General features: G+C 59.8%; 104 protein-coding genes and 1 pseudogene (1 of these 105 cut by a window edge). 55 read left to right on the top strand and 50 right to left on the bottom strand.

Features of this window, described 5'->3' with window-relative positions; all coding sequences use genetic code 11:
* The 3 genes in view from ACI77H_RS08500 to ACI77H_RS08490 are tightly spaced (at most 19 nt apart) and all read right to left on the bottom strand, a layout consistent with a single transcriptional unit that may run on beyond the window.
* Positions 1-1,150, bottom strand: partial view of an efflux transporter outer membrane subunit gene (locus ACI77H_RS08500; RefSeq protein WP_407011460.1) — the 5' portion only. 341 nt of this gene lie to the left of the window's left edge; only the first 1,150 of its 1,491 coding nucleotides appear in the window; its start codon is at positions 1,148-1,150; its stop codon lies beyond the left edge, outside the window.
* A gap of 19 nt (positions 1,151-1,169) precedes the next feature.
* Positions 1,170-2,663 (bottom strand): DHA2 family efflux MFS transporter permease subunit, encoded by a 1,494-nt coding sequence (locus tag ACI77H_RS08495; protein ID WP_407011459.1) that lies wholly within the window; start codon positions 2,661-2,663, stop codon positions 1,170-1,172.
* Positions 2,663-3,799, bottom strand: coding sequence for an HlyD family secretion protein (locus ACI77H_RS08490; RefSeq protein WP_407011458.1), 1,137 nt, complete (start codon positions 3,797-3,799; stop codon positions 2,663-2,665). Before ACI77H_RS08490 ends, ACI77H_RS08495 begins: the two co-directional genes overlap by 1 nt.
* Positions 3,800-4,025: 226 nt before the next feature.
* Between ACI77H_RS08490 and ACI77H_RS08485 the strand changes: the two genes are divergently transcribed.
* From ACI77H_RS08485 to ACI77H_RS08475, 3 genes are all read left to right on the top strand, one after another.
* Positions 4,026-4,649 (top strand): TetR/AcrR family transcriptional regulator, encoded by a 624-nt coding sequence (locus ACI77H_RS08485; protein WP_407011456.1) that lies wholly within the window; start codon positions 4,026-4,028, stop codon positions 4,647-4,649.
* Positions 4,650-4,657: 8 nt separating this feature from the next.
* Positions 4,658-5,176, top strand: a complete 519-nt coding sequence (mug, locus tag ACI77H_RS08480) for a G/U mismatch-specific DNA glycosylase (RefSeq protein WP_407011560.1) — start codon at positions 4,658-4,660, stop codon at positions 5,174-5,176.
* 134 nt (positions 5,177-5,310) lie between these two features.
* Entirely contained in the window at positions 5,311-7,026 is a 1,716-nt protein-coding gene (locus tag ACI77H_RS08475; RefSeq protein WP_407011454.1) for an amidase, read from the top strand.
* Between the two features lie 123 nt (positions 7,027-7,149).
* On the opposite strand, the gene ACI77H_RS08470 is transcribed toward ACI77H_RS08475, so the two are convergent.
* From ACI77H_RS08470 to ACI77H_RS08455, 4 genes are all read right to left on the bottom strand, one after another.
* Positions 7,150-8,475 (bottom strand): OprD family porin, encoded by a 1,326-nt coding sequence (locus ACI77H_RS08470; protein WP_407011452.1) that lies wholly within the window; start codon positions 8,473-8,475, stop codon positions 7,150-7,152.
* Positions 8,476-8,616: 141 nt separating this feature from the next.
* Positions 8,617-9,966 (bottom strand): gluconate:H+ symporter, encoded by a 1,350-nt coding sequence (locus tag ACI77H_RS08465; protein ID WP_407011451.1) that lies wholly within the window; start codon positions 9,964-9,966, stop codon positions 8,617-8,619.
* A gap of 248 nt (positions 9,967-10,214) precedes the next feature.
* Positions 10,215-10,460, bottom strand: coding sequence for a hypothetical protein (locus tag ACI77H_RS08460; RefSeq protein ID WP_407011450.1), 246 nt, complete (start codon positions 10,458-10,460; stop codon positions 10,215-10,217).
* A gap of 121 nt (positions 10,461-10,581) precedes the next feature.
* On the bottom strand, positions 10,582-11,058 hold the full coding sequence (locus ACI77H_RS08455) for a hypothetical protein (RefSeq protein WP_407011449.1): 477 nt from the start codon (positions 11,056-11,058) through the stop codon (positions 10,582-10,584).
* 281 nt (positions 11,059-11,339) lie between these two features.
* Between ACI77H_RS08455 and ACI77H_RS08450 the strand changes: the two genes are divergently transcribed.
* Entirely contained in the window at positions 11,340-12,098 is a 759-nt protein-coding gene (locus ACI77H_RS08450) for a hypothetical protein (protein ID WP_407011448.1), read from the top strand.
* Between the two features lie 9 nt (positions 12,099-12,107).
* Here the strand turns inward: ACI77H_RS08450 and ACI77H_RS08445 are convergent, their stop codons facing one another.
* The 3 genes from ACI77H_RS08445 to ACI77H_RS08435 all read right to left on the bottom strand — a co-directional run bounded on the left by ACI77H_RS08445 (position 12,108) and on the right by ACI77H_RS08435 (position 15,251).
* Complete coding sequence (locus ACI77H_RS08445) at positions 12,108-13,157, bottom strand: NAD(P)H-dependent flavin oxidoreductase (protein ID WP_407011447.1); 1,050 nt, start codon at positions 13,155-13,157, stop codon at positions 12,108-12,110.
* 63 nt (positions 13,158-13,220) lie between these two features.
* Positions 13,221-13,610, bottom strand: a complete 390-nt coding sequence (locus ACI77H_RS08440) for a tautomerase family protein (protein WP_407011446.1) — start codon at positions 13,608-13,610, stop codon at positions 13,221-13,223.
* 123 nt (positions 13,611-13,733) lie between these two features.
* The gene (locus ACI77H_RS08435) at positions 13,734-15,251 is read right to left on the bottom strand and encodes a CoA-acylating methylmalonate-semialdehyde dehydrogenase (RefSeq protein ID WP_407011445.1); all 1,518 of its coding nucleotides are present in this window, start codon (positions 15,249-15,251) and stop codon (positions 13,734-13,736) included.
* A gap of 530 nt (positions 15,252-15,781) precedes the next feature.
* Between ACI77H_RS08435 and ACI77H_RS08430 the strand changes: the two genes are divergently transcribed.
* The gene (locus ACI77H_RS08430) at positions 15,782-16,141 is read left to right on the top strand and encodes a DUF6124 family protein (RefSeq protein WP_407011444.1); all 360 of its coding nucleotides are present in this window, start codon (positions 15,782-15,784) and stop codon (positions 16,139-16,141) included.
* Positions 16,142-16,210: 69 nt separating this feature from the next.
* Here the strand turns inward: ACI77H_RS08430 and ACI77H_RS08425 are convergent, their stop codons facing one another.
* A complete protein-coding gene (locus tag ACI77H_RS08425; protein WP_407011443.1) occupies positions 16,211-16,885 on the bottom strand; it encodes an MOSC domain-containing protein in 675 nt (224 codons plus the stop codon).
* 114 nt (positions 16,886-16,999) lie between these two features.
* Here ACI77H_RS08425 and ACI77H_RS08420 point away from each other — a divergent pair, with 114 nt between their 5' ends.
* Entirely contained in the window at positions 17,000-17,887 is an 888-nt protein-coding gene (locus ACI77H_RS08420) for a LysR substrate-binding domain-containing protein (protein ID WP_407011442.1), read from the top strand.
* A gap of 75 nt (positions 17,888-17,962) precedes the next feature.
* Here the strand turns inward: ACI77H_RS08420 and ACI77H_RS08415 are convergent, their stop codons facing one another.
* The 4 genes from ACI77H_RS08415 to ACI77H_RS08400 all read right to left on the bottom strand — a co-directional run bounded on the left by ACI77H_RS08415 (position 17,963) and on the right by ACI77H_RS08400 (position 21,607).
* On the bottom strand, positions 17,963-18,982 hold the full coding sequence (locus ACI77H_RS08415; protein ID WP_407011441.1) for an NAD(P)H-dependent flavin oxidoreductase: 1,020 nt from the start codon (positions 18,980-18,982) through the stop codon (positions 17,963-17,965).
* A 3-nt stretch (positions 18,983-18,985) separates the two neighbouring features.
* Entirely contained in the window at positions 18,986-19,540 is a 555-nt protein-coding gene (locus tag ACI77H_RS08410) for a cytochrome b (RefSeq protein WP_407011440.1), read from the bottom strand.
* 82 nt (positions 19,541-19,622) lie between these two features.
* A complete protein-coding gene (locus tag ACI77H_RS08405) occupies positions 19,623-21,296 on the bottom strand; it encodes a cation acetate symporter (RefSeq protein WP_407011439.1) in 1,674 nt (557 codons plus the stop codon).
* Positions 21,293-21,607: a DUF485 domain-containing protein gene (locus ACI77H_RS08400; protein WP_150631970.1), complete on the bottom strand. Its 315-nt coding sequence runs from the start codon at positions 21,605-21,607 to the stop codon at positions 21,293-21,295. Before ACI77H_RS08400 ends, ACI77H_RS08405 begins: the two co-directional genes overlap by 4 nt.
* A 271-nt stretch (positions 21,608-21,878) precedes the next feature.
* On the opposite strand from ACI77H_RS08400, the gene ACI77H_RS08395 reads away from it, so the two are divergent.
* On the top strand, positions 21,879-22,790 hold the full coding sequence (locus tag ACI77H_RS08395) for a LysR family transcriptional regulator (protein ID WP_407011438.1): 912 nt from the start codon (positions 21,879-21,881) through the stop codon (positions 22,788-22,790).
* On the opposite strand, the pseudogene ACI77H_RS08390 reads toward ACI77H_RS08395, so the two are convergent.
* The 3 genes and pseudogenes from ACI77H_RS08390 to ACI77H_RS08380 all read right to left on the bottom strand — a co-directional run bounded on the left by ACI77H_RS08390 (position 22,707) and on the right by ACI77H_RS08380 (position 25,651).
* Positions 22,707-23,955 (bottom strand): annotated as a pseudogene (locus tag ACI77H_RS08390) (MFS transporter). The gene ACI77H_RS08395 and the pseudogene ACI77H_RS08390 overlap by 84 nt on opposite strands.
* Before the next feature lie 4 nt (positions 23,956-23,959).
* Positions 23,960-25,186, bottom strand: a complete 1,227-nt coding sequence (locus tag ACI77H_RS08385; RefSeq protein ID WP_407011437.1) for a YbfB/YjiJ family MFS transporter — start codon at positions 25,184-25,186, stop codon at positions 23,960-23,962.
* 135 nt (positions 25,187-25,321) lie between these two features.
* On the bottom strand, positions 25,322-25,651 hold the full coding sequence (locus ACI77H_RS08380) for a DHCW motif cupin fold protein (RefSeq protein WP_407011436.1): 330 nt from the start codon (positions 25,649-25,651) through the stop codon (positions 25,322-25,324).
* 213 nt (positions 25,652-25,864) lie between these two features.
* Here ACI77H_RS08380 and ACI77H_RS08375 point away from each other — a divergent pair, with 213 nt between their 5' ends.
* Positions 25,865-26,179, top strand: a complete 315-nt coding sequence (locus ACI77H_RS08375; RefSeq protein WP_407011435.1) for an NIPSNAP family protein — start codon at positions 25,865-25,867, stop codon at positions 26,177-26,179.
* 40 nt (positions 26,180-26,219) lie between these two features.
* Here ACI77H_RS08375 and ACI77H_RS08370 read toward each other — a convergent pair whose 3' ends face one another.
* Entirely contained in the window at positions 26,220-27,338 is a 1,119-nt protein-coding gene (locus ACI77H_RS08370) for a glycosyltransferase 61 family protein (protein ID WP_407011434.1), read from the bottom strand.
* Positions 27,339-27,410: 72 nt separating this feature from the next.
* Entirely contained in the window at positions 27,411-28,565 is a 1,155-nt protein-coding gene (locus ACI77H_RS08365; protein WP_407011433.1) for a hypothetical protein, read from the bottom strand.
* 345 nt (positions 28,566-28,910) lie between these two features.
* Here ACI77H_RS08365 and ACI77H_RS08360 point away from each other — a divergent pair, with 345 nt between their 5' ends.
* Complete coding sequence (locus ACI77H_RS08360) at positions 28,911-29,582, top strand: class I SAM-dependent methyltransferase (RefSeq protein ID WP_407011432.1); 672 nt, start codon at positions 28,911-28,913, stop codon at positions 29,580-29,582.
* A gap of 114 nt (positions 29,583-29,696) precedes the next feature.
* Here the strand turns inward: ACI77H_RS08360 and ACI77H_RS08355 are convergent, their stop codons facing one another.
* Positions 29,697-30,287, bottom strand: a complete 591-nt coding sequence (locus tag ACI77H_RS08355) for a TetR/AcrR family transcriptional regulator (protein WP_407011431.1) — start codon at positions 30,285-30,287, stop codon at positions 29,697-29,699.
* Between the two features lie 197 nt (positions 30,288-30,484).
* On the opposite strand from ACI77H_RS08355, the gene ACI77H_RS08350 reads away from it, so the two are divergent.
* The 3 genes from ACI77H_RS08350 to ACI77H_RS08340 all read left to right on the top strand — a co-directional run bounded on the left by ACI77H_RS08350 (position 30,485) and on the right by ACI77H_RS08340 (position 33,549).
* Positions 30,485-31,198 carry an SDR family oxidoreductase gene (locus tag ACI77H_RS08350; protein WP_407011430.1) on the top strand — a complete coding sequence of 238 codons (714 nt, stop codon included), beginning with the start codon at positions 30,485-30,487 and terminating at the stop codon, positions 31,196-31,198.
* 11 nt (positions 31,199-31,209) lie between these two features.
* Positions 31,210-32,115 (top strand): alpha/beta fold hydrolase, encoded by a 906-nt coding sequence (locus ACI77H_RS08345; RefSeq protein WP_407011429.1) that lies wholly within the window; start codon positions 31,210-31,212, stop codon positions 32,113-32,115.
* Between the two features lie 108 nt (positions 32,116-32,223).
* On the top strand, positions 32,224-33,549 hold the full coding sequence (locus ACI77H_RS08340) for an epoxide hydrolase family protein (RefSeq protein ID WP_407011428.1): 1,326 nt from the start codon (positions 32,224-32,226) through the stop codon (positions 33,547-33,549).
* Positions 33,550-33,762: 213 nt separating this feature from the next.
* On the opposite strand, the gene ACI77H_RS08335 is transcribed toward ACI77H_RS08340, so the two are convergent.
* Positions 33,763-36,585 (bottom strand): amino acid adenylation domain-containing protein, encoded by a 2,823-nt coding sequence (locus ACI77H_RS08335; protein ID WP_407011558.1) that lies wholly within the window; start codon positions 36,583-36,585, stop codon positions 33,763-33,765.
* A gap of 135 nt (positions 36,586-36,720) precedes the next feature.
* Between ACI77H_RS08335 and ACI77H_RS08330 the strand changes: the two genes are divergently transcribed.
* The gene (locus ACI77H_RS08330; protein WP_407011427.1) at positions 36,721-38,157 is read left to right on the top strand and encodes a M15 family metallopeptidase; all 1,437 of its coding nucleotides are present in this window, start codon (positions 36,721-36,723) and stop codon (positions 38,155-38,157) included.
* Positions 38,158-38,161: 4 nt separating this feature from the next.
* Here the strand turns inward: ACI77H_RS08330 and ACI77H_RS08325 are convergent, their stop codons facing one another.
* From ACI77H_RS08325 to ggt, 3 genes are all read right to left on the bottom strand, one after another.
* The gene (locus ACI77H_RS08325) at positions 38,162-38,620 is read right to left on the bottom strand and encodes an N-acetyltransferase family protein (protein WP_407011426.1); all 459 of its coding nucleotides are present in this window, start codon (positions 38,618-38,620) and stop codon (positions 38,162-38,164) included.
* 210 nt (positions 38,621-38,830) lie between these two features.
* On the bottom strand, positions 38,831-39,364 hold the full coding sequence (locus ACI77H_RS08320) for a cysteine hydrolase family protein (RefSeq protein ID WP_407011425.1): 534 nt from the start codon (positions 39,362-39,364) through the stop codon (positions 38,831-38,833).
* Between the two features lie 83 nt (positions 39,365-39,447).
* Positions 39,448-41,175 (bottom strand): gamma-glutamyltransferase, encoded by a 1,728-nt coding sequence (ggt, locus tag ACI77H_RS08315; protein ID WP_407011424.1) that lies wholly within the window; start codon positions 41,173-41,175, stop codon positions 39,448-39,450.
* Between the two features lie 150 nt (positions 41,176-41,325).
* Here ggt and ACI77H_RS08310 point away from each other — a divergent pair, with 150 nt between their 5' ends.
* Positions 41,326-41,838: a methylated-DNA--[protein]-cysteine S-methyltransferase gene (locus ACI77H_RS08310; RefSeq protein ID WP_407011423.1), complete on the top strand. Its 513-nt coding sequence runs from the start codon at positions 41,326-41,328 to the stop codon at positions 41,836-41,838.
* Between the two features lie 90 nt (positions 41,839-41,928).
* Here ACI77H_RS08310 and ACI77H_RS08305 read toward each other — a convergent pair whose 3' ends face one another.
* Together ACI77H_RS08305 and ACI77H_RS08300 are read right to left on the bottom strand one after the other, a co-directional pair.
* Positions 41,929-42,522: an NUDIX domain-containing protein gene (locus ACI77H_RS08305; RefSeq protein ID WP_407011422.1), complete on the bottom strand. Its 594-nt coding sequence runs from the start codon at positions 42,520-42,522 to the stop codon at positions 41,929-41,931.
* 52 nt (positions 42,523-42,574) lie between these two features.
* Complete coding sequence (locus ACI77H_RS08300) at positions 42,575-43,012, bottom strand: hemerythrin domain-containing protein (RefSeq protein ID WP_407011421.1); 438 nt, start codon at positions 43,010-43,012, stop codon at positions 42,575-42,577.
* A 146-nt stretch (positions 43,013-43,158) separates the two neighbouring features.
* On the opposite strand from ACI77H_RS08300, the gene ACI77H_RS08295 reads away from it, so the two are divergent.
* Entirely contained in the window at positions 43,159-43,590 is a 432-nt protein-coding gene (locus ACI77H_RS08295) for a GNAT family N-acetyltransferase (RefSeq protein WP_407011419.1), read from the top strand.
* A gap of 95 nt (positions 43,591-43,685) precedes the next feature.
* Here ACI77H_RS08295 and ACI77H_RS08290 read toward each other — a convergent pair whose 3' ends face one another.
* Positions 43,686-44,039, bottom strand: a complete 354-nt coding sequence (locus ACI77H_RS08290) for a hypothetical protein (RefSeq protein ID WP_407011418.1) — start codon at positions 44,037-44,039, stop codon at positions 43,686-43,688.
* Between the two features lie 160 nt (positions 44,040-44,199).
* On the opposite strand from ACI77H_RS08290, the gene ACI77H_RS08285 reads away from it, so the two are divergent.
* The 9 genes from ACI77H_RS08285 to ACI77H_RS08245 all read left to right on the top strand — a co-directional run bounded on the left by ACI77H_RS08285 (position 44,200) and on the right by ACI77H_RS08245 (position 49,193).
* The gene (locus ACI77H_RS08285; protein ID WP_407011417.1) at positions 44,200-44,448 is read left to right on the top strand and encodes a hypothetical protein; all 249 of its coding nucleotides are present in this window, start codon (positions 44,200-44,202) and stop codon (positions 44,446-44,448) included.
* A 19-nt stretch (positions 44,449-44,467) separates the two neighbouring features.
* The gene (locus tag ACI77H_RS08280) at positions 44,468-44,797 is read left to right on the top strand and encodes a DUF6388 family protein (protein WP_407011415.1); all 330 of its coding nucleotides are present in this window, start codon (positions 44,468-44,470) and stop codon (positions 44,795-44,797) included.
* Positions 44,798-44,825: 28 nt separating this feature from the next.
* Complete coding sequence (locus ACI77H_RS08275) at positions 44,826-45,530, top strand: YoaK family protein (RefSeq protein WP_407011414.1); 705 nt, start codon at positions 44,826-44,828, stop codon at positions 45,528-45,530.
* A gap of 191 nt (positions 45,531-45,721) precedes the next feature.
* The gene (tusD, locus tag ACI77H_RS08270) at positions 45,722-46,114 is read left to right on the top strand and encodes a sulfurtransferase complex subunit TusD (protein WP_008029488.1); all 393 of its coding nucleotides are present in this window, start codon (positions 45,722-45,724) and stop codon (positions 46,112-46,114) included.
* A gap of 1 nt (position 46,115) precedes the next feature.
* Positions 46,116-46,478 (top strand): sulfurtransferase complex subunit TusC, encoded by a 363-nt coding sequence (tusC, locus tag ACI77H_RS08265; protein WP_407011413.1) that lies wholly within the window; start codon positions 46,116-46,118, stop codon positions 46,476-46,478.
* Positions 46,478-46,771 carry a sulfurtransferase complex subunit TusB gene (tusB, locus tag ACI77H_RS08260; protein ID WP_407011412.1) on the top strand — a complete coding sequence of 98 codons (294 nt, stop codon included), beginning with the start codon at positions 46,478-46,480 and terminating at the stop codon, positions 46,769-46,771. Before tusC ends, tusB begins: the two co-directional genes overlap by 1 nt.
* Positions 46,768-47,103 carry a TusE/DsrC/DsvC family sulfur relay protein gene (locus ACI77H_RS08255; protein ID WP_407011411.1) on the top strand — a complete coding sequence of 112 codons (336 nt, stop codon included), beginning with the start codon at positions 46,768-46,770 and terminating at the stop codon, positions 47,101-47,103. The genes tusB and ACI77H_RS08255 overlap by 4 nt, the downstream gene beginning before the upstream one ends.
* Positions 47,100-48,101, top strand: coding sequence for a glycosyl transferase family protein (locus ACI77H_RS08250; RefSeq protein ID WP_407011409.1), 1,002 nt, complete (start codon positions 47,100-47,102; stop codon positions 48,099-48,101). Before ACI77H_RS08255 ends, ACI77H_RS08250 begins: the two co-directional genes overlap by 4 nt.
* A gap of 90 nt (positions 48,102-48,191) precedes the next feature.
* Positions 48,192-49,193: a glutathione S-transferase family protein gene (locus ACI77H_RS08245; protein WP_407011407.1), complete on the top strand. Its 1,002-nt coding sequence runs from the start codon at positions 48,192-48,194 to the stop codon at positions 49,191-49,193.
* 132 nt (positions 49,194-49,325) lie between these two features.
* Here ACI77H_RS08245 and cysG read toward each other — a convergent pair whose 3' ends face one another.
* The 6 genes from cysG to ACI77H_RS08215 all read right to left on the bottom strand — a co-directional run bounded on the left by cysG (position 49,326) and on the right by ACI77H_RS08215 (position 56,978).
* A complete protein-coding gene (cysG, locus tag ACI77H_RS08240) occupies positions 49,326-50,720 on the bottom strand; it encodes a siroheme synthase CysG (RefSeq protein ID WP_407011406.1) in 1,395 nt (464 codons plus the stop codon).
* The gene (gene serS, locus ACI77H_RS08235; RefSeq protein WP_407011405.1) at positions 50,721-52,001 is read right to left on the bottom strand and encodes a serine--tRNA ligase; all 1,281 of its coding nucleotides are present in this window, start codon (positions 51,999-52,001) and stop codon (positions 50,721-50,723) included.
* A 15-nt stretch (positions 52,002-52,016) separates the two neighbouring features.
* A complete protein-coding gene (gene crcB, locus ACI77H_RS08230; RefSeq protein ID WP_407011403.1) occupies positions 52,017-52,391 on the bottom strand; it encodes a fluoride efflux transporter CrcB in 375 nt (124 codons plus the stop codon).
* Complete coding sequence (locus tag ACI77H_RS08225) at positions 52,391-53,713, bottom strand: replication-associated recombination protein A (protein ID WP_407011401.1); 1,323 nt, start codon at positions 53,711-53,713, stop codon at positions 52,391-52,393. Before ACI77H_RS08225 ends, crcB begins: the two co-directional genes overlap by 1 nt.
* A 166-nt stretch (positions 53,714-53,879) precedes the next feature.
* The gene (lolA, locus tag ACI77H_RS08220; RefSeq protein WP_407011400.1) at positions 53,880-54,503 is read right to left on the bottom strand and encodes an outer membrane lipoprotein chaperone LolA; all 624 of its coding nucleotides are present in this window, start codon (positions 54,501-54,503) and stop codon (positions 53,880-53,882) included.
* Between the two features lie 66 nt (positions 54,504-54,569).
* The gene (locus tag ACI77H_RS08215) at positions 54,570-56,978 is read right to left on the bottom strand and encodes a DNA translocase FtsK (RefSeq protein WP_407011399.1); all 2,409 of its coding nucleotides are present in this window, start codon (positions 56,976-56,978) and stop codon (positions 54,570-54,572) included.
* Between the two features lie 296 nt (positions 56,979-57,274).
* On the opposite strand from ACI77H_RS08215, the gene trxB reads away from it, so the two are divergent.
* The 4 genes from trxB to infA all read left to right on the top strand — a co-directional run bounded on the left by trxB (position 57,275) and on the right by infA (position 60,063).
* A complete protein-coding gene (gene trxB, locus ACI77H_RS08210; RefSeq protein WP_407011398.1) occupies positions 57,275-58,234 on the top strand; it encodes a thioredoxin-disulfide reductase in 960 nt (319 codons plus the stop codon).
* Positions 58,235-58,299: 65 nt separating this feature from the next.
* Positions 58,300-58,980: a leucyl/phenylalanyl-tRNA--protein transferase gene (gene aat / locus ACI77H_RS08205; protein ID WP_407011396.1), complete on the top strand. Its 681-nt coding sequence runs from the start codon at positions 58,300-58,302 to the stop codon at positions 58,978-58,980.
* 56 nt (positions 58,981-59,036) lie between these two features.
* Positions 59,037-59,744 carry an arginyltransferase gene (locus ACI77H_RS08200; RefSeq protein WP_407011395.1) on the top strand — a complete coding sequence of 236 codons (708 nt, stop codon included), beginning with the start codon at positions 59,037-59,039 and terminating at the stop codon, positions 59,742-59,744.
* A 100-nt stretch (positions 59,745-59,844) separates the two neighbouring features.
* Positions 59,845-60,063: a translation initiation factor IF-1 gene (gene infA / locus ACI77H_RS08195; protein ID WP_002553999.1), complete on the top strand. Its 219-nt coding sequence runs from the start codon at positions 59,845-59,847 to the stop codon at positions 60,061-60,063.
* Between the two features lie 238 nt (positions 60,064-60,301).
* On the opposite strand, the gene clpA is transcribed toward infA, so the two are convergent.
* Together clpA and clpS are read right to left on the bottom strand one after the other, a co-directional pair.
* The gene (gene clpA / locus ACI77H_RS08190; RefSeq protein WP_407011394.1) at positions 60,302-62,572 is read right to left on the bottom strand and encodes an ATP-dependent Clp protease ATP-binding subunit ClpA; all 2,271 of its coding nucleotides are present in this window, start codon (positions 62,570-62,572) and stop codon (positions 60,302-60,304) included.
* A gap of 30 nt (positions 62,573-62,602) precedes the next feature.
* Positions 62,603-62,965, bottom strand: a complete 363-nt coding sequence (gene clpS / locus ACI77H_RS08185) for an ATP-dependent Clp protease adapter ClpS (RefSeq protein WP_046032480.1) — start codon at positions 62,963-62,965, stop codon at positions 62,603-62,605.
* Between the two features lie 225 nt (positions 62,966-63,190).
* Here clpS and ACI77H_RS08180 point away from each other — a divergent pair, with 225 nt between their 5' ends.
* Positions 63,191-63,469, top strand: coding sequence for a cold shock domain-containing protein (locus ACI77H_RS08180; protein ID WP_407011392.1), 279 nt, complete (start codon positions 63,191-63,193; stop codon positions 63,467-63,469).
* Positions 63,470-63,530: 61 nt separating this feature from the next.
* On the opposite strand, the gene icd is transcribed toward ACI77H_RS08180, so the two are convergent.
* A complete protein-coding gene (gene icd, locus ACI77H_RS08175; protein WP_027925122.1) occupies positions 63,531-64,787 on the bottom strand; it encodes an NADP-dependent isocitrate dehydrogenase in 1,257 nt (418 codons plus the stop codon).
* A gap of 494 nt (positions 64,788-65,281) precedes the next feature.
* On the opposite strand from icd, the gene ACI77H_RS08170 reads away from it, so the two are divergent.
* From ACI77H_RS08170 to ACI77H_RS08060, 23 genes are all read left to right on the top strand, one after another.
* A complete protein-coding gene (locus tag ACI77H_RS08170; protein ID WP_407011390.1) occupies positions 65,282-67,507 on the top strand; it encodes an NADP-dependent isocitrate dehydrogenase in 2,226 nt (741 codons plus the stop codon).
* 212 nt (positions 67,508-67,719) lie between these two features.
* Positions 67,720-68,166, top strand: coding sequence for an NUDIX hydrolase (locus ACI77H_RS08165; RefSeq protein WP_407011389.1), 447 nt, complete (start codon positions 67,720-67,722; stop codon positions 68,164-68,166).
* A gap of 59 nt (positions 68,167-68,225) precedes the next feature.
* Positions 68,226-69,350, top strand: a complete 1,125-nt coding sequence (gene mnmA, locus ACI77H_RS08160; protein ID WP_407011388.1) for a tRNA 2-thiouridine(34) synthase MnmA — start codon at positions 68,226-68,228, stop codon at positions 69,348-69,350.
* Positions 69,347-69,970: a high frequency lysogenization protein HflD gene (gene hflD / locus ACI77H_RS08155; protein WP_407011387.1), complete on the top strand. Its 624-nt coding sequence runs from the start codon at positions 69,347-69,349 to the stop codon at positions 69,968-69,970. Before mnmA ends, hflD begins: the two co-directional genes overlap by 4 nt.
* A 127-nt stretch (positions 69,971-70,097) precedes the next feature.
* Positions 70,098-71,468, top strand: coding sequence for an adenylosuccinate lyase (gene purB, locus ACI77H_RS08150; RefSeq protein WP_407011386.1), 1,371 nt, complete (start codon positions 70,098-70,100; stop codon positions 71,466-71,468).
* 86 nt (positions 71,469-71,554) lie between these two features.
* Complete coding sequence (locus ACI77H_RS08145; RefSeq protein ID WP_407011385.1) at positions 71,555-72,724, top strand: JmjC domain-containing protein; 1,170 nt, start codon at positions 71,555-71,557, stop codon at positions 72,722-72,724.
* On the top strand, positions 72,717-73,142 hold the full coding sequence (locus ACI77H_RS08140; RefSeq protein ID WP_407011384.1) for a GNAT family N-acetyltransferase: 426 nt from the start codon (positions 72,717-72,719) through the stop codon (positions 73,140-73,142). Before ACI77H_RS08145 ends, ACI77H_RS08140 begins: the two co-directional genes overlap by 8 nt.
* A 159-nt stretch (positions 73,143-73,301) precedes the next feature.
* Positions 73,302-74,063: a secretin N-terminal domain-containing protein gene (locus ACI77H_RS08135; protein ID WP_407011383.1), complete on the top strand. Its 762-nt coding sequence runs from the start codon at positions 73,302-73,304 to the stop codon at positions 74,061-74,063.
* A 476-nt stretch (positions 74,064-74,539) separates the two neighbouring features.
* Positions 74,540-75,865, top strand: a complete 1,326-nt coding sequence (aceA, locus tag ACI77H_RS08130) for an isocitrate lyase (protein ID WP_008032724.1) — start codon at positions 74,540-74,542, stop codon at positions 75,863-75,865.
* A gap of 623 nt (positions 75,866-76,488) precedes the next feature.
* Positions 76,489-76,902 carry an NADH-quinone oxidoreductase subunit A gene (locus ACI77H_RS08125; protein WP_003223812.1) on the top strand — a complete coding sequence of 138 codons (414 nt, stop codon included), beginning with the start codon at positions 76,489-76,491 and terminating at the stop codon, positions 76,900-76,902.
* A gap of 10 nt (positions 76,903-76,912) precedes the next feature.
* A complete protein-coding gene (locus ACI77H_RS08120) occupies positions 76,913-77,587 on the top strand; it encodes an NADH-quinone oxidoreductase subunit B family protein (protein ID WP_008146035.1) in 675 nt (224 codons plus the stop codon).
* A 72-nt stretch (positions 77,588-77,659) separates the two neighbouring features.
* On the top strand, positions 77,660-79,444 hold the full coding sequence (nuoC, locus tag ACI77H_RS08115) for an NADH-quinone oxidoreductase subunit C/D (protein ID WP_407011382.1): 1,785 nt from the start codon (positions 77,660-77,662) through the stop codon (positions 79,442-79,444).
* Positions 79,445-79,446: 2 nt separating this feature from the next.
* Entirely contained in the window at positions 79,447-79,944 is a 498-nt protein-coding gene (gene nuoE / locus ACI77H_RS08110) for an NADH-quinone oxidoreductase subunit NuoE (protein WP_046037843.1), read from the top strand.
* The gene (gene nuoF / locus ACI77H_RS08105) at positions 79,941-81,296 is read left to right on the top strand and encodes an NADH-quinone oxidoreductase subunit NuoF (protein ID WP_017339604.1); all 1,356 of its coding nucleotides are present in this window, start codon (positions 79,941-79,943) and stop codon (positions 81,294-81,296) included. Before nuoE ends, nuoF begins: the two co-directional genes overlap by 4 nt.
* A 137-nt stretch (positions 81,297-81,433) precedes the next feature.
* Positions 81,434-84,148 (top strand): NADH-quinone oxidoreductase subunit NuoG, encoded by a 2,715-nt coding sequence (gene nuoG, locus ACI77H_RS08100; RefSeq protein ID WP_407011381.1) that lies wholly within the window; start codon positions 81,434-81,436, stop codon positions 84,146-84,148.
* Positions 84,145-85,152, top strand: coding sequence for an NADH-quinone oxidoreductase subunit NuoH (gene nuoH, locus ACI77H_RS08095; protein ID WP_407011380.1), 1,008 nt, complete (start codon positions 84,145-84,147; stop codon positions 85,150-85,152). The genes nuoG and nuoH overlap by 4 nt, the downstream gene beginning before the upstream one ends.
* Positions 85,153-85,164: 12 nt before the next feature.
* Positions 85,165-85,710, top strand: coding sequence for an NADH-quinone oxidoreductase subunit NuoI (gene nuoI, locus ACI77H_RS08090; protein WP_191623666.1), 546 nt, complete (start codon positions 85,165-85,167; stop codon positions 85,708-85,710).
* A 9-nt stretch (positions 85,711-85,719) separates the two neighbouring features.
* The gene (nuoJ, locus tag ACI77H_RS08085; protein ID WP_150631129.1) at positions 85,720-86,223 is read left to right on the top strand and encodes an NADH-quinone oxidoreductase subunit J; all 504 of its coding nucleotides are present in this window, start codon (positions 85,720-85,722) and stop codon (positions 86,221-86,223) included.
* Positions 86,224-86,225: 2 nt separating this feature from the next.
* Positions 86,226-86,534, top strand: a complete 309-nt coding sequence (gene nuoK, locus ACI77H_RS08080; RefSeq protein WP_007905077.1) for an NADH-quinone oxidoreductase subunit NuoK — start codon at positions 86,226-86,228, stop codon at positions 86,532-86,534.
* Positions 86,531-88,384, top strand: coding sequence for an NADH-quinone oxidoreductase subunit L (nuoL, locus tag ACI77H_RS08075; protein WP_407011379.1), 1,854 nt, complete (start codon positions 86,531-86,533; stop codon positions 88,382-88,384). Before nuoK ends, nuoL begins: the two co-directional genes overlap by 4 nt.
* 48 nt (positions 88,385-88,432) lie before the next feature.
* A complete protein-coding gene (nuoM, locus tag ACI77H_RS08070; protein WP_407011378.1) occupies positions 88,433-89,965 on the top strand; it encodes an NADH-quinone oxidoreductase subunit M in 1,533 nt (510 codons plus the stop codon).
* Between the two features lie 7 nt (positions 89,966-89,972).
* Positions 89,973-91,436 carry an NADH-quinone oxidoreductase subunit NuoN gene (gene nuoN, locus ACI77H_RS08065; protein WP_150631126.1) on the top strand — a complete coding sequence of 488 codons (1,464 nt, stop codon included), beginning with the start codon at positions 89,973-89,975 and terminating at the stop codon, positions 91,434-91,436.
* Positions 91,437-91,716: 280 nt separating this feature from the next.
* Complete coding sequence (locus ACI77H_RS08060) at positions 91,717-93,048, top strand: OprD family porin (RefSeq protein ID WP_407011377.1); 1,332 nt, start codon at positions 91,717-91,719, stop codon at positions 93,046-93,048.
* Between the two features lie 172 nt (positions 93,049-93,220).
* On the opposite strand, the gene ACI77H_RS08055 is transcribed toward ACI77H_RS08060, so the two are convergent.
* The 5 genes from ACI77H_RS08055 to ACI77H_RS08035 form a co-directional block, all read right to left on the bottom strand.
* Complete coding sequence (locus tag ACI77H_RS08055) at positions 93,221-93,553, bottom strand: DUF2790 domain-containing protein (RefSeq protein WP_407011376.1); 333 nt, start codon at positions 93,551-93,553, stop codon at positions 93,221-93,223.
* Between the two features lie 79 nt (positions 93,554-93,632).
* Positions 93,633-93,833 (bottom strand): co-regulatory protein PtrA N-terminal domain-containing protein, encoded by a 201-nt coding sequence (locus ACI77H_RS08050; protein WP_407011374.1) that lies wholly within the window; start codon positions 93,831-93,833, stop codon positions 93,633-93,635.
* Between the two features lie 156 nt (positions 93,834-93,989).
* The gene (locus ACI77H_RS08045) at positions 93,990-97,142 is read right to left on the bottom strand and encodes a CusA/CzcA family heavy metal efflux RND transporter (RefSeq protein WP_407011372.1); all 3,153 of its coding nucleotides are present in this window, start codon (positions 97,140-97,142) and stop codon (positions 93,990-93,992) included.
* A 65-nt stretch (positions 97,143-97,207) separates the two neighbouring features.
* Positions 97,208-98,392 carry an efflux RND transporter periplasmic adaptor subunit gene (locus tag ACI77H_RS08040; RefSeq protein WP_407011370.1) on the bottom strand — a complete coding sequence of 395 codons (1,185 nt, stop codon included), beginning with the start codon at positions 98,390-98,392 and terminating at the stop codon, positions 97,208-97,210.
* A 49-nt stretch (positions 98,393-98,441) separates the two neighbouring features.
* On the bottom strand, positions 98,442-99,713 hold the full coding sequence (locus ACI77H_RS08035) for a TolC family protein (RefSeq protein ID WP_407011368.1): 1,272 nt from the start codon (positions 99,711-99,713) through the stop codon (positions 98,442-98,444).
* Positions 99,714-100,178: 465 nt separating this feature from the next.
* On the opposite strand from ACI77H_RS08035, the gene ACI77H_RS08030 reads away from it, so the two are divergent.
* Complete coding sequence (locus tag ACI77H_RS08030) at positions 100,179-100,853, top strand: heavy metal response regulator transcription factor (protein WP_407011367.1); 675 nt, start codon at positions 100,179-100,181, stop codon at positions 100,851-100,853.
* Positions 100,850-102,352 carry a heavy metal sensor histidine kinase gene (locus ACI77H_RS08025; protein ID WP_407011365.1) on the top strand — a complete coding sequence of 501 codons (1,503 nt, stop codon included), beginning with the start codon at positions 100,850-100,852 and terminating at the stop codon, positions 102,350-102,352. The genes ACI77H_RS08030 and ACI77H_RS08025 overlap by 4 nt, the downstream gene beginning before the upstream one ends.
* 144 nt (positions 102,353-102,496) lie before the next feature.
* Here ACI77H_RS08025 and ACI77H_RS08020 read toward each other — a convergent pair whose 3' ends face one another.
* Genes ACI77H_RS08020 through ACI77H_RS07995 form a run of 6 tightly spaced genes read right to left on the bottom strand, consistent with a single transcriptional unit; the run spans position 102,497 to position 108,433 of the window.
* Entirely contained in the window at positions 102,497-104,239 is a 1,743-nt protein-coding gene (locus ACI77H_RS08020) for an extracellular solute-binding protein (RefSeq protein ID WP_407011364.1), read from the bottom strand.
* 47 nt (positions 104,240-104,286) lie between these two features.
* The gene (locus ACI77H_RS08015) at positions 104,287-104,559 is read right to left on the bottom strand and encodes a DUF2160 domain-containing protein (protein ID WP_392890280.1); all 273 of its coding nucleotides are present in this window, start codon (positions 104,557-104,559) and stop codon (positions 104,287-104,289) included.
* Between the two features lie 10 nt (positions 104,560-104,569).
* Positions 104,570-105,370 (bottom strand): carbohydrate ABC transporter permease, encoded by an 801-nt coding sequence (locus ACI77H_RS08010; RefSeq protein ID WP_017339615.1) that lies wholly within the window; start codon positions 105,368-105,370, stop codon positions 104,570-104,572.
* An 8-nt stretch (positions 105,371-105,378) separates the two neighbouring features.
* Complete coding sequence (locus ACI77H_RS08005) at positions 105,379-106,245, bottom strand: carbohydrate ABC transporter permease (RefSeq protein ID WP_008032762.1); 867 nt, start codon at positions 106,243-106,245, stop codon at positions 105,379-105,381.
* Entirely contained in the window at positions 106,242-107,339 is a 1,098-nt protein-coding gene (locus ACI77H_RS08000) for an ABC transporter ATP-binding protein (protein WP_407011363.1), read from the bottom strand. Before ACI77H_RS08000 ends, ACI77H_RS08005 begins: the two co-directional genes overlap by 4 nt.
* Positions 107,339-108,433, bottom strand: coding sequence for an ABC transporter ATP-binding protein (locus ACI77H_RS07995; protein ID WP_407011362.1), 1,095 nt, complete (start codon positions 108,431-108,433; stop codon positions 107,339-107,341). Before ACI77H_RS07995 ends, ACI77H_RS08000 begins: the two co-directional genes overlap by 1 nt.
* A gap of 375 nt (positions 108,434-108,808) precedes the next feature.
* Between ACI77H_RS07995 and ACI77H_RS07990 the strand changes: the two genes are divergently transcribed.
* Entirely contained in the window at positions 108,809-110,659 is a 1,851-nt protein-coding gene (locus tag ACI77H_RS07990) for a sigma-54-dependent Fis family transcriptional regulator (RefSeq protein ID WP_407011361.1), read from the top strand.
* Positions 110,660-110,851: 192 nt separating this feature from the next.
* Here ACI77H_RS07990 and cysS read toward each other — a convergent pair whose 3' ends face one another.
* Positions 110,852-112,234 (bottom strand): cysteine--tRNA ligase, encoded by a 1,383-nt coding sequence (cysS, locus tag ACI77H_RS07985; RefSeq protein WP_407011360.1) that lies wholly within the window; start codon positions 112,232-112,234, stop codon positions 110,852-110,854.
* Positions 112,235-112,251: 17 nt separating this feature from the next.
* Positions 112,252-113,952, bottom strand: coding sequence for a glutamine--tRNA ligase/YqeY domain fusion protein (locus ACI77H_RS07980; RefSeq protein WP_407011359.1), 1,701 nt, complete (start codon positions 113,950-113,952; stop codon positions 112,252-112,254).
* Positions 113,953-113,992 lie beyond the last annotated feature (40 nt).

The following is a 113,992-nucleotide window of genomic DNA, read 5'->3' as shown; positions in this document are numbered from 1 at the left end:
CGGCGAGCGTCGCGTTGTAGCCCTCGATGGCAGCCTGGCGTTCAGCCTTGAGCGTTCCGCCATCAAAGATCGGCCCCGCCAACCCTGCCGCGAAGCCCCAGAGTGCGGCACCGCCATTGCCCGAAGCAGCCTGTGCCAACGACGCGGACAACGTGACATGGGGATAGAGGTTCGCGGTGGCGACGCCGACGGCTGCGCTGGCCATGTGCAGTTCCGCCTCTGCTTGCCGCACATCCGGCCGGTCGTGGGCCATTTCCGAAGGCACGCTGACGGGCACGTTGGCCGGCAATGCAAACTCGGCCAGGTCGAAGTCCGGCGCAATCCAGTCGGCGGGGCCTTTGCCCGTCAGGATCGACAGCGCGTGGCGTGCCGAGTCGCGCTGCTGGGCCAGAGGCGGCAACAGCGTGCGGTCCTGAGCGAGTCGGGTCTCGGCCAGCGAAACATCGATCTGCGTGGTGCTGCCATTGGCGTGGGCCATGCGCACGAGGTCGAGGTTTTTCGCGTCATTGGCCAGCAGTTTCTCGACGGCTTGCATCTGCGCATTCGCCGACGCCACCAGCAACGCCTGACTGGCGACGTTGCCGGTCAGGGTCAGGTACGCCGCTTCGTAGCGATGCTTTTGCAGATCGGCAAATGCTTGCTGTTGTTCCACCAACCGCTTGTTACCGCCGAACGCGTCAAGGTCAAAACCGACCCGCGGCCCGATGGCATAGAAGTTCGAGACCGCCGGTTCTTTCGCGTTATGCACCCGTTGCCGGCCCGCCTGGGCGCCAAAATCGACTTGCGGGTACAACGCACCCTCCGCCGCGGTCACCGAGGACGCTGCCTGGCGGATCGTCGCATCTGCCGCCACCAGTTCCAGATTGCCCGCAATGGCCCGGCGCACCACCGTGTCGAGCTTCTGCGAACGGAACGCCGTCCACCAGTCACCGCGAACCTTCTGGCCGAGCTCAATCTGCTGTGCTCCTGGCGTGTTGCCACGCTGGCCAAGACGCTGCTCGGCCTGTTGATCGTAGTGCTGCGACAGGCTCGGCGCAGGCATTTGATAGTCGGGGCCGACGGTGCAGGCGGTCAGGAACACCAGCACCGCTGCCGCGCCGAACGTGGTTTTGAACGTCTGTCTGTTGCTTGCGAGCGCAGGGGATTTCATTTGGCACACTCCACGAAAACTAGTTGGCCGTAACGGGCTTGCGAAGAAAAACCACCAGTGGACTGACCACCAGCATCACCACCAGCAAAATCTTGAATTGATCGATCACCGCGATAAAAGCCGCCTGGCCCGTGATCATTTCGTTGAGCCCCGCCAGGGCTTGCAGGGACGTCGGCAGCGAATGCGCAGCCGCGCGATACGGCGTCAAGTTGCTGACCAGCGCCGTGTGCATCGCTTGCGTGTTGTTGAAGAAAAACAACTGCACAATCGCTACGCCCAGGGTGCTGCCGTACACCCGTGACAGGTTGAACAACCCCGTGCCTTCCGGGCGCAACGCGGGGTCGAGCGTGCTGAACGCGACCTTGGTCAACGACGGCATCAACACGCCGATGCCAATGCCCTGAACCGCACCGGCCACCGCCACCGGCCACTGGTCCATCAACGGCGAATAGCCGAGCATCAGCCAGTTGGCATAAACCACCACGGCCACGCCTGCCGCCACGAACCCGCGACGGTCGTAACGCTCGGGAACACGGCCCATCAGCAGGAACGCGCCGACCAGTCCGATGCCCCGCGGGATCGTCAGGAACCCCGTGGTGTCCGGCGGGTAGCCGAGAATTTCATCGAGCATCGGCGACGTCAGTGCCATGGTCGACAACAGCACGAAACCCACGGCGAAAAAGATGATCGTCGACAGCACAAAATTGCGGTCGTCCAACAAACGCTTGTTGAGGAAATGCACCTTCGCCGTGAGCACATGCACCGCGAACAGGTAGAACCCCAGCGCACAGCCCAGCGCTTCCAGGCAGATCTCGGTCGAGGCAAACCAGTCCAGGCGTTCACCGCGGTCGAGCAGCATTTGCAGGCTGATCAAACCCAGCGTGAAAGTGCCGAAGCCGAAGAAGTCGAATGACGGCCGCTGTTCGGCCTTCTTCTCCTTCAGCAACAGCGCCATCACCAGGAAGATGTACGCCGACAACGGCAGGCTGATGTAGAAGATCGGCCGCCAGCCGAAATGTTCGCTGACCCAGCCACCGATGCTCGGCCCGCTGACGATGCCGAACAACACGATGGCGGTCCACGTCGCGCCAAACTTTGCGCGCTTCTCGAGGGGCAAGGTTTCCATTGAAATCGCCATCGACAACGGCGCGAGCACGCCACTGGCGAGGCCCTGGATCATTCGCGCACCGACGAATTCCAGCGGCGTCGTTGCCAGCGTGGCCAGCAGCAAGCCGAGGGCAAAAAAGGCCAGCGCGGTCTGATAAACAAGCTTCAAGCCGTACCGCCCGGCGAGCCATTGCGCGACCGGCAGGGTGATGGCGCTCGCCGCGAGGTACGAAGTGAAGATCCAGCCCGCCTGGTCGTCGGTCATCGACAGGCTGCCCTGAATCAACCTGAGTACCGCGTTCGGAACCGGCAGGTTCGCCGACTGCATGTACGTCGCCAGCAGCGCCGCGAACCTCAGCGCACGCGCGCCCTCTCCCGCCGGGTGTTCACTCTGTTGGCTGTTCATCAGTCGGTACCTGCAGTCAACAACGCTTTGAGCGGATGCCACCACGGCGTGCGATAGGCGGTATCGACCTTGACCGTGGCACTCGTCCCCGAGAACAGCGCCAGGGCAGGATCCGCCTCATCGAGTTCGAGGCGAACCGGAACGCGCTGCACCACCTTCACCCAGTTGCCGGTCGCGTTCTCCGGCGGCAGCAGGGCGAAGTCCGAGCCGGCACCCGGGCTCATGCTGGTCACGTGGGCCTTGAACACGTGATCGGGATAGGTATCGATGCTGACGGTCGCGGCCTGGCCCGGGCGCATATGAGTGACCTGCGTCTCGCGGAAGTTGGCCTCAATCCAGATCTCGCGATCGGACAGCAGCGCAAAGGCTGGCGCGCCGTTGTTGACGAAGTTGCCCACCTGCAATTCGTCGACCTTGGCAACGATGCCATCGTCCGGCGCGTACACCGTCGCATACCCAAGGTAGAGCTGCGCCTCGTCCAGCTGAGCCTTGGCTTCGCGCACCGTCGGGTGACGGTCGGCTTCGATGTTCGGGTTGCCGTTGAGCGCGACGACGGTGCTGGCGATCTGTTGTTCGATCGAGGCAATGCGCTGCCGTGACACTTTCAGGTCGGTGTCCGCCCGCTCGTAAACAGCCCGCGAGACAAACTCGGAGGCAACCAGCGCTTTCTTGCGGGCAAACTCTTTCTGGTCGAAATCCGCCGACTCTTTGGCTGACTGCAATTCGGCCTGCTGCTGCCGATAGCTCGCCTTGAGTCCATCGATGCGCAGCCGCGCGACGCTCAACTGTGCTTCGGCACGATTGACCGCGATCTGAAACGGCTCCGGGTTGATGCGAAACAGCACCTGGCCTTTGTGCACAGGCTGATTGTCCTCGACCGCGATCTCGACCACCTGGCCGGAAACACGCGCGTTGATCGAGGCCTTCGCCACCCGTGCGTAGGCGTTGTCGGTGGAAACAAAGGGCATGCCCGCCTGATAGTGTGCGTAGCCAAACGCGGCGAAGAGCAGCGGCACACCGACCATCAGCAAAGGCCGCATTTTCGCTTTGAACGGTTTCTTCACGGGCGCGCCAGTCGGGTTCGGGCCGGGATGCTCCGAGGTCTGTGTCGCTGAGAGATCGAACTGTTTAGTCATGATCGAATACACCTTTAACCGGGAAGTCGGGCTAACACCCACTTGAACAGCGCCTTACCGTGTGCGGTCGGGAGGATCGCTCCACCGCACCTGTTTCGTAGCCGCAACACCCCGATCGAGCTCCGCTACCACAAACCTGCAAGCAAGGAATTTCTGGTTCCTTAATTTTGTGCGATGGTGTAAGAATATAGTCATACCCACCCTTCATTCAAGGATTTTGTACGACATGGCACAAAAAAAGATTTCCGAGGGCAAAGGTCGCGGCCGCCCTCGTGCCTACGACCCGCAGACCGCCTTGCAGCAAGCGCTCGGTGTGTTTTGGAACACCGGCTATTCCGCTGCCTCCCTGGACAGCATCGCCAGCGCAGCCGGGATGAATCGGCCGAGCCTGTATGCCGCCTTCGGTGATAAGCACGCGCTCTATATCAAAGCGCTTGAGCAGTATTGGGAGTTCGCTGCCGCGTCCATGCACGAGGCGCTGACGAACCAAGAGCTGACGTTGCGCCAGGCGTTGACGCTGTTTTACGAGGGGCAGTTGTCGATCTACTTCTCGGGTGACGGTCAACCCCGTGGTTGCTTTGCGATTGGCACCGCGACCACTGAAGCCGTCGAAGATCCGGAAATTCGCGAGGTGCTGTCGGATCGACTCAGCCGACTGGATGCCGACCTCGAAGCGCGTTTGCGTATAGCCATTGATAAAGGTGAGCTGAAAAACGACGTCGACGCTACGGCCCTTGCCGTGCTCGCGTCCTCCCTGCTGCACAGCATTTCCATCCGTGCGCGGGCGGGCAAATCCCGGGCTGAACTGACCGAGATGGCACGCAATGCGGTCAATGTGATCTGCGGTTGAGCGATGTCATGACGGACAACAGACTCGAAGACAGGCTTGCAGAGCATCTGGCGGTGGTGTTTTGCGGCATCAACCCCGGCATGACGGCGGCCGCCCAAGGGCATCATTTTGCGGGCCGGGGCAATCGCTTCTGGCGCACCCTTCATCTGGCCGGCTTTACGCCGGAAGAAGTTCGTCCGGAAAATGACCGGACAATCGTGCAGTATCACTGTGGATTAACGGCTGTGGTTGAGCGGCCAACGGCGCGCGCGGATCAGTTGTCGGTGGATGAATTCAGCGCCGCCGCAGCGGCGTTTGAACAGAAAATCGTGCGCTATAAACCACGCTTTGTGGCTTTTCTCGGCAAAGCCGCCTATTGCGCGCTATCCGGCCAACGCGACGTGGCCTGGGGGCTTCAGTCGCAGACATTCGCTAACGCCTCGGTCTGGGTCTTGCCCAACCCGAGTGGCCGCAATCGCGCTTTCGCCCTGGATCAACTGGTTGGCGCGTATCGACAACTCTATCTGGCCCAACTTGGTGTTAAATAGCAGGCTGTCGCGTAATGCAGTGCAACGAGAACGGATATGAGAACCCATTTTGAGAAAAGTGATGCCCCTGAGCCAACGCTCCCGCGTGATGGAAACCCTCACCCCGTCACCCCTCAGCAGCCGGTGGTAAGCGCATGATCGAAGTCACTGAAGTGTCCATTGCCGAACTGCGCGCGGCGCTCGAATCCGGCCAGACCACCGCGGTCGAACTGGTCCAGGCCTACCTGGCCCGGATCGATGCCTACGACGGCCCAGACACGTCCACCGCGCTCAACGCAGTGGTGGTGCGCAACCCCGAGGCGCTCAATGAAGCGCGGGCGTCCGACGCCCGTCGAGCCAAAGGTGAAACGCTGGGATCGCTCGACGGCATTCCCTACACCGCTAAAGACAGTTATCTGGTCAAAGGGCTGACCGCCGCCTCTGGCAGTCCCGCGTTCGCCCACCTGATTGCCTATCGCGATGCGTTCACCATCGAACGGCTTCGCGCCACCGGTGCGATCTGCCTGGGCAAAACCAACATGCCGCCGATGGCGAACGGCGGCATGCAGCGCGGGGTCTACGGCCGTGCCGAAAGCCCGTACAACGCTGACTACCTCACCGCCCCTTTCGCCTCGGGCTCGTCGAACGGCGCCGGGACTGCGACCGCCGCCAGTTTCGCGGCCTTCGGCCTCGCGGAAGAAACCTGGTCGAGCGGTCGCGGCCCGGCCTCGAACAACGGTTTGTGCGCGTACACGCCGTCGCGCGGGGTGATTTCGGTGCGCGGCAACTGGCCGCTGACGCCGACCATGGACGTTGTCGTGCCCTTCGCCAGAACCATGGCCGACCTGCTCGAAGTGCTTGACGTGGTGGTCGCGGAAGATCCCGACACCCGCGGCGACCTGTGGCGCCTGCAACCCTGGGTGCCGATCCCGAGCGTCGCCTCGGTGCGTCCCGCCTCCTACGCCGAACTTGCCGCGAACGCCGATGCGCTCGCCGGAAAACGCCTCGGCGTGCCGCGCATGTACATCAACGCCGATCCCGACGCGGGCACCAGCGACGCACCGGGAATCGGTGGGCCGACGGGGCAGCGCATCCACACGCGTCCATCGGTGATCGGCCTCTGGGAAGAAGCCCGCAAGGCACTTGAAGCAGCGGGTGCCGAAGTGATTGAAGTCGACTTTCCGCTGGTCTCCAATTGCGAGGGTGATCGTCCGGGTGCGCCGACGGTGTTTACCCGAGGCCTGGTGTCGAAAGAGTTCCTGCACCATGAGTTGTGGGACCTGACGGCCTGGGCATTCGATGATTTCCTGCAGGCCAACGGCGACCCGACATTGAACCGTCTGGTCGACGTCGATGGGCCGCTGATATTCCCCCACGACCCGGGAACCCTGCCCAACCGCGAAGGCGACCTGGTAGCGGGGATGGACGAATACGTGCGGATAGCCGAGCGCGGCATCACGCCGTGGGACCAGATCACCACGGTGCCTGATGGCTTGCGCGGGCTGGAAAAAACCCGCCGGATTGACCTCGAAGACTGGATGGATCGGCTGGGGCTCGATGCGGTGCTGTTCCCGACGGTGGCTGACGTTGCGCCGGCGAATGCCGATGTCGACCCGGCCGCTGCGGACATCGCCTGGAGCAACGGCATCTGGGTCGCCAACGGCAACCTCGCCATCCGGCACTTGGGTGTGCCGACCGTCACCGTGCCGATGGGCGTGATGCCGGACATCGGCATGCCCGTCGGGCTGACCTTTGCCGGCCGTGCCTATGACGATTCAACGCTGCTGCGCTTTGCGTCGGCGTTTGAGTCGACGGGGACCAAGCGCATGATCCCGCCTAGAACCCCAGCGTTGTCGACCGTTAAAAAGTAGAGCCTATGGGGTTGGGGTTGGGGGCATATCCGTTGCTGCGGTAACGGATATGCACACGATCAAAAAAATACAGATCAGCCCAAACAGCATGGCAATCAGATTGAATTTTTACTCACGAGGCCCTTACAGCAACGACAACGTGTAGTTGATGATAAAGCGATTCTGATCAACGTTACGCCCGGCATCAGTGTTCGATTTGCCGTTGCGCACACTGAAACCCAGCCCCTTGAGCGACCCCGACTGCAGCACGTAGTCCAGGGTCATGTCTCGCTCCCACTCGGACTGATCACCCGCATTGCGAACCTTGATGTCAGTCCCCTTCAGATACGCGATGGACGCTTTCAGACCCGGCACGCCCAAAGGCGCAAAGTCATAGGAATATTGACCGAAGTTTGTCTGTTCGCCCGCACGGGTAAAACTCTGGATCATGCGGTCCGTCGGCAGGTAAACGCTGCCGCCACCCGCGCCTTTATCGACCAGGCTGCCTTGGTTGGGCTGCACGAAGTTGCTGCCGTCACCCACCTGTTGATGCCCCAGCGACACCGAGTGGCCACTGTTCACATAGGTGATCATTGCCACCCAGGTGTTGTTGTCGATTTCACCGTTGTTGTCCTCGGTGTAACCCGAGGTGCGGTAGCCTTGTGCGCGGCCGGCAGCGGAACGGTTGGCGCCCGTCGAGGTGGTGTTGAAGTAACGCAAGTCAGTGGTGAATGAGCTCTTACTGTCAATCGGCAACACGTGGGTCAGACCGAAGAAGTTCTGGTTGTAGAAGTCTTCCATCTGCGCGAAGTAATACTGCGCCTTCAGTTCCTTGGTGATGGAGTAGTCACCGCCGGCGAAGTAGAACTTGTTGCTGTCCTGGATGGCGCCCGGCACCGACAAACCGGTCCGGTCCGTTGAGGCGCGACCGACCGCATGTTCAAGCACGCCACTGGTCAGCATCAAACCATCGATGTCATTCGAGGTGACCTGCGCACCGGTGAACGACTGCGGCAATACCCGGGCATCGTTCGACAGCAGGATCGGTAATTTCGGCAGCAAGGTGCCGTAGCGCAATTCTGTTTTGGCTATGCGCATCTTCGCCGTGGGGCCGAAGCTGCTCCAGGTGTCGGCAGCACCGTCGCCGTCAGTCGGGATCATGCCGCTGCCCACGTGACGACCCGCGCCGCTGTCCAGCGTCACACCGAGCAACGCCTGCGCATCCAGTCCGAACCCGACCGTGCCCTGGGTAAAACCGGACTCATAGCGCAGCACAAAACCCTGCGCAGCCTCCTCGGTTTTCGACGGAGCCGCCGTACCATCGCGGTTATCGCTGTTGAAATACAACGTGCGCATCGACAGCGTGGCTTTGCTGTCCTCCAGAAAACCGTGCGTGACAGAGTCGGCTGCCTGCGCACACATCGAACCGGTGGCCAGCAAAAGGACGGTGGGAATTGCTCGCTTGAACATACGGTGCTCCTGGGTGATTTTTTTATGTTTTTTTCAGTTTTTACCGACCGCTATCCGCCGCTGGCACGCAACCGCGGCGCGCACAATGCCGCGCTCGATGAGTGACCATGAGCCTTGAGGAAAGCGATCGGAGTGTTCGAGCTAGATCAGGTAAGAAAGACCCACGGTCAACGCGAAGGCGACCAGCGAAATAATGGTCTCCAGCACGGTCCAGGTCTTGAACGTCTGGGCGACGGTCATGTTGAAGTATTCCTTGATCAACCAGAAGCCGCCGTCGTTGACGTGGGAAAAGATAACCGACCCCGCGCCGGTCGCCAGCACCAGCAACTCCGGATGCGGATAACCCAGACCAATGGCCACCGGCGCGACGATGCCGGAGGCGGTGGTCATGGCCACGGTGGCCGACCCGGTGGCGATGCGCATCAACGCGGCGAACAGCCAGCCCATGATCAGCGGCGACAAGTGAAATTCATGGGCCAGGCTGACGATCTGGTCGGTGACCCCGGCGTCCACCAGAATCCGGTTCAAGCCGCCGCCGGCGCCGACCAGCAAGGTGATGCTGGCGGTCGGCGCCAGGCATTCGTTGGTGAATTTGAGGATCGATTCGCGGTTGAAGCCCTGGGCGATGCCGAGGGTCCAGAAGCTCAGCAAGGTTGCCAGCAACAGCGCGATCACCGAGTTGCCGATGAACAGCAAAAACTGGTTGAAGCCGCTGCCCGGCGTGGCAATCAGGTTGGCCCAGCCGCCGATCAGCATCAATACCACCGGCAACAGAATGGTCGCCATGGTGATGCCGAAACCCGGCAGGCTGTCGCGCGGTTCGCGGTCGAGGAACTGGCGTTCCAGCGGATTTTCCGCCGGCAGTTGAATGCGCGGCACGATGAATTTGGCGTACAGCGGACCGGCGATGATCGCGGTCGGAATGCCGATCAGAATCGCGTACATCAACGTCTGCCCGACCGACGCCCCATACACCTGCACCGCGAGCATCGCCGCCGGGTGCGGCGGCACCAGGGCGTGCACCACCGAGAGCCCGGCGACCATCGGCAAACCGACCATCAGGATCGACACGCCGACCCGCCGCGCCACGGTAAACGCGATCGGCACCAGCAACACGAAACCGACTTCGAAGAACAGCGGCAGCCCGACCAGAAAGGCAATGCAGACCATCGCCCAGTGCGCGTTCTTCTCGCCGAACCGGTCGATCAAGGTCCGCGCCACCTGCTCGGCGCCGCCGGACTCGGCCATCATCTTGCCGAGCATCGTCCCCAGCGCCACCACCAGCGCAATGTGCCCCAGGGTCTTGCCGACGCCAGCCTCGTAGGCGCCGACCACCCCGGACGGCGGCATGCCGGCCAGCAGCGCCAGGCCGATGGACACCAACGTGATGACGATGAAGGGATTGAGTCGGTAACGGGCGATCAGAACGATCAGCGCAATGATGGCGATGGCGGCATACACCAGCAGCCAATAGCCGAAGGACAGGGTCATGCGGTACTCCTCGAAAGGGTCACGTCGAATGGGTTGTGAAACTCTTAAAACATTTCGAGAGGTGATTTTCAAACGAGGCGAAAGTAATTTTCGTAGAGGGATAAGGGTTGTCGTGCAGAGGTATGGGGGGGCGTGGTTTTTGAAACTGGGTCAGGCGGATTTTCATCGCGCCTGGCCTGTTTGTGTGCGGTTTTGAGGCAGTAGAAATATGCGAGTCAGGTGATGCTCAAACACATTCAGTGAGTATATTAAACGCACGACTTCTTATAGACCGCGATGGTCCCTGCGAGCCGGACGAATACCAATCCGCATCGCTCAGGATTGGCGCGAACGTGTTTGCCGAGGTCGTGGCGAGTCTGGCGTATCAAAGGCTCCCAGAGCGTTTCACCAATAATTTCACGGATTTTTCGTTCCTGACCTGCCGACAGCTTTGCCGCATTGACCTTGAGCGCTTCAAGTGCCTTGTGCCAAGCCGAAGTTTGCGTAGCGTTCATCTTTTGTTTCCCTGAAATGTTGATTTTCAAGCACGAAGGCAAAGACATTTCTTGCCGTTCGCAATCAGCGCTTTGATAAAAATGGTGGGTACTGATGGCCTGACCGTTCAAACCTGCAAAATCAGCGCACCACTATTTCCAACCGGTGGCCATCGGTGCCCGCCTCCATCTTGATCAAGGTGCAAACCAGCGAACCGGGGAAGCCGAGGCGTGCCTGTAGGGCCTCTTGAATAACCTTCTCCAACTGCGCGGGACTGCACAGACGCAGGCTTTCCGCCACGCTGGCACTCGGAAGAATCGCTGTCTCGGTTTTTGTGCCGATCTCTTGCAGCCGTTGCTCGCAATAGCTCATGAGCTTTTCACAATGTTTCTTGCTGCCGTAGCCGTTATTCCGCCAGCGATCAAGACCCGCCACGGAAACCCCCGCGATATCAGCGATCTTGCGCAGCGACAGGCCGCCGTCTTCTTTCAAAGACTCAACGAGATCCCCCATCCCCAGCACGACGTCACCAATCGTATTTTTCCCTGGAAAGCGGCGATTGAATTCCCCCTGGGAAACGACTTCGAGCGAGTTGTAGGTGTCTATCAGTTTGCTCATGAAATCAATCCTTACTGTGTGTGTTTTCGCAAGATACAGAACCAACTACTAGGCGTCAACACCTACAGCACGCAACAAGTAGTATTTGTTTTCAGGCCACTGGTGGGAGATCGTCCCTGCACATCAGGCGATACCACGCTTTACCTGTCGCGCCGTTACTGGATAATGGCAACCTGCCATAATCGGCGGCCGTTCCTCGGCCTCCCGCGGTTTTCTTTTGCAACAGCCCGACATTTGCCTTCAAGCACGGACGGCTACACGACAAGGAGTTGGCAGCATTGATGCCACATCAAGATTCCCTTACAGCACCTACCCGCACCCAGAAAATCGCCTCAATGATCACCCGTGGCATGGCAGGCCTCGGTGTCTTGCTGGGTGCCATGTGGGCGTTGATCACTTATGCCGTGCCCGATCCCAGCGTGTTCGGCTTCAGTTTCATCAGTTGGAAAAACGTGGTGTTGCTGGTCAGCACCTTCCTGTTCCTGGGCGTGGTTTCCATCGGTTGGCAGATCCGCAACCTCACGCCGATGCTCAGGGGTGTGTTGCAGTTCTTCATGGTCGCCGGCCTGTCTTTCGGCTTTTTCATTTTGGGCACCGAATACGCCAAGCCCTCGTTCGAATTCGCCAAACTGCAATCCAAGGTCGTCGAAAACGAAGGCAGCAACCTGCTCGGCAAACGCATGGAAGTGCTGGATAACGTGCGCATTGAATTGGAAGGTTGCGAAAACATCGGCCGTTTGCCGACCTGCACCTTTGAACTGACCAACCTGAACGTCGACCGCAGCTTTCGCTTCAGCGAAGACACGGTGTTGTTTGACGAATCTGGCGGTCCGCTCAAAGGCCAATCGATCCGGGTGGGCCAGGTCGAGGACAACATCTGGCTGCAGTTTCAGCTGATCCGCAACGTACCGACCCGGGTCACGCTGACGTTCCAGCAGAGCAACAGCAAGGTGAGTAAAACGCCAGCGATCAAGCTCGCGTTCCGTGACGGGAACAATGACCCACTGCTGCTCAAGTTCAGTGAGGTTGCACTGCACTAAAAGTCTGACTCAGTCGTTCATTTCCGCAACGAGCAGATTCACCAGCGCAGCGGCCGGCATTTCACGAACCAAAGGCGCGCCCTGCCCCGCCCACTGCACGGCAAACTCCGTGTTGGCCTTGGCGCTGGCCACGGCGTTAAGCGCTTTGTTGGCGTCATAAGCGCGCGGATAATCTGGCAGGGCCGTTCCAGCCGCTTCGAGGTCGGTGAAGTTGCGATTGACCATGCCCCGGGCAGGACGCCCGGAAATGACGCTGGTGACCTGGGTCTGGTGGGCGCGCGGCCCTTTCAAGGCCTCGCGATAGGCGTTGTTGGCGGAGGATTCCGGGCAAAGGATAAACGCCGTTCCCAACTGTGCGGCACTGGCGCCCAGCTGCATGGCCGCCTTGATCCCCGCGCCGTCCATGATGCCGCCCGCTGCGATCACCGGCAGTCGGTAAGCCGCCGCCAGCACGCGCACCAACGCCAACGTGCCCATCTGCGAATCCTGCTGCGGATCGAATACCCCGCGATGCCCCCCGGCTTCGTAACCTTGAGCGACCAGCGCATGCACGCCGGCGAGTTCCGCGCGCTGCGCTTCGGCGAGGTTGGTCACGGAACACAACAGGATGATGCCGGCGGCCTTGAGCGCATCGATTGCCGGTTGCGGCGGCAGCCCGAAATGGAAGCTGACCACCGCCGGACGCTCTTCCAGCAACATCTGCAGCATGTCCGGGTCTTCGACGAAGGAAGTGTAGATTTCACGCAGCGCCGTCGGTGCAGCAGCCCCGAACTCCGCAAAAAGCGGCGCCAGAAATGTCAGCCACTGCGTCTCGCGAGCGCTGTCGTGGACAGCAGGCTGGTGGCAGAAAACATTCACATTGAACGGTTTTTCCGTCAGCGCGGCCGTCTCGCGGATCGTGTTCCGCGCCTGCTCGACGTTGCTCGCCCCGATGCCAATCGCGCCGAGGCCGCCCGCGTTGGACACCGCTGCCGCCAGTCGGGGCGTGGAAATACCTGCCATCGGCGATTGAAGGACGGGCAGTCGAATGTTCAATAGGAACAGCAGCGAAGTGGACATGGCAGCACCTGAAAGAGAATTGCACGGAGGTAAAAACGGACCCCTTGGCCCACGCGGCGAAGCCTAAAGTTCACCGGTCAGAAATTGCGCCCTTCCAAGGCCGAAGGACCAGTCCGCATCGGCGTTCTCCACCAGCGAAACAATCAGGTCATCGGGCGACAGGCCACACGCGACTTGCAGCTTCTCGGCCAGCAAGCGGTAAAAGACGGTTTTCTGCACCTCTGAACGCGGTCGCGAAATCACCGTCAGCAACACCACATTGGCCGAACGTGTGTAACCCAATCCCGTGTCGTGCAGCATCAGCTCCCCCGGACGATGTTGCGTGACACATTGGTAGCGATCACTGGCGGGCACGTCAAAGGCCTCGACCATCGCCTGATGGGTCACGTCCAGAAGGGTCCTGAGTTGTTCGTCATTACGCCCCTGGATGATGTCGAACTTGAGCAACGGCATAGTGGTTCACCTGTACGGAAAAAACCGGGAGCGAGGTGCTCGCTCCCCCTGGGAAAAAGGATGCCGTGCCAGCCCGCGCCAACACGTCATCTACCCCCAAACCTGTGGAGCAGAAAGCCGTGATTACTTGGAGGTCGGCATGGCAAATTCCGCGCCCTTGGCGATGCTGTTCGGCCAGCGCTGCATGATCGACTTCTGCTTGGTGTAGAAGCGCACGCCCTCTTCGCCGTAAGCGTGCGTGTCACCGAACAGCGAGCGCTTCCAGCCACCGAAACCGTGCCATGCCATCGGCACCGGAATCGGCACGTTGATACCGACCATCCCCACTTGAATGCGGCTGGCGAATTCACGGGCGATGTGACCGTCGCGGGTATAGCAAGCGGTGCCGTTGCCGAACTCGTGCGAGTTGACCAGATCGACCGCCTCGGCGAAGTCCTTGACGCGCATGCACGCCAATACCGGACCGAAGATTTCCTCTTGGTAGATTTTCATCTCGGGGGTGACATGGTCGAACACCGTGCCGCCGAGCCAGAACCCGTCGGCGCAATTCGCGCCCGCCTGAGCGCCGTCAAAACCACGACCGTCGACCAGCAGCTCGGCGCCTTCGGCAATGCCTTGTTCGATGTAGCCCGTGATACGTTGCAGCGCTACTTGCGACACGATCGGGCCCATCTCGGCGGCCAGGTTCATGCCTTCGAAGACTTTGAGCGTGCGGGTGCGTTCCACCAGTTTCGGCATCACCTTGTCGGCGACGTCACCGACAAACACCGCCACCGAGATCGCCATGCAGCGCTCGCCGGCAGAGCCGAACGCCGCGCCGATCAGCGCGTCGACCACCTGATCGATGTCGGCGTCGGGCATCACCACCATATGATTCTTCGCGCCGCCCAGGGCCTGGACACGCTTGCCGTGGCGGGCACCGGTCTCGTAGATGTAATTGGCAATCGGCGTCGACCCGACAAAGCTCACGGCTTTGACGTCCGGGTGATCGATCAGCGCGTCCACCGCTTCTTTATCGCCCTGCACCACGTTAAACACGCCATCCGGCAACCCCGCTTCCTTGAACAATTCGGCGATCAGCAACGAAGGCGACGGGTCAATGGGGCTCGGCTTGAGCACGAAGGTGTTGCCGCAGGCGATGGCCACCGGGAACATCCACATCGGCACCATCACCGGGAAGTTGAACGGCGTAATGCCGGCCACCACGCCCAGCGGCTGGCGCATGGTCCAGTTGTCGATGTTGGTGGAGACCTGCTCGGTGTAGTCACCCTTGAGCAATTGCGGAATGCCGCAGGCGAACTCGACGACCTCGATGCCGCGCGTCACTTCGCCTTGGGCATCGGTGAAGACTTTGCCGTGCTCGCGGGTGATCATTCGCGCCAGTGTGTCGCGGTGTTCATTGAGTAACGCCAGGAACTTGAACAGGATGCGGGCGCGACGCAGCGGCGGCAGCGCCGACCAGGCGGGAAACGCAGCCGCTGCCGATTTCACTGCCGCGTCGACTTCAGCGGCATTGGCGAGGGCCACTTTGCCGATGACGGAACCGATGGCAGGGTTGGTGACGTTCTGCGTGCGACCTGAAGTACCGTGCGTCATGCGGCCGTGAATGTAGTGTGCGATGTCTGCTGGCTGGTTACTCATGGCGGGTGTCCCCTGGTGGTGGATAAGAGCCATCTCTTGTTGTTGTCGGGAGAGCGCCAGGCGGCCGGTGGCGCGCCTGCCAGGGTCAAAGTAGGCCAGCCAAAGGATCATGTAAAATGATGATTAATGATCTTATGGATCATAAATGGTGAAGGTGTTTGAGGTATTAAACAGCGCGGATAAATGCTTGTTTAAGCGCACTCGTGGTTACGTGATGAAAGCTACAAAACCTTGCGCCGTTGCCTACGGGTACGCCAGAATCCGCCGGCTTGTGCACTTTGGGGCTGCCCGGTAACTTGATTCCCGTCACTGCTCATCAGTGATCGGGTTTAGTCGCCCGGGGGTGATTCAAAGCGTATTTGCATCCAGACAGTCAGGTCATTTCATGCCTGAACTTCATGGTAGCTGTGCGCAGGGCGCCTTCGGGTGCGCCGGTTTTGAGTCTCCCCCGGTCGACTAACCTGCGTACAGCTGCCACCCCTTGTTTAGTCGCAAGTCGGTGACGGCTCCACGTTTTTGGAGACAGAACCATGGTCAAACCTTCACCCAATCCGCCGGACACCGATCCAGCCTCCCCGTACCAACCCGACTCAAACAAACTCAATGAGGCCGCCGAGCGAGCCCTCGACTACCACTTTCCGTCGACTGCCGACATCAAAGCCGCACCGCGCGCACCCAGCACTTTGTTTACTGTGGACCCAGCGCTCACGACCGAAACCCTGATGGTTTATCTGGTCGAGACGCTGGCCTCGGTGGATGTGATGGTCCATCACTTGGTGGACCTTCTGGACGGTGGCTCGCGTAACGCGCTGCTGGGCATTTCCAACAGCATCATGCTGGCGGAAATAACAGCGAACCGCGTACTGGATCAGATTGATCCGCGTGAGTAAACACCGCTAAGCGGAGCTTGTGTGGCGAGGGGGCTTGCTCCCTCGCCACACCTGCAAGTGCGTGTAAAACTATTGGCCCTGAACCGCTTTTTGCAGCCACTTCGCCCGTTCCGACAGGCGCCGTTTCCAGTCTTCAGCGAGCCCACGGCTTGCCGCCAGCGCCAGCAGATCGTCGATCACCGGGCGGTGAGAAAGCTGCACTTGCCAGAATTCATCGATGGAAAAGCGCTCTGTCTGCCTGTCCAGCAGCTCGATTCTGTCGCCCGCCTCGATGAATCCTGGTTGAAGCACCCGGTAATACCAACCGGTGATTCGCTCCTTGGCGACCTGCATCGACATGCGTTCGGCATCGAAACGATGATTGATTTTCCAGCACGGGCTGCGCGGCTGAGACACCTGCAACAGCACACTGCCCACCCGGAATACATCGCCGATGTGCACGTTGCGCTCCGAGAGTTCGAGCGCTGAAATATTCTCGCCCAGGCTGCCCGGAATCAGTTCATGGGCGCAGTGTGCAAAGGCCTGCGCCAGACGCTGATAATTTTCTGCCGCATAGTGATGAACCGCCTTTTCCGGACCGCCGTGAACCCTGGTGTCGCCGTGCTGGTCACCGACAATCCCGTGCAGCTCGACGCGAACGGGACCCGAACGTCGCTGTTTGAAGATGCCGGTACGCTGCCCTTCGGGTTTCAATATCCCCAGGCCACCGGCGAAGACGTGATCAATTTTTGAAGTCAATGTCATGGGTCCAATCGCACGTGTTAGCGGGTTTCGGCCACTTTACTAACCAGCGACAAAGGCCGTAAAGTGATCGTTAAATATGCCAACAATCACTTTTTATGATGGATGGTGACGATCATGGAAATGCGCCAACTGAAGATTTTTTGCGCGGTTGCCGAGCTCGGCAGTTTTACCGCAGCCGCCGTCAACGTGAATACGGTGCAGTCCAACGTCACCATGCGGGTGAAGGAGCTTGAAGCCGAACTCAATCGGGAGCTGTTCATCCGCAAGAAATCCGGGGTGGTGCTCACGTCGGCGGGCGAGACCTTCCTCGGTTATGCTCGGCGCATCCTGCAACTGACAGAAGAGAGTCGCAGCGCCTTGACGGACACCGGAGTTCCCGCCGGACTGCTGCGGCTGGGCTCAATGGAAACCACCGCCGCCATTCGCTTGCCGCAGGTGCTGACGAAGTACCGCGAGCAATACCCCGAGGTGCAACTGTCGTTGCTGACCGGGACGACCGTCGAGCTGATCAAGGCGATTGAAGCGCATCGACTCGACGGCGCGTTCGTCGGCGGATTTCACCAGAACTCGGCATTGGCGCAGGAAGAGGTTTTCCAAGAGGAGCTGGTGCTGGTCAGTAGCAGCCACTTCGAAACACTGCCTGCGCTGATCGAGAAAATTCCCCAGCAAACCGTGCTGGTCTTCCGCACCGGATGCTTCTATCGCTCAACCCTGGAAAACTGGTTCTATCAGGTCGGGCTGGTGCCCAACCAGATCATGGAACTGGGCACCCTCGACGGCATCCTGTCATGCGTCGCCGCGGGCATGGGCGTGACCTTGCTGCCCAAGGCCATCGCAGAGAATTGCAGCGTGCGGCATGCAATTCGCTGCCACACGCTACCGGCCGAATTCGCCAACGTCTCAACCGTGTTCATCCGTCGAAACGACTCGATGATCACCTCGGCCATGAGCGCGTTCATCGGCCTCGCGCAGGATCAGATAGCCCGGCCGGCAGCCTTGTAAACCATTGCGGCCGGCGCCGCGCGCCCACGCAAAACGGCTCGGTCAATCACCCCGAGCCGTTGCGATCAATCACGTTCACTGCCAGCCAAGCGGCCTTCTCTGCTCCAGCAAAAAGCTGCCAGTGGCAGCATAAGCGTCGCCACGTTCAAACAGGCTTGTGGTCATCGGCAGTCCTGTCACCAGTTCCGCCACACGCTCTGCCGCGGGGACGACACTGTGGATCTTGCCGACGCCCTGCCCCGCGTACAGCGACAGCTTGCGGGCCATGCGCGGTTTGTCGATGGCGCGGGCGCCACCGCCGATGAAACGCAGCAGGTTCCACTTGTCACGATTGGGAATCACCCGGTGCGGCGTGCCGTAGGTCCAGCCGAAGGAATACCCGGTCCGGTACTCGGTGTCATCCGTCGTCGCCTCGACAATTTTTTGCTTGTAGAGCGGGTGCGCATTCGACTCGTCGGTGGCAATAAACGCCGTGCCCACCACCACCCCTGACGCGCCCAGCGACATCAGCGCGCGGACATCGTCGCCGTTGGTGATGCCTCCGGCCGCGAGGACCGGTCGCCCTTCGGCAATGGACAGGATCGACGTCAGCAACGGCATGATGCCGATGGTGCCTCGATTCAAATGACCGCCACTTTCGCTGCCTTGCGCCACGATGATGTCAGCGCCTTGCGCGATGGCGATTTTCGCCAGCTCCACCGAGCCCGCTTGCACCATGACGATCAGCCCCGCGTCTTTCGCCCGGGGAATCATGTCGGCGGAATAGGCTTCGGCGTAAAACAAGGAGAGCAGACGCGGTTTTTCTTCGAGGACCACCTGAAATTGCGCTTCAAACACGTCAGGGCCGCCGAACTGCGGAACCAGGTTCACACCAAAAGGTTGGTCGGTCAGCGCTCGGGTTTCCTGTATCCATCGGCGCAAGGTCAATGGCGGCAGGCGCAACCCGCCCACCACGCCCAGCCCCCCGGCGTTGGCGACTGCCGCCACGAGCGGCGGGCCGGAAATCGCCGCCATCCCGCCGAGGAAAATCGGGTATTTCACGCCGCACAGTTGAGTGATGGCGTTACCCGCAAAATCGAATCTGGCTTCGTTCATGACTCACAGCTCCACATGTTTTCCAAGCATCCGCTTGAGCGTGTTGTTCTTCAGGAGAAAGTGATTCTTGAGCGCACCGAAGACATGCAAGGCCAGGCCGGCCAGAAACGCCGAGGCCCCGATATCGAAGAGCACATCGACGACCTGCTTCAGTGCGGCATTGGTGGGCAAGAGCGCCGGAATCGAAAAGCCTCCGGGCAGCCCCACCCCCTCGCCGGCTGCCGAGCGTGAGGCCCACACCGCGACCGGCAGCAGCACCATCGCCAGGGCGAGCGCTGCCGCCACGGAACGGCTGATGATCACTTCAATGGGGTTGGTCGTGCCCACCGGCAGCGGATGGTAAGAGGTGATCCGGGCCCAGAACCGATAGATCGATACGAGAAACAGGATCAGCCCCATCAGGTTTTGCAGGTGTTCCAACCACGTCCGCCCGGCCTCACTGGACGCCTGGCCGATCACTACTTGCAAGCAGAGGATTGCGAGCAGCGACAACGCCACGACCCAGTGCAGCACGACCGTAATGGGTGAAAACCTTAAGCCATTGTCTCGAAGTTGCATGGCTGACTCCTTTTGCAAAAAGCGCACATCAGGGTAGAGAAGTGACGGGCACACCTTCATCGCGATGAAGGTGTGACGCGTCTTAGTGGCTGACCGCTTGCGATGCGCCAAGGCCCGTTCGGGCGCGAATGAGCTGATCATCGAAACGCTCGCGTTCAAGCGCTGCCCCGCGACTGCGGTCGGTGACCGAGCCGAGCCAGGTAAACAGGAACGCCACGTTCATCGAGATGATTGCCGGGTAGTCGAAGGGGAAGATCGCGTCGGTATTGCCCAGCACTTTGACCCACACCGCCGGCGAGAGAATCACCAGGCTGACCGAACTCACCAGCCCGGCGATGCCACCGATCAACGCCCCGCGCGTGGTCAGCCCCTTCCAGTACATCGAAAGCACCAGGATCGGGAAGTTGACCGAGGCCGCCACGCCAAAGGTCAGCGCGACCAGGAAGGCGATGTTCTGATCCTTGAACAAAATGCCCAGCACCACCGCAACGATGCCGATGCCGACCGAGGCGATCTTCGACACACGCCGTTCGTCTTTCGCCTCTGCGCGGTTTTTGCGGAAGACCCGGACATAGAGGTCATGTGAAATCGCCGAGGTCCCCGCCATGGTGAGCCCGGAAACCACGGCCAGGATCGTGGCAAACGCGACGGCAGAGATGAAGCCCAGGAGCAGGTCGCCGCCGACGGCTTTTGCCAGATGCATCACCGGCATGTTCCCGCCGCCGATGAGCTTTCCACCGACAATGCCGGACTCATAGAAAGCAGGGTCTTGCCCGACAATCACGATGGCTGCCAAGCCCAATATCGCAACGATCAGGTAGAAGAAGCCGATGAACCCCGTCGCGACGAATACCGATTTGCGCGCTTGCTTGGCGTCCGGCACGGTAAAAAAGCGCATGAGGATATGCGGCAATCCTGCGGTACCGAAGACCAGCCCCAATGACAGCGAGATCAGCGCCAAGGGGTCGGCCACCAGTTTGCTGGGCAGCAGGATCCGTTCGCCATCGTGATGCGCGGCAACCGCTTTCTCGAACAGCAGTTCGAAAGAAAAACCGAACTTGCTCAACGCCAACACGGCCAGCAAGGTTCCGCCCACCAGCAGCAATCCTGCCTTGATGATCTGCACCCACGTGGTGGCGACCATCCCGCCAAACGTGACGTAGATCGCCATCAACAGACCGACAGCGATCACCGCATAGTTGTAGGGAAGACCGAACAGCAGCTGAATCAACTGCCCTGCCCCGACCATCTGCACCACCAGATAAAAACAGACCACGGTCAACGAACCGAACGCGGTCATGGTGCGAATCCGGTTTTGATCGAGTCGGAACGACGCGATGTCCGAGATGGTGATGCGCCCCAGATTGCGGATACGCTCGGCAAACAGGAACAACAGCAACGGCCAGGCGACGAAGAAGCTGATCGAATAGAGCACGCCATCGAAGCCGTTGAAGAAAATCATGCTGGTGACACCCAGCAATGCCGCCGCCGACATGTAGTCCCCCGCCAGCGCCAAACCGTTCTGGAAACCGGTGATGCCGCCGCCGGCAGTGTAGAAATCGTCCATCGATTTGGTCTTGGAGGCGGCCCAATAGGTGATGCCCAACGTCGTCAGTACGAAGACCAGAAACATCGCGATAGCGGTGATGTTCAGCGGCTGTTTTTCCACTGCCTGCAAGACGTCGGCAGCCGAGGCACACGTGGCGACCGCGCCCAGCAAAGCAGGAGCAATGAGGTAGCGAAGAATGGGTTTCATACGATGGCCCCCTCGCGAATTTCTGCGGTGAGGTCATCGAACTCGCCATTGGCGCGCACGATGTACAGGCCGGTAAACAACCAGGCCCCGACGATGAAGGCGACGCCCAGCGGCCAACCGATGTTGATGATGCTGGTCGCGGAGAGTTTCTGCGCTAGAACGTGGGGCGCGAACGCCGCGACGAGGATGAACGTGAAGTACGGGACAAGGGTGGCGGCAGTAAGGCAAGCGACGAATCTTCGCTGCCGTGATACCAAATCCTGATACCGGGGATGGTTGCGAATTCTGGCTGACTCGGATGCATGATTCACGTTGACTCCGTGTTGCAGTGGACAGTTATTGTTGTTCCACAGCCTCAAATTCGAAGACTCGATTTGCCACTGGCTGCGGTGTATTTGCACCCTCAACCTATGCCCGACCAAAGATCATGTAAAACGATCATTAATGATGCGTATGATCTTTTTTGATGAATTCATTCATCCTCAATGTCGGGCGTTGCTTGCCTTTGCCACGCACGAAACCTAATCTCTTGAACGCAGACTTTTTGCACTGGGTTATTGGTTTTCGAGATAGGTGAATGCGATGGATGTCACGGATCTGAAGGTGGTCGATGCGGTGGCGCGCCACGGCAGCATGAACAAGGCTGCCAGCGAACTGAACACCGTGCAGTCCAATGTTTCTGCGCGGATTCGAGCGCTGGAAAACGAACTCGGGGTGGCGCTGTTTCAACGCAGCGCCAGAGGCGTTCAGGTCACACCGGCAGGACGGAGGATTTTGCCCTTCGCCGCCCGACTGTCCAGGCTCTTGTCCGATGCGTCCTGCGCTGCGCGCGACGACGGGCATCCAAAAGGTGTGTTTGAGATCGGCACGCTCGAGACGACACTGGCACTGCGTCTTCCACGGCTGATCGCCAAGTTTGCCAAGGCTTACCCTGAGGTGCGCCCGGTGATTCGTACCGGCACCACCTGCAGCCTGATCCAGGGCGTCATCGACTGTAAGCTCGAAGGGGCGTTTGTCGTGGGCCCGGTCAATCACCCGGAATTGCTCAGTGAACAAGCCTTCCGCGAAGAACTCGTGCTGGTCACGTCCTGCGCCATTGACACGCTGGACGCGCTCGCCACCGTCGACAATTTGAAAACGGTGGTCTTTCGCATCGGCTGCTCCTACCGCCAGCGCCTCGATTCCCTGTTGGCCAACCTCGGCATCCTGGCGCCTGAGCCGCTTGAGTTTGGCTCGATCGAGGCGATCATTGCCTGTGTCTCCGCCGGCGTCGGGGTCACGCTGTTGCCCAAGGGCGTTGTGGCGAGCGCGTTGCGCGAAGGGTTGGTCAACGTGCACGAGCTCGCGCCAGAAATCGCCGACGTAGAGACGGTGTTTGTCAGGCGCCTTGATGGCTATTTTTCCAGCGCGTTATCCACCTTTCTGGACAGCGTTCGTCTGGACGGTGTCGCCCAGGTAGCGATGCCTCACCCAGCCGTTCATTCCAGCGCATAACACCAGCAACGCCGCCGTCACCAGGAACACATGATGTAAACCGAGATGGGCACCCATCTGGCCGCCAATCAATGGACCGATCACCTGACCGGAGAACTGCGCCGATTGCAGGTAACCGAGAATCTTGCCGGTGTTGTGCTCTTCGACCGAATGCCGGATCAGCTTGGCAATCGCCGGCAGGAGCCCGGCAATGGTCATGCCCATGACACCGCGCAATACCGCCAGTTGCCACCATTGCGTGACGAACGCCTGGGGCACCATGACCACGGCCGTCAACAACAGACAACCGACAATCACGCTCCAGCCTCCGACCCGGTCGGCCAATGCCCCCAGCCTGGCGGCCGTCAGGATGCTGCCCAACGCGGAACAGGCCATGACCACGCCGGCAATCCGCGCCTGATGATCGACCGGTACACCGAGGTCGCCGATGTAGACGGTGATGATCGGCTCGATCGACATATTGGCGAGCAGCACCATCATCGCGGTCATGAGCAGTGCAGCGATGACCGGCCATTTCGAACCGGTACCCTCAGGCCGGTTTTTCCGGTCGCGCTGTCTGGCGTCCGATGCCCGATCGAAATCCTCACGAACGAACAGGAGGGTGGTCAGGGCGGCGACCGCAATCATCCCTCCACCGACGAAGAAGGTGCCGCGAATACCGACAAACTCCGGTAAAAACCCACCGACCAGCGGCCCGATCAGGTTGCCGGACAAGGCCCCCGTGGACAAAACGCCGAGTGCCCAACCCGCCTTTTCGCGCGGGACCTGCGACCCGATCATGACGATGGACGCCGAGGCGTAGCCCCCGATGAGCCCGGCGATAAGGCGCAGTGCAACCAGGTCGGTAACGTCCCGGGCCAGCCCGATCAAGGACATGACAACGGCCATCCCGATGGCCGCTCTGACCAGCATCGGTTTTCGGCCATAACGGTCGGCCAGGCGTCCCCACAACGGAGCGGTAATCGCCGTGCCAAAAAAAGTCGCGCCGAAGGCCACGGCCGACCAATTGCACCACGTCCGCCTGCGACGTCACGCCCAGTTGTTGAACGTACAGCGGTAAAAAGGGCAACAGCATGCTCAGGCTGACCAGTGTGGTGAACGAGCCGAACACACAAACGGTCAGGTTCCGCCGCCAATACATCACGTTTCGATCGGAGTAATTCACGGTGTCAAAGGCTCCCGGAAGCGCTGGAGCTTTTCGCGCCTGCGAGCACATCAATCACCCACGCAAGCAGCATGGCCGCAGTCCCCATCATGAATAGCAAGCTGTAGTTGCCGTCGCTGTAAGAGAACAGGAACGACAAGCCATAGGCGGCGACCGCTTGAAACAAGGCAAATCCCACTGTGGCTGTTTGCCAGGCCGAACGCTGTTGGGCGGGATGGTGGGCGAGTATTTCATGGAGCCGACCCAATACCAGCGGCACGGTCCCGGTCACGAACGCCCCGACGATGACGCTGGAGGCCATCAACCAGCCGGCGTCGAGCCCAAGGACGGGGACTATCACCGCGAATGCCTCGACGATGAACGACAGCCGTAACGCGCGCCCGAAACCGATCCGGTCCGCCAGTGCACCGGCCAGCAGCGGTCCGACGGTCGCGCCAATGCCGAATAGAACCCAGTACTGCGCCCCCACCTGAAGACCTTCGCCCCGGCCCCGAGCGACGAAATCCACCAGGAAAATCATGTGCGGCACCCAACCGGCAGCGTTGAGGGCGTATTCAACGTACAACGCCTTGAGCGTTCCGTTGCGTGCCGGGCGCGGGTGGTGCGTGGTTTCGGTGGCTGGCGCGTGTTCCTTCGGCCAGCCCCGCCAGGCAAGGGCGGTGAGCAGCAGGGATATCACACCAAGGCCGAGCCACGTTTCGCCTAGGCCCTGTTGAAGCAAGAGTGGCACCAGCGTTCCCGACAGGGCAATGCCAACACCCACGCCCATGAAAATCACCCCGGCAACCAAACCACGCCGGGACGGCGGCACATGGGCCAAAACCGTTGGAGCGGCCAACACCATCAGCGCGCCACCGGCGGTTCCGGAGAGGAATCGCCACGCGAAGAACCACGCGAACGACACGGGATAGGCGCACGCGAAAAATGCCACACTGGCCAGCAGCATCATCGCTCTGAGCATGAACACCGTTGAGATTTTCGCCGCCAGGGAACGGCCGAAAATAGCGCCGCCCAGATACCCGGCAAGGTTGGCGGCGCCCAGGTAAGCGGCCTTGGACGGATCAAACCAGTGGGCGCCGATAATCGCCGGGAGCAGCGGCGTATAAGCGAACCGCGCAAGGCCGATGCCGACCAGGCTTGCAGCAAAGCCTGCCACTGTTGCCCAGCCTGCGCTGGCTGGGCGCAACGCGGGCTGCGCATGGGTGATCGTTGTGTTCAACCTGTTCATCATCCGCCCTTCTCTACTTCAGACAGGGCAAACACTACGCGCGCGGGATATATCTCAAGAAGCGAATTAATCTGATGAGGCTTATCTCAATTAGAGATACCAAGAACGACGGCCAGTGACGAAATTCAATCCGACGCCTTAATCCACAATGAACAATTTCGCGCCGATGGTGGTGAACGACCGATGCCCTTCAGCATTGTTGCCCACTTGATAACTCATGCCAGCCGTCAGCGTGAATGGTCGGCCGTCCTCCAGTTCCGTGTGCAACTCACCCTCCAGGCACAGCAGGATATGTCCTCTCCAGCACCAATGATCGGCGAGGTAGCCGGGACTGTATTCAACCATCCGCACACGCGTCGAACCAAACTGACAGGTTCGCCAATAGGCGTTTCCTGTCTGGCCGGCATGGGTTACAGGTTCGATGGTCGACCAGTCGGTCGTACCAAAAGGGATGGCGCTGAGATCCATTGTTGCCTCATCGAATACGGTGGAGACGCCACCGTAACGACCTCGCGATGCGGCCGATAGACACAGATGCCCCGGATTTACGGGATACAGGGTTCAGTGAATACTCCCATGCCGGCCAGATGTTCTGCGAAACTGCCGAATGGCTGAAGCGCGAAGAGCCTCGCACGCCCACCCTTTGAATGGTTTAACCCGCCCCCTGGAAGAGAGCGAAACATGATCACTTGTTACCTGAAGTACGTGCTGGACCCGTACCAGATCCCCGCATTCGAACACTACGCAAAGTTGTGGATTCCATTGGTGGAAAAATTCGGCGGCCAGCACCACGGCTATTTCCTGCCGTCCGAGGGCGCCAACAACATCGCGTTGGCAATGTTCACCTTTGCCAGCCTTGCCGCGTACGAGCGCTATCGGCAGGACTCCATGAACGATCCGGACTGCCTCGCGGCATTCAAGTACGCCGAAGAGAAAAAATTCATCCTCAGCTATGAACGGAGTTTTTTCCGGCCGGTGCTTGGGGGTCAGCGGTAAAGCCGTTCGGAAAGCCTTTTGCAGATGCTCCCTCAAGCCGTCATGACGGGAACAAATCCAGCGTGCGCTCGACCTCTTGAACGTCGATTTTGAAGCCGTCGCCCTCTGGCGTTCCGACCACAAAACCGAAATTCTGCCTGTCGCGATCCGTCAGGTACTTGTAGTAGCTGACGAAACGGTTCGGTGGTTGCAGTGTCAGCAACGAACCACCCGGCTGGAGCACATTGACACCGTGCACCAGCTGACTGCCTTCGACCCCCACCACCGTCCGCGCCCCGGCACATGTCGCCACGATGGTCGGGACATCGGTTTTCAAAGGATCGAGAATGCGAAACCCCCTGCTCTTGCGCAGATGTTCAGCGACCTCGAGTTCATTGCGCAAAAGGCGCAAGTCACCGTCACCACCGCGGAGAATGAAGACACCCGGGTGAGCGTCATGCTTGACGTGCGACAACAGTTTTTCACCCATGGCCCGGTAACGCAGGTGCCTGTTTCGATTGTTGCTCATGTCGTCGAACAGCACGAGCTCCCGAAAAAACGCACTGTGCAAGCGCACCGGTTTCATGTCGAACCAGTCTTCATAAGCGGGAGCCTGGGTAAACAACGGAAACCTCGCGGAGGGTGCGATGGTCACCGGCACGCCCTCATCGCAGGCCAGGGAATAGGTCGGGCAGTCCTCCATCAACCAGGTGCCAAACCAGGTATTGCCATTTTGCGTGCAGTAGACGGCCGCGCGATCGATCTCGGTGTCCACGACAATGCGTGGAAACATCCCCGGCTTGAGTGACAGCCACAGACTGGCGTGGTCCTTGTAGAGCGCGCCATCGATCAGCCAGACGTCCTTGAGCAAGTAGCCACGAGTCGGGCCTTGTTCTACGTTGCCCAACCCTTGCATCGTGCGCGAGGGATGCTCGAAAGGATAAAAGCGCTTCGCCTCCCACCCTGTCACGCGGTCCATTTGACCAGGCAGGAAAAACGCCGGCGGAGAATACGAGGTCTCTCCCGGAGCAATATCCCAACTTTTCAGCGCGACGCTTTTCAAGTTGATATCCGCTTTGTGCGAGAGCCTTTTTCTCGCCATATTCCTGTAGGCGGCCAGGGTCCATTTTTTTCGATTGCCAGCGGTCAACGTGCTGATTGGCGAGACATCGCTTTCCATGAAAAGTCCTCCCTGCGGGGCAGGGTCAATAGTCAGGTGCGAGCGCTATAAGTATTCAGTCCTGGAAATGGCTCAGCTGGAAAGAATCCGTTCCATTTTGGGTGGGGTCTGTAAATTGGCGTAGCGACTGCGCAAGGTATAGAGGAACTGTTCGCCCGAGCTCTTGGCGCAGTAGAGATAAATCTTGTGCAGCCCGCCAAATACCATTTCGTGATAACGACTGGCGATCTCCTCATCGCTTGGCCCGTCCGGCAAGCCAAGGTGCAGGGTTATTTCCTTGCCTTCGACTGCAAACAGCGGCGTGTCCCAGAGGAATCTGGCTCTCCCGGTCTTGGGCAGCCGGACGAACATGTAAGCGTGATTTCCCAAGGAATCGATATCGCCGCCGCGCCGTCTTTTCCATTTCAGAAGGCCATCATCCGGGCGTGCCACGCAAAGACCGATGTCGTAATAATCGAAGCCATTTTCGATGGCCCATTCAAGTGCCATGAAGGTGGTAATCGAGTTAACGTCGCGCAGTTTTTTCGCATCCGAAAAAATCGCCTCGATGTATCCAAAACGTAGCGTGCTCCAGTAGCGTTTTCCGCCCCGAGTGATGACGCAACCCAGATGGCAGGCAACCACCTCGTCTTCCAGCATGATCAAGTCGAGCCGGCCGACGGTCTTGGCGATTCTCAAGACCTCCTGAAACGGAAATTGCGCAGCATGGATGCCCTGCCTTGCTTCGGCGTAAGGTCGAAGCATTTCCTTGTCTGCCTTGTCAATGTCCTCATCCCGCAGCGCCTGGACCATCCGGTAGCGCGGTCGGTTCTTGCGGATGTTTCGACGCAACTCGCTATCGTACTTTGCGGTGATTTCGTCGATGGAACGCCCCAGCGGTACCACGGCACTGAGGTAAAGGGGCACATTCAAAGCCCCCGGGGACGGCGCTTCACTGACCACCACCACATGATTCGACGCTGCAGGCTCGGGTTCACCGTCGGCCGCATCGGACTGCCCCTGGGACTTGCCGCCGATGAGCAGCTTGGCCATCTCCCGCTGCTTTTTCCTGCCGATGTAGAGGAATTCGTAAGGACTGTCCTTGTGCAGCCTGAACCGGGCAATCTCCCACCGCCAGAAACACGCACGCCCCAGGATGTCCCGCCACCAGGTCGCCGCGTTTCTGATTTCATAGCGCAATGAAGGAGAAATCAGTTTTCGGATAACGGCCGCCAGATGCTCTTTCATTTCTTCGTCATCCTTTGAGTGATCTGTCGTGAGATCAGAACAAGATCCAGGCGGGACTTTAAAAACGTACTTAACCCTTGAAATTCAAGAAATATTTTATGAGGTCACGCGTTCCCATCAGTAACCATTAAAGATCAAGGCAGGGACTTTGCAAGCGGCGTATGGGCAGCGTCGCGGTATATTTCATGACGCCAGGATTTCTTCTTTTTTGAACCGGCGCGGATTCAAAAGAGCCATCCCGGCAAATGAACCCAAATGCAGAAACTAATGCCGTGTCACTGACAGGGCCCACTCCACACGTACATGCCCTATCCTTCTCTCCAACCCACAACTCCGGACATCGCCATGCCCGCCCCCGAATCGACCCTCCTCGAAAGCTGGCACCACAACGCCCAATCCTGGATCGACGCGATCCGCACCGGCGCCATCGAAAGCCGCCTCAAGGTCACCGACCAGGCCATCCTGCTGGCGGTGGCAAGCCGTCGTCCCGAGCGCGTGCTCGACCTCGGATGTGGCGAGGGCTGGCTGTTGCGCGCGCTCGCTGAACGGGCGATCAATGTGGTCGGTGTGGATGGCGATGCAACGTTGGTCGAGGCGGCGCGGAAAGCGGGCTCTTCGCCCGTGCATCTGGCGAACTATGAGCAGTTGGTGGACGCGAAAGTGGACATCGGCAGCGACTACGAGCTGATCTGCGCCAACTTCGCCCTGCTGCACCAGGACATCATCCCGCTGCTCGCCGCCATGAACGCCCTGCTCGCCCCCGGCGGTGCGCTGGTGATCCAGACGCTGCATCCCTGGAGCGCCGCGGCGGGCGATTATCAGGATGGCTGGCGGCAAGAGACTTTCACCGGGTTCAAGGGACAGTGGCAGCCCATGCCGTGGTACTTCCGCACCTTGTCCAGTTGGCTCAACGCGCTGGACATGGCTGGTTTTCAGCTGACCAGCCTGCAGGAGCCACAACACCCGCAAAGTCCTGTGCCGCAGTCGTTGTTGTTGGTGGCCGAACCGCGGCGGTGAGCCCCCTCGACGGACGTGGGCAAAACGCTCTGCATGGCCGGCTGCGTGGCTGCAAAAAAACTACCCTCGCAGAACACCAGACGACGCATTGCCTGTTGACGCGAACCGCTCAGGCTAGACCGCTTTACCCAGCGCGGCATCGATCATCAGACGCACGCCTTGCAGCACCTGGGCCGACACCTCCGGCCTGGCCTTCGCCGTGGCGCGCGCAACCGAAAGGGCGCCAATCATTGCCGCAACGATGCCCATGGCGGTGGCAAGCGCGTCGACGCTGGGGTTATTGGCCGCGACCCGGCGCTCAAAAGCCCGCACCAGCACCATGTAACCCTCGGTAAACGTTGCGCTGGTCGCAGTGTCCTGACGGCCGATTTCGCTGGCGGACGCGGCCATTGCGCAGTGATCGGCGTAGTCGTCGCGCTTGTCGACTGACAGGTAGTCGGACAGGAAACGATCCAGGTCTGGCTCACCATCGACCGTGCCCATGTAGAGCTTGGCATTGCCCTGCTGCAGGCTCCACGCCAGCGCCTCGGCGGCCAGCACTTCCTTGGACGGGAAGTGCGCGTACAGCGCGCCGTGGGTCAAGCCGGCCGACTTGCTGATTTCGGCCACGCCCACCCCGTCGATCCCCTTCTGTTGAAACAGGCGGCTTGCCGTCTCTATCAGTGCGGCCCGATTTGCTTCGGCTTTTTCTTTCGAGATTTTCATAGTAAGGCTCCTCCGCGCTCATTCCTGCACACTATGATTGCACTCACAATGAACGGTCAACCCTAATTTTCTGGTGTTGATTCTGGATCGAATATTTCTCTTGACATTAATAATTGCGAGTACCACTATAAATTCAATGATTGCGACCGCAATCTTAAATAGAGCGTGAGTCGCTCACCCAACCAGAGCACACCATCATGAACATCAAAAACTCCGTAGCATTCGTTACCGGCGCCAACCGTGGTCTTGGCCTTGCGTTCGCAAAAGAACTCGTGGCTCGGGGTGCGAGCAAGGTCTACGCAGGGGTGCGCAACCCTGAAGGCGTCGACATTCCAGGGGTGATCGCCATTCGCCTTGACGTCAGCGACCCGGCCTCGGTCGCCGCCGCGGTGGCCCAGGCTGGCGACGTGACGCTGCTGGTCAACAACGCAGGCATCGCCCGCGTGCTGCCATCCATGCTCGAACCTGGCCTGGTCGAAGCCGCTCGCGAAATATTCGAAACCAACTACTACGGCGTCATGCACGTAAGCCTGGCCTTCGCCCCCGTACTTAAAGCCAACGGCGGCGGAGCGATCATCAACGTGCTGTCGGATGCGACCTGGGTTGCTGCGCCTTTCCTGTCTGCCTACGCAGCCTCGAAAGCGGCAGCGTGGAGCTTCACCAACTCGTTGCGGATCGAACTCCATGGCCAGGGCACCAGCGTGCAAGGCCTGCATGTGGGCTTCATCGACACCGACCTGACCCACGGTTTTGACGTGCCGAAAGTCCAGCCTTCCGACGTCGTGATCCAGTCCCTGGACGGGGTGGAAGCGGGCTTGAAAGAAGTGCTCGCGGACGCAGGTACACGCGCCATCAAAGCCAGCCTGTCTACTGGGCAAGCGGCTTACCTCAATCCCGAAACCGGCGCGTAAGGAGCACACCCATGCACCTCTTCCAACGGCTGGCCCTCGGGGCTGTCTTCGCCTTCGCAGTCAGCGGCGCCATTGCGGCGCCGGCTCTCACGCATAACAGCGCGCCCAACCAATTCGTCGAGGCTGACGGCGTGCGGTATGCCTACCGCCACTTCGGGGCGCAAACGGGCGTTCCGGTTATCTTGCTGCAGCACTTTCGCGGCAACATGGATTACTGGGATCCGGCAGTGACCGATGGCCTGGCAAAGCAGCGACCGGTCTACTTGTTCGACAATGCAGGTGTCGGCCTGAGCAGCGGTGAAACACCCGATTCGTTCGAAGGCATGGCCGACCACGTTGCCGCCTTCGCCCGCGCCCGCGGGTTGAAGCAAGTCGACGTGCTGGGCTTTTCCATCGGCGGCATGGTGGCGCAGGAAGTTGCTTTGCGCCATCCGCAACTGGTCCGCCGAATGATCCTCGCGGGAACGTCGCCGCGCGGCGGGACCTCGGGACATGATCCACGGGTTCCCGAGATCGCGCTGCGCGAGTCGATCGCTACGGAAGAAGAAACCGCTTACCTGTTCTTCGATCCGTCGCCGTCCAGTCAACAGGCGGCCGGGGAGTTCTGGGAAAGACGCCACCAGCGCAAGGAAGGCCTCGACAAGCTGAACTCGATGAAGGTGATCGCGGCCCAAGGCGCGGCACTGGGCAAGTGGGGCATTCCCGGTGACGGCACTTTTTCGCAATTGAGCAAAATCACCCAGCCAACCCTGGTGGTCAACGGCAGCAAGGACGTGATGGTACCCACCGAGAACTCCTACACGCTGCAACAGCATATTCCGAACGCCAGGTTGCTCATCTATCCAAACTCGGGGCACGGAGCATTATTCCAATACGCCGACGATTTCGTTCGGCAAGCCAATGCCTTCCTCGACTAGGCCCGATCCATCACGTTCGACCTCGCTTTGAGTGACTCGCCGTCGCGGCAGACACATAAAAGTAGTCCGTCCCGAAATTGACAACCCAGATCTCTCAGGAGAACGACCATGTCTGCAGTATCGTTTGCGATGTTCCGACGCAGCCTGTTGGCTGTTTCAGCGACCGCGGGAGCTCTCGTGCTGGTCGCACTCGCCACACCCACTTACGCCCGGGCCGCTACGACGCCGGAAGTCGCTGCCACCTTCGAGAAGGACAGCGCGATTCGTCCTTTCAAGGTCAACATCCCGCAAGACGCGGTTGCCGATTTGCGTAAACGCGTACTGGCGACCCGTTGGCCCGACCGCGAAACGGTCAACGATCAATCCCAGGGTGTGCAACTGGCCAAACTCCAGGCGCTCGTGGGCTATTGGGGCACGCAATACGACTGGCGCAAGGTCGAAACCCAACTCAATGCCTTGCCGATGTTCGTGACCAAAATCGATGGCCTCGACATTCAGTTCATTCACGTCAAATCGAAACACCCCAACGCCCTGCCGCTGCTGCTCACCCATGGCTGGCCCGGGTCGATTCTGGAGCTGACCAAGGCCATCGGTCCGCTGACCGACCCAACGGCCTACGGCGGTCGTGCCGAAGATGCCTTTGACGTGATCATTCCCTCGATGCCCGGCTACGGCTTCTCGCAAAGACCCACCGACGGCGGCTGGGGCCCCGACCGCATCGGCGCGGCGTGGGATGTGTTGGTCAAGCGCCTGGGCTACAAGCGCTACGTGTCGCAAGGTGGCGACTGGGGCTCGGTGATCGCTGATGCCATGGGCCGCCAGGCACCGCCCGGCTTGCTGGGCATCCACGTAAACATGCCGGCCACCGTGCCCGCCGATGTCGCCAAGGCGATCAACGACGGCACCCCGCCTCCCGCCGGCCTGTCGGCCAAAGAGACTGCAGCCTATGAATCGCTGAAAACCTTCTTCACCAAAAACGCCGCTTACGGCGCCATGATGAGCACCCGCCCGCAAACCGTCGGCTATGGCTTGTCGGATTCACCAGCGGGTCTTGCCGCGTGGATGTTCGACAAATTCAACCAGTGGACCTACAGCGGCGGTGACGCGGAAAAATCCCTGACCAAAGACGAAATACTTGACGGCATTTCGCTCTATTGGCTGACCAACAGCGCCATCTCTTCCGCACGCCTGTATTGGGAAAACAACACCAACAACTTCAACGCCGTGGAACAGAAGACCCGGGATATCAAGATTCCTGTCGCCGTAACGGTGTTCCCGGGCGAAATCTATCAGGCGCCGAAAACCTGGACCGAGCGCGCCTATCCCAACCTGATCTACTTCAACGAAGTGGACAAGGGCGGGCATTTCGCGGCATGGGAACAGCCTGAGTTGTTCGCCAAGGAGCTGCGTGCGGCTTTCCGCTCCTTGCGCTAAAAGCTTTGTTGCATTGGCCTGCCCATTATCCCGATGGGCAGGCCGTACCACTGATTTGCGTCGGGAACGCGGTCATGGATTCAGGCCGAAATCAGCCTGCGCACCGGGTTCGAAGACGGCACCGAAATCTGGACCGACCAGCCGACAGGCACGCTGTGATCGGCTGAAGTGACGGGGACTCTGCGCTCCCCATCCAATGGACATCATTCACCATCAAGCCACGCGCTCAACCGTATCCGAACCGCTCTTCTTGCTCGCACCACTCCAGCACACCAAAACGATTCGAACGACTTTGTTCCACACATACCCAACCCCGATCCCTCCGACGATGGCAACGACCACCGCGAGCACGGGCAGGTCAACAATATGCCGCACCAGAGACTGAAACTGAAAATGCGTCAGATAAATAAACAGTGTTGACGACGCAATTAACGCAAGCCCCCGAGCAATAAGGCCTGGCACCGGGATAGACCGAACCCACACCAGCAAAAGAACCGCCGGAATGGCGATATCAACATAATCCCTGGCGATTTCTTGCGCGTCAGGCCCGAAGATTACCAATAGATCCTGCCCGCCAATCACAACCACAGCCACCAAACTAACGAGCCACTTCTGGGCGCGGGAATGCGCATAGTAAACAGCCATTCCAAGCACCATGACCGCCAGGTAGTGCTGCGGCACGCGGTGATAGAGCGGTGCCGCGTCAAATAGATACGCATTAATTGCAATGTCGGCCACTGCCAACGCACATGACGCAGTAACAAAGCATCGAAACGGGTTCTCCATAATGATGTTCCTGACGCGCTCGAACGACAGAACAAACCCGATGATGAGTATCATCTGCAGGAGCACTTCAACATACCAGTAGGCAAAACCACCGATGAAACTCGGTGGAAACCAGTTGGAAATCAGCAACATTGTTTGCCAATGAACCCGGTCGAACAGTATCTGGTTCAAGAGTGTGTAAAGGATGGTCGGCACCGCGATACTGAGCACTGACCTGATCAGCGTATGCACATTGCCGCGTTCATTGATGGCTTGAAACTGGAACCTCGCCAGACTGATGCCAGAGATCAAAAACAATACCGTCGTTTCGCCTGCCACTAACCATGTCGAGAACAGTTGAAGATGCCCTACGACAATCAGCATTATCGAGATGACACGTAACAGGACAGGAACTTCCATTGCCCTGATGGACAGCGTTGAGGCCCTGGTTTTACCGACCGACCCGGCCAGTTCACGCACCGGTGTCATTTCCCATTGATCAGGCAGATGACCGATCAGCTCTTCAAGCACCATTGAAGCCTGAACAAACGACAGCGAATCCCCACCCAGCTCGACAAACGTCAGGTTGGCGTCGATGCGCGGGACCTGGAGTATTTCAGCCCAGGCCTGCGCCAGTTTTAGCGCGAGCGGCGAAAGATCCTGATTCGAATGGACGGCCCCCGCCTCTGTGTTCGCCGCTATCGGAGGCAACGCCCGCTTATCGATCTTTCCATTCGGTGTCAGTGGAATAGCGTCCAGAAAGACAAACAACGCCGGCACCATGTATTCCGGGAGCCGAGTGTTGAGGTACTCACGCAGCTCAACCGTTGCAACAGCGGTTATTGAAACGCAATAGGCGACCAACCTGACCAGCGCGTTGTCATTGACTGCCAGTACAACGCACTGCTTGATCAGTGGATGCTGTGACAGTGCGCCCTCGATTTCAGCCAGCTCAATGCGATGACCGCGAATCTTGACCTGACTATCGCCCCGCCCCAAAAAGCTGACACTGCCATCTGAAAGATAAGTCCCAAGATCGCCGGTTTTATAACAAATGTCGTTCTCGACATGGGTAAACGGATTCACCACAAACTTTTCCCGGGTTTGCGCGATGTCACCCCAGTAACCCTGCGACAAGTAAGGACTGCGTATGAGAATCTCTCCGACCTCGCCTTCATGCACCAATTGATGAGTGTCATTTACGACCAGCAACTGTGCGCTTTCAATGCCTTTGCCCAGTGGAATTCTGCAATTGTCGGCTTCAGGGTCGATGGGGTGGTAAGCCATTGCCTGGGGCGTTTCCGTCGTGCCGTAAAAGTTAACGCTGACCGCATTGGGTGCAATGACGCGCATTTGCTCGTATAGCGAAATGCTTAATGCATCACCGCCCCAGAACAAGTATCGAAGCGCACTGAATCTTGCCCCCTGAAGTTTTGCGCCGGTTTCTATCAGCTTTCCCAACGGCGGAGTCAGATGAATAATCGAAATTTCATTCTTGTGTATCCACGCCGCCAATGCCGCCGGGTCTATGACCGTCGACTGTGCAGGAACGAAAACTTTCGCGCCAATCGACAGAGGGGTAAAGACATCCCGGTACACCGGGTCATGCCCCAACCCGGACAGCAGGGAAAAGCGATCGTCTTCAGACAAGGAATGACGCCGGGTATGCCACTCGATGAAATGCACCAGCGGCGCATGAGTGGCCACGATCCCCTTTGGTTCACCGGTGCTGCCTGAGGTGAAGGTGATATAGGCCGGATGCGCAGGGTCGACTTGCGGCAAGGCATTTTGGTCAAAGGCGAACTCACGCAGTGATTCGCCGGGATCTTCCGCAATGCTGACGACCCGCGGCCCCGAACGCCCTGCCTCCATGTGTTCGGGATTGAGATCGACGTTGGCCCCACCGCAAAGCAGGACAAAGGAAGGTTGCAACGCCCGGATGATTTGCCCGATGCGCGCCGGTGGATACGCGACGTCGGCAACCGTGAACGTCAACCCGGCACGCAAGGCGCCGAGCATTGCATAGACCAACCCCGCACAGCGATTGGAAACAATAACCACCCGGTCGGATTCGGTAGCGCCATGGACCTTGAGGAAGGACGCAATGCCATGGCTTATCTGTTCGAGCTGACGATAGCTGCACGTCACGTCGGGAGCGACGACCGCTACGGCGTCGGGCGAGCGCTGGGCCTGTTGCAAGAAGTCCATGAATATCGGGCGATCGGCACAATACTCCAGATAAAGCGCTGGATTTGGGCGATGATCCTGCATGTTGGATTTATGCTCCACATGATCTATCCGTAGTTAACGTCGTGACCCGCAAATGCAGACTGAGATTAGTCGCCCTGACCTCATTCTGCTGACTTTCCCCCTGTCATTGGCTACCCGGCATCCTGGAGGCATCGCATGCGCCCTCTTCGCACCCTTGCCCGCTCCTGGCTGCATTCACTGCTGTGGCTGAGCAGCGTCATACCGGCCTTGGCCGGTGCCGAGCCACGGCCCGAGCACATGGTCTATCTGCGCACGGTTGATCCGAGCATCGAGCAAGACATTCGCTACGCCAGCCCCCACAACTTCACCGGCCACCCACTCAACGGTTATGCCGCCGCCGAATGCCTGTTGACGCTGGACGCCGCCAAGGCCCTCGCCCGGGTGCAAGCGTCGTTGCGCGCGCAAGGCTACGGTTTGAAGGTGTTTGATTGCTATCGACCGAATCGGGCGGTGGCCGACATGGGCCGCTTTGCCACTGAACCGGGCGACCCACGCAAGGCCGAGTTCTACCCGCGCGTGGACAAGCAGGACTTCTGGCGACTGGGGTATGTGGCGCGGGTGTCGAATCACTCCAGAGGCTCGACCGTGGACCTGACACTCACAGGTCCGAAGGCCTTGCCCGCCAGCGCCTGGACGCCCTCGGCCGCGCAGGTCGATTGCACCGCCCCCTACGATCAGCGCGGGCATGACGGCGCACTCGACATGGGCACCGGCTTCGATTGCTTCGATGAGCGCGCGCATACCGCCAACCCGTCGATCAACGCGACCGCACAGGACAATCGCCAGCGGCTCGGCAGCACCATGGCAAAAGAGGGATTCTCCGGGTACTCGAAAGAATGGTGGCACTTCACTTATGGCGGTGCACAGGCACCGAACAACGTCATGGACTTCCCCATTACCCCGCTCGACGCCAATACAGCGCTCGACAGCAGCCATCAACTGATTGTGGTCACCACAAAAAACTGGGATGACCTGCAGGGCAGCGCCCAGCGCTATGAACGCGACGGCAACACCTTCCGCAAGTATGGCGAGGCGTTTGCGGTGGTGGTCGGCAAAAACGGCATGGCCTGGGGCAAGGGACTGGACACGGTTGAGCCAGGTGCAGAACCCGTCAAACACGAAGGCGATGGAAAAGCGCCGGCCGGGCTATTCAGACTGGGAACGGCGTTCGGTTACGCGACCAGCGAAAAAACGAAACTGCCCTACCTCGCACTGACGGCGAGCACCGAATGCGTAGACGACAGTCATTCCGAACACTACAACACGCTGGTCGACGGCGCGGCGACGCCCAAGGACTGGAACAGCTCTGAACGCATGCGCAGCGAGGACGGCTATCGCAAAGGTATTTTCATCGAACACAACACGCCCGCGTCGCCCGCTTCGGGCTCGTGCATTTTTTTCCATGTCTGGCGTGGCCCGACATCGCCGACGGCAGGTTGCACAGCCATGGATCAAGCGGACATCAGCCGATTGTTCGACTGGCTCGATCCGCAGCAGTCTCCCCTGTTGGTGCAAATGCCCGAAGCGCAATACGAGCACTTGCGCGAGCGCTGGAACCTGCCGGAGCGGTGAGCGTTCAGCCCTGCTGCAAATCCAGGCAATAGGTGTAGTAACCCGTATCACGCACGTAGCCCAAGGATTCATATAAACGCTGTGCGCCGTGATTATCCGTGGCGGTTTCCAGCACCAGGCCTTTGGCGCCGCTCAACACCGCGAAGGCGCGCGCAGTGTTCATCAACAACGTTGCGACCCCGCGCCCCCGTGCGACAGGTGCGGTGAAGAGGTCACCGAGCAGCCAGGTGCGGTGTGCGTCGATGGAGGAAAAGGTCGGGAACAACTGGACGAACCCCAGCGCTTCGCCAGCAGCATCGAGGACGACGAAGATCGCCGACTCATCCCGGGCAAGGCGCTCGGCGATGAAATCGCGGGACTGTGTCAGGTTCGAGGGCTGGCCGTAGAAACCTCGATAGGCGTCGAACAGGCGGGCAACGTGGTCGAGGTGGCTGGCGTCGGCGCGATGTACCTGGACATCCATGAGCGTGGTCTCCGTGAGGCGGCAGTGAGGTGTCGGGCGATGTCGACAAAAGGCGTGACGATCAGACTATAGATCGTCAGGTACCGATCGTGGTCCTGCTCGCCCGTGCCAAACCGGATCGGCTCGGGCGTCGAGGTGGTGAGGTGGTGAGGTGGTGAGGTGGTGAGGTGGTGAGGTGGTGAGGTACAACGTACCGAACATCCAGTCCCGCTAGAAGGTGATGTCGGCGGCGGGTTTCACATCGATCCGGGCCACCGAACCGGTCAGGTGCGCCAGGTCCTTGTTGTGCTCGGCAATGATGTCTTCGGCGGCGAGGTTGCCGTTGTCGACGGTGGAATGAGCGTCAGCGGCCAGCACCACGTCATCCCCCAGTTTCAGCGCCTGACGCACAGTGGCGTTAACGCAATAGTCGGATTGCAAACCACAGATGACCAGGCGTTCGAAATCCTGCACCGGCAACAGCTTCTGCAGGTGGGTCTGGTAGAACGAATCCGGTGTGGTTTTGCGTACGCGCTCATCCTTGGGCGAAACATCCAGCCCTTCAGCCAGTTGCCAACCGTCGGCACCATGGGCCAACGGACTGCCTGCCTCTTCGTGCTGGATCAGCACCACCGGAATTCCGGCCTTTCGGGCACGGGCGCCAAGCTTGTTGATGGTGTCGATGACACGCGCAATCTGGAAGCACTCGTACTCACCCGAGCACAGAGCCTGCTGGACGTCGATGATTAACAGTGCGGTGGTCATGGTTCCTTCCTTGAAATGTCGGCGAGTCAGGGGACAGAAAACCTGTCCCCTATGTAAAAACGGTCCCCTTCCAAATACAACCCTCAATAACCGAGCGACAACCCGGTGTTACGACGCGGATCGTTCGCCCCGTAGAAGCGGTTTTTGCCCACCGGCTTACCTTCCAGCGACGGTGCCCCGACCAGGATCGCCGCGATGTGGTTGGCATCCTGCGGCCCGGCAAACTTGTGCCCCCAGCTTTCGAGCAGCTTCACTGTGTCCGGGCTGGTGGTGAAGGTTTCCAGGTTGGTCTCCTCCGGTAGCCATTGCTGATGGAAACGCGGCGCATCCACCGCTTCCTGGATGTTCATGCCGTAGTCGATCACGTTGAGTATCGTCAGCAAGGTCGCGGTGATGATGCGGCTGCCGCCAGGGGTGCCGACCACCATCACGACTTTGCCGTCCTTGGTGACGATGGTCGGGCTCATGGACGACAGCGGCGCCTTGCCCGGCGCGATGGCGTTGGCCTCCCCTTGCACCAGACCGTACATGTTCGGCACGCCGATTTTCGAGGTGAAGTCGTCCATTTCGTCGTTGAGGATGACCCCGGTTTTGCTGGCCATGACGCCCGCGCCGAACCAGTCGTTCAAGGTGTAGGTCACCGACACCGCGTTACCCCATTTATCAACGATGGAGTAATGGGTGGTGTTGCTGCCTTCGTGCGGCGCAACGCCAGGTTTGAGCTCGCGGGACACGCCGGCCTTTTGCGGGTTGATGGCGGCACGGATCTTGCTTGCGTAGTTTTTATCCAGTAGATGGGCAATCGGATTTTTCACGAAATCCGGGTCGCCGAGGTAGCTGTTGCGGTCCACATACGCGTGGCGCATGGCTTCGATCTGATAGTGCATGCCCTGCGCCGAGCGGTAACCCAGGTCTTTCATCGGGTAGCCGTCAAGGATGTTCATGATCTCGCAGATCACCACGCCGCCGGAGCTTGGCGGCGGTGCGGAGACCACGTGATAGCCACGGTAATCGCACTCGATGGGCGCCAGTTCGCGGGTCTTGTATTTGTCGAGGTCGGCCTGGGTGATGATGCCCTTGTTCGCCTGACTGGAGGTGACGATCGCGTCAGCGACCCAGCCCTTATAGAAGCCGTCGGCGCCCTTCTCGGAGATTTCCCGCAGGGTTTTGCCCAGGTCTTTTTGCACCAGTTTCTGGCCGACCTGCATCGGTTCGCCGTTGCTCAGGAAGATCGAGCCGGAATCTTTCATGTCCTTTTTGAAGACGTCGGTGGCGTACTCGAGCAAATCGACATCGCCCTGCTCCAGCACAAAGCCGTCTTCAGCGAGTTTGATCGCCGGGGCGATCACTTCCTTGCGCGGTTTGGTGCCGTAGGTTTTCAGCGCCAGTTCCATACCGGACACGGTGCCCGGCACGCCGACGGCCAGGTGACCACGAGTGCTGAGGTCCGGCACGACGTTGCCCTCTTTGTCGAGGTACATGTCGGCAGTGGCGGCCAGCGGGGCTTTTTCGCGGAAGTCGAGGAAGGTCTTGCGCCCGTCCGCCAGCTGGATGGTCATGAAACCGCCACCGCCCAGGTTACCCGCCGCGGGATACACCACCGCCAACGCATACCCGACCGCGACGGCGGCGTCGACGGCGTTACCACCGTTCTTGAGCACATCGACGCCGACATGGCTGGCCAGATGCTGGGCCGTGACCACCATGCCATTTTCGGCGGCGACGGGGGCGACGGAAGCGGCGTGAGCAGCCAGGCAGCTGAGCGCCAATGAAGTCGCGATGAGCGGTTTGGCAAAAGGTTCGAACTTCATGAGTCGGTCTCTTTTTTGTTTTTAGGGTCGGTAAAAAAACAGAGAAAACGTTTCAAGAGCAGTACGCAGTATGGCTGGGATTGCGTATTGCGCCTCCCCGTCGAGGCAGTATGCTTGCCGCCTGCTCACCTGTTTTCGGAGTTCGCCCGCATGAGTTACACCTTCACCACCCTGGCGTCCCCGGTCGGCGAGTTGAAGCTGGTCGCGAACGGTTCAAGACTGGCAGCCATCCTCTGGGAAAACGACAAACCGAACCGCGTACGGCTCGGACCGATGAGTGAGGCGGCGGACAACCCGATCCTGGTGCGCGCGGTTCAACAGTTGCAGGAGTACTTCGCCGGCACACGCAACCGCTTCGACCTGGCACTGGATTTTGCCGGGACGGACTTTCAGAAAAAGGTCTGGCAGGCACTGCTGACCATTCCGTTCGGCGAAACACGCAGCTATCGCCAGATTGCCGAGCAAATCGGCAACCCGAGCGCGGTGCGTGCGGTGGGCGCGGCGAATGGCAAGAATCCGATCTCGATTATTGCGCCGTGTCATCGGGTGATCGGCGCATCGGGAAAGTTGACCGGGTTTGCAGGTGGGCTTGAGGCCAAGGAATTGTTGCTGGCCCTGGAAGGCGGCCAATGGGGTGGGACACCGCGACTGGAAGGTTTTTGATTTTTGCAGGGAATGGCTTGCCAGCGATGCCGACCTCAACGGTAATGCACGCTTCAAGGTCGCTATCGCCGGCAAGCCGGCTCCTACGGATCAGACTGCGGTGAAAATATTTTTCATCGCCGCATACTGCAGCAGCATGATGGTCTTCGCATCGCAGATCTCCCCGCGATAAAACGCCTCCAATGCGTGGTCGAACGGCCACTCCAGCACGTCCAGCTCTTCGGTCTCTGCTTCCAGCCCGCCGCCCTCGCTGACCTTCGATGAAGCATCGTATTCGGCAATGAAGAAATGCAGTTTTTCAGTCACCGAGCCGGGGCTCATGTAGGCCTCGAACACCTTCTGCACATGGTGCACGCGATAGCCGGTCTCTTCCTCCGCTTCATCGCGGATGCGCTCTTCGGGCGCAGCACCCTCGAGCAACCCTGCGGCCACTTCGATCAACAAGCCGTCGTGGCCATTGACGAACACCGGCAAGCGGAACTGACGCGTCAGCACGACGGTTCTCTTTTCACGGTTGAACAGCAGAATCGCCGCGCCATTGCCACGGTCGTAGACCTCGCGAGTCTGGCGTTGCCATTCGCCGTTATTGCGCTGGTAGTCGAAAGTGATTTTCTTCAGCAGATACCAGTCGTGGGACAACACCTGGGACTCAATGATGTTGACCCTCTCGGCTGTGTTCGGCATGACAACGCATCCTTATTTCGTCAGAAAGCGCCCATCTTAGACGAAAAGCCCCTCACGACAGTTGAGCCTTGTATTCCTTCTCGTATTGCCCGGCGAGCGTTTCTTTCTGCTTGTCATCGAGCAGCTTGCCGGCCATCTGGAAGAACTTCTGCTCTTCCTCCTTCAGATGGTGATGGACCTTCTCGGCGAGCTTCTTCGCGGTCGCCAGCCAGGCCGGGCTGGACATCTCGGTCTCGTCGAGTTCTTCCATCATTTCGTCCATCTCGTGATGTTCGGAAATCGCGTGGCGACTGAGGTCGACGCCGTTGTCGAACTCCATCAACGGAATGTAGAAATACCGCTCTTCAGCGGTTTCGTGTGCCTGGAGTTCGGACTTGAGCTGCTTGTAGGCTTCCGCGCGTTCCGGGGTGTCGCCGCTGGTCTTGATCAATGCATCGGCGTAGGTGCGTTGGCGGTCATGGCTTTCGCGCAAGGCTTCAAAAATGTTCACTGGCAATCCTCATCGGCCGCGTTCTGGAATGACGCTGTAAAGGCTAGACAGTTGCGCGCTGGCGACGGTTCCCCTGTTCAACAGGGGATAGAACAATCTTCGCGACCCGGATACGCTCGTATCTCACCGCCATAAGGATGTAGCCGATGACACTCAGCATCGAACTGTCGCAAAACCCGACACCGGAAGATCGCGAAGCGATCCTCGCACCGTTGCGGGCCTACAACGTCGCCCAAGCGGGTGACGGCAAAGCGCAACCGCTGGCATTGCTGGTGCGCAATGACCAAGGCGAAATCCTTGGCGGGCTATACGGCCGGTTTTTATACCAGTGGTTGTTTATCGAATTGTTGTCGGTACCGGAACAGGGCCGGGGACAAGGCATCGGTTCCAGACTGATGCAGATGGCCGAAGATATGGCGCGGGAGAAGGACTGCATCGGAATCTGGCTGGACACTTTCGACTTTCAGGCGCCAGAGTTCTACAAGAAACTGGGTTACAGCGAGTTGGGACAGATCGTTGACTACCCGCCGGGGCACAAGCGCTTCTTCTTGCAGAAGCGCCTGATCAACAACGCGTAACCTTTGTAGGCGCCTGGCTTGCCGGGGATGGCGATTTCAAAGACGCCATCGCCGGCAAGCCAGGCTCCTACAAGGTCAGGTGTCAATTCATAAGATCAGAGGCAAGTAGCCAGCGCCGCCAAACGGCGCTTGGCGACAAAATCATCATGCTGCGCGTAGTAACTCAACGCCGTACCTGACGCGTCGGTGGTCACGTCCACAAAAGACTCCGCAGAACGCGTGTAAACGGTGGAACCACCCTTCTTGCCCGGCTGCAAATACGCGCCCGCATCGACGCCGAACACCGCCTCGTCCTGCCAGGCAAACTGCACGCACTGGGCGACGACTTTTTCCGGTTTGTCCGAAGTCAGGGTTTTGTACGGGGTGCCCGTGCGGGCCTCGTTCATCACCGAACCGGCGCATCCCGCCAGCAACGTTGTTGCGGCCAGCGCCACCATCAGAATTCGCATTGCGTGTGCTCATCAAGAAAAAGCGGACTGTATCACCGTGGGCCGGCGTATCGTTCTGCTTTACTTCATTTATACCGCGACACCGCGCAACGATTCGCGCACCCTGTCGCGCCAACCGCCGCATCGCCCGGCTTTCCCGGCCCATTTTTCTGGAACGTTCATGACACCCAACGCCGAATTCTACAAACCGACCGCTGAATATGCCGACAAGCTGATCAGCCAGATCGGTCAGACGCCTTCCTGGATCGCCAAGCGAATCGGCGTCACCGACAAGCGGATCCGTTACATCCTCGACGGCGAACGCACCGTCAAGGGCGAAACCACGCCGATCCAGATGACCTACTGCGAGCAGTTTGCCCTCGAATGCCTGGCCGCAGCGGCCAAGGCCAGCAAGAAGCAGTCGGCGTAACCATTCTCAAGGAGCGACCATGGCGGCAACCGAACAGCAACACGAGCAGGCGCTGCAGAGGTTTCTCGATGAGCGGCCTGAACTGCGCCACGAACTCGACCACCTCAACCCGCTGCTGGCTCAGGCCAAGGGCGAAACCACGGCGCAGTTTCGCGACGAACGCTTGCATGAAGCGTTCGAAGCCGAGGCCGAACACCTCGGGTTATTTGCCTGGGAGCTGACCCTGCAACTGACCGCCGCGACGCCTAAGGACTATGAGGCTCAGCGCCTCGAAGTGCACAGGGAAGTGGCCGAAATGGCGGGGATGGACTGGCTGGAGTATTGCGAGTTATATGGTCTGACCCCATAACCGTCGCCGCACAAGGATCCCGCTACCGATGCTGCCTTCGTCCTCCACGACCCGCGCCAGTCCGGGGCATCTGCGCACCCAGAAATGGCGCGGTCGCACCGGCCTGTCGCTGGTGGCCGCACTCTCGGTGCTCGCCGGCATGACCGATGCCATCGGCTTCATGGCCAGTGGCGATTTCGTCTCCTTCATGAGCGGCAACACCACCCGCCTCGCCGTGGCGATCAGCGACGGCGACATGGGCCTGACCCTGCGCCTGCTGCTGCTCGTGGCCACGTTCATCCTCGGCAACGCCTTGGGCATCGTCGTCAGCCGTGTCGGCGGGCGCCGGGCGCTGCCCTTGTTGCTGTGCATCGCCATGTTGCTGTGTGCGGCTGCGGCCTGGCCTTATGACGAACAATTGCCGGCGCTGCTGGCGGCGATCATCGCCATGGGCATGCTCAACGCCGCCGTCGAAGAAGTGAATGGCCTGCCGGTGGGTCTGACTTACGTTACGGGCGCCCTGTCGCGCTTCGGTCGCGGCCTGGGACGCTGGATGCTCGGCGAGCGGCGCAATGGCTGGCGCGTGCAGTTGATCCCCTGGACCGGGATGTTTGCCGGCGCGGTGCTGGGTGCGGTGCTGGAGCATCATCTTGGACTCAGCGCGTTATTTGTCAGTGGGTTGCTGGCGGGGGTGCTCGGCGTGCTGTCGTTGAAGATTCCCCGGCGGTGGCAGTTGGGGTATATGCCGCGCTGAGCTCAGGTGTACATCCGGAACATTGAGGCTGCCTGGCAGGCCCTCATCGCCGGCAAGTCAGCGCCTACAGGGTTTTGCGGTCGGTCGAAGGCGTGTAAACGACACGGGACCTGTAGGAGCTGGCTTGCCAGCGATGGCGACAACTCGGTCGACGCCTTATCATGGCGGCAGTTTTACTGATCGAGTCCGTCATGAAGTTCGCCATCGCGCTGTTTTCCGCCGCCCATGCGCCCTCCTCGCGCCGCGCCTTGCTGTTCGCCCAGGCGGCACTGGCCGGTGGGCATGAGATTGTCCGGTTGTTTTTCTATCAGGATGGCGTCTACAACGCGTCCGCCAGCGTGGTCACGCCGCAGGATGAGCAGGATTTGCCCAAGCAATGGCGCGCCTTTGTCGCCGAGCACCAACTGGACGGCGTCGTCTGCATCGCCGCCGCCCTGCGCCGTGGTGTGTTGAACGACGAAGAAGCCCAGCGCTATCAACGTGAAGCGGTCGCCGTCGGCGCGCCATGGGAGTTGTCCGGTCTCGGTCAGTTGCATGACGCGGTGCAGGATGCCGACCGACTGATCTGTTTCGGAGGTGCGTGACATGCCCAAGTCCTTGCTGATTATCAGCCGTCAGGCGCCGTGGTCCGGGCCCAGCGCGCGCGAGGCGCTGGACATCGTGTTGGCCGGCGGTGCGTTCGACCTGCCGATCGGTCTGCTGTTTCTTGATGACGGGGTGTTCCAGCTCGCGCCGAAACAGGACGCCAGGGCCCTGCAACAGAAAGACCTGAGCGCCAACCTGCAAGCGTTGCCAATGTTCGGCGTCGAAGACCTGTTCGTCTGTGGCGACAGCGCCGCTGAACGCGGGCTGGACCCGACAGGTTTGACGCTCGCAGAAGCCCGGGTGCTGGCCGCCAGCGAAATCAGCGCCCTTATTGACCGTTACGACCAGGTGATCACCCTCTGATGTCGACTTTGCATGTGTTGTCTCATTCCCCGTTCGGCGACGACCGCCTGAGCAGTTGCCTGCGCCTGATCGGCGCGCACGACGCGCTGCTGCTGACCGGCGACGCGGTGTATGCGTTGCAGCCGGGCACCGCGCCCTGCAACGCACTGATTGCTGGCAACCCGACGCTGTTGGTGTTGGCCGAAGACGCCCAGGCTCGCGCGGTGAATGTTCCGGACACGGCTAAGGCGATCGACTATCCCGCCTTCGTCGAACTGTCGATTCACTACGACAAGGTCAACAGTTGGCTATGAATTCCCTGGCCGTCGGCACCCGCGCCATCGAGTTGGACAAGGACGGTTTTCTGCTCGAACTCAGCGACTGGTCCCGCGACGCGGCCGTCGCCCTCGCCGCCGCCGAAGACATCGAGTTGAGCCCCGAGCACTGGGAAATCCTCGAACTGCTACGCAGCTTCTACGACGAGTTCCAGCTGTCGCCGGCAACACGCCCGCTGATCAAATACACAGCGTTGAAGCTCGGCCCGGAAAAAGGCAACAGCCTGCACCTGAACCGACTGTTCAAAGGCACCCCTGCCAAACTCGCCGCGAAACTGGCGGGCCTGCCCAAACCGACGAATTGCTTATGATCGATTATCCAGCGCTGACCCTCGAAACGCCCGCCGAGCACCCTTTCGCCCAATTCGTGCGAATCCTCGGCAAAGGCAAGCGCGGCGCCCGCGACCTGACCCGCGAGGAAGCGCGCGAAGCCATGGGCATGGTGCTCGACGATAAGGTCGAAGACACCCAGCTCGGCGCCTTTCTGATGCTGTTGCGGCACAAGGAAGAAAGCGCCGAGGAAATGGCCGGGTTCACCGAAGCCTTGCGTGAGCGCTTACAACCACCTGCCTTGAATATCGATCTGGATTGGCCGACCTACGCCGGCAAGAAACGCCACCTGCCGTGGTACCTGCTGGCAGCCAAGTGCCTGGCGCAGAACGGCGTGCGGATTTTCATGCACGGCGGCGGCGCGCACACGGCCGGGCGGCTTTACAGCGAGCAACTGCTGGACGAGCTGAAGATCCCGTTGTGCCGTAACTGGCAACAGGTTGGCTCGGCACTCGATGACGGCGGCCTGGCGTTCATGCCGCTGGTGGATTGGGCACCGCAGCTGCAACGGATGATCGACCTGCGCAACACCCTCGGCCTGCGCTCGCCAATCCACTCCCTGACGCGCATTCTCAATCCATTGGGCGCTCGTTGCGGCCTGCAAAGCATTTTCCACCCCGGCTACCAGGCGGTGCATCGCGATGCCAGCGGCTTGCTCGGCGACACCGCGATTGTGATCAAGGGCGATGGCGGCGAAATCGAGATCAACCCGGACGCCGACAGCCACCTGTACGGCACCACCGGCGGTGAAAGCTGGGATGAAGAATGGCCGCAGTTGTCGGCGCAACGCCATGTCAAACCGGCCTCTCTCGATCCCGAGCATTTGAAAGCCGTGTGGCGCGGCGACGTGGTCGACAGCTACCCGCAAATGGCACTGATCTCGACCATGGCCCTCGCACTGCGCGGCCTCGGTCAGCCTCGCGAAACCGCCTTCGAAACGGCCCGGCAGTATTGGGACGCACGGGACAGATCGATTTAACCGATCATAAGCGCCCAACCTTTGCGCTTTTTTATCGAACCTATCCGAATAGACTCCTCTCCAACGCTTACCGGTTGAGGAGTCTTGAACATGGGTTTGTTAGTCGAAGGTCGCTGGCATGACCAGTGGTACGAAAGCAGCAAGGACGGCGCGTTCCAGCGTGAACAGGCGCAACGTCGAAACTGGCTGACCGCCGACGGCACGCCTGGCCCGACCGGCGTTGGCGGCTTTGCTGCCGAGGCGGGTCGCTATCACCTCTACGTATCGCTCGCCTGTCCATGGGCGCATCGCACGTTGATCCTGCGCAAACTCAAAGGCCTTGAAAGCCTGATCGACGTGTCGGTAGTCAGTTGGCTGATGCTGGAAAACGGCTGGACCTTCGACAAACACTTTGGCTCCACCGGCGACAAGCTCGATCACTTCAACTTCATGCACCAGCGCTATACCGCCGACACCGCCGACTACACCGGCCGTGTCACCGTGCCGGTGCTCTGGGACAAGCAGCAAAATCGCATCGTCAACAATGAATCGGCGGAGATCATCCGCATGTTCAATGGCGCGTTCGATGACTTGACCGGTAATGACCTGGATTTCTATCCGGCGCCATTGCGCGGCGAGATCGATGCGTTGAATGAGCGGATTTATCCGGCGGTGAACAACGGCGTTTACCGTGCCGGGTTTGCGACGTCGCAGAGCGCGTATGAAGAAGCGTTTGACGGGCTGTTTGCGGAACTGGATCGATTGGAACTGCTGTTAAGCGCCAATCGTTACCTGGTGGGCGAATACCTGACCGAGGCGGACATTCGCCTGTTTACTACGCTGATCCGCTTTGATGCGGTGTACCACGGGCACTTCAAGTGCAACCTGCGGCGGATTGCCGATTGCCCGAACCTGTCGAACTGGCTGCGCGAGATTTATCAGTGGCCAGGGATTGCCGAGACCGTGGATTTCACCCACATCAAAAATCACTATTACGGCAGTCACAAGACCATTAACCCGACCGGGGTTGTGCCGAAAGGGCCGGAGCAGGATTTCAGCGCCCCCCATGATCGGGCGCGGTTGAGCGGGAAAGGGGTTTGGCGCAGGGTTTGAGATGTTTGCAGGTTTTGAGGGCCCCATCGCTGGCAAGCCAGCTCCCACAGGGTTTTGGGTGATGCCAAAGATTGCAGCTTCACCAAAAAACCTGTGGGAGCTGGCTTGCCAGCGATGGGGACAATGCGGTGCTCAGACTTGTGATTGAGCCCCTTCAAACCACGCCAGTTTCTTGCGCAATTGCACCACTTCCCCAACGATCACCAGCGTCGGCGCATGTACTTCATGCTCCGCCACCAGCCGTGGAAGGTCGGCCAAGGTGCCGGTAAATACCCGCTGATTGACCGTCGTACCTTGCTGAATCAACGCCGCCGGGGTATCCGCCGCGCGCCCGTGCTTGATCAACTGCTCGCAAATGATCGGCAAGCCCACCAGCCCCATGTAGAACACCAGGGTTTGCGCCGGCGCGACGAGGTCAGCCCACGGCAAATCGGTGGAACCGTCCTTCAGGTGCCCGGTGACAAATCGCACCGACTGCGCGTAATCGCGGTGGGTCAGCGGAATCCCGGCATACGCCGCGCAACCGCTGGCCGCCGTGATGCCTGGCACCACCTGGAACGGAATGCCATGGGCCGCCAGCTCTTCGATCTCTTCACCGCCACGGCCGAAGATGAACGGATCACCGCCCTTCAACCGCACTACGCGCTTGCCCTGTTTGGCCAGGTCCACCAATTGCTGGTTGATCTGATCCTGAGGCACTGCGTGATCGGCGCGACGCTTGCCGACGTACACGCGCTCGGCATCGCGACGGCATAAATCGAGAATCGCCGGCGCGACCAAACGGTCATAGAGCACCACATCGGCTTGCTGCATCAGGCGCAAGGCGCGGAAAGTCAGCAGGTCCGGATCACCGGGCCCGGCCCCGACCAAATACACTTCACCGGTTTTTGCCGGCGGCTCGCCAGCGATTTTCGCCAGCAGCAAACGCTCGGCTTCAGCGCCCTGCCCGGCCAGTTGCCGATCGGCGATCGGGCCCTGGAACACATCTTCCCAGAACGCCCGACGCTGCTGCACATCCGGAAGCAGGCCTTTGACCTGGTTACGGAAACGCGCAGCCAGACCGGCCAGTTGACCGTAGGTGGAAGGAATCCAGGTTTCGATTTTCGCCCGGATCAGCCGCGCCAGTACCGGCGCATCGCCGCCGCTGGAGATGGCAACGATCAGCGGCGACCGGTCGACAATCGCAGGGAAGATCACACTGCACAGGGCCGGCGCATCCACCACGTTGACCGGCACGCAACGCCGATGGGCGTCGGCGGAAACTTGTGCGTTCAGCGGTTCGTCATCGGTGGCGGCAATGATCAGCCCACAGCCGTCCAGATCCGCCTCGACGTAACCGCGCAGCAGGCACTCGCCACCGCTGCCGGCAACGAGTTCGCGCAGTTGTGGTTCGATTTCAGGCGCGACCACCCGCAGCAGCGCACCGGCTTCGGCCAGCAGGCGGGATTTGCGCAAGGCAATCTCCCCCCCACCGACGACCAACACACGACTGCCGCGAAGGTTGTGAAACAGCGGCAGATAGTCCATTTAGCCGATGACCTCAAGGCCACCCATGTACGGTTTCAATACTTCAGGCACGCGGATCGAACCGTCGGCCTGCTGGTAGTTTTCCAGCACGGCAACGAGGGTGCGACCGACCGCCAGACCGGAGCCGTTGAGGGTATGAACCAGTTCCGGCTTGCCGGTTTCCGGGTTGCGGAAACGCGCTTGCATGCGACGGGCCTGGAAATCTCCGCAGTTGGAGCACGACGAAATCTCGCGGTACTTGTCCTGGCTCGGAATCCAGACTTCCAGGTCGTAGGTCTTGATTGCGCTGAAGCCCATGTCGCCGGTGCACAGCGCCAGGGTGCGGTAAGGCAACTCCAGCAGTTGCAGGACTTTTTCGGCGTTGGCGGTCAGGCCTTCCAGCGCTTCCATCGAGGTCGACGGCTCAACGATCTGCACCATCTCGACCTTGTCGAACTGGTGCTGACGGATCATCCCGCGGGTATCGCGACCCGACGCGCCGGCTTCACTGCGAAAGCACGGCGTGTGGGCGACGAACTTGATCGGCAGCAGTTTCGAATCGACGATTTCGCCGGCGACGATGTTGGTCAACGACACTTCAGCGGTCGGGATCAGGTACAGATCCGCTTCGCCTTCACGGGCGATCTTGAACAGGTCTTCTTCGAATTTCGGCAGCTGACCGGTGCCTTGCAGCGCCGGCGCTTGAACCAGGTAAGGCGTGTAAGCCTCTTCGTAGCCGTGCTCGGTAACGTGCAGATTGATCATGAACTGCGCCAGGGTGCGGTGCAGGCGGGCAATCGGGCCGCGCAACAGGGCGAAACGCGCGCCGGACAGCTTGGCGGCGGTTTCAAAGTCCAGCCAGCCGAATTTCTCGCCCAGGGCGACGTGGTCCTGAACCGGGAAATCGAACGCGGTCGGCGTGCCCCAGCGGCGCACTTCGACGTTGCCGTCTTCGTCTTCGCCAATCGGCACGGATTCGTGCGGCAGGTTCGGGATGCCGAGCAGGATCGAATCCAGATCGGTCTGGATCGCGTCCAGCTCGACTTTGCCGGCGCTCAATTCGTTGGCCATGCGCTCGACGTCCGCCATCAACGGCGCGATGTCTTCGCCGCGCTGCTTGGCCTGACCGATGGATTTGGAGCGCGCATTACGTTCAGCCTGCAGTGCTTCGGTGCGGGTCTGGACGGTCTTGCGCTGTTCTTCCAGCGCTTCGATGCGCGCAACATCCAGCGTATAGCCACGGGATGCCAGGCGGTCCGCTACGTCCTGAAGGTTGCTACGTAACAGTTTGGAATCGAGCATGTCGGTCTCTCGTTATCAAAGTTTGGTCAAGGACAGGCCAGCCCAGGTGGCGAGCAGCCCGCCGAATACGCTGATGGCAGCATAGCCCAGGGCCAGCAGCACCTGCCCGCTTTCCAGCAGGCGCACCGTATCCAGTGAAAAGGATGAAAAAGTCGTCAGCCCCCCGAGGAAGCCGACCATCAACCCGGCGCGCACCTCGATCGGCACCTCCGGGCGTATCAAAAACAGACCGTATAGAACGCCGATCAGCAAACAGCCGACGATATTAACGGCCAGCGTCGCGGTATAGAAGTGCCGCGGCCAATTAGCGTTGACCCAATTACCGGTGGCGAAACGCAACAGGGTGCCAGCGATCCCGCCGACGGAAACCGCAACGATCAATGGAAGCACTATTTTCTCCGCTGCCGGGGGCTTAAACGGTCAAGTTGCGCGAGGTGATTGAGCTTCTCGCCGATCTTCAGCTCCAGGCCGCGCGGCACCGGCTGATAGAACGGTTGTGGCTCAAGCTCTTGCGGGAAGTAATCTTCGCCAGCGGCGTAGGCGTCTGGCTCATCGTGGGCATAGCGGTATTCGTCGCCGTAACCGAGTTGCTTCATCAGCTTGGTCGGCGCGTTGCGCAGGTGCAACGGCACTTCCAGCGAACCATGTTCGGTGGCGCTGCGCATGGCCGCTTTGAAGCCCATGTACACCGCGTTGCTTTTCGGCGCGCACGCCAGATACGTGATGGCTTGGGCCACCGCCAATTCGCCTTCCGGACTGCCGAGGCGCTCCTGCACTTCCCACGCCGCCAGGCACAGGCTCAATGCGCGCGGATCGGCGTTGCCGATGTCTTCGCTGGCCATGCGCACCACGCGCCGGGCGAGGTACAGCGGATCGCAACCGCCATCAATCATCCGTGCGAACCAGTACAACGCGCCATCCGGATTGGAACCCCGCACTGATTTATGCAGCGCGGAAATCTGGTCGTAGAACGCTTCGCCACCCTTGTCGAATCGTCGGCGGGTGTCGCCGAGCAGACTTTGCAGCAGATCAACGCCGATTTCGCTGTTGTCTTCGGCGAGGTCCGAGGCGTTTTCCAGCAGGTTCAGCAGACGCCGACCGTCACCATCGGCGGCGGACAACAGCATCTGGAAACCTTCATCGCTGAGGGCAAGTTGCCGTTTGCCGAGACCGCGCTCTTCGGTGAGCGCGCGGTGCACCAGTTTGCGCAGGGCCGCTTCGTCGAGACTTTTGAGCACGTAGACACGCGCCCGGGAGAGCAATGCGTTATTGAGTTCGAACGAGGGGTTTTCCGTGGTCGCGCCGATGAAGATCAGCGTGCCGTCTTCAACGTACGGCAGAAATGCATCCTGCTGCGACTTGTTGAAGCGATGCACTTCATCGACGAACAGGATGGTGCGCTTGCCGTACTGCCCGGCCTGCTGCTTGGCAATTTCCACCGCCTGACGGATTTCCTTCACCCCGGCCAATACCGCCGAGACCGTTTCGAAGTGCGCATCCGAGACTTCCGCCAGCAACCGCGCCAGGGTGGTTTTACCCACGCCCGGCGGGCCCCAGAAAATCATCGAATGCAGGGCACCCTGCTCCAGCGCTTCGCGCAATGGCTTGCCGCGAGCGAGCAGGTGTTCCTGACCGACGTACTCGTCCAGATTGGCTGCCCGCAAACGAGCGGCCAAGGGCTGAGCTATCGGGGCGCTGCGAAACAGGTCCATCACGTACTTTTAAAACCTCGCTGGGTCCTGATGTCAGTTAATCAAGGATCAGACACCACAATCCCTGTGGGAGCGGGCTTGCCCGCGATGGCGTCGGCTCAGTCAACATCGTTGTTGAATGTTATACCGCCATCGCGGGCAAGCCCGCTCCCACAGGTTCTGCGTTTTACTCTTGAATGACGTCCGCGCCTTTCGGGATGTCGAACTTGAACTTGGACGCCGGGATCGGCTCGTTGGCCTTCACGCCGGTGAACAGGAGGTTGGTGCGCTGGCCGACGCTGTCGATCATTTGCATGTCATTCACCAAGCCGTTGCGGAACGACAGGCGCAGGCTGTCGAACAGGGTGTCCTTGGTTTTCGGCTTCAGGGTGAAGTCGATCACGCCACCGGCTTCCTTGGCGCTGATGTCGAAGCTCTCTTTGATCTTGGACACGTCACCAGACAGCAGCAGGGCTGGGGTCTGGCTCAGGCGCAGGTCGAGGGTTTTGATGGTGGCCTGCTGCAAGTCCGGGTCCCACAGGGTTACTTTCTTGCCGTCGGAAACCACAACTTGCTCGGCGGGCGCATCGGTGTGCCAGTAAAACAGGCCCGGGCGCTGCAACGACATTTCGCCGGCAGTTTCCTGCAACTGCGTGCCGCTGCCATCGAGGGTCAGCTGCGAGAAACGGGCGGTCAGGGTCTGGGATTTTTCCAGCAACTGGGTCAGACGCGCCACGTCCTTGTCATCGGCGTGGGCCGAGAGCGTGGTCAAAGCCAGTACCGGCAGCAACAGCATGCGGATAAGACGCATGGGAGTCCTCTTGAATATTCGTGGGATTCGGGTGGCGCGTCACTGCACCACCCTTCTTACTTCAACTCAGTCGCGTACCGGGCCAGGGGCCAGGACTTCACGCGAACCGTTGGTGTTCATGGACGTCACGACCCCGGCCATTTCCATGGCTTCGATCATGCGTGCGGCGCGGTTGTAGCCGATTTTCAACTTGCGCTGAACCGCAGAGATGGACGCACGACGGCTTTCCAGCACGAACTGCACCGCTTCGTCGTACAGCGCATCGGTTTCAGCGTCGTCGTCACCGCCACCACCGCCATTCTCAAAGCCGCTACCGGCCTCTTCGACACCGGCGAGGATGTCATCGTTATATTCCGGGGCGCCGCGCAGTTTCCAGGCTTCGACCACCCGGTGAACCTCTTCATCGGAGACGAACGCGCCGTGAACACGAATCGGCAGACTGGTGCCTGGCGGCATGTAGAGCATGTCACCGTGGCCCAGCAGTTGTTCGGCGCCGCCCTGGTCGATGATGGTCCGCGAGTCGATCTTGCTCGACACCTGGAACGCCATGCGCGTCGGGATGTTCGCCTTGATCAGACCGGTGATCACGTCGACCGACGGACGCTGGGTCGCGAGGATCAAGTGGATGCCGGCGGCACGGGCCTTTTGGGCGATACGGGCGATCAGTTCTTCAACCTTCTTGCCGACGATCATCATCATGTCGGCAAATTCATCGACCACCACAACGATGGTCGGCAGCTTGGTCAGCAGCGGTGCTTCGTCATGAATGCTTTCGCGTTTGTACAGCGGATCGGAAAGCGGCGTGCCGGCGTCCTGGGCTTCCTTGACCTTGGCGTTGAAGCCGGACAGGTTGCGCACGCCCATCTTCGCCATCAACTTGTAGCGACGCTCCATCTCCGCGACGCTCCAGCGCAGGGCGTTGGCCGCGTCCTTCATGTCGGTCACCACCGGGCACAGCAGGTGCGGAATGCCTTCGTAGATCGACAGCTCAAGCATTTTCGGGTCGATCATGATCAGCTTGGCGTCTTCCGGGCCGGACTTGAACAGGATCGACAGGATCATCGCGTTCACCCCCACCGACTTACCGGAACCGGTCGTACCGGCCACCAGCAAGTGCGGCATTTTCGCCAGGTCGGTAATAACCGGCTTGCCGCCGATGTCATGACCGAGGGCCAGGGTGACCGGCGATTTGAAGTTGTCGTACTCGGGGGTCGACAGCACTTCGGAAAAACGCACGATCTGCCGGTCTTCGTTGGGAATCTCGATACCGACGGTGGTCTTGCCCGGAATCACTTCCACTACCCGCACACTGGTCACGGCCAGGGAACGCGCGAGGTCTTTCGCCAGGTTGGATATGCGACTGACCTTGACCCCGGCGGCGGGCTGAATTTCGTAACGGGTAATCACCGGGCCCGGGTGGATCGAATCCACCGAGACTTCGACGCCGAATTCCTTGAGCTTGATTTCCAGCAAGTGACCGACGGCTGCCAGCGACTCCGGGGAATAGTTGAGTTGTTTCTTTTCGGCCGGGTCAAGAATCGAGATCGGCGGCAAGGTGCCTTCGACGGCGCTGTCGACGAACAGCGGCGCCTGTTTCTCTTTTTCTACGCGTTGGCTCGGCGCTGCGGGTTTCGGCGGCGCGGGAGCAATCACCGGCGGCACCTGCTTCTCGCGGTCCGACATGTGCTTGCTCAGGGCTTGCTCGCGCTCGATCAGGCGCTCCTTGACCTTGGCTTGCTCGCGCTTGTCGGTAACGGTCGGCGCGACCACGTCATGCACGCGATCGTCGACTTCACGCAACTGCGCAACCAGCTGCTTGCGCTCGACACGGGCGGCCCACCAGCGGTTGGCAGCGCCCTGGAACAGTTCGAACAGGTCGAGGGTGATCTTGCCCGTGAGGTCCATCACCTTGAACCACGACAGGTCAGTGAACACCGTCAGGCCGAACAGGAACAGTGCGATGAACAGCAAGGTGCTGCCCTGAATGTTCAGTGCATTGCGGGCCAGGTCGCCAAGGCTTTCGCCCAATGCGCCGCCCGCGCCGGCCGGCAGACCGGTCGCGGCATGGAAATGGATGTGGGCCAGGGCCGCGCCCGACAGCACCAGGAACACCAGACCGATCAGGCGCCAGGAGAACAGCCAGCCGCTCCACTGCCACGGCTCATGGCGTTGACGGAAGATCTGGTAGGTCTTGACCGCGAGCAACAACGGGAAGATGTAGGCGAAGTAACCCAGCACCATGAACAGGATGTCGGCGCTGTAGGAACCGGCCGGACCGCCGAAGTTCTGCACGTCGTCGATCTTGCTGTTATGACTCCAGCCCGGATCGTCCTTGCCATAGGTCAACAAGGCCATCATCAGGAACAGGCACAAGGCGCCAATGGCAATCAATGCACCTTCCTTGAGCCGGTAGTGCAAATGCTGGCGCCAGAGTGGAACGACGGCTGGTTTAGGTGCTGCGGTGGATTTCTTCAAAACGCTACTTTTCCTGCGCCTATGGCGCGTCCATCTGTTGAATGACTATAAAAAACTGCCCAATCCAGGCAGGTAAAAAAGTTAACAGGCGCAACTGGGACTACTTTTAACACTGCACTCCGGTTTTTATAAACACGGCGCGCACTGAATATTCAAGTGACCGGCACGCATTGTACGGGTTTGTTCGTACGATGCCATGCTGGCAGGCCATGCATCATGCATAGCTAACGGCCTATAACCTGCGATTCAATTTGAGCACGCATTCTCTTTTGTGACAAAGGCTTATGAGGTGTTTTATGAGCGAATCCAAGCATTGCCGCCTGATCATTCTGGGTTCCGGCCCCGCCGGTTACAGCGCAGCCGTTTATGCCGCCCGCGCCAACCTCAAACCCGTGGTCATTACCGGCATACAGGCAGGTGGCCAGCTCACCACCACCGTCGAAGTCGATAACTGGCCCGGTGACGTCGAAGGCCTGACCGGCCCGGCACTCATGGAACGCATGCAAAAACACGCCGAGCGCTTTGACACACAGATCGTTTACGACCACATCCACACAGCCAAGTTGCAACAACGCCCGTTCGAACTTATCGGCGACGGCGGCACTTATACGTGCGACGCACTGATTATTGCCACCGGCGCGTCGGCGCAGTATTTGGGTCTGCCTTCGGAAGAGGCTTTTGCCGGCAGAGGTGTTTCAGCTTGCGCAACGTGCGACGGTTTCTTTTACCGCAATCAGGTGGTCGCCGTAGTCGGTGGCGGTAATACCGCCGTTGAAGAAGCCTTGTATTTGTCCAACATTGCCAAGGAAGTCCACTTGATTCACCGACGCGACAAGTTGCGTTCGGAGAAAATCCTTCAGGACAAACTCTTCGAAAAAGCCGCCAACGGCAATATCCGATTGCACTGGAACCAGAATCTCGAAGAAGTGCTGGGCGATGCCAGCGGCGTGACCGGCGTTCGCCTACGCGGAAGCCATAGCGGCGAAACCATCGAACTGCCGGTGGCCGGCGTGTTCATCGCCATTGGCCACAAGCCCAACACCGAGCTGTTCGAAGGCCAGTTAAAAATGCGTGACGGTTACCTGCTGGTCAGGGGCGGCAACGAAGGCGATGCCACCGCCACCGAGATCCCCGGCGTGTTCGCCGCCGGAGACGTAGCCGACCACGTTTATCGTCAAGCCGTCACTTCCGCCGGTGCCGGCTGCATGGCCGCACTCGACGCCGAGAAATACCTCGACGACATTCCGACCGTTTGACGGCAAACTTCATGGTGGGCCCACCCGCCCACCTCTGCCCTCCCCCTTCTGTAAGCCCGGATGCCATGCTGACTTGGTTACAACGCAACACCCTGACCTTCCCGCCGCTGGATAAAGCCATGCGCGATCCCAACGGGTTGCTGGCTGCGGGCGGCGATCTGTCCGCCGACCGTCTGATTCAGGCCTATCGCCATGGCTGCTTTCCGTGGTTCTCGGAAGGCCAGCCGATTCTCTGGTGGTCGCCGGATCCGCGCACCGTGCTGTTTCCCGACGAACTGCATGTCTCGCGCAGCCTGAACAAACTGCTGCGCCAGCAACGCTATCAAGTGACCTTTGATCAGGATTTTCCCGCGGTCATTCGCGCGTGCGCTGCACCGCGGGATTATGCCGACGGGACCTGGATCACCGAAGCAATGCAGAACGCCTACCTCGCACTACATCAGCGTGGCTATGCTCACTCGGTGGAGGTCTGGGACCAAGAGGAACTGGTCGGCGGGCTCTACGGCCTGGCGATGGGCCAACTGTTTTTCGGCGAATCCATGTTCAGCCGCGCCGACAACGCCTCCAAATTTGGCTTTGCCACCCTGGTCAAACATCTGAAAGACTCGGGTTTCGTGCTGATCGACTGCCAGATGCCCACCGACCATTTGCACAGCCTCGGTGCACGCGCCATTCCTCGCCGCGAGTTTGCCCGTTACCTGGCGCAGCATCTGGATCAGCCCAACCGCGCCAGCTGGGTTTGCTGAGCGACTTTTGCCCGCGTGGCTTACACTTAATTCAAAGCTTATCCCGAGGGTTGATCATGACCGAGTTGGCGCGTTTGAAGTTTTATGCCACTCAGCCCCACTCTTGCAGTTATCTGCCCGAGGAGCAGGCCACGACGCTGTTCCTCGACCCTAGCCAGCCCATGGATGTGCATGTCTATGCAGACCTGTCTGAAATGGGTTTTCGCCGCAGTGGCGATCATCTTTACCGGCCTCATTGCCAGAATTGCAATGCGTGCGTGCCGGCGCGCATTCCGGTGGCGCAATTTTCGCCCAATCGTCAGCAAAAACGCATTTTCAAGCGCAACGCTGACCTGCAGGTGCGCCCGAACAAACCGAAGTTCAGCGAAGAGTATTTCGACCTCTATCAGCGTTACATCGAACAGCGCCATGCCGATGGCGACATGTACCCGCCGAGTCGTGACCAGTTCTCGACCTTCTTGGTACGTGACCTGCCATTTTCGCGCTTCTACGAATTTCGCCTGGAGGGCCAACTGCTGGCGGTGGCTGTCACCGACTTGCTGCCGAACGGTCTGTCGGCGGTCTACACCTTCTACGAACCCTCTGAAGAACGCCGCAGCCTGGGGCGCTACGCGATCCTCTGGCAAATCGCCGAGGCCCAGAGCCTGGGGCTTGAAGCGGTCTACCTCGGGTACTGGATCAAAAACTGCAAAAAAATGAGCTACAAGACCCAATATCGGCCGATCGAACTGCTGATAAATCAGCGCTGGGTCATCCTGAACTAGAACCCCTTGGCTTAAACCCCATTTTTCGGGCACAATGCACGCCGCTTTTGCCTGGCGCAGTTGCACCGGGCCATTCATTGGACACCGAGGGCTTTACTGCATGTCGAAAGAAGACAGCTTCGAAATGGAAGGCACTGTCGTCGACACCCTGCCCAACACCATGTTTCGCGTGGAGTTGGAAAATGGGCACGTCGTAACCGCGCATATTTCCGGCAAGATGCGCAAGAACTACATTCGTATTCTTACCGGTGACAAAGTGCGCGTCGAGCTGACGCCCTATGACTTGAGCAAAGGGCGCATCACTTACCGCGCTCGCTAATCAAGTCAATACAAAACGCCCGGTTTATGCCGGGCGTTTTTGTTTGTCTGCGATTTGGCGACCCACCAATTACATAGGCGGGAGCGAGCCTGCTCGCGGTAGCGCTGGATCATCTTGCATTGATGTTGAATGTACGGACCTCATCGCGAACAGGCTCGCTCCCACAGGGGATCGGCGTGTGACTGGCAGACAGCAAAAAGGCGCCTTCCGGCGCCTTTTGCTTTATCACGATTTAACGTCAGGCCATTTCCGCCGTGGTTTCGAACTCGAAGGTCAGCTCGCCGTCCTTCAGGTCAATGTGTACCACGCCACCATGGTCAGCCAGTTCGCCAAAGAGGATCTCTTCCGCCAGCGGACGCTTGATCTTGTCCTGGATCAAACGCGCCATCGGCCGAGCGCCCATTGCCGAGTCGTAGCCACCGGCTGCCAGCCAGCTGCGCGCCGCGTCGGTCACTTCCAGCTGCACGCGCTTGTCTTCCAGCTGCGCCTGAAGCTCGGTAAGGAACTTGTCCACCACGCTTTTGATGACCTCATGGCTGAGGCGACCAAACTGGATAATGGTGTCCAGACGGTTGCGGAACTCCGGCGTGAAGCTCTTCTTGATCACTTCCATCGCATCGGACGAGTGGTCCTGATGGGTGAAACCGATCGAAGCACGCGCTGCGGTTTCGGCACCGGCGTTGGTCGTCATGATGACGATCACGTTACGGAAGTCCGCCTTGCGCCCGTTGTTATCGGTCAGCGTACCGTGGTCCATCACCTGCAGCAGCAGGTTGAAGACTTCCGGATGCGCCTTCTCGATTTCATCGAGCAACAGCACGCAGTGAGGCTGCTTGGTGATGGCTTCGGTCAGCAGACCGCCCTGGTCGAACCCGACATAACCTGGAGGTGCACCGATCAGACGCGATACGGTGTGGCGCTCCATGTACTCGGACATGTCAAAGCGAACCAGTTCGATACCCAGCGCCTTGGCCAACTGACGTGCCGCTTCGGTTTTACCGACACCGGTCGGGCCTGCGAACAGGAACGAACCGACAGGTTTGTCAGGCGACTTGAGGCCGGCACGGGACAGTTTGATCGCGGTCGACAGCGAGTCGATGGCGGCATCCTGGCCAAATACCGTCAGCTTCAGGTCACGCTCAAGGTTACGCAGCAATTCTCGATCAGAACTGTTGACGTGCTTAGGCGGAATCCGCGCGATTTTCGCCACGATGTCCTCGACCTGAGGCACTTCGATGCGTTTCACGCGCTTCTCGACCGGTTGCAGGCGCTGGTAGGCACCCGCCTCGTCGATGACGTCAATAGCCTTGTCAGGCATGTGCCGATCATTGATATAGCGCGAGGCCAGCTCAGCCGCTGCACGCAGGGCCTCATCGCTGTACTCGATGCCGTGGTGCGTTTCGAAACGCCCCTTCAAGCCACGCAGAATGCTGATGGTGTCTTCCACCGACGGCTCCGACACATCGACCTTTTGGAAGCGTCGTGCCAAGGCACGGTCCTTCTCGAAGATCCCACGGAATTCCTGAAAAGTGGTCGAACCGATGCAACGGATATCACCGGACGACAGCAGCGGTTTCAGCAGGTTCGAGGCATCCATGACGCCACCGGACGCGGCACCCGCACCGATGATGGTGTGGATTTCGTCGATGAACAGGATCGCCTGCGGACGTTTTTTCAGCTCATTGAGCAACGCCTTGAAGCGCTTCTCGAAATCGCCACGGTATTTGGTCCCGGCCAGCAAGGCGCCCAGATCGAGGGAATACACCACGCTGTTGGCCAGCAGGTCCGGCACCTGGTTGTCGACAATACGCTTGGCCAGGCCTTCGGCAATCGCGGTTTTACCCACGCCCGCCTCACCCACCAGCAGCGGATTGTTTTTGCGCCGACGCGCGAGGATCTGCGCGACACGCTCGACTTCGAGCTCACGGCCTACCAACGGATCGATACGACCCTGGCGCGCGAGTTCGTTGAGGTTGCTGGCATAAGCATCCAGAGGATTGCCTGAAGAAGAAGACTCGCCGCCCTCGTCGTCCTGCATATCTTGCTCACCTTCAGAGTGATCGCCATGCCCCGGCACTTTGGAAATGCCGTGTGCGATGTAGTTGACGACATCGATGCGCGCAACGCTCTGCTGTTTCAGCAGGAACACTGCCTGACTTTCTTGCTCACTGAAGATCGCAACCAGCACGTTGGCGCCAGTCACTTCGCGTTTGCCCGAGCTCTGTACGTGGAAAACAGCACGCTGCAGAACACGCTGGAAGCCCAGGGTAGGTTGGGTCTCGCGATCCTCGTCATGAACGGGGATCAACGGCGTGGTGGAGTCGATGAACTCCTGCAAATCATGCTTGAGTTTGTCGAGGTTGGCGCCGCAGGCACGCAAAACGGTGGCGGCAGCCTCATTGTCCAATAAGGCCAGCAGAAGATGTTCGACGGTCATGAACTCATGACGCTTCGAACGGGCCTCCTTGAAGGCAAGATTGAGGGTGACTTCGAGCTCGCGGTTTAACATAGCTTCACCTCATACCCAAGTGGTCGGCGATTAACCGTCCTTCTCGATTTCACAGAGTAGCGGATGCTGGCTTTCCCTGGCGTACTGGTTGACCTGCATGGCCTTGGTCTCCGCAATGTCGCGGGTAAACACTCCACATACTGCCCGTCCTTCTGTGTGGACGGCCAGCATGACCTTGGTCGCCAGCTCGCGATTCAGGTTAAAAAACACCTCGAGCACTTCGACGACGAAATCCATCGGTGTGTAGTCATCATTGAACAAAACCACCTTGTACATCGGCGGCGCCTGTAAAGCAGGCTTGGCCTCCTGAACAGCAATGCCTGCGGAATCGTCGTCGTGTGAATCAGGGCGATCCTGATTGAATGTTAGTCGAATCTGGCTGATTGCATGCATGGAAAGAAAGGTTCGTCAGTTGTGCGAATACAGTAGTGGGGACGGTCATGAACGATTTCAACACCGAATGCCGGGTCACCTTGACTATCGGCAAAACGGTGTTACAACCAATAGAGCCCACAGTGGGTAAAAAAGGTCCGCGGAGTCAATCTTATTTACAGGATTCGACTGCGGATGTACTGGATGATACTCCAGTGATGGAGTCTGTTGCAGAGGGATATGAGCATGGCAGTCGGCAAGGTGAAATGGTTCAACAATGCCAAGGGATTCGGTTTCATTAACACCGACGCCAGAGAAGGTCGTGACGAGGATGGCAAAGAAATCGACTTCTTTGCCCACTATTCGGCCATTGATATGAATGGATACAAGACCCTCAAGGCCGGGCAGATCGTAACCTTTGATATCGTTCAGGGCCCAAAAGGCCTGCACGCAGTGAAGATTATGGTGGTTGGCGCAAACGAAAAGCCCACATCCGCCACTCAAAAAGAAACGGTGTCGAACTGAAGCAAGCCTTGATCCAGTCATAAAAAAACCGCCCGAAGGCGGTTTTTTTGTTCCGATTCGCTTACATGTGCGAAATCAGTGCATCACCAAACCCGGAAGAAGACACCAATTTGGCACCATCCATCAGACGTTCGAAGTCATAGGTCACGGTTTTCGCGGAGATCGCGCCGTTGGTGCCCTTGATGATCAGATCGGCCGCTTCGGTCCAGCCCATGTGACGCAGCATCATCTCGGCGGAAAGAATCAGCGAACCCGGGTTGACCTGGTCCTTGCCGGCGTACTTCGGCGCAGTACCGTGGGTTGCTTCGAACATGGCGATAGTGTCGGACAGGTTGGCACCTGGCGCGATACCGATACCGCCCACTTCCGCCGCCAGGGCGTCGGAGAGGTAGTCGCCGTTCAGGTTCAGGGTCGCGATCACATCGTATTCGGCCGGGCGCAGCAGGATCTGCTGGAGCATGGCGTCGGCGATGGCATCCTTGACGATGACGTTCTTGCCGGTTTTCGGGTTTTTGAACTGCATCCACGGACCGCCGTCGAGCAGGGTCGCGCCGAACTCTTCAGCCGCCACTTCGTAGGCCCATTCCTTGAAGGCACCTTCGGTGAACTTCATGATGTTGCCTTTGTGCACGATGGTCAGCGAATCGCGGTCGTTGTCGACCACATATTGCAGGGCCTTGCGCGCCAGACGCTTGGTGCCTTGCAGCGAAACCGGCTTGATGCCGATACCGCAGTTTTCGTCGAAACGGATCTTGGTGACGCCCATTTCATCTTTCAGGAACTTGATGACCTTGGTCGCTTCCGGCGAACCGGCTTTCCACTCGATACCGGCGTAAATGTCTTCCGAGTTCTCACGGAAGATCGTCATGTCGACGTCGCCTGGCTTCTTGACCGGGCTAGGCACACCTTCGAACCAGCGCACCGGGCGCAGGCAGACGTAAAGGTCGAGTTGCTGACGCAGGGCCACGTTCAGCGAGCGGATGCCGCCGCCGACCGGGGTGGTCAGAGGGCCCTTGATGGAAACCACGTAATCCTTGACTGCGTCCAGGGTTTCCTGAGGTAGCCAGGTGTCCTGATCGTAAACCTGAGTCGCTTTTTCCCCGGCGTAGACTTCCATCCAGGAAATTTTGCGCTCGCCGCCGTAAGCCTTCTTAACAGCAGCATCGACAACCTTGATCATGACCGGGCTGATATCAACACCAATACCATCGCCTTCGATGAAGGGGATGATCGGGTTGTTAGGAACATTGAGAGAATGGTCCGCGTTGACGGTGATTTTGTCGCCGACTGCTGGAACCTGAATCTTCTTGTATCCCATGCTGAACTCCATTGTTTGGATTGAACATCTGGCTTCGTTCGAGCGTACCCCAGTTAAATCGGCGCGCAAACCCTATGTTCCACCCATCTGCCGCAAAGGTGTGCAGTTCGCGATCTACAAGCCTGAAAGCAAAGGGAAAAGCGCCAAACTCAAGCACGGTGCAAGACTCTACGCCCCACACTCCCCTGCGACCTTTAGACCAATGGACGATATTCGTTGCGTATGAACCATCGGCAGATTGCCAGCTACCTATGTATAATGCCGCCCGCTGACCACAGAGTCACGACGGCCGACCTCTCTATTACGAGACTTTGAGCCTGAAAAAGCAGGACTGTTACCGCAGTCCACCCGCTTGCCGCTCGACTGATGCACCCAACATCACCGCGCACAAACCTCGACATTCGGCTCATGGATGACTTTGAAAGAACGCGCTTACCCGGCGCCCCTCGAGTTTCTGCGCACGCTTTAGCAAAGAAGAGAGAGTTAATCCGAATATGCCCACCCGCTCGAAGATCATCTATACCTTCACCGACGAAGCTCCCGCCCTCGCCACCTATTCACTGTTGCCTATCGTAGAGGCGTTCACCGCCTCGGCTGATATCGCCGTTGAAACCCGCGATATCTCTCTTGCAGGGCGCATCCTGGCCAGCTTCCCCGAGCAATTGGGTGAAAAAGCCGTAGCCGACCACCTCGCCGAACTGGGCGACCTGGCCGTTACGCCTGAAGCCAACATCATCAAGCTGCCGAACATCAGCGCCTCCGTTCCGCAACTGCAAGCCGCGATCAAAGAACTGCAAGCCCAGGGCTTCGCACTGCCGGACTACCCGGAAACCGTGACCAGCGACGCCGACAAGCTCGCCAAGTCGCGTTACGACAAGATCAAGGGCAGCGCCGTGAACCCGGTGCTGCGCGAAGGCAACTCTGATCGTCGTGCACCGCTGTCGGTCAAGAACTATGCGCGCAAGCACCCGCACAAAATGGGCGCCTGGGCTGCGGACTCCAAGTCCCACGTCGCGCACATGAGCACCGGCGATTTCTACGGCAGCGAAAAAGCTGCCCTGATCGACGCCGCTGACGCCGTCAAAATCGAACTGATCGCTCAAGACGGCACCACCACCGTCCTGAAAGAAAAGACCACCGTGCAAGCCGGTGAGATCCTCGATTGCGCGGTACTGAGCAAAAACGCCCTGCGCAGCTTCATCGCTGCCGAGATCGAAGACGCCAAAGCCAAAGGCGTGCTGCTGTCGGTTCACTTGAAAGCCACCATGATGAAGGTCTCCGACCCGATCATGTTCGGCCAGATCGTTGCCGAGTTCTATAAAGACGCACTGACCAAGCACGCTGACGTGCTGGCGCAGATCGGCTTCAACCTGAACAACGGCATCGGCGATCTGTACGCTCGTATCAAGGCTTTGCCGGCCGAGCAACAAGCCCAGATCGAAGCGGACATCCAGGCGGTCTACGCCGTTCGTCCGTCGTTGGCCATGGTCAACTCCGACAAAGGCATCACCAACCTGCACGTGCCAAGCGACGTGATCGTCGACGCCTCGATGCCGGCGATGATCCGTGACTCCGGCAAAATGTGGGGCACTGACGGCCAGTTGCACGACACCAAGGCTGTGATCCCGGATCGCTGCTACGCCACCATCTACCAGGCCGTCATCGAAGACTGCAAGGTAAACGGCGCTTTCGACCCAACCACCATGGGCAGCGTGCCAAACGTTGGCCTGATGGCGAAAAAAGCCGAAGAGTACGGTTCGCACGACAAGACGTTCCAGATCAAGGCCACCGGTGTTGTTCGCGTCACCGACAGCAAAGGCGCCCTGCTGCTGGAACAGTCGGTTGAAGCCGGCGACATCTTCCGCATGTGCCAGACCAAAGACGCGCCGATCCAGGATTGGGTCAAACTGGCCGTCAACCGCGCCCGCGCAAGCAGCACTCCAGCGATTTTCTGGCTGGACCCAATGCGCGCTCACGACGGCGTAGTGATCGAGAAAGTTCAGGCTTACCTGAAGGATCACGATACGGCGGGCCTGGATATCCGCATCATGTCGCCTGTCGACGCGATGGTGTTCACCCTGGGTCGCACTCGCGAAGGCAAGGACACCATCTCGGTGACCGGCAACGTACTGCGCGACTACCTGACTGACCTGTTCCCGATCATGGAACTGGGCACCAGCGCCAAGATGCTGTCGATCGTGCCGCTGATGAACGGCGGCGGCTTGTTCGAAACCGGCGCCGGCGGTTCGGCACCGAAGCACGTTCAGCAACTGCTGGAAGAAAACTTCCTGCGCTGGGATTCCCTGGGCGAGTTCCTGGCCCTGGCCGCTTCCCTTGAGCACCTGGGTGTTACCTACAACAACCCTAAAGCGCTGGTGTTGGCCAAGACCCTGGACCAGGCCACTGGCCAGTTCCTGGACAACAACAAGTCGCCATCGCGCAAAGTCGGCAACATCGACAACCGCGGCAGCCACTTCTACCTGGCGCTGTACTGGGCTCAGGCCCTGGCCGCCCAGACTGAAGACACTGCACTGCAAGCGCAGTTTGGCCAGCTGGCCAAGACCCTGGCCGAGAACGAAGCGAACATCGTCGCCGAGCTTAACGCCGTTCAGGGCAAGCCAGTGGACATCGGCGGTTACTACCACGCCAATGCCGAGCTGATCAGCAAGGCCATGCGCCCGAGCAACACCTTCAACGCCGCGATCGCTGCGCTGGTTTAAGGTTGTAAGGGAACATCACAAGCCCCGGCCCCGTGCCGGGGTTTGTGTTTGTGGCACACATTCAAATGTAAACACTGGACCAAAGTGGGAGCGGGCTTGCTCGCGAATGCGGTTTATCATTCAACATCTCTGGCGACTGCCCCACCGCATTCGCGAGCAAGCCCGCTCCCACAGGGTTAAGCGTTCCACCATTCAAAATTTGAGGAAGCTTTATGGATTGGCTACCCCACATCACCGTCGCCACCATCGTCGAAGACAACGGCCGCTTCCTGATGGTCGAAGAATCCAAGGGCGGACGAGCGGTGCTCAACCAGCCCGCCGGCCATCTGGACCCGGACGAAACCCTGATCGAAGCCGCCGTTCGCGAAACCCTCGAAGAAACCGGCTGGGACGTCGAGCCGACCGGCGTGGTGGGGATTTACCTCTACACCGCCCCGAGCAACGGCGTGACGTACCAGCGGGTCTGCTTCATCGCCAAAGCGCTGAAACATCACCCCGACTATCAACTGGACGACGGCATTCTCGGCGCCAAGTGGTTGACCCGTGACGAATTACTGGCACAGCGCGCAAACTGGCGCAGTGAGCTGATCATCCGCTGTATCGATGATTATCTGGACGGCAAACGCTTCAGTCTCGAACTGATCCGCCCTTCTCTTTAGCCTTGCGGGCTTCGGCCTGTTAGAATCGCGTCCTTTTTCAAGACACTCATTGAATCCCTATGCGTGATCCAGCCCCTTCTGACACACAAAAGAAGCGCGTCATTGTCGGCATGTCCGGCGGCGTGGACTCTTCCGTTTCCGCTCTCCTGCTGATCGAGCAGGGTTATGAGGTGGAAGGCCTGTTCATGAAGAACTGGGAAGAAGACGATGGAACGGAATACTGCACCGCCATGGACGACCTGGCGGATGCGCAGGCCGTGTGCGACAAGATTGGCATCAAGCTGCACACCGCCAACTTCGCCGCCGAGTACTGGGACAACGTGTTCGAGCACTTTCTGGCCGAATACAAGGCCGGCCGCACGCCGAACCCGGACATCCTGTGCAACCGCGAGATCAAGTTCAAGGCGTTCCTCGACTACGCCATGATCCTCGGCGCCGACCTGATCGCCACCGGCCACTATGTGCGCCGCCGCGACATCGATGGCCGCACCGAGTTGCTCAAGGGCCTGGACGCGAACAAAGACCAGAGCTACTTCCTGCACGCCGTGGGCGGCGAACAGATCGCCAAGACCCTGTTCCCGGTCGGCGAGCTGGAAAAGCCTGAAGTACGCGCGATTGCCGAGAAATACGAGCTGGCGACCGCCAAGAAAAAGGACTCTACCGGTATCTGCTTTATCGGCGAACGCCGCTTCAGCGACTTCCTCAAGCAATACCTGCCGGCGCAGCCAGGCGAGATCAAGACCACCGAAGGCGAAGTCATCGGTCGTCACCACGGCTTGATGTACCACACCATCGGCCAGCGCCAGGGCTTGGGCATCGGCGGCTTGAAAGACGCCAGTGACGAGCCGTGGTACGTGCTGATCAAGGATCTGGTCAACAACGAGCTGATCGTTGGCCAGGGCAATGACCACCCTTACCTGTTCTCCCGCGCCCTGCACGCCTCGGACATCTATTGGGTCAATCCGATCGACCTGAGCGAGCCGCGCAAGCTGACCGCCAAGGTCCGTTACCGCCAAAGCGACCAGCCGTGCACGCTGGAGAAAACCGCTACCGGCTACCGCGCCACCTTCGATGACCCGCAACGCGCGGTCACCCCAGGCCAATCCGTGGTGTTTTATGACGGTGAAATCTGCCTCGGCGGCGGCGTGATTGAAATTGCCGAGCCGTGGAGCAGCCAGGCATGAGCCCCATTCAGGAGCAACTGACGGCCCTTGGCGGCGTGTTTCTCGCCGCCGTGCTGGTCGACAAGATCGCCAAGAGTGGCCAGACCAGCGAAGCCGGCCTGACCTGCATGCTCGGCAGCCTGCTGATCCGCGACCCCAAGGACACCCTGGAAGTCTACGGCGGCGACGACATCAATCTGCGCGAGGGTTATCGCGCATTGATCGGCGCCCTGGAACGCGACCCGAGCACCTTGCAGCGCGAACCGCTGCGTTATGCCTTGGCGATGCTCGGTCTTGAGCGACAACTGGCCAAGCGCGACGACATGCTCGACGCGATCGGCAAGCGCTTGCCGCAGATTCAGTCCCAGGTCGAACACTTCGGCCCGGCGCACGAAAACGTGATCGCGGCATGCGGTGCGCTGTACCAGGACACCCTGAGCACCCTGCGCCAACGGATCCAGGTCCACGGCGACATGCGCAACCTGCAGCAACCGAGCAACGCCTCGAAGATCCGCGCCCTGTTGCTGGCCGGGATTCGTTCGGCGCGGCTGTGGCGGCAGTTGGGCGGTCATCGCTGGCAGTTGGTGATCAGCCGGCGCAAGTTGCTTAAAGAGCTTTACCCGCTGATGCGCAGCAGCTGAACCGCGCCCGCAACTCCGTTTTGTAGTCAGTAACGCGTAGTACGCCGGTCAGTTGGCAACGGACCGGTGGAATTTTTCATGTATGATACGCGCCCCATTTCGTTGCCCGACTGTCCGAGAACACCCCATGCAGCTTTCTTCGCTCACTGCGGTTTCCCCTGTTGACGGCCGCTACGCCGGCAAAACCCAGGCCCTGCGCCCAATTTTCAGTGAGTACGGCCTGATCCGTGCTCGCGTTCTGGTTGAAGTGCGCTGGCTCCAGCGTCTGGCCGCTCACCCAGGCATCAGCGAAGTGCCGGCGTTCTCCGCCGAAGCCAACGCGGTGCTGAACACCCTGGCGGACAACTTCGCTCTGGAGCACGCCGAGCGTGTCAAAGAGATCGAGCGCACCACCAACCACGACGTCAAAGCCATCGAATACCTGCTCAAAGAGCAAGCGTCCAAGCTGCCGGAACTGGCTGCTGTCAGCGAGTTCATCCACTTCGCCTGCACCAGCGAGGACATCAACAACCTGTCCCACGCCCTGATGCTGCGCGAAGGCCGTGATGACGTGATGCTGCCACTGATGCGCCAGACCGCCGAAGCCATCCGCGAACTGGCGATCCGTTTCGCTGACGTGCCGATGCTGTCGCGCACTCACGGCCAACCGGCCTCGCCGACCACCCTGGGCAAAGAGCTGGCGAACGTGGTTTACCGTCTGGAGCGTCAAATCGCTCAAGTCGCTGCTGTTCCGCTGCTGGGCAAGATCAACGGCGCTGTCGGCAACTACAACGCACACATCTCCGCCTACCCGGAAATCGACTGGGAAGAAAACGCCCGCGCCTTCATCGAAGACGAACTGGGCCTGGGCTTCAACCCGTACACCACGCAGATCGAACCGCACGACTACATTGCCGAGCTGTTCGACGCGATCGCCCGCTTCAACACCATCCTGATCGACTTCGACCGCGACATCTGGGGCTACATTTCCCTGGGTTATTTCAAACAGCGCACCATCGCTGGCGAAATCGGTTCGTCGACCATGCCGCACAAGGTCAACCCGATCGACTTCGAAAACTCCGAAGGCAACCTGGGTATCGCCAACGCACTGTTCCAGCACCTGGCGAGCAAATTGCCGATCTCCCGCTGGCAGCGCGACCTGACCGACTCCACCGTATTGCGCAACCTCGGTGTCGGCTTCGCCCACAGCGTGATCGCGTACGAAGCCAGCCTCAAAGGCATCAGCAAACTGGAGCTCAACGCACAGAAAATCGCTGCTGACCTCGACGCTTGCTGGGAAGTCCTGGCCGAGCCGATCCAGACCGTGATGCGTCGCTACAACATCGAAAACCCGTACGAGAAGCTGAAAGAGCTGACCCGCGGCAAGGGCATCAGCCCTGAAGCACTGCAAACTTTCATCGACGGGCTGGACATGCCTGCCGCCGCCAAGGCCGAGCTGAAATTGCTGACCCCGGCGAACTACATTGGCAACGCTGTAGCGCAAGCCAAACGCATCTGATCGACCGTTGTACCCGTTTGAGACGCCCGGCAGCGCCGGGCGTTTTTATTCCCGTCTGAAAAGTGCATTTTTTCAATAGGTTACACATGAATCCTGACATTCCTCTTCAACTTCTGGGCGGCATCACGGCGCGCGAATTCCTGCGTGACTACTGGCAGAAAAAACCCCTGCTGATCCGCCAGGCGATCCCTGATTTCGAAAGCCCGATTGAGCCCGACGAACTGGCCGGCTTGGCGCTGGAAGAAGAAGTTGAATCGCGCCTGGTGATCGAGCATGGCGAGCGCCCATGGGAAATGCGCCGTGGCCCGTTTGCCGAAGACGAATTCAGCAAACTGCCGGAAACCGAGTGGACCCTGCTGGTGCAAGCGGTTGACCAATTCGTGCCAGAAGTCGGCGAACTGCTGGAAAACTTCCGCTTCCTGCCAAGCTGGCGCGTCGACGACGTGATGATCAGCTTCGCCGCCCCGGGTGGCAGCGTCGGCCCGCACTTCGATAACTACGATGTGTTCCTGCTGCAAGGTCACGGCAAGCGCAACTGGAAAATCGGCCAAATGTGCGATTCCGAGAGCAAGCTGCTGCCCCACGCGGACCTGCGCATCCTCGCCGACTTCGAAGCCACCGATGAGTGGGTTCTGGAGCCGGGTGACATGCTCTACCTGCCGCCGCGCCTGGCCCATTGCGGCGTTGCGGTGGATGACTGCATGACCTACTCGGTCGGCTTCCGCGCCCCGAGCGCCTCTGAAGTGCTGACACACTTCACCGACTTCCTCAGCCAATTCCTGACCGACGAAGAGCGCTACACCGATGCCGACGCCCTGCCGGCGGTCGATCCGCACCAGATTCAGCACGATGCCCTTGATCGCCTGAAAGCGTTGCTGGCTGAGCACATGAGCGACGAGCGCCTGCTGCTGACCTGGTTCGGCCAGTACATGACCGAGCCGCGCTACCCGGAACTGGTGGTCGGCCCGGAAGAAGTCGAAGAAGAAGACTTCCTCGCCAGCCTGGAACAAGGCGCCGTGCTGATCCGCAACCCGAGCGCGCGCATGGCCTGGTCCGAAGTCGATGACGACCTGCTGCTGTTCGCCAGCGGCCAGAGCCGTTACCTGCCGGGCAAACTGCGCGAACTGCTGAAGCTGATCTGCGCCGCCGACGCCCTGCACACCGACAACCTCGGTGACTGGCTGAACGACGAAGACGGCCGCGGCCTGCTGTGCGAGCTGGTCAAACAGGGAAGCCTGGGGTTTGCTGATGAATAAAATCCACGTTCGTGTCGCAGACTGGCAGAAGGATATCGCCGAGATACGGCGCATTCGTGAGACGGTGTTCATCGCCGAGCAATCTGTTCCGCCAGAACTGGAATGGGATGCCGATGACGCCACAGCGGTGCATTTCCTCGCTTTCGAAGGCGACTTTCCGATTGGCACCGCCCGCCTGCTGCCTGATGGTCACATCGGCCGGGTGTCGGTGCTCAAGGACTGGCGCGGCTTGAAAGTCGGCGATGCGCTGATGCAAGCGGTGATCTTTGAAGCCGAGAAGCGCGGATTGCAGCAGCAGATGCTGAGCGCGCAGGTGCAGGCCACGGCGTTCTATGAGCGTTTGGGCTTTAGCCTGGTCAGTGAGGAGTTCCTGGAAGCAGGGATTCCGCACGTGGACATGGTTCGGCATTCGGCTTGAGACCCTGCACTGATCGTTCCCACGCTCTGCGTGGGAACGATCACAAAACGCCCCGCTGTCTTCGGATGCCGGGGCGTTTTGCTGTCTACGATTCAACTTGCCCCACCCCGGGCCGACAAACTGGCAATATCAAGCCTTTCGAAAGCGGAGATAACGGACATGTCCCTACGCACCCTGCTCACCACGCTGCTGCTGACCGGTAGTTTTTCGGTCATGGCCGCCACCGAGATCGTGCCGTTGAATTACCACACCAGTGCCGACATGCTGCCGATGGCACAGGACTTCATCGGCAAGGACGGCCAGGTCAGCGCCTATGGCAACCAACTGATCGTCAATGCAGATCAGCGCAAGATCGACGAACTTAAAGCCCTTATCGCCCAACTCGACACCCAGCCAAAACGCCTGTTGATCACCGTCGACACCAACGAAAACAACTTCCAGGGCGATCAGGGTTACTCGGTGAACGGCGCGAAACCCGGCCAGACCCGAATCATCAATCGCAACACCGAAAGTCGCGACGGCGGCATTCAGCAAGTCCAGGCCAGTGAAGGTGCACCAGCGCTGATCCAGGTGGGCCAGAGCGTGCCGTTGACCAGCACGCAATCCGATGCCTACGGCGATCTGCGCAGCCAGACCGAATACCGCAATGTCACCCAGGGTTTCTATGTGACCGCCAGCGTCACCGGCGACATCGTTCATCTGTCGATCAGCACCAACCGTGACCGCATGAGCCAGGAACGTCCCGATGTAGTGAACGTGCAAAGTACCGACACAACCGTCACCGGCCGTCTCGGCGAATGGATCACCCTGGCCGGCGTGAATCGCCAGACTCAAGCCGACAAACAGGGCCTGACCCGCAGCTACTCGACTCAGGGCCGGGACGACATGACCCTGCGGGTGAAAGTCGATACTTTGGACTAAACCACCGAAAACTGACTGATTAGTCGTATTAGACCAAAGATGTAGTGCTTAAAAAAAAGCACTACAAAACGTTTGACGATCGAAAAAAGCAAAGGCATGATGGCCTCGCTCCCGCTAATCAGGGGCCCTGGCAAGGGCCTTCGAGGCGATGCTCGCATCTACCCCGCGAGCCGCTTCGTGTCTGTACCGCCCACAAGGTGTGTTTGACGAGGTTGCCGACTGGAACGAAGTTGTCCCGAGGGACGGAAGCGTATTTAGGTAAACCCGGCATCACACTGAAGTTCGTATAAAGGCCCACGACGCCCGAATGCGCTCGCCAGTTCGCCCTTACCTGCTCACTTCCCCTCGAGCCCATCGTTCATCCTGTCGCCAACCCCGCCGAATCCGACTTGACCATCTAAGCTTCTGGTCTGCGAGCGCATGAATTTTTCACCGCAGAACAACTTTCCGTAAAAGACGCGACGAGGTTTATCTCCATGGCACTGACACGCGAACAGCAAATTGCAGCCCTCGAAAAAGACTGGGCTGAAAACCCACGCTGGAAAGGCGTGACACGCGCTTACTCCGCTGCTGACGTCGTCCGCCTGCGTGGCTCGGTTCAACCTGAGCACACCTTTGCAAAACTCGGCGCCGAGAAGCTCTGGAACCTGGTGACCCAGGGCGCCAAGCCGTCCTTCCGTCCTGAGAAAGATTTCGTCAACTGCATGGGCGCCCTCACCGGCGGCCAGGCTGTGCAACAAGTCAAAGCCGGTATCCAGGCGATCTACCTGTCGGGCTGGCAGGTTGCTGCGGACAACAACTCCGCCGAATCGATGTACCCGGACCAGTCGCTGTACCCGGTGGACTCGGTTCCAACCGTGGTCAAACGCATCAACAACTCGTTCCGCCGTGCTGACCAGATCCAGTGGAAAGCCGGTAAAGGTCCGGGCGACGAAGGCTACATCGACTACTTCGCTCCAATCGTGGCTGACGCTGAAGCCGGTTTCGGCGGCGTACTGAACGCTTACGAGCTGATGAAAAGCATGATCGAAGCAGGCGCCGCCGGCGTTCACTTCGAAGACCAACTGGCTTCCGTGAAAAAATGCGGCCACATGGGCGGCAAGGTACTGGTTCCAACCCAAGAAGCTGTGCAGAAGCTGACCGCTGCTCGTCTGGCGGCTGACGTTGCTGGTACTCCGACCATCATCCTGGCCCGTACCGACGCCAACGCCGCTGATCTGCTGACTTCGGATTGCGACCCGTACGACCAGCCATTCGTGACTGGCGAACGTACCCAGGAAGGTTTCTACAAAGTGCGCGCCGGTCTCGACCAGGCCATCGCTCGCGGCCTGGCCTACGCGCCGTACGCCGACCTGATCTGGTGCGAAACCGCCAAGCCGGATCTGGACGAGGCTCGTCGCTTCGCCGAAGCGATCAAAAAGGAATACCCGGACCAACTGCTGTCGTACAACTGCTCGCCTTCCTTCAACTGGAAGAAAAACCTGGACGACGCGACCATCGCCAAGTTCCAGCGCGAACTGTCCGCCATGGGCTACAAGCACCAGTTCATCACCCTGGCCGGCATTCACAACATGTGGCACAGCATGTTCAACCTGGCGCACGACTACGCCCGCAACGACATGACTGCCTACGTGAAACTGCAAGAGCAGGAATTCGCCGACGCTGCCAAGGGTTACACCTTCGTGGCTCACCAGCAGGAAGTGGGCACCGGCTACTTCGACGACATGACCACCGTGATTCAGGGTGGCTCGTCTTCGGTTACCGCGCTGACCGGTTCGACTGAAGAAGAACAGTTCCACTGATACAGAGCAAACGGCCGTCGCGGACCGAGTAAAAAGCTAACCGCAACGTCGCACCTCTAGACGCCCCGACTGGTTCGGGGCGTTTTTTTGCCCGGGATTTATCAGCCACCACATAACCCTGTGGGAGCGGGCTTGCTCGCGAATGCGGTCGCTCATTCAGCATCACCGGCGACTGACCCACCGCATTCGCGAGCAAGCCCGCTCCCACCCAAAGCAGAACACAACATTGATCCAGAGCGGTATCACGATCAGAAATCTGCGGTAAAACGACCTCGGCTGCTACTTGCAGTAACAGCTATATAAGACAACTTTCCTGCCGCTTACCCGTTAACCAGTTTAAAAACCACCACAAATAATATTGATTATCATTTAGCCACAACTATGTTCGTTACATCCCCTACAAAACATAATTGATGAAATGACCCCTAATGCCCGAACCGCATGGGCTGCAGGCCTTTGGAGGTGCGCTATGTCCTTATTCCTATAAATAATTTCGCTATAGGAATTTTACTTGCACGGTGTTGTGCCATAAAATCAGCGGGATTGATTGCTGCGACATATCGTCACTGCTTTGTTTCTTTTTCAAGCTCAGAGACCTTTGCTCTCTGTTAAGGATTACCAGCATGCCCGAAGCGACAGGACTCATGGCCCACAACTGGGGCTTTGCCATTTTCCTTCTGGGCGTTGTCGGCCTTTGCGCCTTCATGCTCGGCGTCTCCAGCCTCCTCGGGTCAAAAGCCTGGGGCCGCAGCAAAAACGAACCGTTCGAGTCCGGCATGCTACCTACAGGTGGCGCCCGCTTGCGGCTCTCAGCCAAATTCTATCTGGTCGCGATGCTCTTCGTGATCTTCGATATCGAAGCCCTCTTTCTCTTTGCCTGGTCTGTGTCCGTCCGCGAAAGCGGCTGGACCGGATTCGTCGAAGCTCTCGTTTTCATAGCAATTCTGTTGGCAGGTCTTGTCTACCTGTTCCGAGTGGGCGCCCTTGACTGGGCTCCGGAAGCTCGTCGCAAGCGGCAGGCGAAGCTGAAACAATGAGGCTTTGGCAATGCAATACAATCTCACCAGGATCGACCCCGATGCTCCTAACGAGCAGTATCCGATTGGCGAGCGGGAAACCGTTTCCGATCCGTTAGAAGATCAAGTCCACAAAAACATCTTCATGGGCAAGCTCGAAGACGTGCTTAACGGCACGATCAACTGGGGGCGCAAGAACTCCCTGTGGCCGTATAACTTCGGTCTTTCGTGCTGCTACGTGGAAATGACCACCGCCTTCACGGCGCCCCACGACATCGCGCGCTTCGGCGCCGAGGTTATCCGGGCATCGCCGCGTCAGGCGGATTTCATGGTTATCGCCGGTACCTGCTTCATCAAGATGGCGCCGATCATTCAGCGTCTCTACGAGCAAATGCTCGAACCTAAATGGGTTATTTCCATGGGTTCGTGCGCCAACTCCGGTGGCATGTACGACATCTACTCTGTCGTTCAAGGGGTGGACAAGTTCCTGCCCGTGGACGTCTACGTGCCTGGCTGCCCGCCCCGTCCTGAAGCTTTTTTGCAAGGCTTGATGCTCTTGCAGGAGTCGATTGGACAGGAGCGTCGTCCGCTTTCCTGGGTCGTTGGCGATCAAGGCGTGTACCGCGCCGAGATGCCTTCGCAAAAGGAACAGCGCCGCGAACAGCGAATCGCAGTCACCAACCTGCGCAGCCCCGACGAAGTCTGATCCAGCCCCGCTTCTTCTATAGAACGAGACACTGGCTTCATTCTTTACGTTGACCGAAAGCGATAAATAACCATGACTACAGGCAGTGCTCTGTACATCCCGCCTTATAAGGCAGACGACCAGGATGTGGTCGTCGAACTGAATAACCGTTTTGGCCCCGAGGCGTTCACTGCCCAGGCTACCCGCACCGGCATGCCGGTGCTTTGGGTTGCCCGCGCCAAGCTCGTCGAAGTCCTGACTTTCCTGCGCAACCTGCCCAAGCCGTACGTCATGCTCTATGACCTGCACGGCGTGGACGAGCGTCTGCGCACCAAGCGTCAAGGGCTGCCAAGCGGCGCCGACTTCACTGTGTTCTATCACTTGATGTCGATCGAACGTAATAGTGACGTGATGATCAAGGTCGCCTTATCCGAGAGCGACCTCAGCGTACCGACCGTGACCGGTCTTTGGCCAAACGCCAACTGGTACGAGCGTGAAGTCTGGGACATGTACGGCATCGACTTTGCCGGCCACCCGCACCTGACCCGCATCATGATGCCGCCGACCTGGGAAGGTCACCCGCTGCGCAAGGACTTCCCGGCCCGCGCCACCGAGTTCGACCCGTTCACCCTGAACCTGGCCAAGCAACAGCTTGAGGAAGAAGCCGCGCGCTTCAAGCCTGAAGACTGGGGCATGAAGCGGTCCGGTGCGAACGAGGACTACATGTTCCTCAACCTCGGCCCGAACCACCCTTCCGCGCACGGTGCGTTCCGCATCATCCTGCAGCTGGACGGTGAAGAGATCGTCGATTGCGTGCCGGACGTTGGCTACCACCACCGTGGTGCCGAGAAGATGGCCGAGCGTCAGTCCTGGCACAGCTTCATCCCGTACACCGACCGTATCGACTACCTCGGCGGCGTGATGAACAACCTGCCGTACGTGCTCTCGGTCGAGAAGCTCGCTGGCATCAAGGTGCCCGAGAAGGTCGATGTCATCCGCATCATGATGGCCGAGTTCTTCCGGATCACCAGCCACCTGCTGTTCCTGGGGACTTACATCCAGGACGTCGGCGCCATGACCCCGGTGTTCTTCACCTTCACCGACCGCCAGAAGGCGTACACGGTGATCGAAGCCATCACCGGTTTCCGTCTGCACCCAGCCTGGTACCGCATTGGTGGCGTCGCGCACGACCTGCCACGCGGCTGGGAAAAACTGGTGAAAGACTTCGTCGAGTGGATGCCAAAGCGTCTGGACGAATACCAGAAAGCCGCACTGGACAACAGCATCCTCAAAGGCCGGACCATCGGCGTCGCTGCCTACAACACCAAAGAGGCCTTCGAATGGGGCGTCACCGGTGCAGGCCTGCGTTCGACCGGTTGCGACTTCGACCTGCGTAAAGCCCGCCCGTACTCCGGGTACGAGAACTTCGAATTCGAAGTGCCACTGGCCGCCAATGGCGATGCCTACGATCGTTGCATCGTACGTGTCGAAGAAATGCGCCAGAGCATCAAGATCATCGAGCAGTGCATGCGCAACATGCCGGAAGGCCCGTACAAGGCGGATCACCCGCTGACCACGCCGCCGCCGAAAGAACGCACCCTGCAGCACATCGAGACCTTGATCACGCACTTCCTGCAAGTTTCGTGGGGCCCGGTCATGCCGGCCAACGAATCCTTCCAGATGATCGAAGCGACCAAGGGCATCAACAGTTATTACCTGACGAGCGATGGCGGCACCATGAGCTACCGCACCCGGATTCGTACCCCAAGCTTCCCGCACTTGCAGCAGATCCCTTCGGTGATCAAAGGCAGCATGGTCGCGGACTTGATCGCGTACCTGGGTAGTATCGATTTCGTTATGGCCGACGTGGACCGCTAAGCATGAACAGCACGCTTATCCAGACAGACCGTTTCACCTTGAGTGAAACCGAGCGCTCGGCCATCGAGCACGAGCTGCATCACTACGAAGACCCGCGCGCGGCGTCGATCGAGGCTCTGAAGATCGTCCAGAAGGAACGTGGCTGGGTGCCAGACGGCGCGCTCTACGCCATCGGCGAGATCCTCGGCATCCCGGCCAGCGACGTTGAAGGGGTGGCGACGTTCTATAGCCAAATCTTCCGTCAGCCGGTCGGGCGCCACATCATTCGCGTCTGCGACAGCATGGTCTGCTACATCGGCGGCCACGAGTCGGTGGTCAGCGAAATCCAGAGCAAGCTCGGCATCGGCCTGGGTCAGACCACCGCCGACGGTCGTTTCACCTTGCTGCCGGTCTGCTGCCTCGGCAACTGCGACAAGGCACCGGCGCTGATGATCGACGACGACACATTCGGTGATGTGCAGCCTGCTGGCGTCGCCAACTTGCTCGAGGGCTACGTATGACCCTGACTTCCTTCGGTCCTGCCAACCGCATCAAGCGTTCGGCCGAGACTCACCCGCTGACCTGGCGCCTGCGTGACGACGGCGAGGCTGTGTGGCTCGACGAGTACCAGGCCAAGAACGGTTACGCGGCTGCGCGCAAGGCTTTCGCCGACATGGCCCAGGACGACATCGTCCAGACCGTGAAAGACGCCGGCCTGAAAGGTCGCGGCGGTGCAGGCTTCCCCACTGGTGTTAAGTGGGGCCTGATGCCGAAAGACGAATCCATCAACATCCGCTACCTGCTGTGCAACGCGGATGAAATGGAGCCGAACACCTGGAAAGACCGCATGCTGATGGAGCAACTGCCCCATCTGCTGATCGAAGGCATGCTGATCAGTGCTCGCGCGCTGAAAACCTACCGTGGCTACATCTTCCTGCGTGGCGAATACACCACCGCCGCCAAGCACCTGAACCGTGCCGTGGAAGAAGCCAAGGCCGCAGGCCTTTTGGGCAAGAACATCCTGGGCAGCGGCTTCGATTTCGAGCTGTTCGTCCACACCGGCGCCGGGCGTTACATCTGCGGTGAAGAAACCGCACTGATCAACTCCCTCGAAGGCCGCCGCGCCAACCCGCGCTCCAAGCCGCCCTTCCCTGCCGCCGTTGGCGTGTGGGGCAAGCCGACGTGCGTGAACAACGTAGAAACCCTGTGCAATGTCCCGGCGATCATTGCCGACGGCGTGGACTGGTACAAATCGTTGGCGCGCGAAGGCAGTGAAGACATGGGCACCAAGCTCATGGGCTTCTCCGGCAAGGTCAAGAACCCGGGCCTGTGGGAATTGCCATTCGGCGTCACCGGTCGCGAGTTGTTCGAAGACTACGCCGGCGGCATGCGCGACGGTTACAAACTCAAGTGCTGGCAGCCAGGCGGTGCCGGTACCGGTTTCCTGCTGCCGGAACACCTGGACGCACAAATGTACGCCGGCGGCATCGCCAAGGTGGGCACCCGGATGGGTACCGGTCTGGCCATGGCGGTGGACGACAGCGTCAACATGGTGTCCCTGCTGCGCAACATGGAAGAGTTCTTCTCCCGTGAATCGTGCGGTTTCTGCACTCCGTGCCGTGACGGTCTGCCATGGAGCGTCAAGCTTCTGCGCGCGATCGAGAACGGTGAAGGGCAAGCCGGCGACATCGAGACCCTGCTGGGTCTGGTCGGTTTCCTCGGCCCTGGCAAGACCTTCTGTGCTCACGCACCGGGCGCCGTGGAGCCGTTGGGCAGCGCAATCAAATACTTCCGCCATGAGTTCGAAGCCGGCATCGCGCCTACCAGCGCCGTCGTCCCGCCTCTGGCACGGCCGATCGTAGTCGGCGCGTAAACGCTTAAAGAGGCGAAGGGTCCGTGCCCTTCGCCTTCTCGTGTGATGACGCCTTCATCGGCTGTGTTGATTCACGCGAATAACAAGATTCCATTAGCCACGCCCGCTGACACCGGGCCAACGAAGAACTTTGAACCATGGCCACTATCCACGTAGACGGCAAAGAGCTCGAAGTCGATGGGGCAGACAACCTGTTACAGGCATGTCTGTCGCTAGGCCTCGATATCCCTTATTTCTGCTGGCACCCCGCCCTTGGCAGCGTTGGCGCTTGCCGCCAGTGCGCGGTCAAACAGTACACCGACGCCAACGACACCCGTGGTCGGATCGTCATGTCCTGCATGACCCCCGCCACCGACGGCAGCTGGATCTCCATCGAAGACGAAGAGGCGAAAGTATTCCGCGCCAGCGTCGTCGAATGGCTGATGACCAACCACCCTCACGACTGCCCGGTCTGTGAAGAAGGCGGTCACTGCCACCTGCAAGACATGACGGTAATGACCGGCCACAACGAGCGCCGTTATCGCTTCACCAAGCGTACCCACCAGAACCAGGATCTCGGCCCGTTCATCGGTCACGAGATGAACCGCTGCATCGCCTGCTACCGCTGCGTGCGCTTCTATAAGGATTACGCCGGTGGCACCGACCTCGGTGTGTTCGGCGCCCACGACAACGTGTACTTCGGTCGCGTTGAAGACGGCACCCTGGAAAGCGAGTTCTCCGGCAACCTCACCGAGGTCTGCCCTACCGGTGTGTTCACCGACAAGACTCACTCCGAACGCTACAACCGCAAGTGGGACATGCAGTTCTCGCCGAGCATCTGCCACGGCTGCTCCAGCGGTTGCAACATCTCCCCGGGCGAGCGTTACGGTGAACTGCGTCGGATCGAAAACCGCTTCAACGGTTCGGTCAACCAGTACTTCCTGTGCGACCGTGGCCGTTTCGGCTACGGCTACGTCAACCGCGAAGATCGCCCGCGTCAGCCATTGCTGGCCAACGGCGCCAAACTGACCCTCGACGAAGCGCTGGATAAAGCCGCCGACCTGCTGCGCGGTCGCAACATCGTCGGTATCGGTTCGCCACGTGCCAGCCTCGAAAGCAACTTCGCGTTGCGCGAGCTGGTCGGTGCCGAGCACTTCTACTCCGGTATCGAAGCCGCCGAGCTGGAACGCATCCGCTTGGTCATGCAAGTGCTGAAAGACAGCCCGCTGCCGATTCCGAACATGCGCGACATCGAAGACCACGACGCGATCTTCGTCCTCGGCGAAGACCTGACCCAGACTGCTGCACGCATGGCCCTGTCCCTGCGTCAATCGGTCAAGGGCAAGGCCGAGGACATGGCCGACGCCATGCGTGTTCAGCCGTGGCTCGACGCTGCGGTGAAGAACATCGGTCAGCACGAGATGAACCCACTGTTCATCGCCAGCCTGGCTGAAACCAAGCTCGACGATATCGCTGAAGAGTGCGTGCACGCGGCGCCAGACGACCTGGCGCGCATCGGTTTCGCCGTGGCTCACGCCCTCGACGCCAGCGCCCCGGCCGTTGAAGGCCTGGACGCTGAAGCCGTTGAACTGGCTCAACGCATCGCCAATGCCCTGCTGGCCGCCAAGCGTCCGCTGATCATTGCTGGCACCTCCCTGGGTTCCAAAGCGCTGATCGAAGCGGCGGCGAACATCGCCAAGGCCTTGAAGCTGCGCGAGAAGAACGGTTCCATCAGCCTGATCGTGCCCGAGGCCAACAGCCTCGGCCTGGCCATGCTCGGCGGCAACTCGGTGGACGACGCGCTGCAAGCCGTGATCGACGGCAAGGCCGACGCCATCGTCGTGCTGGAAAACGATCTGTACACCCGCACCGACAAAGCCAAGGTCGATGCCGCACTGACTGCCGCGAAAGTGGTTATCGTCGCGGACCATCAAAAGACTGCCACCAGCGATCGCGCGCACCTGGTTCTGCCAGCCGCCAGCTTCGCTGAAGGCGACGGTACCTTGGTCAGCCAGGAAGGCCGCGCCCAGCGCTTCTTCCAGGTGTTCGACCCGAAATACATGGACGCGAGCATCCTGGTTCACGAAGGCTGGCGCTGGCTGCATGCCCTGCGTTCCACCCTGCTGGGCCAGCCGATCGACTGGACCCAACTGGACCACGTCACCGCTGCCGTCGCTTCGAGCACGCCGCAACTGGCGCGTATCGTTGACGCTGCACCGTCTGCCGCGTTCCGCATCAAGGGCATGAAACTGGCCCGTGAACCACTGCGTTACTCCGGTCGTACCGCCATGCGCGCTGACATCAGCGTCCATGAACCGCGTACCCCGCAAGACAACGACACCGCGTTCGCCTTCTCGATGGAAGGTTACTCGGGCTCGGTCGAACCGCGTCAGCAAGTGCCATTCGCCTGGTCTCCGGGCTGGAACTCGCCGCAAGCCTGGAACAAGTTCCAGGACGAAGTCGGTGGTCACATCCGCGCTGGCGACCCGGGCACCCGCCTGATCGAAAGCACCGGTGATTCGCTGAACTGGTTCTCCAGTGTTCCGCGTGCATTCAACCCGGCGCCGGGCACCTGGCAGGTTGTGCCGTTCTTCCACCTGCTCGGCAGTGAAGAGACCTCTTCCAAAGCCGCACCGGTTCAGGAACGCATTCCAGCCGCCTACGTCGCGTTGGCCAAATCCGAAGCCGATCGCCTTGGCGTCAACGACGGTGCCCTGCTCAGCGTGAACGTAGACGGCCAGACCTTGCGTCTGCCACTGCGGATCAACGAAGAGCTGGGCGCTGGCCTGGTGGCATTGCCTGCGGGTATCGCCGGCATTCCAGCGGCGATCTTTGGCAAAACCGTTGACGGTCTGCAGGAGGCAGCTCAATGACCTGGTTCACGCCTGAAGTGATTGACGTGATCATCGCGGTCGTCAAGGCCATCGTGATTCTGCTCGCCGTGGTGGTGTGCGGCGCGCTGCTCAGCTGGGTCGAGCGTCGTCTGCTCGCCCTCTGGCAGGACCGTTACGGTCCGAACCGCGTCGGCCCGTTCGGCGCGTTCCAGATCGCGGCCGACATGATCAAGATGTTCTTCAAGGAAGACTGGACCCCGCCGTTCGCCGACAAGATGATCTTCACCCTGGCACCGGTAGTCGCCATGAGCGCCCTGCTGATTGCCTTCGCGATCATCCCGATCACCCCGACCTGGGGCGTGGCGGATCTGAACATCGGCATCCTGTTCTTCTTCGCCATGGCCGGTCTGTCGGTCTACGCGGTGTTGTTCGCCGGTTGGTCGAGTAACAACAAGTTCGCCCTGTTGGGCAGCTTGCGGGCCTCGGCGCAAACCGTGTCGTACGAAGTGTTCATGGGTCTATCGCTGATGGGCATCGTGATCCAGGTCGGCTCGTTCAACATGCGCGACATCGTCGATTATCAAGCGCAGAACCTGTGGTTCATCATCCCGCAGATCTTCGGTTTCCTGACCTTCTTCATCGCTGGCGTCGCCGTGACTCACCGTCACCCGTTCGACCAGCCGGAAGCGGAACAGGAACTGGCCGACGGTTACCACATTGAATACGCCGGCATGAAATGGGGCATGTTCTTCGTCGGTGAGTACATCGGCATCGTGTTGATTTCGGCGCTGCTGGTGACCTTGTTCTTCGGTGGCTGGCATGGCCCGTTCGGCATTCTGCCGCAGATCCCGTTCATCTGGTTCGCGCTGAAAACCGCGTTCTTCATCATGATCTTCATCCTGTTGCGCGCCTCGATTCCGCGCCCACGGTATGACCAAGTGATGGATTTCAGCTGGAAGTTCTGCCTGCCGCTGACCCTCGTCAACATGCTGGTGACCGCTGCGATCGTGTTGCTCAACACGCCCGCCGTCGCGGCTCAGTGAGGATAGAGAATCATGAAGTACATATTTGACATCGTGCATGGCTTCTTCACCCAGCTTCGCAGCCTGGTGATGATCTTCGGCCATGCCTTCCGCAAGCGTGACACGCTGCAGTACCCGGAAGAGCAGGTTTACCTGCCGCCGCGCTACCGTGGCCGTATCGTCCTGACCCGCGACCCTGATGGCGAAGAGCGTTGTGTGGCCTGCAACCTGTGCGCTGTGGCGTGCCCGGTCGGTTGCATCTCGCTGCAGAAAGCCGAAACCGAAGACGGTCGCTGGTACCCGGACTTCTTCCGCATCAACTTCTCGCGCTGCATTTTCTGCGGCCTCTGCGAGGAAGCCTGCCCGACCACCGCGATCCAGCTGACACCGGATTTCGAGATGGCCGAGTTCAAACGTCAGGACCTGGTGTACGAGAAAGAAGATCTGCTGATCTCCGGCCCCGGCAAAAACCCTGATTACAACTTCTATCGTGTTGCAGGTATGGCGATTGCCGGGAAGCCGAAAGGCTCCGCGCAAAATGAAGCCGAACCGATCAACGTGAAGAGCTTGCTGCCTTAAGGAAGAAAGATGGAATTCGCTTTCTATTTCGCATCGGGTATCGCGGTGGTGTCCACGCTTCGCGTGATCACCCACACCAACCCTGTGCACGCCCTGCTCTACCTGATCATTTCGCTGATCGCCGTGGCCATGACGTTCTTCGCCCTCGGCGCACCGTTTGCCGGTGTGCTGGAAGTGATCGCCTACGCTGGCGCCATCATGGTGCTGTTCGTGTTCGTGGTGATGATGCTGAACCTGGGCCCAGCCTCGGTTCAGCAAGAGCGCGTCTGGCTCAAGCCCGGCATCTGGCTCGGCCCGGTGATTCTCGGTTCGTTGCTGCTGGCTGAGTTGCTGTACGTGCTGTTCAGCCACCAGAGCGGTCAGGCCATCGGCCACACCACCGTAGACGCCAAGGCCGTGGGCATCAGCCTGTTCGGCCCGTACCTGCTGGTGGTCGAACTCGCCTCGATGCTGCTGCTTGCCGCAGCCGTGACGGCGTTCCACTTGGGCCGTAACGAAGCCAAGGAGCAATGACGATGCCTGCTATCCCTTTGGAGCATGGTCTGGCGGTCGCCGGCATCCTGTTCTGCCTCGGTCTGGTCGGCCTGATGGTCCGCCGCAACATTCTCTTCGTGCTGATGAGCCTGGAGGTCATGATGAATGCCTCCGCTTTGGCCTTCATCGTTGCCGGTAGCCGCTGGGGCCAGCCGGATGGACAGATCATGTTCATCCTGGTGATCAGCCTGGCAGCCGCCGAGGCCAGTATTGGCCTGGCGATTCTGTTGCAGCTGTATCGCCGCTTCCACACTCTCGATATCGACGCTGCCAGCGAGATGCGCGGATGAATCTTCTCTATCTGACTTTCGTATTCCCTCTCATCGGTTTCCTGCTGCTGTCGTTCTCGCGCGGCCGCTTCTCGGAAAACCTGTCGGCGCTGATTGGCGTCGGTTCCATCGGCCTGTCTGCCATCGTCACGGCCTACGTGATCTGGCAATTCAACGTCGCCCCGCCGGAAGGCGGCCACTACACCCAGGTGTTGTGGCAGTGGATGGCGGTTGAAGGCTTCACGCCGAACTTCGCGCTGTACCTGGATGGCCTGTCCGTGACCATGCTCGGCGTGGTAGTGGGCGTCGGCTTCCTGATTCACCTGTTCGCGTCGTGGTACATGCGCGGTGAAGACGGTTACTCGCGTTTCTTTGCCTACACCAACCTGTTTATCGCCAGCATGCTGTTCCTGATCCTGGGCGATAACCTGTTGTTCCTGTACTTCGGCTGGGAAGGCGTGGGCCTGTGCTCGTACCTGTTGATCGGTTTCTACTACAGCAACCGCAACAACGGTAACGCGGCACTCAAGGCCTTTATCGTTACCCGGATCGGCGACGTGTTCATGGCTATCGGCCTGTTCATCCTGTTCCAGCAACTGGGCACGTTGAACGTCCAGGAACTGCTGGTGCTGGCACCGCAGAAGTTCCAGGTCGGCGACTTCTGGATCGTCCTGGCGACCCTTATGCTGCTGGGCGGCGCTGTCGGTAAATCCGCGCAACTGCCGCTGCAAACCTGGCTGGCGGATGCGATGGCCGGTCCGACCCCGGTGTCGGCACTGATCCACGCCGCAACCATGGTGACCGCAGGCGTTTACTTGATCGCCCGTACTCACGGCTTGTTCGCCCTGGCGCCGGATATCCTGCACCTGGTCGGCGTTGTCGGCGGTGTGACTCTGGTCCTCGCCGGTTTTGCCGCGCTGGTCCAGACCGACATCAAACGTATCCTCGCCTACTCGACCATGAGCCAGATCGGCTACATGTTCCTGGCGCTGGGTGTGGGTGCATGGGATGGCGCGATCTTCCACCTGATGACCCACGCCTTCTTCAAGGCGCTGCTGTTCCTTGCGTCCGGTGCGGTGATCGTTGCCTGCCACCACGAGCAGAACATCTTCAAGATGGGCGGCCTGTGGAAGAAATTGCCGCTGGCCTACGCCAGCTTCATCGTCGGCGGCGCAGCACTGTCTGCCCTGCCACTGGTGACCGCAGGCTTCTACTCCAAGGACGAAATCCTCTGGGAAGCGTTCGCCAGCGGCAACCACGGTCTGCTCTACGCAGGTCTGGTCGGCGCGTTCATGACTTCGCTGTACACCTTCCGCCTGATCTTCATCGCGTTCCACGGTGAAGCGAAGACCGAAGCCCACGCCGGTCACGGCATCGCTCACTGGCTGCCACTGTCGGTGCTGATCGTATTGTCGACCTTCGTCGGCGCGATGATCGTGCCACCGCTGCACGGCGTTTTGCCAGAGAGCGTCGGCCATGCCGGCGGCGAAGCCAAGCACAGTCTGGAAATCGCCTCGGGCGCCATTGCCCTGGCCGGTATCCTGCTGGCCGCGCTGCTGTTCCTCGGCAAGCGTCGTTTCGTCACTGCAATCGCCAACAGCGGCATCGGCCGCTTCCTTTCGGCCTGGTGGTTCGCTGCCTGGGGCTTCGACTGGATCTACGACAAACTGTTCGTCAAGCCATACCTGGCGATCAGCCACGTACTGCGCAAAGACCCGCTCGACCAGACCATCGGTCTGATCCCGCGTATGGCCAAAGGCGGCCACACCGCCCTGAGCCGTACCGAAACCGGTCAACTGCGTTGGTACGCGGCCTCGATGGCAGCCGGCTCCGTGCTGGTCATCGGCGCCATCGTGCTGGTAGCGGTCTGAATATGAACCTTGCGAACTTGCGAACTTGCGAAAGGAATTGAGCCCGTCATGATTCTGCCTTGGCTAATCCTGATCCCCTTCATCGGCGGCCTGCTGTGCTGGATGGGTGAGCGCTTCGGCGCCACCCTCCCCCGCTGGATTGCGCTGTTGACCATGACCCTGGAACTCGCACTCGGCCTCTGGCTGTGGGCCCACGGTGATTATTCATTTGCTCCGGCGCCTGGCGCCGATCCGACCTGGGCGCTTGAGTTCAAGCACATCTGGATCCAGCGCTTCGGCATCAGCGTGCACCTGGCCCTCGACGGCCTGTCGCTGCTGATGATCCTGCTGACCGGTCTGCTGGGTATCCTCTCGGTACTCTGCTCGTGGAAAGAGATTCAACGTCACGTTGGCTTCTTCCACTTGAACCTGATGTGGATCCTGGGCGGTGTCGTCGGCGTGTTCCTCGCCCTCGACCTGTTCATGTTCTTCTTCTTCTGGGAAATGATGCTGGTGCCGATGTACTTCCTCATCGCGCTCTGGGGTCACAGTTCTTCGGACGGCAAGAAAACCCGGATCTACGCGGCGACCAAGTTCTTCATCTTCACTCAGGCGTCCGGCCTGATCATGTTGGTGGCGATCCTCGGTCTGGTACTGGTCAACTTCAACAGCACCGGCGTGATCACGTTCAACTACGCCGACCTGCTGAAAACCAAGATGTCGCTCACCACCGAGTACATCCTGATGCTTGGCTTCTTCATCGCTTTCGCGGTGAAGCTGCCGGTCGTGCCGTTCCACTCCTGGTTGCCTGACGCTCACGCCCAGGCGCCGACCGCAGGTTCGGTCGACCTGGCCGGTATCTTGTTGAAGACCGCGGCTTACGGTCTGCTGCGTTTCGCCCTGCCGCTGTTCCCGAATGCCTCGGCCGAGTTCGCGCCGATTGCCATGACCCTCGGTCTGGTCGGGATCTTCTACGGTGCGTTCCTGGCCTTCGCCCAAACCGACATCAAGCGTCTGATCGCCTACTCCTCCGTTTCCCACATGGGCTTCGTGTTGATCGGCATCTACTCCGGCAGCCAACTGGCGCTGCAGGGCGCGGTGATGCAGATGCTGGCACACGGTGTTTCGGCAGCCGCACTGTTTATCCTCAGTGGTCAGTTGTACGAACGCACCCACACCCGCGACATGCGTCAAATGGGTGGCCTGTGGTCGAAGATCGCTTACCTGCCGGCCATCAGCCTGTTCTTCGCCGCTGCTTCGCTGGGCTTGCCGGGTACCGGTAACTTCGTCGGTGAGTTCCTGATCCTGATCGGCACCTTCGCTGCAGCGCCATGGATCACGGCGATCGCGACGTCGGGCCTGGTGTTCGGTTCGGTCTACTCGCTGATCATGATCCACCGTGCCTACTTCGGCCCGTCCAAGTCGGACGCGGTGTTGCATGGCATGGATGGTCGCGAACTGATCATGGTGGTCGGTCTGGCGGTACTGCTGATTTACATCGGCGTGTACCCACAACCGTTCCTCGACACCTCTGCCGCGACAATGCATGGCGTACAGCAGTGGCTCGGTACCGCCTTCACTCAACTCGCTTCGGCCCGGTAAGAGCGCTATGGAATTCACGACTCAACACTTTATCGCGCTAGCGCCGTTGTTGATCACCAGCGCCACGATCATCGTGGTGATGCTGGCGATTGCCTGGCGCCGCAACCACTCGCAGACCTTCCTGATTTCCGTGGCGGGCCTGAACCTGGCGTTGCTGTCGATCCTGCCAGCCCTGAAAGTCGCGCCTTTGGCCGTGACCCCACTGCTGCAGATCGATAGCTTTGCCTGCTTGTACATGGCGCTGATCCTGGTCGCCACCCTCGCCTGTGTCACCCTCGCCCACGCCTATCTCGGCGATGGCGGCTCGGGTTACCCGGGCAACCGCGAAGAACTGTACCTGTTGATCCTGATGGCCGCCGCCGGCGGTCTGGTTCTGGTCAGCGCGCAGCACCTGGCCGGGTTGTTCATCGGTCTGGAACTGCTCTCGGTGCCGGTCTACGGTCTGGTGGCCTATGCCTTCTTCAACAAGCGTTCGCTGGAAGCCGGTATCAAGTACATGGTGCTGTCGGCCGCCGGTTCCGCGTTCCTGTTGTTCGGTATGGCCCTGCTCTACGCCGACTCCGGCAGCCTGAGCTTCGTCGGTATCGGCCAGGCATTGGCCGCGACTGGCCTGCCAAGCTCCCTGGCGCAGATGGGCCTGGGCATGATGCTGATCGGTCTGGCGTTCAAGTTGTCGCTGGTACCGTTCCACCTCTGGACCCCGGACGTTTACGAAGGGGCTCCGGCACCGGTGGCAGCGTTCCTCGCTACCGCTTCGAAAGTCGCGGTGTTTGCGGTGATGGTGCGTCTGTTCCAGATCTCCCCTGCCGCAAGCAGCGGTGTCCTCAGCGACGTGCTGACCATCATCGCCATCGCGTCGATCCTGTTCGGTAACCTGCTGGCCCTGACCCAGAGCAACCTCAAGCGTCTGCTGGGTTACTCGTCCATCGCTCACTTCGGCTACCTGCTGATCGCCCTCGTGGCGAGCAAGGGTCTGGCCGTGGAAGCCATCGGCGTGTACCTGGTCACCTACGTGATCACCAGCCTCGGCGCGTTCGGCGTGATCACGCTGATGTCCTCGCCGTACAACGGCCGTGACGCCGATGCCCTGTACGAATACCGCGGCCTGTTCTGGCGCCGTCCGTACCTGACCGCCGTGCTGACCGTGATGATGCTGTCCCTGGCCGGCATCCCGCTGACCGCAGGCTTCATCGGCAAGTTCTACATCATCGCCACCGGTGTCGAGTCGCACCAATGGTGGCTGGTCGGTTCCCTGGTATTGGGCAGCGCCATCGGCGTCTTCTACTACCTGCGTGTGATGGTCACCCTGTACCTGATCGAACCGAACCTGCGTCGCCACGATGCGCAACTGCACTGGGAACAACGTGCAGGCGGCGTGATGCTGTTGGCCATCGCCGCACTGGCGTTCTTCCTTGGCCTGTATCCACAGCCGTTGCTGGTGCTGGTTCAGCAGGCAGTGTTGGCGGGTTGATCGCTTAGCGGTACTCGGTAGAAAACAGAAACGGCACCTTCGGGTGCCGTTTTTGCGTTCAGGCTTTCACCGTTTCTTCACCATAGGCACGCAGGCCAGTTGAAGGCCTGAGGTCTGTTAGTCCCCCCCACATAACAAAATTGTAATTTCCGCATCACCTCGGCGTTATCCGCAGCTTGCAACGATGTCACCCGGCGACCATGCCGGCGGGCCTTCCCCGCCGAACAATAAAACCCACGCCGAAGCACGTTCCCGTTCTGCCGAACCCAAGGAGTGATTGATGGTTAACAATACAAAAATGTCGATGGCCGCTTTAGCGGTGGTGGTCGGCTCCGGGCCGTCCATGGTGATGGCGGATGATAAAGCCGAAGGGTTTATCGAGGGCAGCAGCCTGACGGTGCTCAACCGTAACTTCTACTTCAACCGTGATCACCGCAACGGCCAATCCAGCCCCACCGGCAATGGTAATTCCGAAGCCTGGGCCCATGCGGTGATCAGCAAGTTCGAATCCGGTTTTACCCAAGGCACTGTCGGCGTCGGCGTCGGCGTCGATGCATTTGCGATGATCGGCTTGAAGCTCGACACCGGTGACGGGCGCAACGGTGGCCGTAGTTCGTTTGATGTGCTGCCAGTCAACAGTGATGGCGAGGCGCGGGATGAGTACACCAAGATGGGTGGCGCCGCCAAAGTGCGAGCCTTCGATACGGTGGTCAAGGTCGGTGACGTGTTCCCGGCCAACCCGGTGGTGGCGGCAGGTGACTCGCGATTGCTGCCGGAAAGCTTTCGCGGTGTGACGGCGGTCAACACCAGCATCGAGGGTCTGTCGGTTCAGGGCGGCCGGTTGCATGCGATGAGCCAACCTGTGTCCAGCGACATGCGCGAGAACTTCGCCACGCTTTATGCCGGGCCGGTCAATTCACCGTGGATCGCTTACGGCGGCGGCGACTATGCGCTGAACAAAAATCTCAGTTTCAGCCTGTACACCAGCCGCCTCAAGGACGCCTGGAATCAGTACTACGCCGGCACTGCCTGGACCTATCCGCTATCGGATGACCTGTCGCTGTTTGGCGGTTTGAACTATTACAAGGCGGTCGACGAAGGCAAACAACTGCTCGGCGAATTCGACAACAACATCTGGAGCGGCCGGGTCGGGGTGAAACTCGGCGCGCACTCCGTTGCTCTTTCGCACCAGCGCAACAACGGCAATGACGACTTCGATTACCTGCGTCAATCCGACTCGATCTTCCTCGACAACTCCATTCAGTACAGCGACTTCAACTCGCCCAAGGAACGTTCGTGGATGGTGCGCTACGACCTCGACATGACCACCTACGGCGTGCCGGGGCTATCGTTCATGACGCGTTACGCCCGAGGCACCGACGCCGATTACTCCAACGCCAACGCCGTGTACATGCGCCGCGATGCTGACGGCAATCCACTGACCGAGCAGAAACGCTGGGAGCGTGATGTCGAAGTCAAATACGTGGTGCAGAGCGGTTCGATGAAAGACCTGTCGCTGCGTTTGCGCCAGGCCACGACCCGCGCCACGGCGTTTGAGTCGGACCTGGATGAAGTGCGGGTGATAGTCGAGTACCCGTTGGCGATTCTCTGATCGAGCAGCTGATACCAATTCACCTTTAGAAGCTCCTTGCTCCTTTGGTAAGAGGTGAATCTTTGGCGTCCTTCGGGGCGCCTTTTTTATGTGCGCCTGAATAAAACCCGCAGGTGCTGCCGGAGGTTCGGCAGCGCCTGCAGGGAATCCGGCCCTGGCCATCAGGGCGGTGTCAGCCGCCGCGATTGCGGCAATCCCCCGCCACGGTGTATTTGAGGGTGTTGAGTTGGCCCTTGGAGTCTTCGTAGGTCATGGCGGCAGGGACTACGGCGCAGGCAGCTGGCGGGCGCACAACGCTCAGCACTTTCACCACGTCCAGCTTCATTCCGTATTTGTAGTCCTTGACCACCGGTGCCGGTTTGCCCTGGTTGTCCGCGTACTGCTCCATGGCTTTGGTATTGGCACTCAGCGCCCGCTCGAACGTCCGGTCACCACCCCCCTCGGCAAACACGTTGAGGGACATCGTCAGTACGCTGGCGAACGTCATTAACTTAAGCACTTTCATATCCATTTCCTTCCAATCCTGGCTCATAAAAAAGCCCGGCATCGGGACTCGATGACGGGCTTGCTCAAGGGCGATGCGCTTATAAGTCTTTGGTGTTGCCATCTTTCTTTTCATTGACGACGACCGGGTCGCGGGCTTGTTCCTTGGCGACGAACAGCTCCAGGGAGCGGTCATTGGCGGCCATCATTTTTTCAAAGGTCCGATCGCCGCCGCCTTCGGCCAAGGCCAGAGAAGACATCGCCAACGCTGCTGCAAAGGTACTGATTTGTGCGAATTTCATGTTTGATTCCTCGTTTAGTAGCTGACGGGATCAAGGTAACAATCCGAACCTTTCGTAACGGTGGCGGGGGAATTACATATCCGTTATGTAGGCGCAGCGCTGAGTCAGAAATAAAACCTGTGGAATCGTCGCACCGCCGCTCCCACAGGGGATTGCTTACTGGGCTGGGGCCGTGTCTTCGTCCCGGCGATGGGCGAGCTGATACAGCGCCGGCAAGATCAGCAGCGTCAGGATCGTCGAGGACAGGATCCCGCCAATCACCACCGTCGCCAACGGTCGCTGCACTTCCGCGCCAGTACCGGTCGCCAGCGCCATCGGAATAAAGCCCAGGGACGCCACCAGCGCCGTCATTAACACCGGGCGCAGACGTGTCAGCGCGCCTACGTTGATCGCATCAGACAGCGAATGCCCCTCCTCCCGCAGGTTGCGGATGAACGCAATCATCACCAGCCCATTGAGCACCGCTACCCCTGACAGTGCGATGAAGCCCACGCCTGCCGAGATCGACAGCGGAATGTCCCGCAGCCACAATGCCATGACCCCGCCGGTCAACGCAAACGGAATCCCGGTGAACACCAGCAAGCCGTCCTTGAGATTGTTGAACATCATGAACAGCAAGCCGAACACCAGCAGCAACGCTACCGGCACCACGATCTGCAGGCGCTTGGCCGCCGATTGCAGTTGTTCGAACTGCCCGCCCCAATGGGTCCAGTAACCCGCAGGCACCGGCACCTCTCGCTCGATCACCGCGCCCGCCTCTTCGACGAACGAACCAATATCGCGCCCGCGCACGTTGGCGCTGACGATCACCAGGCGCTTGCCGTTTTCGCGGCTGACCTGATTCGGCCCGAGCACCAGATCAAGGCTGGCGACTTCTTTCAAGGCAATAAAGCCAATCTGCTCAGCCGCACCATTGAGCGGGGCCGGCACCGGAATCAACAGCGCCGACAGACCTTCGATGTCCTTGCGCATCGCATCGGACAACCGCACCACCATGTCGAAACGCCGGTCGCCTTCATACAATGTGCCGGCCTGACGCCCACCCACCGCGACGGCAATGGTGTCCTGCACATCGCCGACGTTGAGCCCGTAACGCGCCGCCTTGTCGCGATCGATGTTGATGGTCAGCACCGGCAGGCCGGTGGTTTGTTCGACTTTGACTTCAGAGGCGCCATTGACCTTCTGCAGGGCGGCGGCAATCTTCGTCGCGGTGGCGTTGAGCACATCCATGTCATCGCCGAACACCTTGACCGCGACGTCGCTGCGCACGCCGGAGATCAGTTCGTTGAAGCGCAACTGAATCGGCTGCGACAATTCATAGTTGCTGCCCGGCAATGTCGCGGCGGCCTGTTGCAGTTCCGCCATCAGGGTTTCGCGGGACTTGCCCGGGTCCGGCCATTGCTCTTTTGGCTTGAGCATCACGTAGCTGTCGGAGATGTTCGGCGGCATCGGGTCGGAGGCGATTTCCGCGGTGCCGGTGCGGGCGAATACGCGCTCGACTTCCGGCACTTTGCCGAGGATCAGGGTTTCCAGACGCTGCTGCATGTCCACCGATTGCGTGAGGCTGGTGCCCGGAACGCGCAAGGCTTGCAGGGCAAAATCGCCCTCGCTGAGGCTCGGCACGAACTCGCTGCCCATGCGGCTGGTCAGCACGCCGCTGAGCACAATCACGCCCACCGCCGCGCCCACCGCCACGGCGCGATGGTTCATCACCCACGCCAACGCTGGCGCATACACCCGGCGCGCACCGCGCATCACCATGCCCTCTTCTTCCTTGACCTTGCCGGTGACGAACAGCGCAATCGCGGCCGGCACAAACGTCACCGACAGCAGCATGGCGCCGAGCAAGGCGATGACCACAGTGAAGGCCATCGGGTGGAACATTTTCCCTTCGACGCCGCTCAGGGCGAAGATCGGCAGGTACACGACCATGATGATCAACTGGCCGAAAATCAGTGGTCGCCGAGCCTCTTTGGCCGCCGCAAACACTTCATGGAAACGCTCGGATCGGGTCAGTAAACGCCCGTGATGCTGCTGCGCATGGGCCAGCCGTCGCAGGGTGTTTTCGACAATCACCACCGCGCCGTCGACGATGATGCCGAAGTCCAGTGCGCCCAGGCTCATCAGGTTGGCGCTGACCTTGTTGCTGTACATACCGGTGAACGTGAACAGCATCGACAGCGGAATCACCATCGCGGTAATCAATGCCGCGCGGATGTTGCCGAGGAACAGGAACAGAATCGCGATCACCAGAATCGCGCCTTCGATCAGGTTCTTTTTCACCGTGGCAATGGCTTTGTCCACCAGGTGCGTGCGGTCGTACACCGGCACCGCGATCACGCCTTGGGGCAAGGATTTGTTGATCTGTTCGAGCTTGCTGGCCACCGCTTGCGAGACGGTGCGGCTGTTTTCGCCGATCAGCATGAACACCGTACCGAGCACCACTTCACGGCCGTTTTCCGTGGCCGCGCCGCTGCGCAGTTCGCGGCCGATGTCCACGGTGGCGACGTTCTTCACCCGGATCGGCGTGCCATCGACGTTGGCCATGACGATGTTGGCGATGTCCTCGGTGCTCGCCACTTGCCCCGGCGCACGAATCAGCAACTGCTCGCCGCTGCGCTCGATGTACCCGGCGCCGACGTTGGCGTTGTTGCGCTCCAGCGCGGTGATCAGGTCAGTGAGGGTCAGCTTGTACGCCGCCAAGCGTTGCGGATCGGGGGCGATCTGGTACTCCTTGGCAAAGCCGCCGATGGTGTTGATCTCGGCCACCCCAGGGACGTTGCGCAGTTGCGGCTTGATGATCCAGTCCTGAATCACCCGCAAATCCGTCGGCGTGTAGACGCTACCGTCGTCCTTGAGCGCGCCGTCCTTGGCTTCCACGGTCCACAGGAAGATCTCGCCGAGACCGGTGGAAATTGGCCCCATCACCGCTTCGGCGCCCTCGGGCAATTGCTCCTTGGCGATCTGTAACCGCTCGTTGACCAATTGCCGGGCGAAGAACAAGTCGGTGCCGTCCTTGAAAATCACCGTGACCTGCGACAGCCCCGAACGCGACAGCGAACGGGTCTGCTCCAGCGCCGGCAGACCGGCCATGGCGGTTTCAATCGGGAAGGTGATGCGCTGTTCGGTTTCCAGCGGCGAGAACCCGGCGGCGCCGGTGTTGATTTGCACCTGGACGTTGGTGATGTCGGGCACGGCGTCGATCGGCAGTTTTTGATAACTGGCGATCCCGAGGCCGGCCATGAGCAGAACGGCGAGCAGCACGATGATGCGCTGTTCGATGGCAAACTGGATCAGGCGTTCGAACATGAGAACCTTCTCGTCGAGGGGGCGAATCGATGGGCGTCTTTAGTGGCAGTCTTCAACGCGCTTCTTCAATGAGCGTGCTCGGCCGAGGCCTTGCCCAGTTCCGATTTGAGAACAAAGCTGCCGGCCGCAGCGACCTGCGCACCGGCCTCCAGCCCTTGCGTGACTTCCACTTGCCCCGCTGCACGACTGCCCAGCTCCACGGCCCGCGCCTCGAAGCCGTCGTCGGTGCGCACGAACACCGTGGGTTTGTCCTCAATGGTCTGGATCGCAACTTCCGGCACCGCCACGTTGGCCTGACGGCTGTCGGTGGCGACCAGCGCGGTGACAAACAATCCTGGGCGCCACGAACCCTGTGGGTTTTCCAAGGTGACGCGAACGGTGGCGGTACGAGTCTGTTCGCCGAGCAAACTGCCGACGTACGCCACCGTGCCGGCGACTTGCGCATTGAGTTCCGGGGCGCTGACGGTGACTGCTTTGCCCACCTGCACCTTGTTCAAATCCTTGGGCGAAACGCCGAAGGTCACCCACACTCGCGACAAGTCCGAGAGCGTGAACGCCGCCGTGGTTTCGTCGACCACCTCCCCTGGCGTCAGGTGCTTTTCCACCACCATGCCGTCGAACGGCGCGCGCAGTTCATAACGATTGCCGCCGGTGGCAACCACGCTGCCGCTGAGCACGCTGATCTTTTGCCGGGCGTTGCTCACGGCGATTTCGGCTTCTTCCAGCGCCTGGCGCGCCTGCAACACATCCTGCTCGGCGGAAATCTTGTCCTGCCACAACTGCTTCTCGCGCTCGTAGGTGGTGCGCGCCAAGGCCAGGCGCCGTTGCGCCGCAGCCTGTTCGCTGCGCTGATCAGAGATCTGCTGACTGGCGATCACCGCCAGCACCTGGCCCTTCTTCACCCACTGCCCGAGATTGACCGACACCGACTCGACCACCCCTGGCACCCGCGGCACGACGTGGGCAGTGCGGTCTTCGTCGAAGCGCACTTCACCGGGGAACGACAAACCGAGGCTGATGCTTTGCGCCCGCGCTTCGGCCAGTTGAATGCCCGCCGCCGCGATCTGCTCGGCACTCAATGTCAGATGGCCCTCTTCGCCGTCGGCTGCTGCGCCTTCTTCGGCGTGGTCCGCATGCTCTGCCACTTCATCGGCGTGAGCATCGATGGGCCCGGTGCCCGCCCACATCGAGCCAATACCAATGCCCAGCGCCAACGTCACCACCGCGACAACGATCAGTTTTTTATCCATGGAAACTCCTCTGCGCCATACCATCGCGCAGTGATCTGAAAGGTGAAATTCAAGGGCTGACGGCGAATGCGCCGAGGTCGCCGAAAATGCGTTCGATGCGCACCCGCGCGTCCGTTGCCTCGGCAACAGCCTGGATGTATTGGCTGCGGGCGCTGATCAGGGTGCGCTGGGCGTCGAGCACGTCGAGGAAACCGAACTTGCCCATTTCGAAGCCGCGGGTGGCGCTGTCCACTGCACGTTGTGCGGCGGGCAGGATGGTTTGGTTGAACGCCTGGACTTCGCCGTTGGCGGTCTGCCATTGCTCGAGGGTGGTCTGGATTTCGGTGCGCAGGCGCAGCTCGGTGGCGTTGCGCAGATCCCGCGCCTGATCGGTACGGCGCGCCGCCGCCAGCACGTTGCCCTGATTGCGGTTGAACAGCGGAATCGGCATCGACAGCCCGACCACGTTGACCCGCTCGCGCTCCCGTTCGCTGTACTGGCTGCCGATGCTTACGGTCAGGTCGGGAATCCGTTGCGCCTTCTCCAGCCCCAACGACGCCTCGCGCTGATCGATCTGCAACGTGACCAGCCGCAGCTCGGCGGTCTCGTTCAGACGCTCCAGCAAGCGGGTCGGCGGCGGCACGGCGGGCATGCTTTGCGCGGCCGTCGGCACGGTGGTCGAAGTCGGTAACGGTGCGCCCATGACCTGCGCCAGTTGCTGGTAAGCGTTGGCCTGATCGCGCTCGGCGCGGCTCAGTTCCAGTCGCACTTCGGAGCGTTGCACGTGCGCCCGTGTGCCTTCGACCGGCGACGACTTGCCCGCCTCGATCCGCCCCAATGCAACGCGCACACCGTGCTCGGCCAGTTGCAACGACTGGCGAGACAACTGCAAGCGTTGCTGCGCAGTCTGGGCGCTGGTGAACGCCTGAATCACATCGGCGCGCAGGGCATTGCGCTTGCGCTCCAGTTCAAGCCCGGCGGCGTCCTGGGCCCGGCTCGCGACATCAACCCGAGCGCCGCGCTTGCCGCCCAGTTCAATCGACTGGCTGAGCATCACGGTAGTGGTGCGCGAATTGCGGCGGGTGTCCTCGGCCTCCCAGGACACTTCGGGGTTGGGGATCAGACCCGCCTGCTGGCGGTCTCCTTCGGCGATGCCGATTTCCCATTGCGCCGCTGCCAGATCCGGGTTACCGGCGAATGCGCTTTGCAGGGCCTGATCGAGGGTCAGGGTCGATGCATTCGCGAGAGGCACGCCGGCCAGCAACAAACCGCCGCTGACCATGACCACCCTCGCCGTCTTTTTCAGGCGTGACCGCGCCGTCAGTTCTCTTAAACCGGGCAATGGAGTACTTCCTTTAATCAAGAATCTTCGATGCTGCACGGTAGGGTTTTGAACTTATCGACAAGGTGACTGAAACATTACAAATCCGTTATCCACGATTAAGCCAAGTTGTTTTGCTCTAGTATGCAAAGTGCAAACACCCTAACTAGCAATACATAGAAACAAATGAAGTGCGGTCATCCGCCGAACAGTGCTTGCCTCCATTCAGCTCTCATGAGGCAGATGAAATTTTGTTCCCTCCCGCTGCGACAGGCTGTCGCAGACTGCCGTTTTAAAGCCTCAACACCGATTTATCGGTTGACTCTGTAGTCACTACAGCCTTTACCTTGATCGCCTGCAAACGGCGAAAACGCTGTAGGAAAAATAGTTGTTCGTTATTCAAACCCGTCTGGAAGCCCTTACAAAAACAACAACTTTCCCGGCCACCTTAATTAAATATCCATTCAATGAAAGTGGTGATTGATCATGCGAATCCTTGTCGTCGAGGACGAGCTTAAAGCTGCCGAATACTTACATCAGGGACTGACGGAAAGTGGTTATATCGTTGACCACGCCGCCAATGGCGCCGATGGATTGCGTCTGGCACAACAACAGGTTTATGACCTGATCATTCTGGATGTGAATCTGCCGGAACTGGACGGCTGGGGCGTACTGGAACAACTGCGGCGCACTCACTCCACGCGGGTGATGATGCTCACCGCGCGCGGTCGCCTGGCTGACAAGATTCGTGGCCTCGATCTGGGCGCCGACGATTATCTGCTCAAGCCGTTCGAGTTTCCGGAATTGCTGGCACGGATGCGCACCTTGATGCGCCGCAGCGAGAACATCCCGGTGCCGCAGGTACTGAAAGTCGCCGACCTGGAACTCGACCCCGGCCGTCATCGTGCGTTCCGTGGCGAACAGCGCATCGACCTGACCACCAAGGAGTTCGCCCTGCTGCATCTGTTGATGCGCCAGACCGGCGAAGTGTTGACCCGTACCCAGATCATTTCGCTGGTGTGGGACATGAACTTCGACTGCGACACCAACGTGGTCGAAGTGTCGATCAGGCGTTTGCGGGCGAAGATCGATGACCCGTTCGACAACAAGTTGATCCACACCCTGCGCGGTGTCGGCTACGTGCTGGAGTCGCGGGAATGAAGCCGGCCAGCCTGTCGATGCGGCTGGGGCTGACGGTCAGTATTCTCGGCGCGCTGCTGGTGGTGTTCCTGGCGATCCTGGCGTATTTCGCCCTGACCCATGAGCTGAACGCGTTATCCAGGGACAGTCTGGAAAAGAAGATGGAGCAGGTCGAACACAGCCTGTCGCTATACTCCGACACCGGCGAAATCAGCACGAAACCGCACATCCTGCTTGATCAGGTCATGGGGCATGACAACCTCACGCTAACGATTTACGACCACAGCAACCTGCGCACACCGCTGCTCAAATCCGGCACCGGCATGGCCGATCCGCGACTTGAATTGAAGGCGGTGCGGGCAATCAGCAACGAGTTGGCCCACACCAGCAGCACTGACGCCAAGGGGGCGAAATTCCTCACGGTGTCCAGGCTGATCAGCCTCAAGGACGGCACCCGCGTCCCGGTGCTGTTGTCGATGGACAACGCCCACGATGAGGCGTTGCTCAGCGCCTACCTGCGTTCAACCCTGATTGCCTTGCCGCTGCTGCTGGTCTTTATCGGGCTGAGTGCCTGGGGCGCGGTCCAGCGCGGTCTGGCGCCGATGCGCGAATTTCGCAAAGTGGCGGCGATGGTCTCGACCCAGGATCTGGATCATCGGCTGTCGGTGGTGAACATGCCCCAGGAGCTGAGCGAACTGGCCCAAGGCATCAACTTCATGCTGCACCGCCTCGACGCCGGTGTGCAGCAGCTGTCGCAGTTCTCTGATGATTTGGCGCATGAGTTGCGTACGCCGATCAACAATTTGATGGGCAAGGCACAGGTGACGTTGTCCCGCGAACGCAGCGTGGATGAGTACAAGGATGTGCTGGTTTGCTGCACTGAAGAGCTGGAGCGCGTGGCGCGGATTGTCTCGGACATGCTGTTTCTGGCACAGGTCAGTCACCCGTCGGCGCTTGCGCCGTTCGAGTCGGTTGCCCTGGAAGAAGAAGCCAGGAAAGTCGCCGAGATGTTTTCCCTGTCGGCGCAGGACAAGCAGATCCATCTGAATGTGATCGGCAGTGCGCGGGTGATGGGTGACCGGTTGATGATTCAACGGGCGATCTCGAATTTGCTGTCCAACGCGCTGCGCCACTGCCCGGTCGGGAAAACCGTGACGCTGCTGATTGAGCGCAGCGCGACCCAGGTTTCGTTGCTGGTCAGCAACCCTGGCGCGGGGATTGAGGCACAGCATCTGCCGCACCTGTTCGATCGGTTCTACCGGGTCGACAGCAGCCGCTCGCGTTCACAGGGCAGCACCGGGCTGGGGTTGGCGATTGTGCGGTCGATCATGAGCCTGCATCAGGGAGTGGCCGAGGTGAAGAGCTTGCCGGGGGCGATGACGGTGTTCAGGTTGGGATTTCCTGCGGTTGAGGGGGGGCGCACTGAGGTGTCAGGCTCCAGACCTCCAATGTCCGGTTCGACCCCTTCGCGGGCAAGCCCGGCTCCCACAGTGATCGGGGGGTGGCCACAGAATTTGTAAACACCACTGAAACCGGTGAGAGCGGGCTTGCTCGCGAAGGCGCCAGGCCAGTCGGCACCTTTGTTGCCTGCTCGCGATGTCCATGGATCAGGCGCCAAAGAAAACGGCACCTCACGGTGCCGTTCGCCTTTCGCGGTTCAGCCTTTACTTACGCGCATCCGCCCAGGATTTCAGCAGTTCGTTGTAGCTCACGGTCTCGCCCTTCGGCTTCTCGTTGGCCAGTTTCGGTTTCGGTGCACCCGGTTGATCGAACCAGTATTGCGCATCGCGCTCGGGGTTCATTTTCGGCGCACAGGTGGCCTGGGCCTTGGAGCGTTCCAGACGGGACATGATTGCGTCCTGATCCTTGGCCAGGCCATCAAGCGCCTGTTGCGGGGTTTTGTCGCCGCTGGCGGCTTCGGCGATGTGGCTCCACCACAGTTGCGCCAAACGCGGATAGTCCGGCACGTTGGTCCCGGTCGGGGTCCATTGCACGCGGGCCGGGCTGCGGTAGAACTCGACCAGGCCACCGAGTTTCGGTGCCAGATCAGTCATCGCTTGCGAGTTGATGTCCGATTCGCGGATCGGTGTCAGGCCGACGATGGTTTTCTTCAGCGACACGGTTTTCGAGGTCACGAACTGCGCATAGAGCCAGGCGGCCAGTTTCTGCTTCTCGGGCGTGGACTTCATGAACGTCCAGGAACCCACGTCCTGATACCCCAGCTTCATACCCTCTTCCCAATACGGACCGCGCGGCGAAGGTGCCATGCGCCACTTCGGCGTGCCATCGGCATTCACCACCGGCAGGCCTGGTTTGGTCATGTCAGCCGTGAACGCGGTGTACCAGAAGATCTGTTGCGCGATGTTGCCCTGGGACGGAACCGGGCCGGATTCGGAGAAGGTCATGCCCGCCGCTTCCGGCGGTGCGTAGGCCTTGAGCCAGTCGACGTATTTGGTGGTGGCAAATACCGCCGCCGGGCCGTTGGTGTCGCCACCGCGAGTCACGCTGGAACCGACCGGGTGGCAATCCTCGACGCGGATGCCCCATTCGTCCACCGGCAAACCGTTAGGCAAGCCCTTGTCGCCGCCACCCGCCATGGAGAACCAGGCATCGGTGAAGCGCCAGCCCAGGGACGGGTCTTTCTTGCCGTAGTCCATGTGCCCGTAGACCCGCTTGCCGTCGATTTCCTTGACGTCTTCACTGAAGAATTTGGCGATGTCTTCATAGGCTGACCAGTTCACCGGAACGCCCAGCTCGTAACCGTACTTTTCCTTGAACTTGGCTTTCAGGTCCGCGCGCTCGAACCAGTCGGCGCGGAACCAATAGAGGTTGGCGAACTGTTGGTCGGGCAGTTGATAGAGCTTGCCGTCGGGTGCGGTGGTGAAGGAAAGGCCGATGAAATCCTTGAGGTCGAGGGTCGGCGAAGTGAAGTTTTTACCTTCATTGGCCATCAGGTCGGTGATGGCTTCGGTCTTGCCGTAGCGGAAGTGCGTACCGATCAGGTCCGAGTCGTTGACCCAGCCGTCATAGATGCTCTTGTCCGACTGCATCACGGTCTGCAGCTTTTCGACCACGTCGCCTTCTTGCAGCAGGTCGTGGGTCACCTTGATCCCGGTGATCTCGGTAAACGCCTTGGCCAGCACCTTGGACTCGTACTCGTGAGTGGTCAGGGTTTCCGAGACAACCTTGATGTCCATCCCGCGAAACGGCTCGGCGGCCTTGATGAACCACTTCAGTTCCGCGAGCTGCTGATCCGCCGTCAGGGTGGACGGTTTGAACTCGCTGCCGATCCATTTCTTCGCGGCTTCTTCGTAGGCATCGGCCCAGGCAGATGCACTCAAACCGCTGAGTGCCAGCATGGCTGCCAATGAAATGCTATGTCGCAGCTTATTGTTTTTGTCGAACATAGAGACCTCCTTATTGAGTTTCGGAGCAACATTGCCGAGCGATTCGACTAGCCCCAACGCATCACAGCCAACAGCCACACCAGGGACAACGCGGACGCGACCCAGATGCTCCAGTCGGTGACGCCGATTACCAGCAAATGCAGGTAGGCGCTGCCGAGAAGACCGATAAACAGCCGATCGCCACGGGTGGTGGCAATCGGCAACAAACCACGCCGAAGAACGCTCGGCGAACGCAGTTCCCAGGTCGTCATGCCCACCAGAATCAGGCCAATGACGATGAAGAACGCCGCGGTAGGGACAGTCCAGCTCATCCATTCCATCATCAGTTCCTCATACCCGACCGAGGGCAAAGCCCTTGGCCACGTGGTTGCGAACAAACCAGATCACCAGCATGCCCGGCAGGATGGTCAACACCCCCGCCGCTGCCAGCACGCCCCAGTCGATGCCGGAGGCCGAGACGGTTCGGGTCATCACCGCCGCAATCGGCTTGGCGTTGACCGAGGTCAGCGTCCGCGCCAGCAAGAGCTCGACCCAGGAAAACATGAAGCAGAAGAACGCCGTCACACCGATACCCGAGCCAATCAGCGGGACGAAAATCTTCACGAAGAACTTGGGAAAACTGTAGCCATCAATGTAGGCGGTTTCGTCGATTTCCTTCGGAACGCCCGACATGAAGCCTTCAAGAATCCACACCGCCAACGGCACGTTAAACAAGCAATGCGCCAACGCCACCGCGATATGGGTGTCGAACAGACCGATCGATGAGTACAGCTGGAAGAACGGCAACAGAAACACCGCCGGCGGTGCCATGCGGTTGGTCAGCAGCCAGAAGAACAAGTGCTTGTCGCCGAGAAAGCGATACCGCGAGAACGCGTACGCCGCCGGCAACGCCACGCTCAGCGAGATCACCGTGTTCAGACTCACGTAATACAGCGAGTTGAGGTAACCGGTGTACCAGGCCGGATCGGTGAAGATCACCTTGTAGTTAGCGAAGGTGAAATCCTGCGGAAACAGCGTCAGGCCGCTGAGGATTTCGGTGTTGCTCTTGAAGGACATGTTCAGCAGCCAGTAGATCGGCACCAGCAGGAACAGGATGTAGATCAGCAGTGGAATCAGCTTTCTCTTGCTCATGATGGGCCTCAGCGGTTGGCGTCAGAGTGAGTCATGGCGGTGTAGAACAGCCAGGACACCAACAGGATGATCAGGAAGTACACCAGCGAGAAAGCCGCCGCCGGGCCGAGGTCGAACTGGCCGATGGCCATTTGCGTCAGGGTCTGGCTGAGGAATGTCGTGGCATTCCCCGGTCCGCCGCCCGTGAGCACGAACGGCTCGGTGTAGATCATGAAACTGTCCATGAACCGCAGCATCACCGCGATCAACAGCACGCTTTTGAGCTTGGGCAACTGGATGTGCCGGAACACCGCCCAGGCCGATGCGCGATCAATCCGCGCAGCCTGGTAGTACACGTCCGGAATCGCCCGCAACCCGGAGAAACACAACAGCGCCACCAACGAGGTCCAGTGCCACACGTCCATCACCAGCACCGTGACCCAGGCGTCCATGGTGTTGGCTGCATAGTTATAGTTGATGCCCATCGCATTGAGGCTCGAACCGAGCAAGCCAATGTCGGCCCGGCCGAAAATCTGCCAGATGGTGCCGACCACGTTCCATGGAATCAGCAGCGGAATCGCCAAAATGATCAGCACCAGTGAAGACCAGCGACCCTTGGTCGGCATGGTCAGGGCGATGGCGATGCCCAGCGGGATTTCGATCAGCAGCACGCAGCCGGAGTAAATGAACTGGCGCAGCAGCGAATCGTGCAGCCGTGGGTCGAGCAACACCTGTTTGTACCAGTCGGCGCCGACGAAGTAGCGACTGGACTGATCGAAAATGTCCTGCACCGAATAGTTGACCACGGTCATCATCGGGATCACCGCACTGAACGCCACCAGCAAAAACACCGGTAACACCAGCCACCAGGCCTTGTTGTTCTGCACCTTGTTCATGGCTGCACCTCCAAGAGGTAATCGTCGGCATAGACCATCAACCATTGCGCTGGAAAGCTGATGTACGCCGTGCCTTGCGGCACCGGTTTGTCTTCGGCGAGGCGCACTTTCAACGGCACACCGTCGAGGTTCAAGGTCATGATCTTGTAGGTGCCGAGGTCTTCGACGTGTACGACCTGTGCCTGCATCGCGTCGTCAAACGGTTCGTCCCACACGTGCACGAACTCCGGACGGATGCCGACTTTCAGGGTTTTCCATTCGGATTCGGCGATGCGTTGCAGTTGTGCGTCAGACAAGGGCAAATGCGTCGATGCGAAACCGACGCCACCCGGTTGCGTCTGCACCTCGATCAGGTTCATCCCCGGACTGCCGATGAAATAGCCGACAAAGGTGTGGCTCGGCCGCTCGAACAATTCCCGTGGCGTGCCGAATTGCACAATCTGCCCGCCGTACATCACCGCAATCTTGTCGGCGAAGGTCGAGGCTTCGAGTTGATCGTGGGTGACGTAGACCATGGTGATGTTGAACTGCTCGTGGATCTGCTTGAGCTTGCGCCGCAGCTTCCACTTCAAGTGCGGGTCGATCACCGTCAGCGGTTCATCGAACAGGATGGCCGAGACGTCATCGCGCACCAGCCCGCGGCCCATCGAGACTTTCTGCTTTTCGTCAGCGGTGAGGTTGCGCGCCTTCTTGCTCAGCAGCGCCTGAAGGTCAAGGACCTCGGCAATTTCCTGCACCTTGCTGTGAATTTTCGCTTCGGCCATGCCCTGATTGCGCAGCGGAAACGCCAGGTTGTCGAACACCGTCATGGTGTCGTAGACCACCGGAAACTGGAAAACCTGGGCGATGTTGCGCTTCTCCGGGGTCAGGTCGTTGACCGCTTTGCCATCGAACAGGACATGGCCCTGGGACGGGCTGAGCAACCCGGAAATGATGTTGAGCAAGGTCGACTTGCCGCAACCCGAAGGACCGAGCAAGGCATAGGCACCGCCCTGCTCCCAAATGTGGTCCATTTCGCGGATCGCATAATCCTCGGGGCCGCTCGGCGTGCGCGTGTAACTGTGGGCGAGGTTCTGCAAACGGATTTCGGCCATCAGGCAACCCTCGCGATACGGCGACCGGGCGCCTGGACCAGCCGCCCCTGCGCATCGAACACAAACAATTTATGGGTCGGAATGTAGATGCGGATTGGCGCATCGACGTCGTATTCGTGCACGCCGGACAAGTGCAGCACCAACAGGAAATGCTCATTACGCACATGCAGGAACGTTTCCGAACCGCTGATTTCGGCGACCTCGACGGTCACCGCCAGTTCGAGGTCATCGTCGTTGCTCGGCACCAGCGAGATGTGGCTTGGACGCACGCCGAAGCGGAACTCGCCCTCACCCACCGGGCGCAAATCCACGTTTAACGGGAAGTGCACGAAATTGGCGAAGCTGACTTCGTTGCCCGCGATGCGTCCGGGCATCAGGTTGATCGGCGGTTCGGAGAACAGTTCTGCCGCCAGCACGGTTTGCGGCTGGTGGTAGACCTCCGGAGCCGTGCCGCTCTGGATCACCCGGCCTTCGTGAAGAATGGTCGTGGTGCCACCGAGCGCCAGCGCTTCGTTGGGCTCGGTGGTGGCGTAGATAGCGATGGTGTGACGCGCCTTGAACAGCTCGCGCATTTCCTGGCGCAGTTCTTCGCGCAGCTTGTAGTCGAGGTTGACCAGCGGCTCGTCAAAGAGGATCAGCTCGGCGTCCTTGACCAGCGCCCGGGCCATCGCCGTGCGCTGTTGCTGGCCGCCGGAGAGTTCCAGCGGATAACGCTGGAGAAACTTCTCGATGCGCAGCATCTTGGCGGTTTCCAGCACTTTGCTCTGGATCAGTTCGTTGGAAACGCCGCCCTGGCGCAACGGCGAGGCGATGTTTTCGAACACCGTCATGGTCGGGTAGTTGATGAACTGCTGATAGACCATCGACACGTTGCGCAAGCGCACCGGGCGCTGAGTGACATCGACGCCGTTCATCAGGATGCGACCGCTGTCGGGCTTGTCCAGGCCCGCCATCAGGCGCATGAGGCTGGTTTTGCCGGACAGCGTGCGTCCGAGCAAAACGTTGAAAGATCCGGGTTCAAAACTAAGGCACGCATCGTCGATCCAGGTCTGGCCCTCGACGGTGCGGCTGACGTGCTCCAGAGTGAGTGACATGGCTCGGCCTTTTTATTATTGGAGTCAAGCGACCGGAGCAGTAGAGCGAGTTTCGTGCCAGAAATTGCAAATTATTGATCTGGTTAAGAAATCATTGAAACAGTGACGAAACCGCTTTCGTAGCTGAACAAAAATGAACAACCGTGATTGAACAATTGAACAATTCGCCCGTTGACAATGAACAATAGTGAACAACACTCTATGGACTGTTCACGATCACTGTAGGAGCCGGCTTGCCGGCGCTGGCCTCCTCAAAATCGCCATCGCCGGCAAGCCGGCTCCTACAAATGCGTGGCGTGCCAGAACCATCGCGTGCGAAATTCAGCGTGATGTGCAAAACCCATAAAAACAATAAAAGCTCAGAGATCGACTGCCATGGCCGAACCGGCATCAAAGCTCTCCCACGACGCCATCATCCAGGACTCCTGGTCCCGTTGCCGTGCGTTCGGTCTCGATCATCAGAGCGCCCCGGCGTTCGACCAGCTACCGGCGGCGGACATCGCGCAGCTGCTGGAAAGCCAGCATTCACTGGTGCAGACCACCCATCAGGAAGTCCTGCCCTATTACGAAAACATCCTCAGCAACTCCAATTGCCTGATCATGCTCGCCGACAATCAGGGCCAGGTCCTGACCTCATGGGGCACCCAGCGCTTCATCGAGCCGAACCTGACCCGAGGCTTCAGCGCCGGCGCAAGCTGGGTAGAGCGCTGCAGCGGCACCAATGCAATCGGCACCGCGCTGGCCTGCGAGCAAGCGGTGCATATCGAGCACGATGAACATTTCCTCAAGGCCAACCGGTTCATGACCGGTTCCGCCGCACCGATTTTCGATGCCGAACGCAAGGTCATCGCGGTGCTGGATGTGTCCAGCGACAGTTACCTGCCGCCGTCCCACACCCTCGGCATGGTCAAGATGATGAGTCAGACCGTGGAAAACCGGCTGATCCTCAATCTATTCCACGGCCAGCATTTTCAACTGACGTTCAACACCGGGTTGAACAACCTCGACAGCCAATGGGCCGGATTGTTGATTTTCGATGAAACCGGCCAAGTGCTCTCAGCCAACCGCCGCGCTGACAATCTGTTGGGCATCAGTCTGTCGCGGGTGAGTGTCGAGAGTCTGTTCAAGGTCTCGTTGCTGGAACTGCTGAATCAGCCGGATGGCTTGCCTTTCTCCCTCCAGACTTCCGGGCGCAACCGCTTCCAATGTCTGTTGAGACGGCCGAAACAGGCACCGATTCAGGCACGACTGTTCTCGGAAACCAAGAGCCCTGAACCCAAGAGCGCCGAACCCGCAGCAATCAGCCTCAATACCCTGCACTTCGGCGACAGCCGTGTGGAAAAAGCCGTGCGCCAGGCCGAGCGCTTGCTGGAGAAAGACATTCCGCTGTTGATCCACGGCGAAACCGGGGTCGGCAAGGAAGTGTTCGTCAAAGCGCTGCATCAGGCCAGCTCTCGCAGCAAACAGCCGTTCATTGCCGTCAATTGTGCAGCGATCCCCGCCGAACTGGTGGAATCCGAGCTGTTTGGCTACGAAAAAGGCGCGTTCACCGGAGCCAATCAAAAAGGCAGCATCGGACTGATTCGCAAAGCGGACAAAGGCACTCTCTTTCTGGATGAAATCGGCGACATGCCACTTCCGACTCAGGCTCGCCTACTTCGGGTGTTGCAGGAGCGCTGCGTGCAACCGGTCGGCAGCAGCGAGCTGTTTGCAGTGGACATTCGCATTATCTCGGCGACTAATCGCTCGTTGCGCGAGCAGGTGCAGTTGGGGCGGTTTCGCGAAGACCTTTATTACCGGATCGGTGGTCTGACCCTGGAATTGCCGCCGCTGCGCGAACGCAGTGATAAACAGGCGTTGTTCAAACGGTTGTGGGAGCAGCATCGCGAACCGTCGCAGTGGGCCGGGCTGAGCCGTGAGGTGATGGAGTTGTTCAGCCGTCATCCGTGGCCGGGGAATTTGCGCCAGGTCAGCAGCGTGATGCAGGTGGCGCTGGCCATGGCCGAGGAACAACCGGTGCGGCCGGAGCATTTGCCGGATGATTTCTTTGTTGATCTGGAGATGGAGCCGGTGGATTCGGCGCAAACCCAGGCGGTGGATTTGAATGATGCCGAGGATTTGAATCGGCAGTTGCAGGCGGCTGGGGGGAATATCTCGCATTTGGCGCGGCGGTTGGGTGTGAGTCGGAACACCTTGTATAAACGTCTGCGCCAATCGGAAAGCTGAGCGCTTCGCGGTCAATCGCCAGCAAGCTGGCTCCTACAGGGTTGAGTCGTTCGCGATTGATGTGTACGACGCGATCACTGTAGGAGCTGGCTTGCCAGCGATTGGGCCCGCAGGGACACCGCGGCACTTGCGCCAGCCCCAAAAAACAAAAACCCGCACAAGGCGGGTTTTGTTTTGCAGCATTCGAAGCAATCAGTCAGCCAGACGCCAGGTCGTACCGCCCTTGCCATCTTCCAGCACCACGCCCATGGCGGTGAGCTGGTCGCGGATACGGTCGGATTCGGCCCAGTCTTTATTCGCACGAGCATTCAGGCGAGCCGCAATCAGCGCATCAACTTCAGCCGCATCAACCCGCCCTTCAGCACCGGCCTGCAGGAAGTCATCCGCCTCAAGCTGCAACACGCCCAACACACTGGCCAGCTCCTTCAAGCGCGCTGCCAAACCCGCCGCCGCATCAAGATCGCTCTCGCGCAGACGGTTGATCTCGCGCACCATCTCGAACAGCACCGCGCAGGCTTCCGGCGTGCCGAAGTCGTCGTTCATCACCTGGGTGAAGCGCTCGACAAAGGCTTCGCCGCCAGCCGGGGCCACGCTCGGCAGGCCTTTCAACGCATGGTAGAAACGCTCGAGTGCGCCTTTGGCGTCCTTGAGGTTGTCTTCCGAGTAGTTGATCGCGCTGCGGTAGTGGCTCGACACCAGCAGGTAACGCACGACTTCCGGGTGGTACTTTTCCAGCACGTCGCGAATGGTGAAGAAGTTGTTCAAGGACTTGGACATCTTCTCGCCATTGATGCGAATCATGCCGCAATGCATCCACGCGTTGGCGTAGGTCTTGCCAGTGGCCGCTTCGCTCTGGGCGATTTCGTTTTCGTGGTGCGGAAACTCGAGGTCGCTGCCGCCGCCATGAATGTCGAAGGTCTCGCCGAGGCAGCAGGTCGACATCACCGAGCATTCGATGTGCCAGCCCGGACGCCCGTCGCCCCAAGGAGAAGGCCAGCTCGGTTCGCCCGGCTTGGCGCTTTTCCACAGCACGAAGTCCAGCGGGTCCTGCTTGGACTCGTCGACTTCGATGCGCGCACCGATGCGCAGGTCTTCGATTTTCTTGCGCGACAGCTTGCCGTAGCCCATGAACTTGGCGACGCGGTAGTACACGTCGCCATTGCCCGGGGCGTAGGCGTAACCCTTGTCGATCAGGGTCTGGATCATGGTCTGCATGCCAGCGATGTGATCGGTGGCCCGCGGTTCCATGTCCGGCTTGAGGATGTTGAGGCGCGCCTCGTCCTCGTGCATCGCGGTGATCATTCGCTCGGTCAGCACGTCGAACGGCTCGCCGTTCTCCTTGGCCCGATTGATGATCTTGTCTTCAATGTCGGTGATATTGCGCACATAAGTCAGGTTATAACCGCTGAACCGCAACCAGCGGGTCACCAGGTCGAACGCAACCATGCTGCGGCCGTGGCCAATGTGGCAGTAGTCGTACACGGTCATCCCGCAGACATACATGCGCACATTATTGCCATCCAGCGGTTTGAAGACTTCTTTGCTCTTGGTGAGCGTGTTGTAGATCGAAAGCACGTTAGAGGTTCCTTGAATCACTGGCCCCACGAATCACGCAAGGTCACGGTACGGTTGAACACCGGATGACCGGGTTTCGAGTCCTTGATATCCGCGCAGAAGTAACCTTCGCGCTCGAACTGGAAACGGTCTTCCGGCTGTGCATTGCCCAGCGAGGGTTCAGCACGACAACCAGTCAGCACTTGCAGCGAGTCAGGGTTGATGTTGTCCAGGAAACTGGCGCTGTCTTCGGCCTTCTCAGGGTTGGCCGAGCGGAACAGGCGATCGTACAAACGCACTTCGCACTCGACGCTGGCCGCAGCCGGCACCCAGTGCACCACGCCTTTGACCTTGCGGCCTTCAGGGTTCTTGCCCAGGGTTTCCGGGTCGTACGAGCAACGCAGTTCTACGATGTTGCCATCGGCGTCCTTGATCGCTTCGTCGGCGCGGATCACGTAGCTGCCGCGCAGACGCACTTCGCCGTTCGGCTCCAGGCGTTTGTAGCCTTTTGGCGGCTCTTCCATGAAGTCATCGTGGTCGATGTAGATTTCACGGGCGAATGGCAGCTTGCGCACGCCCAGTTCTTCTTTCTGCGGATGACGCGGCAGTTCGAGGTTCTCGACCTTGTCTTCCGGGTAGTTGGTGATCACGACCTTCAACGGACGCAGCACGCACATGGCGCGCGGAGCGTTCGCATCGAGGTCCTGACGGATGCTGAATTCAAGCATGCCGAAGTCGACCACGCCGTCGGAACGGTTGGTGCCGACCATACCGCAGAAATTACGGATCGACGCCGGCGTGTAGCCGCGACGGCGGAAGCCCGACAGGGTCGACATGCGCGGGTCATCCCAGCCAAACACGTGCTTTTCATCGACCAGTTGCTTGAGCTTGCGCTTGCTGGTGATCGTGTAGTTGAGGTTCAGGCGGCTGAACTCGTACTGACGCGGGTGCGCCGGCACTGGCAAGGCGTCAAGGAACCAGTCGTACAGCGGACGATGGCTTTCGAATTCCAGGGTACAGATCGAGTGGGTGATGCCTTCGATGGCGTCCGACTGACCGTGGGTGAAGTCGTAGTTCGGGTAGATGCACCACTTGTCGCCCGTCTGGTGGTGGTGCGCGTGACGGATGCGGTACATGATCGGGTCGCGCAGGTTCATGTTCGGCGAGGCCATGTCGATCTTGGCCCGCAGCACGCGTGCGCCGTCCTGGAATTCGCCGGCCTTCATGCGGGCGAACCAGTCGAGGTTTTCTTCCACGGAGCGGTCACGGAACGGGCTGTTCTTGCCCGGTTCGGTCAGGCTGCCGCGGTATTCCTTGGCCTGTTCCGGGCTCAGGTCATCGACGTAGGCTTTGCCGGCCTTGATCAGCTCGACGGCCCAGTCGTGCAACTGGTCGAAATACTGCGAGGCGTAGCGCACTTCACCGGACCATTCGAAGCCCAGCCATTTGATGTCGCTTTCGATCGCGTCGATGTATTCCTGGTCTTCCTTGGCCGGGTTGGTGTCGTCGAAACGCAAGTGGGTGACGCCGCCAAATTCCTGGGCCAGACCGAAGTTCACACAGATCGACTTGGCGTGACCGATGTGCAGGTAACCGTTGGGTTCAGGCGGGAAACGGGTAACGATCTGCGTGTGCTTACCCGAGTCCAGGTCCGCCTGGATGATCGGGCGCAGGAAATTGACCGGCACGGCAGGGCCGGTCTTGGAATTCGAGGTAGGGTCGACAGTGGGCTTGCTCATAGGATCCTTGGACGTACTAGTGCGTGGCCGGAACGAAAGG

The sequence above is a fragment of the Pseudomonas sp. O230 genome, from assembly GCF_045447035.1.
Classification (GTDB): Bacteria; Pseudomonadota; Gammaproteobacteria; order Pseudomonadales; family Pseudomonadaceae; genus Aquipseudomonas.
This window is presented reverse-complemented; position numbering and strand designations above follow the sequence as displayed.

Excerpts from the sequence above, each read along its gene's own strand:
- ACI77H_RS08495 (WP_407011459.1), bottom strand. The coding sequence starts at position 2,663 with ATGAACAGCCAACAGAGTGAACACCCGGCGGGAGAGGGCGCGCGTGCG.
- ACI77H_RS08490 (WP_407011458.1), bottom strand. The coding sequence starts at position 3,799 with ATGACTAAACAGTTCGATCTCTCAGCGACACAGACCTCGGAGCATCCC.
- ACI77H_RS08485 (WP_407011456.1), top strand. The coding sequence starts at position 4,026 with ATGGCACAAAAAAAGATTTCCGAGGGCAAAGGTCGCGGCCGCCCTCGT.
- mug (WP_407011560.1), top strand. The coding sequence starts at position 4,658 with ATGACGGACAACAGACTCGAAGACAGGCTTGCAGAGCATCTGGCGGTG.
- ACI77H_RS08475 (WP_407011454.1), top strand. The coding sequence starts at position 5,311 with ATGATCGAAGTCACTGAAGTGTCCATTGCCGAACTGCGCGCGGCGCTC.
- ACI77H_RS08470 (WP_407011452.1), bottom strand. The coding sequence starts at position 8,475 with ATGTTCAAGCGAGCAATTCCCACCGTCCTTTTGCTGGCCACCGGTTCG.
- ACI77H_RS08465 (WP_407011451.1), bottom strand. The coding sequence starts at position 9,966 with ATGACCCTGTCCTTCGGCTATTGGCTGCTGGTGTATGCCGCCATCGCC.
- ACI77H_RS08460 (WP_407011450.1), bottom strand. The coding sequence starts at position 10,460 with ATGAACGCTACGCAAACTTCGGCTTGGCACAAGGCACTTGAAGCGCTC.
- ACI77H_RS08455 (WP_407011449.1), bottom strand. The coding sequence starts at position 11,058 with ATGAGCAAACTGATAGACACCTACAACTCGCTCGAAGTCGTTTCCCAG.
- ACI77H_RS08450 (WP_407011448.1), top strand. The coding sequence starts at position 11,340 with ATGCCACATCAAGATTCCCTTACAGCACCTACCCGCACCCAGAAAATC.
- ACI77H_RS08445 (WP_407011447.1), bottom strand. The coding sequence starts at position 13,157 with ATGTCCACTTCGCTGCTGTTCCTATTGAACATTCGACTGCCCGTCCTT.
- ACI77H_RS08440 (WP_407011446.1), bottom strand. The coding sequence starts at position 13,610 with ATGCCGTTGCTCAAGTTCGACATCATCCAGGGGCGTAATGACGAACAA.
- ACI77H_RS08435 (WP_407011445.1), bottom strand. The coding sequence starts at position 15,251 with ATGAGTAACCAGCCAGCAGACATCGCACACTACATTCACGGCCGCATG.
- ACI77H_RS08430 (WP_407011444.1), top strand. The coding sequence starts at position 15,782 with ATGGTCAAACCTTCACCCAATCCGCCGGACACCGATCCAGCCTCCCCG.
- ACI77H_RS08425 (WP_407011443.1), bottom strand. The coding sequence starts at position 16,885 with ATGACATTGACTTCAAAAATTGATCACGTCTTCGCCGGTGGCCTGGGG.
- ACI77H_RS08420 (WP_407011442.1), top strand. The coding sequence starts at position 17,000 with ATGGAAATGCGCCAACTGAAGATTTTTTGCGCGGTTGCCGAGCTCGGC.
- ACI77H_RS08415 (WP_407011441.1), bottom strand. The coding sequence starts at position 18,982 with ATGAACGAAGCCAGATTCGATTTTGCGGGTAACGCCATCACTCAACTG.
- ACI77H_RS08410 (WP_407011440.1), bottom strand. The coding sequence starts at position 19,540 with ATGCAACTTCGAGACAATGGCTTAAGGTTTTCACCCATTACGGTCGTG.
- ACI77H_RS08405 (WP_407011439.1), bottom strand. The coding sequence starts at position 21,296 with ATGAAACCCATTCTTCGCTACCTCATTGCTCCTGCTTTGCTGGGCGCG.
- ACI77H_RS08395 (WP_407011438.1), top strand. The coding sequence starts at position 21,879 with ATGGATGTCACGGATCTGAAGGTGGTCGATGCGGTGGCGCGCCACGGC.
- ACI77H_RS08385 (WP_407011437.1), bottom strand. The coding sequence starts at position 25,186 with ATGATGAACAGGTTGAACACAACGATCACCCATGCGCAGCCCGCGTTG.
- ACI77H_RS08380 (WP_407011436.1), bottom strand. The coding sequence starts at position 25,651 with ATGGATCTCAGCGCCATCCCTTTTGGTACGACCGACTGGTCGACCATC.
- ACI77H_RS08375 (WP_407011435.1), top strand. The coding sequence starts at position 25,865 with ATGATCACTTGTTACCTGAAGTACGTGCTGGACCCGTACCAGATCCCC.
- ACI77H_RS08370 (WP_407011434.1), bottom strand. The coding sequence starts at position 27,338 with ATGGAAAGCGATGTCTCGCCAATCAGCACGTTGACCGCTGGCAATCGA.
- ACI77H_RS08365 (WP_407011433.1), bottom strand. The coding sequence starts at position 28,565 with ATGAAAGAGCATCTGGCGGCCGTTATCCGAAAACTGATTTCTCCTTCA.
- ACI77H_RS08360 (WP_407011432.1), top strand. The coding sequence starts at position 28,911 with ATGCCCGCCCCCGAATCGACCCTCCTCGAAAGCTGGCACCACAACGCC.
- ACI77H_RS08355 (WP_407011431.1), bottom strand. The coding sequence starts at position 30,287 with ATGAAAATCTCGAAAGAAAAAGCCGAAGCAAATCGGGCCGCACTGATA.
- ACI77H_RS08350 (WP_407011430.1), top strand. The coding sequence starts at position 30,485 with ATGAACATCAAAAACTCCGTAGCATTCGTTACCGGCGCCAACCGTGGT.
- ACI77H_RS08345 (WP_407011429.1), top strand. The coding sequence starts at position 31,210 with ATGCACCTCTTCCAACGGCTGGCCCTCGGGGCTGTCTTCGCCTTCGCA.
- ACI77H_RS08340 (WP_407011428.1), top strand. The coding sequence starts at position 32,224 with ATGTCTGCAGTATCGTTTGCGATGTTCCGACGCAGCCTGTTGGCTGTT.
- ACI77H_RS08335 (WP_407011558.1), bottom strand. The coding sequence starts at position 36,585 with ATGCAGGATCATCGCCCAAATCCAGCGCTTTATCTGGAGTATTGTGCC.
- ACI77H_RS08330 (WP_407011427.1), top strand. The coding sequence starts at position 36,721 with ATGCGCCCTCTTCGCACCCTTGCCCGCTCCTGGCTGCATTCACTGCTG.
- ACI77H_RS08325 (WP_407011426.1), bottom strand. The coding sequence starts at position 38,620 with ATGGATGTCCAGGTACATCGCGCCGACGCCAGCCACCTCGACCACGTT.
- ACI77H_RS08320 (WP_407011425.1), bottom strand. The coding sequence starts at position 39,364 with ATGACCACCGCACTGTTAATCATCGACGTCCAGCAGGCTCTGTGCTCG.
- ggt (WP_407011424.1), bottom strand. The coding sequence starts at position 41,175 with ATGAAGTTCGAACCTTTTGCCAAACCGCTCATCGCGACTTCATTGGCG.
- ACI77H_RS08310 (WP_407011423.1), top strand. The coding sequence starts at position 41,326 with ATGAGTTACACCTTCACCACCCTGGCGTCCCCGGTCGGCGAGTTGAAG.
- ACI77H_RS08305 (WP_407011422.1), bottom strand. The coding sequence starts at position 42,522 with ATGCCGAACACAGCCGAGAGGGTCAACATCATTGAGTCCCAGGTGTTG.
- ACI77H_RS08295 (WP_407011419.1), top strand. The coding sequence starts at position 43,159 with ATGACACTCAGCATCGAACTGTCGCAAAACCCGACACCGGAAGATCGC.
- ACI77H_RS08290 (WP_407011418.1), bottom strand. The coding sequence starts at position 44,039 with ATGCGAATTCTGATGGTGGCGCTGGCCGCAACAACGTTGCTGGCGGGA.
- ACI77H_RS08285 (WP_407011417.1), top strand. The coding sequence starts at position 44,200 with ATGACACCCAACGCCGAATTCTACAAACCGACCGCTGAATATGCCGAC.
- ACI77H_RS08280 (WP_407011415.1), top strand. The coding sequence starts at position 44,468 with ATGGCGGCAACCGAACAGCAACACGAGCAGGCGCTGCAGAGGTTTCTC.
- ACI77H_RS08275 (WP_407011414.1), top strand. The coding sequence starts at position 44,826 with ATGCTGCCTTCGTCCTCCACGACCCGCGCCAGTCCGGGGCATCTGCGC.
- tusD (WP_008029488.1), top strand. The coding sequence starts at position 45,722 with ATGAAGTTCGCCATCGCGCTGTTTTCCGCCGCCCATGCGCCCTCCTCG.
- tusC (WP_407011413.1), top strand. The coding sequence starts at position 46,116 with ATGCCCAAGTCCTTGCTGATTATCAGCCGTCAGGCGCCGTGGTCCGGG.
- tusB (WP_407011412.1), top strand. The coding sequence starts at position 46,478 with ATGTCGACTTTGCATGTGTTGTCTCATTCCCCGTTCGGCGACGACCGC.
- ACI77H_RS08255 (WP_407011411.1), top strand. The coding sequence starts at position 46,768 with ATGAATTCCCTGGCCGTCGGCACCCGCGCCATCGAGTTGGACAAGGAC.
- ACI77H_RS08250 (WP_407011409.1), top strand. The coding sequence starts at position 47,100 with ATGATCGATTATCCAGCGCTGACCCTCGAAACGCCCGCCGAGCACCCT.
- ACI77H_RS08245 (WP_407011407.1), top strand. The coding sequence starts at position 48,192 with ATGGGTTTGTTAGTCGAAGGTCGCTGGCATGACCAGTGGTACGAAAGC.
- cysG (WP_407011406.1), bottom strand. The coding sequence starts at position 50,720 with ATGGACTATCTGCCGCTGTTTCACAACCTTCGCGGCAGTCGTGTGTTG.
- serS (WP_407011405.1), bottom strand. The coding sequence starts at position 52,001 with ATGCTCGATTCCAAACTGTTACGTAGCAACCTTCAGGACGTAGCGGAC.
- ACI77H_RS08225 (WP_407011401.1), bottom strand. The coding sequence starts at position 53,713 with ATGGACCTGTTTCGCAGCGCCCCGATAGCTCAGCCCTTGGCCGCTCGT.
- lolA (WP_407011400.1), bottom strand. The coding sequence starts at position 54,503 with ATGCGTCTTATCCGCATGCTGTTGCTGCCGGTACTGGCTTTGACCACG.
- trxB (WP_407011398.1), top strand. The coding sequence starts at position 57,275 with ATGAGCGAATCCAAGCATTGCCGCCTGATCATTCTGGGTTCCGGCCCC.
- aat (WP_407011396.1), top strand. The coding sequence starts at position 58,300 with ATGCTGACTTGGTTACAACGCAACACCCTGACCTTCCCGCCGCTGGAT.
- ACI77H_RS08200 (WP_407011395.1), top strand. The coding sequence starts at position 59,037 with ATGACCGAGTTGGCGCGTTTGAAGTTTTATGCCACTCAGCCCCACTCT.
- infA (WP_002553999.1), top strand. The coding sequence starts at position 59,845 with ATGTCGAAAGAAGACAGCTTCGAAATGGAAGGCACTGTCGTCGACACC.
- clpA (WP_407011394.1), bottom strand. The coding sequence starts at position 62,572 with ATGTTAAACCGCGAGCTCGAAGTCACCCTCAATCTTGCCTTCAAGGAG.
- clpS (WP_046032480.1), bottom strand. The coding sequence starts at position 62,965 with ATGCATGCAATCAGCCAGATTCGACTAACATTCAATCAGGATCGCCCT.
- ACI77H_RS08180 (WP_407011392.1), top strand. The coding sequence starts at position 63,191 with ATGGCAGTCGGCAAGGTGAAATGGTTCAACAATGCCAAGGGATTCGGT.
- icd (WP_027925122.1), bottom strand. The coding sequence starts at position 64,787 with ATGGGATACAAGAAGATTCAGGTTCCAGCAGTCGGCGACAAAATCACC.
- ACI77H_RS08170 (WP_407011390.1), top strand. The coding sequence starts at position 65,282 with ATGCCCACCCGCTCGAAGATCATCTATACCTTCACCGACGAAGCTCCC.
- ACI77H_RS08165 (WP_407011389.1), top strand. The coding sequence starts at position 67,720 with ATGGATTGGCTACCCCACATCACCGTCGCCACCATCGTCGAAGACAAC.
- mnmA (WP_407011388.1), top strand. The coding sequence starts at position 68,226 with ATGCGTGATCCAGCCCCTTCTGACACACAAAAGAAGCGCGTCATTGTC.
- hflD (WP_407011387.1), top strand. The coding sequence starts at position 69,347 with ATGAGCCCCATTCAGGAGCAACTGACGGCCCTTGGCGGCGTGTTTCTC.
- purB (WP_407011386.1), top strand. The coding sequence starts at position 70,098 with ATGCAGCTTTCTTCGCTCACTGCGGTTTCCCCTGTTGACGGCCGCTAC.
- ACI77H_RS08145 (WP_407011385.1), top strand. The coding sequence starts at position 71,555 with ATGAATCCTGACATTCCTCTTCAACTTCTGGGCGGCATCACGGCGCGC.
- ACI77H_RS08140 (WP_407011384.1), top strand. The coding sequence starts at position 72,717 with ATGAATAAAATCCACGTTCGTGTCGCAGACTGGCAGAAGGATATCGCC.
- ACI77H_RS08135 (WP_407011383.1), top strand. The coding sequence starts at position 73,302 with ATGTCCCTACGCACCCTGCTCACCACGCTGCTGCTGACCGGTAGTTTT.
- aceA (WP_008032724.1), top strand. The coding sequence starts at position 74,540 with ATGGCACTGACACGCGAACAGCAAATTGCAGCCCTCGAAAAAGACTGG.
- ACI77H_RS08125 (WP_003223812.1), top strand. The coding sequence starts at position 76,489 with ATGCCCGAAGCGACAGGACTCATGGCCCACAACTGGGGCTTTGCCATT.
- ACI77H_RS08120 (WP_008146035.1), top strand. The coding sequence starts at position 76,913 with ATGCAATACAATCTCACCAGGATCGACCCCGATGCTCCTAACGAGCAG.
- nuoC (WP_407011382.1), top strand. The coding sequence starts at position 77,660 with ATGACTACAGGCAGTGCTCTGTACATCCCGCCTTATAAGGCAGACGAC.
- nuoE (WP_046037843.1), top strand. The coding sequence starts at position 79,447 with ATGAACAGCACGCTTATCCAGACAGACCGTTTCACCTTGAGTGAAACC.
- nuoF (WP_017339604.1), top strand. The coding sequence starts at position 79,941 with ATGACCCTGACTTCCTTCGGTCCTGCCAACCGCATCAAGCGTTCGGCC.
- nuoG (WP_407011381.1), top strand. The coding sequence starts at position 81,434 with ATGGCCACTATCCACGTAGACGGCAAAGAGCTCGAAGTCGATGGGGCA.
- nuoH (WP_407011380.1), top strand. The coding sequence starts at position 84,145 with ATGACCTGGTTCACGCCTGAAGTGATTGACGTGATCATCGCGGTCGTC.
- nuoI (WP_191623666.1), top strand. The coding sequence starts at position 85,165 with ATGAAGTACATATTTGACATCGTGCATGGCTTCTTCACCCAGCTTCGC.
- nuoJ (WP_150631129.1), top strand. The coding sequence starts at position 85,720 with ATGGAATTCGCTTTCTATTTCGCATCGGGTATCGCGGTGGTGTCCACG.
- nuoK (WP_007905077.1), top strand. The coding sequence starts at position 86,226 with ATGCCTGCTATCCCTTTGGAGCATGGTCTGGCGGTCGCCGGCATCCTG.
- nuoL (WP_407011379.1), top strand. The coding sequence starts at position 86,531 with ATGAATCTTCTCTATCTGACTTTCGTATTCCCTCTCATCGGTTTCCTG.
- nuoM (WP_407011378.1), top strand. The coding sequence starts at position 88,433 with ATGATTCTGCCTTGGCTAATCCTGATCCCCTTCATCGGCGGCCTGCTG.
- nuoN (WP_150631126.1), top strand. The coding sequence starts at position 89,973 with ATGGAATTCACGACTCAACACTTTATCGCGCTAGCGCCGTTGTTGATC.
- ACI77H_RS08060 (WP_407011377.1), top strand. The coding sequence starts at position 91,717 with ATGGTTAACAATACAAAAATGTCGATGGCCGCTTTAGCGGTGGTGGTC.
- ACI77H_RS08055 (WP_407011376.1), bottom strand. The coding sequence starts at position 93,553 with ATGAAAGTGCTTAAGTTAATGACGTTCGCCAGCGTACTGACGATGTCC.
- ACI77H_RS08050 (WP_407011374.1), bottom strand. The coding sequence starts at position 93,833 with ATGAAATTCGCACAAATCAGTACCTTTGCAGCAGCGTTGGCGATGTCT.
- ACI77H_RS08045 (WP_407011372.1), bottom strand. The coding sequence starts at position 97,142 with ATGTTCGAACGCCTGATCCAGTTTGCCATCGAACAGCGCATCATCGTG.
- ACI77H_RS08040 (WP_407011370.1), bottom strand. The coding sequence starts at position 98,392 with ATGGATAAAAAACTGATCGTTGTCGCGGTGGTGACGTTGGCGCTGGGC.
- ACI77H_RS08030 (WP_407011367.1), top strand. The coding sequence starts at position 100,179 with ATGCGAATCCTTGTCGTCGAGGACGAGCTTAAAGCTGCCGAATACTTA.
- ACI77H_RS08025 (WP_407011365.1), top strand. The coding sequence starts at position 100,850 with ATGAAGCCGGCCAGCCTGTCGATGCGGCTGGGGCTGACGGTCAGTATT.
- ACI77H_RS08020 (WP_407011364.1), bottom strand. The coding sequence starts at position 104,239 with ATGTTCGACAAAAACAATAAGCTGCGACATAGCATTTCATTGGCAGCC.
- ACI77H_RS08015 (WP_392890280.1), bottom strand. The coding sequence starts at position 104,559 with ATGGAATGGATGAGCTGGACTGTCCCTACCGCGGCGTTCTTCATCGTC.
- ACI77H_RS08010 (WP_017339615.1), bottom strand. The coding sequence starts at position 105,370 with ATGAGCAAGAGAAAGCTGATTCCACTGCTGATCTACATCCTGTTCCTG.
- ACI77H_RS08005 (WP_008032762.1), bottom strand. The coding sequence starts at position 106,245 with ATGAACAAGGTGCAGAACAACAAGGCCTGGTGGCTGGTGTTACCGGTG.
- ACI77H_RS08000 (WP_407011363.1), bottom strand. The coding sequence starts at position 107,339 with ATGGCCGAAATCCGTTTGCAGAACCTCGCCCACAGTTACACGCGCACG.
- ACI77H_RS07995 (WP_407011362.1), bottom strand. The coding sequence starts at position 108,433 with ATGTCACTCACTCTGGAGCACGTCAGCCGCACCGTCGAGGGCCAGACC.
- ACI77H_RS07990 (WP_407011361.1), top strand. The coding sequence starts at position 108,809 with ATGGCCGAACCGGCATCAAAGCTCTCCCACGACGCCATCATCCAGGAC.
- ACI77H_RS07980 (WP_407011359.1), bottom strand. The coding sequence starts at position 113,952 with ATGAGCAAGCCCACTGTCGACCCTACCTCGAATTCCAAGACCGGCCCT.